Annotated in this window: 80 protein-coding genes, 1 tRNA gene and 2 pseudogenes; 37 read left to right on the top strand and 46 right to left on the bottom strand. The window is 38.3% G+C overall.

From position 1 onward, the window contains the following. Positions 1-219: 219 nt before the first annotated feature. Positions 220-292, bottom strand: a tRNA-Met gene (locus HMPREF9144_RS11630). 326 nt (positions 293-618) lie between these two features. Here HMPREF9144_RS11630 and HMPREF9144_RS11625 point away from each other — a divergent pair. Then, a complete protein-coding gene (locus HMPREF9144_RS11625; protein WP_006046296.1) occupies positions 619-1,377 on the top strand; it encodes an SDR family NAD(P)-dependent oxidoreductase in 759 nt (252 codons plus the stop codon). A 96-nt stretch (positions 1,378-1,473) separates the two neighbouring features. On the opposite strand, the gene HMPREF9144_RS11620 is transcribed toward HMPREF9144_RS11625, so the two are convergent. The 7 genes from HMPREF9144_RS11620 to HMPREF9144_RS11590 form a co-directional block, all read right to left on the bottom strand. Beyond that, the gene (locus HMPREF9144_RS11620; protein ID WP_006046295.1) at positions 1,474-1,734 is read right to left on the bottom strand and encodes a hypothetical protein; all 261 of its coding nucleotides are present in this window, start codon (positions 1,732-1,734) and stop codon (positions 1,474-1,476) included. An 11-nt stretch (positions 1,735-1,745) separates the two neighbouring features. Further along, positions 1,746-2,411 carry an RluA family pseudouridine synthase gene (locus HMPREF9144_RS11615; RefSeq protein WP_006046294.1) on the bottom strand — a complete coding sequence of 222 codons (666 nt, stop codon included), beginning with the start codon at positions 2,409-2,411 and terminating at the stop codon, positions 1,746-1,748. Positions 2,412-2,477: 66 nt separating this feature from the next. Beyond that, on the bottom strand, positions 2,478-3,224 hold the full coding sequence (gene fabG, locus HMPREF9144_RS11610; RefSeq protein ID WP_006046293.1) for a 3-oxoacyl-[acyl-carrier-protein] reductase: 747 nt from the start codon (positions 3,222-3,224) through the stop codon (positions 2,478-2,480). Between the two features lie 125 nt (positions 3,225-3,349). Further along, entirely contained in the window at positions 3,350-3,967 is a 618-nt protein-coding gene (locus HMPREF9144_RS11605) for a TetR/AcrR family transcriptional regulator (RefSeq protein ID WP_006046292.1), read from the bottom strand. A gap of 272 nt (positions 3,968-4,239) precedes the next feature. Beyond that, positions 4,240-5,001 carry an MBL fold metallo-hydrolase gene (locus tag HMPREF9144_RS11600; protein WP_006046291.1) on the bottom strand — a complete coding sequence of 254 codons (762 nt, stop codon included), beginning with the start codon at positions 4,999-5,001 and terminating at the stop codon, positions 4,240-4,242. Between the two features lie 9 nt (positions 5,002-5,010). Further along, the gene (gene murB / locus HMPREF9144_RS11595; protein WP_006046290.1) at positions 5,011-6,015 is read right to left on the bottom strand and encodes a UDP-N-acetylmuramate dehydrogenase; all 1,005 of its coding nucleotides are present in this window, start codon (positions 6,013-6,015) and stop codon (positions 5,011-5,013) included. Positions 6,016-6,068: 53 nt separating this feature from the next. Then, entirely contained in the window at positions 6,069-6,923 is an 855-nt protein-coding gene (locus HMPREF9144_RS11590) for a DUF4348 domain-containing protein (RefSeq protein ID WP_006046289.1), read from the bottom strand. 248 nt (positions 6,924-7,171) lie between these two features. Here HMPREF9144_RS11590 and pheS point away from each other — a divergent pair, with 248 nt between their 5' ends. Beyond that, positions 7,172-8,212: a phenylalanine--tRNA ligase subunit alpha gene (gene pheS, locus HMPREF9144_RS11585; protein WP_006046288.1), complete on the top strand. Its 1,041-nt coding sequence runs from the start codon at positions 7,172-7,174 to the stop codon at positions 8,210-8,212. 217 nt (positions 8,213-8,429) lie between these two features. Here pheS and HMPREF9144_RS13895 read toward each other — a convergent pair whose 3' ends face one another. Next, on the bottom strand, positions 8,430-8,558 hold the full coding sequence (locus HMPREF9144_RS13895; RefSeq protein ID WP_006046286.1) for a hypothetical protein: 129 nt from the start codon (positions 8,556-8,558) through the stop codon (positions 8,430-8,432). A 591-nt stretch (positions 8,559-9,149) separates the two neighbouring features. Between HMPREF9144_RS13895 and HMPREF9144_RS11580 the strand changes: the two genes are divergently transcribed. Together HMPREF9144_RS11580 and HMPREF9144_RS11575 are read left to right on the top strand one after the other, a co-directional pair. Further along, positions 9,150-9,314 (top strand): hypothetical protein, encoded by a 165-nt coding sequence (locus tag HMPREF9144_RS11580; RefSeq protein WP_006046285.1) that lies wholly within the window; start codon positions 9,150-9,152, stop codon positions 9,312-9,314. Positions 9,315-9,379: 65 nt separating this feature from the next. Continuing rightward, a complete protein-coding gene (locus HMPREF9144_RS11575) occupies positions 9,380-11,455 on the top strand; it encodes a leucine-rich repeat domain-containing protein (RefSeq protein ID WP_006046284.1) in 2,076 nt (691 codons plus the stop codon). A gap of 720 nt (positions 11,456-12,175) precedes the next feature. Here the strand turns inward: HMPREF9144_RS11575 and HMPREF9144_RS11570 are convergent. Both HMPREF9144_RS11570 and tamL read right to left on the bottom strand, forming a co-directional pair. Continuing rightward, positions 12,176-12,979 carry an MBL fold metallo-hydrolase gene (locus HMPREF9144_RS11570; protein ID WP_006046282.1) on the bottom strand — a complete coding sequence of 268 codons (804 nt, stop codon included), beginning with the start codon at positions 12,977-12,979 and terminating at the stop codon, positions 12,176-12,178. Between the two features lie 211 nt (positions 12,980-13,190). Continuing rightward, positions 13,191-15,464, bottom strand: coding sequence for a translocation and assembly module lipoprotein TamL (gene tamL, locus HMPREF9144_RS11565; RefSeq protein ID WP_006046281.1), 2,274 nt, complete (start codon positions 15,462-15,464; stop codon positions 13,191-13,193). Positions 15,465-15,549: 85 nt separating this feature from the next. Between tamL and HMPREF9144_RS11560 the strand changes: the two genes are divergently transcribed. Further along, positions 15,550-16,302, top strand: a complete 753-nt coding sequence (locus HMPREF9144_RS11560; protein ID WP_006046280.1) for an RNA methyltransferase — start codon at positions 15,550-15,552, stop codon at positions 16,300-16,302. An 803-nt stretch (positions 16,303-17,105) separates the two neighbouring features. On the opposite strand, the gene HMPREF9144_RS11555 is transcribed toward HMPREF9144_RS11560, so the two are convergent. Both HMPREF9144_RS11555 and HMPREF9144_RS11550 read right to left on the bottom strand, forming a co-directional pair. Then, on the bottom strand, positions 17,106-18,041 hold the full coding sequence (locus tag HMPREF9144_RS11555) for a hypothetical protein (RefSeq protein WP_006046278.1): 936 nt from the start codon (positions 18,039-18,041) through the stop codon (positions 17,106-17,108). Positions 18,042-18,093: 52 nt separating this feature from the next. Continuing rightward, positions 18,094-20,397, bottom strand: a complete 2,304-nt coding sequence (locus HMPREF9144_RS11550) for a transglycosylase domain-containing protein (protein ID WP_006046277.1) — start codon at positions 20,395-20,397, stop codon at positions 18,094-18,096. A gap of 176 nt (positions 20,398-20,573) precedes the next feature. Between HMPREF9144_RS11550 and pyrB the strand changes: the two genes are divergently transcribed. The 12 genes from pyrB (at position 20,574) to HMPREF9144_RS11495 (ending at position 36,021) form a co-directional block, all read left to right on the top strand. After that, positions 20,574-21,521 (top strand): aspartate carbamoyltransferase, encoded by a 948-nt coding sequence (gene pyrB, locus HMPREF9144_RS11545; RefSeq protein ID WP_040595910.1) that lies wholly within the window; start codon positions 20,574-20,576, stop codon positions 21,519-21,521. 13 nt (positions 21,522-21,534) lie between these two features. Continuing rightward, positions 21,535-21,990 carry an aspartate carbamoyltransferase regulatory subunit gene (locus HMPREF9144_RS11540; protein WP_040595908.1) on the top strand — a complete coding sequence of 152 codons (456 nt, stop codon included), beginning with the start codon at positions 21,535-21,537 and terminating at the stop codon, positions 21,988-21,990. A 389-nt stretch (positions 21,991-22,379) separates the two neighbouring features. Then, a complete protein-coding gene (gene glyA, locus HMPREF9144_RS11535; protein ID WP_006046274.1) occupies positions 22,380-23,660 on the top strand; it encodes a serine hydroxymethyltransferase in 1,281 nt (426 codons plus the stop codon). A gap of 1,071 nt (positions 23,661-24,731) precedes the next feature. Beyond that, positions 24,732-25,526 (top strand): PoNe immunity protein domain-containing protein, encoded by a 795-nt coding sequence (locus HMPREF9144_RS11530; protein WP_006046273.1) that lies wholly within the window; start codon positions 24,732-24,734, stop codon positions 25,524-25,526. A 361-nt stretch (positions 25,527-25,887) separates the two neighbouring features. Continuing rightward, positions 25,888-26,037 (top strand): hypothetical protein, encoded by a 150-nt coding sequence (locus HMPREF9144_RS13430; RefSeq protein WP_006046271.1) that lies wholly within the window; start codon positions 25,888-25,890, stop codon positions 26,035-26,037. 394 nt (positions 26,038-26,431) lie between these two features. Further along, on the top strand, positions 26,432-26,917 hold the full coding sequence (locus HMPREF9144_RS12705) for a hypothetical protein (RefSeq protein ID WP_006046270.1): 486 nt from the start codon (positions 26,432-26,434) through the stop codon (positions 26,915-26,917). A gap of 472 nt (positions 26,918-27,389) precedes the next feature. Further along, positions 27,390-28,262, top strand: a complete 873-nt coding sequence (locus HMPREF9144_RS11520) for a sigma-70 family RNA polymerase sigma factor (protein ID WP_006046269.1) — start codon at positions 27,390-27,392, stop codon at positions 28,260-28,262. A 443-nt stretch (positions 28,263-28,705) separates the two neighbouring features. Continuing rightward, on the top strand, positions 28,706-30,199 hold the full coding sequence (locus tag HMPREF9144_RS11515; protein WP_006046267.1) for a THUMP domain-containing class I SAM-dependent RNA methyltransferase: 1,494 nt from the start codon (positions 28,706-28,708) through the stop codon (positions 30,197-30,199). Then, positions 30,189-32,393 carry a S9 family peptidase gene (locus HMPREF9144_RS11510; RefSeq protein ID WP_040595904.1) on the top strand — a complete coding sequence of 735 codons (2,205 nt, stop codon included), beginning with the start codon at positions 30,189-30,191 and terminating at the stop codon, positions 32,391-32,393. Before HMPREF9144_RS11515 ends, HMPREF9144_RS11510 begins: the two co-directional genes overlap by 11 nt. A gap of 68 nt (positions 32,394-32,461) precedes the next feature. Continuing rightward, a complete protein-coding gene (gene purD, locus HMPREF9144_RS11505) occupies positions 32,462-33,730 on the top strand; it encodes a phosphoribosylamine--glycine ligase (RefSeq protein ID WP_006046265.1) in 1,269 nt (422 codons plus the stop codon). A 19-nt stretch (positions 33,731-33,749) separates the two neighbouring features. Continuing rightward, positions 33,750-34,691 (top strand): hypothetical protein, encoded by a 942-nt coding sequence (locus tag HMPREF9144_RS11500; protein WP_006046264.1) that lies wholly within the window; start codon positions 33,750-33,752, stop codon positions 34,689-34,691. Positions 34,692-35,580: 889 nt separating this feature from the next. After that, the gene (locus HMPREF9144_RS11495; protein WP_006046261.1) at positions 35,581-36,021 is read left to right on the top strand and encodes a WG repeat-containing protein; all 441 of its coding nucleotides are present in this window, start codon (positions 35,581-35,583) and stop codon (positions 36,019-36,021) included. Between the two features lie 304 nt (positions 36,022-36,325). Here the strand turns inward: HMPREF9144_RS11495 and HMPREF9144_RS14110 are convergent. Beyond that, positions 36,326-36,949, bottom strand: a pseudogene (locus tag HMPREF9144_RS14110) (Smr/MutS family protein); the annotation flags it as partial. Between the two features lie 84 nt (positions 36,950-37,033). Next, positions 37,034-38,959, bottom strand: a pseudogene (locus HMPREF9144_RS11485) (endonuclease MutS2); the annotation flags it as partial. Between the two features lie 138 nt (positions 38,960-39,097). Between HMPREF9144_RS11485 and crcB the strand changes: the two are divergent. Next, positions 39,098-39,472, top strand: a complete 375-nt coding sequence (gene crcB, locus HMPREF9144_RS11480) for a fluoride efflux transporter CrcB (protein WP_006046258.1) — start codon at positions 39,098-39,100, stop codon at positions 39,470-39,472. A 252-nt stretch (positions 39,473-39,724) separates the two neighbouring features. Further along, positions 39,725-40,105: a fluoride efflux transporter FluC gene (locus HMPREF9144_RS11475; RefSeq protein WP_006046256.1), complete on the top strand. Its 381-nt coding sequence runs from the start codon at positions 39,725-39,727 to the stop codon at positions 40,103-40,105. A gap of 341 nt (positions 40,106-40,446) precedes the next feature. On the opposite strand, the gene HMPREF9144_RS11470 is transcribed toward HMPREF9144_RS11475, so the two are convergent. From HMPREF9144_RS11470 to HMPREF9144_RS11430, 9 genes are all read right to left on the bottom strand, one after another. Further along, positions 40,447-40,854, bottom strand: a complete 408-nt coding sequence (locus tag HMPREF9144_RS11470) for a MoaF-related domain-containing protein (RefSeq protein ID WP_006046254.1) — start codon at positions 40,852-40,854, stop codon at positions 40,447-40,449. A gap of 84 nt (positions 40,855-40,938) precedes the next feature. Further along, complete coding sequence (locus HMPREF9144_RS11465) at positions 40,939-41,778, bottom strand: aldo/keto reductase (RefSeq protein ID WP_040595799.1); 840 nt, start codon at positions 41,776-41,778, stop codon at positions 40,939-40,941. Between the two features lie 122 nt (positions 41,779-41,900). Then, on the bottom strand, positions 41,901-44,456 hold the full coding sequence (locus tag HMPREF9144_RS11460; RefSeq protein ID WP_006046251.1) for a peptidase associated/transthyretin-like domain-containing protein: 2,556 nt from the start codon (positions 44,454-44,456) through the stop codon (positions 41,901-41,903). A 59-nt stretch (positions 44,457-44,515) separates the two neighbouring features. Beyond that, on the bottom strand, positions 44,516-45,364 hold the full coding sequence (locus HMPREF9144_RS11455) for a GLPGLI family protein (protein WP_006046250.1): 849 nt from the start codon (positions 45,362-45,364) through the stop codon (positions 44,516-44,518). Beyond that, positions 45,361-46,233: a GLPGLI family protein gene (locus tag HMPREF9144_RS11450; RefSeq protein WP_006046249.1), complete on the bottom strand. Its 873-nt coding sequence runs from the start codon at positions 46,231-46,233 to the stop codon at positions 45,361-45,363. The genes HMPREF9144_RS11455 and HMPREF9144_RS11450 overlap by 4 nt, the downstream gene beginning before the upstream one ends. 33 nt (positions 46,234-46,266) lie before the next feature. Further along, complete coding sequence (locus HMPREF9144_RS11445; RefSeq protein WP_006046248.1) at positions 46,267-46,971, bottom strand: ABC transporter ATP-binding protein; 705 nt, start codon at positions 46,969-46,971, stop codon at positions 46,267-46,269. A 58-nt stretch (positions 46,972-47,029) separates the two neighbouring features. Next, positions 47,030-48,406 (bottom strand): DUF5687 family protein, encoded by a 1,377-nt coding sequence (locus HMPREF9144_RS11440; RefSeq protein WP_006046247.1) that lies wholly within the window; start codon positions 48,404-48,406, stop codon positions 47,030-47,032. A gap of 494 nt (positions 48,407-48,900) precedes the next feature. Continuing rightward, positions 48,901-51,063, bottom strand: coding sequence for a tetratricopeptide repeat protein (locus tag HMPREF9144_RS11435; RefSeq protein ID WP_040595797.1), 2,163 nt, complete (start codon positions 51,061-51,063; stop codon positions 48,901-48,903). Between the two features lie 229 nt (positions 51,064-51,292). Further along, on the bottom strand, positions 51,293-52,192 hold the full coding sequence (locus HMPREF9144_RS11430) for an ABC transporter substrate-binding protein (protein WP_006046244.1): 900 nt from the start codon (positions 52,190-52,192) through the stop codon (positions 51,293-51,295). Between the two features lie 71 nt (positions 52,193-52,263). Here HMPREF9144_RS11430 and radA point away from each other — a divergent pair, with 71 nt between their 5' ends. Next, positions 52,264-53,643, top strand: coding sequence for a DNA repair protein RadA (gene radA, locus HMPREF9144_RS11425; RefSeq protein WP_006046243.1), 1,380 nt, complete (start codon positions 52,264-52,266; stop codon positions 53,641-53,643). A 791-nt stretch (positions 53,644-54,434) separates the two neighbouring features. On the opposite strand, the gene HMPREF9144_RS13120 is transcribed toward radA, so the two are convergent. The 4 genes from HMPREF9144_RS13120 to ispE all read right to left on the bottom strand — a co-directional run bounded on the left by HMPREF9144_RS13120 (position 54,435) and on the right by ispE (position 56,635). Continuing rightward, positions 54,435-54,593, bottom strand: a complete 159-nt coding sequence (locus HMPREF9144_RS13120) for a DUF4295 domain-containing protein (RefSeq protein ID WP_006046242.1) — start codon at positions 54,591-54,593, stop codon at positions 54,435-54,437. A 35-nt stretch (positions 54,594-54,628) separates the two neighbouring features. Continuing rightward, positions 54,629-54,817 (bottom strand): 50S ribosomal protein L33, encoded by a 189-nt coding sequence (gene rpmG / locus HMPREF9144_RS11420; protein ID WP_006046241.1) that lies wholly within the window; start codon positions 54,815-54,817, stop codon positions 54,629-54,631. A gap of 4 nt (positions 54,818-54,821) precedes the next feature. Further along, positions 54,822-55,085 carry a 50S ribosomal protein L28 gene (gene rpmB / locus HMPREF9144_RS11415; protein ID WP_006046240.1) on the bottom strand — a complete coding sequence of 88 codons (264 nt, stop codon included), beginning with the start codon at positions 55,083-55,085 and terminating at the stop codon, positions 54,822-54,824. 704 nt (positions 55,086-55,789) lie between these two features. Continuing rightward, complete coding sequence (ispE, locus tag HMPREF9144_RS11410; protein WP_006046239.1) at positions 55,790-56,635, bottom strand: 4-(cytidine 5'-diphospho)-2-C-methyl-D-erythritol kinase; 846 nt, start codon at positions 56,633-56,635, stop codon at positions 55,790-55,792. A 171-nt stretch (positions 56,636-56,806) separates the two neighbouring features. Here ispE and dnaB point away from each other — a divergent pair, with 171 nt between their 5' ends. Beyond that, complete coding sequence (dnaB, locus tag HMPREF9144_RS11405) at positions 56,807-58,327, top strand: replicative DNA helicase (RefSeq protein ID WP_040595902.1); 1,521 nt, start codon at positions 56,807-56,809, stop codon at positions 58,325-58,327. 79 nt (positions 58,328-58,406) lie between these two features. Here dnaB and HMPREF9144_RS13425 read toward each other — a convergent pair whose 3' ends face one another. After that, positions 58,407-58,550 carry a hypothetical protein gene (locus HMPREF9144_RS13425; RefSeq protein WP_156792538.1) on the bottom strand — a complete coding sequence of 48 codons (144 nt, stop codon included), beginning with the start codon at positions 58,548-58,550 and terminating at the stop codon, positions 58,407-58,409. 844 nt (positions 58,551-59,394) lie between these two features. Here HMPREF9144_RS13425 and HMPREF9144_RS13420 point away from each other — a divergent pair. After that, positions 59,395-59,547, top strand: coding sequence for a hypothetical protein (locus HMPREF9144_RS13420; RefSeq protein WP_006046235.1), 153 nt, complete (start codon positions 59,395-59,397; stop codon positions 59,545-59,547). A 75-nt stretch (positions 59,548-59,622) separates the two neighbouring features. Beyond that, positions 59,623-62,202 carry a fimbrillin family protein gene (locus HMPREF9144_RS11395; RefSeq protein ID WP_006046234.1) on the top strand — a complete coding sequence of 860 codons (2,580 nt, stop codon included), beginning with the start codon at positions 59,623-59,625 and terminating at the stop codon, positions 62,200-62,202. Between the two features lie 312 nt (positions 62,203-62,514). Here HMPREF9144_RS11395 and HMPREF9144_RS11390 read toward each other — a convergent pair whose 3' ends face one another. The 10 genes from HMPREF9144_RS11390 to HMPREF9144_RS11345 form a co-directional block, all read right to left on the bottom strand. Beyond that, positions 62,515-64,638 carry a S46 family peptidase gene (locus HMPREF9144_RS11390; RefSeq protein WP_006046233.1) on the bottom strand — a complete coding sequence of 708 codons (2,124 nt, stop codon included), beginning with the start codon at positions 64,636-64,638 and terminating at the stop codon, positions 62,515-62,517. Positions 64,639-64,676: 38 nt separating this feature from the next. Continuing rightward, positions 64,677-66,170 (bottom strand): oligosaccharide flippase family protein, encoded by a 1,494-nt coding sequence (locus tag HMPREF9144_RS11385; RefSeq protein WP_006046232.1) that lies wholly within the window; start codon positions 66,168-66,170, stop codon positions 64,677-64,679. 16 nt (positions 66,171-66,186) lie between these two features. Next, positions 66,187-67,413, bottom strand: a complete 1,227-nt coding sequence (locus tag HMPREF9144_RS11380) for a spore maturation protein (protein WP_006046231.1) — start codon at positions 67,411-67,413, stop codon at positions 66,187-66,189. Between the two features lie 454 nt (positions 67,414-67,867). Continuing rightward, complete coding sequence (locus HMPREF9144_RS11375) at positions 67,868-68,125, bottom strand: hypothetical protein (protein ID WP_006046230.1); 258 nt, start codon at positions 68,123-68,125, stop codon at positions 67,868-67,870. A 742-nt stretch (positions 68,126-68,867) separates the two neighbouring features. Continuing rightward, positions 68,868-70,910, bottom strand: a complete 2,043-nt coding sequence (rho, locus tag HMPREF9144_RS11370; RefSeq protein WP_006046228.1) for a transcription termination factor Rho — start codon at positions 70,908-70,910, stop codon at positions 68,868-68,870. A 157-nt stretch (positions 70,911-71,067) separates the two neighbouring features. Then, entirely contained in the window at positions 71,068-72,111 is a 1,044-nt protein-coding gene (locus HMPREF9144_RS11365; protein WP_006046227.1) for a DHH family phosphoesterase, read from the bottom strand. A 76-nt stretch (positions 72,112-72,187) separates the two neighbouring features. Then, on the bottom strand, positions 72,188-73,099 hold the full coding sequence (locus tag HMPREF9144_RS11360) for a glycosyltransferase family protein (protein WP_006046226.1): 912 nt from the start codon (positions 73,097-73,099) through the stop codon (positions 72,188-72,190). Positions 73,100-73,801: 702 nt separating this feature from the next. Continuing rightward, complete coding sequence (gene tilS, locus HMPREF9144_RS11355; protein WP_006046224.1) at positions 73,802-75,208, bottom strand: tRNA lysidine(34) synthetase TilS; 1,407 nt, start codon at positions 75,206-75,208, stop codon at positions 73,802-73,804. Beyond that, on the bottom strand, positions 75,198-76,409 hold the full coding sequence (locus HMPREF9144_RS11350; protein ID WP_006046223.1) for a class I SAM-dependent rRNA methyltransferase: 1,212 nt from the start codon (positions 76,407-76,409) through the stop codon (positions 75,198-75,200). Before HMPREF9144_RS11350 ends, tilS begins: the two co-directional genes overlap by 11 nt. A gap of 2 nt (positions 76,410-76,411) precedes the next feature. After that, entirely contained in the window at positions 76,412-77,095 is a 684-nt protein-coding gene (locus HMPREF9144_RS11345) for a 3'-5' exonuclease (RefSeq protein ID WP_006046221.1), read from the bottom strand. A 102-nt stretch (positions 77,096-77,197) separates the two neighbouring features. Here HMPREF9144_RS11345 and HMPREF9144_RS11340 point away from each other — a divergent pair, with 102 nt between their 5' ends. Then, positions 77,198-79,645, top strand: a complete 2,448-nt coding sequence (locus HMPREF9144_RS11340) for an FtsK/SpoIIIE family DNA translocase (protein WP_006046219.1) — start codon at positions 77,198-77,200, stop codon at positions 79,643-79,645. Between the two features lie 24 nt (positions 79,646-79,669). Then, positions 79,670-80,281 carry an outer membrane lipoprotein periplasmic chaperone LolA1 gene (gene lolA1 / locus HMPREF9144_RS11335; RefSeq protein ID WP_006046218.1) on the top strand — a complete coding sequence of 204 codons (612 nt, stop codon included), beginning with the start codon at positions 79,670-79,672 and terminating at the stop codon, positions 80,279-80,281. Positions 80,282-81,247: 966 nt separating this feature from the next. On the opposite strand, the gene feoB is transcribed toward lolA1, so the two are convergent. Beyond that, positions 81,248-83,764 (bottom strand): ferrous iron transport protein B, encoded by a 2,517-nt coding sequence (feoB, locus tag HMPREF9144_RS11330; protein WP_006046216.1) that lies wholly within the window; start codon positions 83,762-83,764, stop codon positions 81,248-81,250. A gap of 432 nt (positions 83,765-84,196) precedes the next feature. Between feoB and HMPREF9144_RS11325 the strand changes: the two genes are divergently transcribed. The 8 genes from HMPREF9144_RS11325 to HMPREF9144_RS11290 all read left to right on the top strand — a co-directional run bounded on the left by HMPREF9144_RS11325 (position 84,197) and on the right by HMPREF9144_RS11290 (position 93,544). Further along, positions 84,197-85,234 carry a YeiH family protein gene (locus HMPREF9144_RS11325; RefSeq protein WP_040595900.1) on the top strand — a complete coding sequence of 346 codons (1,038 nt, stop codon included), beginning with the start codon at positions 84,197-84,199 and terminating at the stop codon, positions 85,232-85,234. A gap of 114 nt (positions 85,235-85,348) precedes the next feature. Then, on the top strand, positions 85,349-86,356 hold the full coding sequence (locus HMPREF9144_RS11320) for a glycosyl transferase family 90 (RefSeq protein ID WP_006046213.1): 1,008 nt from the start codon (positions 85,349-85,351) through the stop codon (positions 86,354-86,356). A gap of 686 nt (positions 86,357-87,042) precedes the next feature. Further along, on the top strand, positions 87,043-89,280 hold the full coding sequence (locus HMPREF9144_RS11315) for a hypothetical protein (protein ID WP_006046211.1): 2,238 nt from the start codon (positions 87,043-87,045) through the stop codon (positions 89,278-89,280). Positions 89,281-89,305: 25 nt separating this feature from the next. Next, positions 89,306-90,397: a hypothetical protein gene (locus tag HMPREF9144_RS11310; protein WP_006046209.1), complete on the top strand. Its 1,092-nt coding sequence runs from the start codon at positions 89,306-89,308 to the stop codon at positions 90,395-90,397. A 272-nt stretch (positions 90,398-90,669) separates the two neighbouring features. Beyond that, positions 90,670-91,080, top strand: a complete 411-nt coding sequence (locus HMPREF9144_RS11305) for a hypothetical protein (protein WP_006046208.1) — start codon at positions 90,670-90,672, stop codon at positions 91,078-91,080. A 130-nt stretch (positions 91,081-91,210) separates the two neighbouring features. Beyond that, entirely contained in the window at positions 91,211-92,002 is a 792-nt protein-coding gene (trmB, locus tag HMPREF9144_RS11300) for a tRNA (guanosine(46)-N7)-methyltransferase TrmB (protein WP_006046207.1), read from the top strand. 182 nt (positions 92,003-92,184) lie between these two features. Further along, the gene (locus HMPREF9144_RS11295; protein WP_006046206.1) at positions 92,185-92,775 is read left to right on the top strand and encodes a hypothetical protein; all 591 of its coding nucleotides are present in this window, start codon (positions 92,185-92,187) and stop codon (positions 92,773-92,775) included. Between the two features lie 274 nt (positions 92,776-93,049). Beyond that, a complete protein-coding gene (locus tag HMPREF9144_RS11290; RefSeq protein WP_006046205.1) occupies positions 93,050-93,544 on the top strand; it encodes an Imm26 family immunity protein in 495 nt (164 codons plus the stop codon). Between the two features lie 78 nt (positions 93,545-93,622). Here the strand turns inward: HMPREF9144_RS11290 and HMPREF9144_RS11285 are convergent, their stop codons facing one another. Next, positions 93,623-94,177: a hypothetical protein gene (locus tag HMPREF9144_RS11285; protein WP_249031139.1), complete on the bottom strand. Its 555-nt coding sequence runs from the start codon at positions 94,175-94,177 to the stop codon at positions 93,623-93,625. 457 nt (positions 94,178-94,634) lie between these two features. On the opposite strand from HMPREF9144_RS11285, the gene HMPREF9144_RS11280 reads away from it, so the two are divergent. Next, positions 94,635-95,066, top strand: coding sequence for a hypothetical protein (locus tag HMPREF9144_RS11280; protein WP_006046201.1), 432 nt, complete (start codon positions 94,635-94,637; stop codon positions 95,064-95,066). Positions 95,067-95,360: 294 nt separating this feature from the next. Here HMPREF9144_RS11280 and HMPREF9144_RS11275 read toward each other — a convergent pair whose 3' ends face one another. After that, positions 95,361-96,098, bottom strand: a complete 738-nt coding sequence (locus HMPREF9144_RS11275; protein ID WP_006046200.1) for an NERD domain-containing protein — start codon at positions 96,096-96,098, stop codon at positions 95,361-95,363. Positions 96,099-96,165: 67 nt separating this feature from the next. Continuing rightward, positions 96,166-96,615, bottom strand: coding sequence for a hypothetical protein (locus HMPREF9144_RS11270; protein ID WP_006046199.1), 450 nt, complete (start codon positions 96,613-96,615; stop codon positions 96,166-96,168). Between the two features lie 391 nt (positions 96,616-97,006). Between HMPREF9144_RS11270 and HMPREF9144_RS11265 the strand changes: the two genes are divergently transcribed. From HMPREF9144_RS11265 to HMPREF9144_RS11255, 3 genes are all read left to right on the top strand, one after another. Continuing rightward, the gene (locus HMPREF9144_RS11265) at positions 97,007-97,480 is read left to right on the top strand and encodes an SMI1/KNR4 family protein (protein WP_006046198.1); all 474 of its coding nucleotides are present in this window, start codon (positions 97,007-97,009) and stop codon (positions 97,478-97,480) included. Positions 97,481-97,574: 94 nt separating this feature from the next. Beyond that, positions 97,575-98,030 (top strand): SMI1/KNR4 family protein, encoded by a 456-nt coding sequence (locus tag HMPREF9144_RS11260; protein ID WP_006046197.1) that lies wholly within the window; start codon positions 97,575-97,577, stop codon positions 98,028-98,030. Positions 98,031-98,126: 96 nt separating this feature from the next. Beyond that, the gene (locus HMPREF9144_RS11255; RefSeq protein WP_006046196.1) at positions 98,127-98,612 is read left to right on the top strand and encodes an Imm26 family immunity protein; all 486 of its coding nucleotides are present in this window, start codon (positions 98,127-98,129) and stop codon (positions 98,610-98,612) included. A gap of 232 nt (positions 98,613-98,844) precedes the next feature. Here the strand turns inward: HMPREF9144_RS11255 and HMPREF9144_RS11250 are convergent, their stop codons facing one another. The 3 genes from HMPREF9144_RS11250 to HMPREF9144_RS11240 form a co-directional block, all read right to left on the bottom strand. Beyond that, positions 98,845-99,444, bottom strand: coding sequence for a DUF8184 family protein (locus HMPREF9144_RS11250; RefSeq protein WP_006046194.1), 600 nt, complete (start codon positions 99,442-99,444; stop codon positions 98,845-98,847). A 134-nt stretch (positions 99,445-99,578) separates the two neighbouring features. After that, the gene (locus tag HMPREF9144_RS11245) at positions 99,579-99,890 is read right to left on the bottom strand and encodes a hypothetical protein (protein ID WP_006046193.1); all 312 of its coding nucleotides are present in this window, start codon (positions 99,888-99,890) and stop codon (positions 99,579-99,581) included. 40 nt (positions 99,891-99,930) lie between these two features. Beyond that, positions 99,931-100,492 (bottom strand): hypothetical protein (locus tag HMPREF9144_RS11240; RefSeq protein WP_006046192.1); only part of this gene is annotated, 562 nt, incomplete at its 5' end.

Raw genomic sequence — 100,492 nt, 5'->3', positions numbered from 1 at the left:
GTTTCCATTTGGGTATTATAATGAATGGCTAACCACCAATATATAGTTTTGTGTTTTGTGGTATAAGCGCGGAGACTATTACAATAGTTTTCTTTTCTGCTGAAACTTCTTTGTTTAGCTAAACAATGTGCTGCTGTTAGTGTAAGAGTGTAGCCGAGTGAGGGTAGTGCTAAAAACAAAAGAAGTCGCCTTTAGTAAGACGACTTCTCTTTTCTGTTGTTGCGGGTGCAGGACTCGAACATGCGACCTCCAGGTTATGAGCCTGGCGAGCTACCAACTGCTCCAACCCGCGATATTACCATTTGCAATTTTAAAAATAAGCTCTAATTACTTGTTCCTGAATTGCGAGTGCAAAGGTAGGTATTTATTTTTATATATGCAAGACGTACAGACGATATTGCTGATAAATCGGTATATTTTAACATAAGTAAACATTATAGTTACTAAAAAACTTGAGAAGAGAGTAGGAATTAATTTTGCAGACTAAATAAAATCTATTACCTTTGTCGTCTATTCTGGTTGCTTGCCTTGAGCATGGCGCAGAAGCAAAACAAAACAACGATATATATATAATAAGGTGTAGTGGAAGCACTATGCTCAGCTTAAACAATATAATACATGGAAAAGAAAATAGTAATGGTTACGGGTGCAACAAGTGGCATTGGCGAAGCTTGTGCACGCAAGTTTGCACGTGGTGGATATAATGTTATAATTACCGGACGCCGCAAAGAGAAGCTCGACACACTGCGCCGTGAGCTTGAAAATATGGGAGCAGAAGTGTTGGCAATGGAGTTTGACGTGCGCGAACGTGCATCAGCACGCAAGGCAGTAGACTTTTTAAAAGGTAAATGGGCAAATATAAATGTGCTGATAAACAATGCAGGGTTGGCATTAGGATTAGACAAAGAGTACGAAGGCAGCTTTGAAGATTGGGACACAATGATAGATACCAACATAAAAGGTTTGCTGAATATGACCCGTTTTGTTGTTCCCGGAATGGTGGAACGCAACGAAGGACACATTATAAATATAGGCTCGGTGGCAGGCGATGCTGCTTATGCAAACGGAAATGTGTATTGTGCAACAAAAGCAGCAGTTAAAGCATTGTCGGACGGACTGCGTATAGATGTGGCAGAAAGTAATGTGCGTGTAACCAACTTGAAACCAGGATTGGTTCAAACCAACTTCTCTAATGTGCGTTTCCATGGCGACGATGCTCGTGCAGAAAGTGTTTATAAAGGTGTGAAACCACTTACAGGCGACGATATTGCCGATGTAGCATTCTATGCGGCAAGTGCTCCTGCCCATGTACAGATAGCCGAAGTGCTAATTTTGGCTACACATCAGGCAAATGGGTCGGTGATTGTGAGAAAGTAAGGCAGATATTGCACTACAAACAAGAAGAAACAAAAAGGCGAAGCATTGTAGAGAGGTAGTTGTCCTCTTGCAGTGCTTCGCCCTTTATGTTTTAATTTACACTTTTCTAAATTTTGCTTTCAATCGTTTGTAGCCATCAACACCCAATATAGCGAGTCCACAATATTGGAAAGCCTTTGCTAATCCGAAGAAAATAACCCACAAGACACCTTTCATCTCCATAGATATGGGGAAAACAGCTTGAGCGAACGATGCAATATAGCACGGTATGCACATAGCCAAAATAACAACGCCAGTGCGGAACGACAATTTTTGAAGCCATGCAACAAAACGTTTCAATAGGGTAGGAGTAGTCATTTATGTGGGTGTTATCTAAAATTGTCCCATACCTTTTCTGTTGGTAAAGGCGAAACAACAACAATTTTTTGTTTGCTTACGGGGTGTATAAATTCAACCTTATGACTTAGTAGCGATATGCTACCATCTGGATTAGAACGGCGCGCGCCATATTTTAAGTCTCCCTTAATAGGGCAACCCATCGCAGCGAGTTGGCACCGTATTTGGTGGTGGCGCCCAGTAAGCAAGTTTACTTCGAGTAAGGTGTAATGTTCGGTCTGTCCAATGGTCTTATATTTCAGTATGGCTTGCTTAGCGTTTGGCATTTCGTTATTATACACATAACTTTTGTTTTGCTTTTCGTTTCGCACCAGCCAATTAGTTAGTGTAGCTTCTGGCATATTAGGTGCCGTTTGCACCATAGCCCAATATGTTTTTCTGACTTCGCCATTTCTAAACATATTGTTAAGTCGGGATAGAGCTTTTGATGTTTTGGCAAAGACAACTATACCAGACACAGGACGATCTAAACGGTGCACAACGCCCAAGAATACATTGCCAGGCTTTGCGTATTTCTCTTTAATCCATTCCTTAATAGTTTCAGAGAGCGGTTTGTCGCCTGTCTTGTCGCCTTGTACTATTTCTCCGCTTTGCTTATATACAATAATAATATGGTTGTCTTCGTAAAGAACTTGCATAGTTTTAAAAGAATCTATCGCCCTTTCCCTATGCGAGTAAGGACGATAGAAAAATAGAAAGGAATATTACATATTCATACCACCATCAACCTGAATGACCTGTCCAGAAACATAGCTTGATAGGTCTGATGCTAGATAGAGAGCAGTGTTAGCGATATCTTCGGTGGTACCCCCACGGCGCAATGGAATCTTAGATGCCCATTCCTTGCGTATTTCTTCTGACAGCTGTTGTGTCATAGCAGTGTCAATAAAGCCTGGCGCAATAGCATTTGCACGCACGCCCTTTGGTCCCATTTCTTGCGCTACACTCTTTGCTAGAGCAATCATACCCGCTTTAGAGGCTGCGTAGTTAGCCTGACCTGCGTTTCCGTGTACTCCCACCACACTTGCCATATTGATTATACTACCATTGCGTTGGCGCATCATAACTGGCACGCAAGCATGTATAAAGTTGAATGCACTCTTTAGATTAACACCAATAACAGCGTCCCATTGTGCTTCAGACATTCGGAGCATTAAACCATCTTTGGTTATACCAGCATTGTTCACCAATATATCGACACTTCCAAACTCCTCTTTCACTTGTTTTACTACTTCTTCAGACTGAGCGAAATCGGCTGCATTGCTTGCGTAGCCTTTACATTTAACTCCGAGAGCCGAAATTTCAGCCTCAGTAGCCTTTCCGTTTTCATCGATAACGAGGTCGGTGAAGGCAATGTTAGCACCTTCGCTTGCAAATTTTATAGCAATTGCTTTACCTATTCCACGTGCAGCGCCTGTAATGAGGGCTGTTTTACCTGTTAATAATCCCATAATCTGTTTTTATTTATGTTTTTAATATCTATGTTTTTGGTAGGTTTAGTATCTCAATAATGTATGTTTTGGAAATCTAAACAATACAAGTTACACCTATTATTATATAGGTATTGATACGCATTTTAATAGGTGTTGTTGTCTGTTTTGCCTTTTCCTAACTTATTTCCGAGTGCTCCGTACACCACTTTTGCCACGAGCGGCCGACTACTTGCTTCGGTTAATCCGTGTCCGAGTCTGCCATATATAAATGGAACTTCCAATCCTTTAATACAGTAGTGTGTTATATCGGCAACTAAGTCTACGTTGTCTATATCGAAATCGCCATCGTTTTTAGCTTCCGTGTAAACCTTTCTGAAGAGTTCTATTTCGTCTTCATCAAAGTTTTTGCGTACTTTCTCTACCATCCATATATTGCGAAAGAACTCTGCTCTGAGGTTTCCATTCCTCATAACAGTTTCTTTAATCATACTAAGATGGGTGTAAATGAGTTCTATAATCTTATCGTGAGGTGGTATTCGTTTCGATGCCACTTCGTCTAACTTGTCTGATAAGCGTTCCAATTCGCCTTCAATGACGGCATAATACACATCGTCTTTACTTTTAAAATACGTGTATAGTGTGCGGCGCCCTTTTCCCGACGCTTCTGCAATGTCGTTCATTGTTGTGTTTGCAATACCTTTCTTAGCAAAGATTTGCCTTGCTACGTCTACAAACATTTGTCTTGTCTTTGAAATAGACATCTCTTTCTCTCCTTAAACTCCTCTGGTTTATTATGCCGAAATGGTAGCTGTTTATACCATTGCACAATGTTTTTATTGTGTGCAAAAGTAGAGAAAAAAAACTAAATCTACAAGGAATTGCGTAAAAATACATATTTTTTAGTATTTTGTGCACTTTCTGCTACATTATAATATTGAGGTAAATGAAGTGTAGCGAACGGTTTTCTGATATCTTAGAATGCTATGGAACAAGTGCCATTGCATGCTTATGGTTTAGTAATGTATATGCTTCTCTATACTTCTATCTCCAATCCATCGTACGCAAAATAGAAGTTTTTAGGTAAGCGTTGCTGAGCTTCTTCGTGTAAACCTATCTCGTGTGTTAGGTGTGTTAGGTAGGTTTGTTTAGCCTTAATGGTGCGACTAAATGCAATGGCGTCGTCTATTAATTGGTGCGAGTGGTGTTCTTTTTCCCATCGCAAGGCATTTACTACAAGTGTATCTACACCTTTGAGATATGATAGCTCTGTGTTGTTTATGGTTTTCATATCGGTGATATATGCAAAGTTGCCTATGCGGTAACCCATAATAGGCATTTTTCCATGCATTACCTCGATGGGTGTAACGGTGCAATCGCCTATTGAGAATGCTTTGTGCGGAACAATAGTGTGCAGATTGAGCTTCGGAACACCCGGGTAAAGATGCTCTTTGAAGCAATAAGGAAAGTTGTGGCGTAGACCTTGACAGGTGTCTTTGTTAGCATAAATTTCCAAATCAGATAACCAACTGAACGGCCGCAAATCGTCTATTCCACCCACATGGTCGTAATGGATATGTGTTATTAATATACCATCAATCTTTTTGTAAGGCACAGGCAATATTTGCTGACGAAAGTCGGGACCGCAATCTATAAGAATGCGAGTAGTTTCGGTTTCGAGTAATGCCGATGTACGTAGTCGTTTATCCTTAGCATTGTTGCTTTTGCACACTTTGCATGTACACCCAATGACGGGCACACCATTAGAAGTACCAGTACCTAAGAAGCGTAATTTCATTGTTTTTGTTTAGCAAATGTTCACCTCTGGTTTAATTTCGATGTCGAATTTCTGCTTAACATCGTGCTGAATAGTTTTATAAAGTTGCACTACTTCGCTACCAGTTGCGCCTCCGCAGTTCACCAATACCAGTGCCTGTTTATTGTGTACGGCGGCTTTTCCTAATGCTTTACCTTTCCAACCACATTGTTCTATGAGCCAACCTGCTGGTATCTTTTCGTACTCGCTATCAATAGTGTAGTGGGGCATACCAACATATTGCTGTGCCAACTGGTTATATTTATGTGTTGGTACCACTGGATTCATAAAGAAACTACCAGCATTTCCTAGTACTTTTGGATCAGGTAGTTTGGCGTTTCTTATGTCAATAATGGTTTCGCGAAGTTGCATTGCTGTTGGATTGTCTATACCCTTTGCAGCCAATGCTACACGAATGTTGCCATAGTCTAACTTCGGATTGTATGTTTTAGAAAGTTTGTAAGTAACAGCAGTGATAAGAAAGCGATTTTTCCATGCGTGTTTAAATTTGCTTTGCCGATAACTATATGCGCATTCTGTGTTTGTGAAACGGCAAATTTTTCCTGTTTCTATCTCTACTGCTTCTACGCATTCTATTAAGTCTTTGGCTTCTGCGCCGTATGCGCCAATGTTTTGTACGGCACTGGCACCCACTTCTCCTGGAATGATAGATAAGTTCTCAGCTCCGTACAAGTTATTTGCCACGCAATAGTCTACAACGTCGTCCCAAATAAAACCAGAACCACAGCGAACGTGGCATTCGTCGGTTTGTTCAAGGAAGCGAATGCCTGAGTGCAACACCGTTCCATTGTAGTCGCCAGTAAGCAATAGATTACTTCCTCCACCTAAAATAAGTAGTGGTCGGTCGGCATCAGTAATCATTCTCGCTACTTGCTGTGCTTCTTCCACCGAACTGTACTCTATAAATCGTTTGCATTTAGCGTCTATTCCAAACGTGTTGTGCCTAAGTAGGCTGTAGTTTTTCTGGTCTATCATACGTTGTCTCTAATTTGTTTCTGTTTTTATTGTTGAGCGTTTGCCATATCCTTTTAGTAAGCAATAATTCTCTCTAAACGCCAGCTCTTTCCTCTATTTTTAAACTCTAATTGGGTTTCAATACCATTAGAAAGTCCTCTAAATACAAGAATTTTCTTTTTACTCTCTCCGTACTTTTGTCCATACAGAATGTTATAGATATTGTTCTTTGGCACTTCTGGCAGATACGTGCTCCACTCCGATGCAGGAATAGTAGTGTTTACCTTGTTTGTGGTTTCTCCACTTGGGTCTATTCCCACGTATGGCAGAGGATCTTTTATGTTTCCTCGTCCGTTGTTTGCAAGGAACTTGCTAAGAAACTCAAGAAACGATGCGTTATATTTCTGTGCAAATCCAATGTTGTTTATCTTGTTCATCTTCCATTTACCGTCCTGATGGTCGAAACAATATTGTTCTACCTTTTTCTGAGTCAGGTTTATTTTCTCCACAATCACAGTGTCGAGCTTGGTAGACTTAGCATATTCTGCCTGACCTTCGTTATCGAAAATCAGTGTATAATAGCCTTTTGGACGGAAGAAATAATCCATTTTCCATTGGTTGCGAGCTATTTGTTTCGTTACTTTCCCATTGTTTTCAACGGGCAGTGGAAACACAATGCGTTTGCGCTGTAGTTTTTTGTTAGCGATAAAGTTGAAAAAGAAGTCGTCGAATAGTTGGTCGGCGGCTTTTGGCATTGGTGTTTCTGCAATAATTTTTGTAGCCGAATCTACATTGTTTGTAGTATCTGTGGTGTCGGCAACAACAGTTTTGGTAGAGTCAGCTGGCTCCACTTTCTTTTTGTTACAACTTGTTGTGAGGCTTATCATAGCTACACACACAAGTACAACGAGTAAAATTGCTTTTCTCATATTCTCTATTTATATTTCTCAAATTATCTTCTTTGCTCCTAAAACTGTTGCAAATGTACTACATTTATTTTATATTAAAGTAGGTATTTATAATTAAATATGTTGAGAAAGCAAAATGAAAACACTCTGTAAACCCACACACGTTTTGTTTTCAGTAGCTACTAAAGTCTGTAATAAGCAATATTTTTCTATTGCAGTGCTTATATTTTAGATTATATATTGTACCTTTGCCGAAAATTTTAAGCGTTATGATTCTCGAAAAGATAGAAGAACTATTAAAAGAAGTGAGCAACGTATCGGCAAAGAATGCTGAAGAAGTTGAGCTGCTTCGATTAAAATATCTTAGCAAGAAAGGCGAAATAAATGCCTTAATGAGCGAATTTCGCAATGTAGCTGCCGACCAGAAGAAGACGGTGGGTATGAAAATAAACGAGCTAAAGCAGCTTGCACAAGCTAAAATAAACGACTTACGCGAACAGTTGGAAACGAACGAGGCGCAAGGTAACGATATTGACCTTACCCGAACTGCATACCCTGTTGGTTTAGGCTCTCGACACCCGCTTACGTTAGTAAAGAAAGAAATTATAGATATATTTGCACGAATGGGGTTTACCCTTTATCAGGGTCCAGAAATTGACGACGATGAGCATGTGTTTACTATGCTGAATTTTGCTGCCGACCACCCTGCGCGCGATATGCAAGACACTTTTTTTATTGAACATTCGCACTCTTTAGACGTTACAAAGAATGTTCTGCTACGAAGCCATACCTCTAACGACGAGGCTCACTATATGTCCACACACCAGCCGCCTATACGTGTGCTTTGCCCAGGACGTGTATATAGAAACGAAGCCATTAGCGCACGTGCCCATTGTTTCTTTCATCAGGTGGAGGGACTGTATGTAGACAAGAATGTTAGCTTTACCGACCTAAAGCAGGTTCTACTTACTTTTGCTCGCGAAATGTTTGGTGCAGATACCAAAATACGCCTTCGTCCAAGCTATTTCCCATTTACCGAACCCAGTGCCGAAATGGATATAAGTTGCAATATATGCGGTGGCGAAGGCTGCGGATTTTGTAAACACACGGGTTGGGTAGAGATTTTAGGTTGCGGCATGGTAGACCCTCACGACCTTGAGGCTTGTGGTATCGACTCGAATGTGTACACCGGATATGCTTTTGGTATGGGTGTAGAACGCATTACCAATCTTAAATATAGGGTGAGCGACCTTCGTATGTTCTCCGAAAACGATGTTCGATTCTTAAAAGAGTTTGAGAGTGCATTGTAAGCACGTGGCATTTGCTATGGTTGTTTGTTGCACTTGTTCTGTAAAATATCGTGCTATATATTAATAAGGTGTAAATAATATACAATGAAGCAGGAAGTGAATTTAAAAAATTTGCTTCCTGCTTTGTTTTTATTGGCTTTTTCTCGCTCCAACAATTTTGTTATGGCATAAACCATTCTATGTTGTTTATGCTCTTGCGTTCTGTTCTTTCTTGTTTTTATGTTGGCATATTGGTTTCTTTTATACCTGGTATGAAACTATTCTTCGCACGCCTTTTTTCAGAAACCAATGGCTTATTCCACTGCTTATCAAGTTTTTTAGGTAGTTTCCATCGCTTTCTATCCATATTCTAACAACCTATTTTGATTAAAAGAAAATGGGTTAGTTTTCAGACGCTCTCAAAATAGATATCTAAAACTATCACGACAGATATCTGAGACGATTGCGACAGATATCTAAAACGATTGTGACAGATATCTGAAACTTCGTGCTCATTTTAGTATAACAAAAAAGTTTGTTTGCTCTGTGCTTCGCATCTTGTTTCTTTAACAAAAAAAGTGTTCTGCTATTCGCATACGTTGTTAATTAATGTTGTATATAATTTGTTTTTTCACCTAAAGTTGTTTTAAATACCAAAAGACTATGTAACTTTGCACTGAAAAAATTACATATTAAGAAACTTAACTATATACGTTTGCTAAAAGTAAACTTGTTTTTAGGATAAATAATAGTAGTAGTAGCACTCTTAAAAGAGCTTGCTTAGCACGCTGATGAACTCAAAATAACAGTAATCGAAGTTCCGAAAGTCTGTTCACTGAAACTATCTTTACACCGCTTGTGGATTGTTCCGCAATACGTGTGAGGCAGTTTGTTGGCAACTAACTTGCTTATTTTGCAGATAAAAGTGCTTTTACTATGAATAACAAAGGAATGAAAAATGAAAAAGAGGTATGATTCTCCCATAACAGAGGTAGTAATAATGGATGTTACGCAAAACTTTTTAGTGGATTCTGCACATAGCACTCAACACGAAGGATTTACTGGAGGAACTGATCTTTCTTCCCAAGTTGTAGATGGAACCGACGACGATTCGCCTTTCTAAACGCTGTAAAACAAATGGCGAAAGAATAGTAAGCATACAGGATAACAACATTAAACAACTCTGAAATGAACAAAATAGTAACACAATTCTTGCTTTGTGCAACAGTGGTTGCTGCCGTTTCGTGCAACAACGATACAGATATTGTCTGCGAAAATAGCAACGAACATTTAACACAAATGTCGTTTCGTACAGTGGGTGTCCCCAATTACAATAATGAGATAACCGACACTCTAAAGAATGCACCTACTCGGACATCTTTGGAAGCCGACCAAACACAAGTAACATGGAATGCTAACGACGTAATAGCTATCGGCTATAAAGGTTCTACAGCTGGCGCTGTACAACCATTTACAACACCTACCACAGCCAGCGATGTAAGGTTTTGGGGACAAGCGCCCAACAATAAGGCACCTTATTTTATGATGTATCCATACCAAAATGGACAGAAAATAGAAGTATTGGCAAACAAAAAGGCTAAATATACTTACTCCATACCTAAAACACAAACCGCTATTGCTGGTACGTTCGACCCAAAAGTTAATTTTGCGGTGGGAATTATTCCACAAGAATATAAGCCATTTGTTGCCTACAACCTTTGTGGCTTATTGCAGTTCAGCTTTCATGGTGTAAGTAATGTGGCACAAATAAAGCTTATTTCTCGCGGATTAGAAGCATTGGCAGGCGATGTGAGTACAGAGGTTGAGTTTAAAGATAATGGAACAATTGGCACCGTAAACTCTACTTTTGTTGCAAATACACAAATAGGCATAGTAAACTATGTGCCTGCTTCGGGCACAATGGCAGAAAATACCAACTATTTTGTTGTGCTTCCAACAGGGAAACTTGCTTCTGGGCTAACACTTGTATTTATATTAACCGATGGTAAAAGTCTACAAGTTAAGCTGAACGATGCTGTAAATATAGAACGTGCAAAACGCTATGATTTGGGAAACATTGCGCTCAATGCATCGAAAGCGAAGGTAGAAATACTATCGAATAAAGGGTTAATAGAGTCGGTAAAACTACAAATCAGAGACTTGGAGCTTAATCCTGATGGAACTTTAGATATCTATAAGGGCAATAACTTAGAGAAAATACTATCGCTTAAAGGTAATCTAAACATTGCCTATAACGATAATATTACATCGTTAGATGGACTGCAATACTTCCGTAATGTAACCGATTTGAACATTTATGGTAACAAAAACTTAGCAGGCAATATAGATTTGTCTAAATATAAGCAGCTAACAGGTTCGGTAGAAATACAGCGCTGTCCTGCCGTTACAAAGGTAGATGTTACGGGCTTAGATATAAACACGCTAAAAGTGCACGATATGGACGGTGTGAAAGAGGTAGTAACACGTGGAAACAAAAAACTTGAAGCACTTGATTTGTACAGTAACAAGGTATTAGAAGGCGTAGATGTTAGCAATTTGCCTGTACTAAAAGAAGTAAGATTCTATTCTAGTCCGCGCGTTAAAACCGTCAATACATCGAATACGCCTGAACTAAGAAGCATAAATGCTGCATCGGTTAACGGTTTAGAAAGTATGACTGGTCTGGACGATAATGTATTGCTTCAGGATTTCGTAGCGTCTTATACAAAACTTAAAAAGCTGGATTTCTCTAAACAAACTAAGTTGCGGACAGTAAATATATCGTATTCAGATGTTACAGAAATTAAGGGATTGGCTTCTGCTGGTGAAAACTTACTTAGCTTGGAATTGGCACTAAGCCATGTTGGAGCTTTAGATGTGTCGCACAATCCTAACCTACAGATGATAGATGTATATGCTGTTAAAGAGATAACAACATTAGATGTACGAAACAACTTAAAACTTACCAAGCTGCGTACATCGTTTGCTTCTAATCTTAGTGAACTGAAATTAGGAAACAACGTAGCGTTAAAAGAGTTGAGAGTGTCTCATTGCAAGTTTACTACACTTGACATTCGCAAGTTTACAAGGCTAACAACGTTCTATGCTGGTAGTCAATCGCCCAACGGTTTTCTTGCCAATATTGTTGTTACGATGACAGCACAACAGAAAGCAAAGTTTGGTGATATATTTAGAGAAAGCGCTTTCGACGGAAACGCGAATTATGAAAATACCAACAGTTATGTGAAAGTGGTTGTGCAATAGCATAAAAACAAGCAAACATAAAGTCCCATACAACAGCAGGTTGAGTGGGACTTTTTGTTTTTATGTGGTTATAATAAACCATTGAATGCTAATAATACTGTAAATTTAGGGTTAAGCAAAAGCAACAGCACAGCCTTCTTGCAATAAAGGTTTGGTAGGAAATGGGTGGCGGGGGTGTAAACAGCTTCTGTGGTTTGTTTATAAATCAAATAAAACGCCTCTAATGTTTATAAAAGTCAGCTAAATATAGTTCGTTTTTTCTCAGATATCTGTCACGTTCGTTTCAGATATCTGTCACATTCGTTTTAGATATCTGTCGTGTTCGTTTTAGATATCTGTCACGTTCGTTTTAGATATCACATAAAGTTGCAACAGTTATGGTTCTATGTTGTAACAGCAGAAAGAAACTTATTTGGCTGAGAAATATAAAATTATTTATGCTACAATGTTTTTGTTCTATTATTGCTATAAGTAGCTTAACAGCAATATGTTGTTACGTGTTTTGTTGTATGAATTTGAAAGCCATTACAATAGTCTACTATTCCAGAATATAGCCACATTTTTTTTGCAGAATTGCTATAAACGTTTAGTTTTTGCTGTTGCGATGCAGGGCAGAAACCAATGGTTGTGCGTTATATTAGCACTATATTTGTTTTAAATAATTTGAGAGCGCAGAACAAGACAACAATCTCCGTAGCAGAGTTCTAAAGTATCTTTGGGTTACTTTAAATCGTATATTTCGCTTGGAATTTTCCGTCGCAACACCTCTACAATAAAGTCTACTCCAGCTCGTAGTCCATAGCTTTCCATTAAACTTGTAACCGCTATTCGTGCCAGTTCAGGGTGATTGTTCTCATCGCTTAAGTGGCAGAGCCAAACATGTTTTAAGCTTTCGGTGGCGTTTTCTACAATGGTTCGCGCACATTCAGCATTGCTTAAATGTCCTATTTGGCTTGTAATGCGTTCCTTCAGATATAGCGGGTACGGTCCAGCCATAAGTTTCTCCACTTCGTGATTAGCTTCAATCACTAAGTAGTTTGCTTTTGCAACAAACGCACATATCTCTTCTGTTACGTGTCCGCAATCGGTTACGAGCGTAAAAGTAATACCTTCGCATTGCACACAATATCCAACACAGTCGGAGCTATCGTGTGGCACTGCAAAAGGAGTAACAGTGAAATCGCCAATTTGTTGTGTTTTTCCTTTTTCAACATACCTCACTTGGTTGGGTGAAACTTTCTTCTTTACACACCAGTTTTTAGCAATACCCTCGTGAACAGCCTGTGTAGAGTATACAGGTATATTGAAGCTATCGCTTATACTTCCCACCGACTTAATGTGATCGGCGTGATCGTGCGTAATAAGAATATGGTGAATCATTGATAAGTTTAGTCCGTAGCTATGCATATACTTCTTCATGGAGCGTATACCTACGCCACAATCTATAATAATACTATCGTTCTCTGTATATAAGAGGTATGCGTTGCCACTGCTTCCGCTACCAAATGATATAAATTTTAGCATTGCTTTTTAATTTGTTGCAAAAGTAATAAATAAATTTTACACAACAATGCGTATAGGCATCGACTTGTCTTTGTACTGTTGTTTTTCACTTTCGTTAAGGTCTGTGGGTATATGGGGTATTATGTGTTATTATTAAACATTATAAGCGTTCAATGTGTTGTGTGGTGGTTATAAACCACTGTTTTTTAGGGCATATAGTTCTATGTTTTTATTAGAACGGCAGTCCCACAGCAAAATGGAAAGTGAAGTCGCGGCTAAACTTAGGATTAACAATAGGGTAGTGTCGTCTTCCAGAAGAATAGGCAGGGTCTATAGCTTTCATACCAGCATCGAAACGGAGAATGAAATAATCGAAGTTGAGGCGCAATCCTAAGCCGTATGACACAGCCATTTGCTTTAAAAACTTACTGAAAGTAAACTGTCCGCCTGTTTGGTCGGCATATTTTCTGAGCGTCCATATATTACCCGCATCAACGAAAGCTGCACCATCGAACTTCCAGAATAGATGTGTTCTGTATTCGGAGCTAAGATTAAGTTTTAAATCGCCCGTTTGGTTAATAAAGTCTATACGTCCATCGGTGCCACGAAAGCTACCCGGTCCGAGTTCTCTAACACTCCAACCGCGCACCGAGTTAGGTCCTCCAGCAATGTAACGCTTTTCAAACGGCAACACTTTACTATTGCCATAGGGGTAAGCAATGCCGAAATCGGTGTGCAAGGCAAGCGAGTTGCGTGGGTCGAACCGTAGAATGCGAGTAAAAGAGAAGTCGAATTTAAGGTATTGCGCATAAGCTATATTGAATATTTTAGCTTGTCCTTGTTCGTTTTTCTTAAACTTCGCAATGCTGTTAGTCATTGATAGCAAGTTGCCAGCTGACTCTATTTTTGCTTTAATGGCTATATTGTCGTTACGATTATAAGCAACACTGAATCCGGAACGCATAATGAACAAGTCTTCGTAGTTATAACGTAGTATGGCATTTCGGTTAGAAACGTTGTCCAGATAGTCTGCCTTAAAACGTTCGCTTATCCATGGCATATACACATAGCTAAGGTCTGGCACTTCGAGTTCGTAGTTCAGATGTCGCCGAATGTTACTCCAGTTGTATTTCCAAGCTGCTGAAAAAACTCTACGGTGAAACTCTGGTCGGTCCTGAAAGTCCCAACCAACCGACAGTTCGGACACGGCATTGCTGCGACGGCGAAACTCTCGTGTAGAGAAAGGTGAAAGGAAACGTGGGAACTGTAGTTTAGCCTGTATGCCATATTCCTCGTAATTGTGGTTAGAATATCCTTCCAAACCTTTTATTGCCTCGAAAGCGGCACGCAATTCAATGCTAAACAATTCGCTACTATGAAATAGGTTTCGGTTTTGATAGGTAAGAACGGCAGCCGCACCAAGGTCGCCTGCTGTGTTAGTGCCTTCTGGCTGAAACGCAATTGTGTTAGGTTTGGTGTGCGAAAGTTTTATGTTAGCTTCTAAGAAACGAAACGAAGGTGATGTGTAGTCGAATATTCTGTTAATGGCAACAGAGTCGAATTGCGGCATCTCTTTAAACTCTATATCCGTATAGCGTATAGCTCCCAATCTTGCAAAGTTGTTGTAAGTAGTTTGAAGGTCGGTTGCCGAAAAGTATTTGCCTGGCTCTATTAGCGTGTTATCGGCAATAATGCTTCGGCGAAGGTGCAGTCCAGTAGAGTCGCTGGGTATAATGTTCACCTTTCCAATCATATAACGAGGGTGTAAGGTTGGCTTTGCAGTGTCGGTAGTCCTATATTTAGTAAGATGGAGAGTTACATTTACGCCACGCGACCCCCGAATAGAATCGGCAGTATAGTAAATATAGTCTTTATTGAAACGATAATACCCCTGATCGTTCAGAATTTTTGTAATGCGTTTTCGTTCGTTGTCGAGTGCTGCCACGGTGAATTGGTGTGGACGAGCCGTGTTAATGCCTTGCGAAAGTGTGGGTTTAAGAATATTGGCGATGGTTGAGTCTTGTATATCGTAAGTGAAATTGTCTATCATAAACGGTTCGCCGGGCATTAAAGTGTATATTGCTTTGAGTTTCTTTCCTCTTACTTTGGTGCTAAAGTCCACACGCGCATTCATATAGCCCATGTTATTCATAGCCAAACGGAGGTCTTCGCACGATAGGCGTGCTTGCAAAGTGTCGTAATAAACAGGTTTTTCGCCTATGCGTTGCAATGTTCTGTTAATCCATTTTGTGGTGTCTTTGCCAGCTAAAGAGTAAGTTCCAAGCGGTATTTTGAAGAAGGAAAACCACCGCGAGTTCTCTTTCTGACGTACGTATTGTGCCAATTGCGAAGCATTGAAGTCGGCTGCATCGGAACGTAGTTCCACTTTGTCTAGCAAGTAGCTACCATCTGGTACGAACTTATCGGTGGAACACGATGCTAAAAACATCGTTTCAAAGGTAAAAAACAATAGAATATATATATAGAAGAGTTTTATTCGAAACATCAATATAGCCGATTTTTTGCGCAAAGATACTAAAAAGTTAGCAGTAAGAGAATGCAAATAGATGGTTTTTTTGTAATTTTGTGGGGTGATATCGAAGAATAAAATAAAGCTCGTTAGAGCACTTGAGACGAAAAAGGGGCGTGCAAAACATGGCTTGTTTGTAGCTGAAGGACCAAAGGTGGTGGCAGATTTGCTGGCTGCAGGTTTCCATTTAGTAGAACTGTTTGATGCTGAAGACGATATAAAAAAGGTGTCGTTCTTACAGCATCCGCAAGGAAAAGTAGGCATATTTAGATTGCCCGAACAAGCAAAAGAGCCTTTTTTAACGAACGAAACACAAGAGAACACAGACCACAACGAGGCTTTTTGTGTATCGGAACTGTCGCTTGCATTAGACGGAGTGCAAGACCCTGGTAATCTGGGTACAATTATTCGCATAGCCGATTGGTTTGGAATAAAGCATATATTCTGTTCGATGGATACAGCCGATTGTTGGAATCCAAAGGTGGTGCAAGCCACTATGGGGAGTATAGCGCGTGTAACAATGCATTATTTAGATTTAGGGAGATTAATAGATTTGTTGCCGAAGAGTTATCCCATATATGGAACACTGTTAGATGGTAATGATATTTATGCCGAAAAGCTATCTGCTGCGGGATTAATAGTGATGGGGAACGAAGGTAATGGAATTTCTGCTGCCATTAGAGAACGTATAAACCGTAGGCTGTTAATACCTAATTTCTCTACAGAGGCTACGCACGCTGAGTCGTTGAACGTTGCAATTGCAACTGCTATAGTGTGTTCTGAATTTAGACGTCGAGGTACAGTTGAGCCGTAAAATATGTTTTTTTATTAGGCGTAAAACAACAAACAATGGTGTGTTGCTAAATGCTTAACCATTAGAAAACATAATTATAGTAGCTTGTAATAGGGTAGAGCAATTGCAATATTCTATAGAAAACAGACAGCGTAACGCTTGACAATAGGAATAATAATAGGAATTTTAAGATGCTACGGAAGATGCTGTATGAATGTAGTGTAGCATAAAGAAGATATACCATACAGCAATTTTTCTGCAAAGAGTTTAAGCGTTAGGTAGAGAATAGATAGGATAACTATAGGCAGCATTCACAGTCTATTTTATAACCAAACAAGCCACCGTTAGTGTTTATAAAAATTTACCATATATAGTTAGCTTTGTTTTAGATATCTGTCGCGTTCGTTTCAGATATCTGTCACACTCGTTTCAGATATCTGTCGTGTTCGTTTCAGATATCTGTCAGTTGCAAATTAGATATCACACAAAATAACCATCTATATAATTGTGGATTGCAGCACCTAAAAGATATCTATTTTGCTGACGAATTATGCATTACATTGTTTGTACTATTTTAATGTGAATGCTATTAAAGGCATCTGAACATTAATGTGTTATGTTTTCTTGATAGTATTTTTGTTTGCTATTAAAATCTAAATGTTTAAGTTTGCAATTCATATTGTAAACTTAGATATTTGGGCGTAATGGGTAATGATGTAATATAACATAAAGTGGGCACACTATACAGCATACCCACCCTGAGAAATAAAAGTTTTAGACAGATCTAAACAAATAGTTTAGTATAAGATGTGGTATAAACCCACTTATTTCCAGTTTTTATATAGAATGTCGCTTTGTGTATTGAACTTCATTTCCATACCCATTAATTTGGTTGATGCCTTTCCTGTTTGTGTTTGCAACCAACCATTGGGTAGGAATGTGCTGATATCGGTGCCGTTAGCACTGATATTGGTCATACCCATTGCTTTCATCTGATCCCAGCCTACTTCAATTTGCGAGGTAACTTCGTCTCCCATACCCATTTTTTTCATCTGGTCTATTATCATTTTCTTAACGTCGCTTTCGGTCATATTGTCCTTCAGGTTCGTTGTTATTACAGTGTTTCCTCCATTGTTAGCCACTGTGTATGTAGAAGTAAGCTTCATGCCTTGCTTTATTATATCTTCCTTACTGTTTTTCTTCAGGTCTTTGCCATAATAGAAAAGGAAGCTTGTTTCGTTTAGATTATCAATGAGAGCCTTTTCTTCGAATTGTTCGCTGATAGCCGTAAGAACCTTAGCTTTTGGCAGAATTTGTTCCATTTCAGGAGCTTTCTTATAATCCTCTTCAATATCTGCAATAGCATTTTTGCTTCCTGCTGCAGCCACTTCAGCCAAATTCAATATTTTCTCTACCTTTCCATCGGTGTTTGTTTGCAGTATCATTTTTACCCCTTTCAGGTATTGATTGCCTGCAACCTGCGCTTGTTCAACAACATCTTTGTCGCCATCAAACTGCGTATCCACCACGTTATATTCTATTTTGTATCCTTGTGGCGTTTTATCGAGCACCACATATCGTGTATTTTTTGTAACTGTTACGCTCTTGCTACCCTGTCCCATAGGCAAATCAATAGCCACCTTAAATACATCTTTGTATATAGTGGTGTCGTTTTTGTTAAAGTTTACCTTTACAGTAGCTTGTGCGTCTGCTGTGAGGGCTGCGCCCATCATAACGATCGATAATAAGATAGTTTTCATATACGTATATTTGATTTGTTATTATTTTTGTTTAAAAGTGAGTTTCTGAATGTTAGAAGTAAACCTCTTGTATACCATTCACCGAGATAGAATCTGTAGAATGACACGGGTCGAAATGGGCTGGAATATCGAATTTAGCATTTGGTGAATAGTGTAACGACTTGTCGGCATATACCATTTGCATAAAGTAAGCCCATATAGGTAAAGCCATTGTAGCACCTTGTCCCATTGCCGTATTATCGAAGTGAATATCGCGGTCTTCTCCGCCCACCCAACAGCCGTTTACAAGCTGTGGTGTGAAGCCCATAAACCACCCATCGGAGTTGTTGTTTGTGGTACCCGTTTTACCACCAATTTCGCCAGTAAGATGGTAGTTGTAGCGTAAACGTCCACCAGTTCCCCCTTGAATAACAGCTTGCAGCATATCGAGCATTTTGAAAGAACTCTCTTCTGAGATTACTTCGTTCATTAATGGTTGGAACTTAGCCACTATATTTCCATGACTATCTTCTATTCTGGTAACAAAGAGAGGTGCACACCGCACACCATGATTAACGAAGGTAGTGTATGCACTACACATTTCGCCAATCGACAGCTCTGACGGTCCGAGACATAAAACAGGCGTTGCATTCTTGTCGATATCTGGATTGTTTAACCCAAAATCGTGCAGAATGTTCACAAATTGCGATGGTCCGAGTAGACTAATGAGGTATGCTGATATCCAGTTGTTAGACTGTTGTAAGCCCCATCGCAACGGAACTTGTTGACCGTAGCGTGCTCTTGAGCCATTGCGCGGAGTCCAATTGCCGTACGAACGTTGTATGTTAGGCGCAGTGGTGCATGGCGTCATACCGTTCTGCATAGCCAAAGCGTAGAGGAAAGGTTTAATGGTAGACCCCACTTGTCGGCGTCCCCCCATTACCATATCGTATTTAAAGTGGTCGTAATCGATACCACCAACGTAAGCTTTTACTGCTCCCGTGTGTGGCTCCATACTTATAAAGGCAGCTCGCAAGAACGATTTGTAGTAGCGTATAGAGTCGATTGGTGTCATCAACGTGTCTATATTGCCGTGATAAGTGAAGAGAGTCATTTCGTGTTTTGTTCGGAAACTACGACGTATTTCATCGGGAGTTGCACCTTGTTCCTTTAGTCTGAGGTATCTTAAACTCTGGCGACAAGAGCGATTGAGAATGGCTTTTATAGTGCTTAATGAGATGTTTGACGAGAACGGAGCATTCTTTTTGTATCGGTTTGCAATATTAAATTCCTTCTGCAAATACCCTCCAACATGTTTGCGTACAGCCTGTTCGGCATAATGTTGCATACGAGTATCTATGGTGGTGAATATACGTAGACCATCAGTATTCACGTCGTAGTGTTCACCATTTCGCTTTGTATTCTTGTTACACCAGCCAAAAAGAGGGTCCTTTTCCCACGCAATAGAGTCGAGAACGAAGTCGCGCATACGCCATTCTTGATAGTTTTTGCGTTCTGGTTTCTTCTCCATCATATACTGACGTAGAAATGCTTGAAAGTAATCGCCCGAACCTTCTATGCTTTTTTCTTTCGAATACTTAATACCAAGTGGACGTTCTATAAGCTCGTTATATTCTTCGCGCGTAATATAACCAGACTTACACATCTGCCCTAACACAACGTTTCGGCGTGTCCGACAGCGTTCTTGGTGTCGCAAAGGATTATATAATGATGGGTTTTGGCACAATCCAACAAGGGTAGCAGCTTCGGTAACAGAGAGTTGTCGTGGCTCTTTACTAAAATAAATGTTAGCAGCTCGTTTAATACCAACGGCATTATGGAGGAAATCGAAGTAGTTTAGATACATCGCAATAATCTCTTCTTTTGTGAAGTGGCGCTCCAGTTTCACAGCAATAATCCATTCAATAGGCTTTTGTAACAGTCGTTCGAATGTACTATGTGCTTTTTCCGAGAATACTTGCTTTGCCAATTGCTGCGTAATAGTAGAACCACCACCAGCATTGTCGTGTCCTAATATACCACGTTTAAGTATGGCACGGCCAAGTGCAATAAAGTCTATACCAGAGTGTTCGTAAAATCTTTCATCTTCGGTAGCCACCAAAGCGTGCACCAAATGGGGTGAAAGACTATTATAATCTACCGCTATACGATTAGCATTATCCTGATTCCATGTACCAATAAGTTTACCATTGGCAGAATAAACCTGTGAAGCAAACTTATCTACAGGGTTCGATAGTTCTTCCATGTCGGGCATATAACCAACCCAACCGTTCCAAACCGACACAAAAAAGACTGTGGTAGAACTAATGAGAAGTATCAAGATTAGCCACAGAGTATGTACAAAATGTCTTCGCATTCCTTGTTTATTGTGTTTAGATTGCAAAGGTAAAGTAAATAGATGAAAAGGCAAAATAAAACTGACGTGTTTTTTGTAGAATGCAATTAATCTATATTTTCTTTTATAAAACTTCTTTGGTGGCAAATAATATACGTACCTTTACACACGAAAACGACCAATTCAACACAATACAAATGGTGAAACAAAACTTTGTGAACATTCAGGATTTGAATAAGGAAGAACTACTATACCTTATTCAGATGGCTCAGGAATTTGAGAAATATCCCAACCGCGAGCTATTAAAAGGTCGCATTATTGCGACTCTGTTTTACGAGCCTTCCACTCGTACACGTCTTAGTTTCGAAACAGCAGCCAATCGCTTGGGTGCTAAAGTTATTGGTTTTACCGATGCAAAGGCATCGAGTGTGAGCAAAGGCGAAACGTTGAAAGATACAATTCTTATGGTTTCGAACTATGCAGACACCATAGTTATGCGCCATTACATTGAAGGTGCTGCACAATATGCATCGGAAGTATCGCCTGTTCCTATAGTTAATGCTGGCGATGGTGCTCATCAACACCCATCACAGTGCTTGCTCGATCTTTACACAATCAACCAAACACAAGGTACTTTAGAGAATTTGGACATATATCTTGTAGGCGACCTTAAGTACGGACGCACCGTTCACTCGCTACTAATGGCAATGCGACACTTTAATCCTACGTTCCACTTTATTGCACCTGCCGAACTTGCGATGCCTGAGGAATACAAATTGTTCTGTAAACAGCATGGCATTCGTTACACAGAACAGGAAGATTTTACACCTGAAGCCATTGCTGGAGCTGATATATTATATATGACACGTGTGCAGAAAGAGCGCTTCTCTGACCTTATGGAATACGAACGAGTGAAGAATGTCTACATTCTGCGTAACGATATGTTGCATCTTGCTAAACCTAATATGCGAATATTGCACCCATTACCTCGTGTAAACGAAATAGCATACGACGTGGATACTAATCCACATGCTTACTATATACAGCAAGCTAAAAATGGTCTTTTTGCTCGTGAAGCAATTTTTGCATACTGTCTTGGAATTGGAATAGACGACGTGAAAAACGATACAACTATTATAAAATAAGGAGATGATGGAAATGAACAAGAAAGAACGCTTGGTAGCAGCCATAGAGAATGGAACCGTAATAGACCATATACCTGCTGAAAAAACCTTTCAAGTGGTGAACTTATTGGAGCTTCAGAAGTTATCAACTCCTGTTACCATTGGCTATAACTTCACATCTTCTAAGGTGGGTTGTAAGGGAATTATTAAAGTAAGCGATAAGTTCTTTACCGATAACGAAATATCGCGCCTCTCTGTAGTGGCTCCAAACATTATATTGAATATTATTCGCGACTATGAAGTGGTAGAGAAAAAGCAAGTGATAACGCCCGATGAATTGTGCGGAATAGTGAAATGTAACAATCCAAAATGTGTAACCAACAACGAGCCAATGGCTACAATATTTAACGTTGTAGATAAAGCTGCGGGTATATTGAAATGCCATTATTGCGATAAAGAACAACAAATAGATAATGTGGAACTGTGTTAGGAGTGTATAAAGGGTGAACAAATATATTTAACTTAAATTGCTCATTATGCTATTATGTCGTTTTCGTTCTAAAGTTAATTCAAACAGCTTAACAATAGAACGAAGCCTGGCAAAATTGCTAATGACCGCATTGAGTTAAGCAAAACATAAAAGTGGTATTCTTAGTGTGTAGAAAGCTAAGTTTACCACTTTTATTATGAGTGTACCCTACCAGAAAAATTATACTAAAATGAAGTTTCAGCGTGTCTATGCAAATATTTATACGAAATATTTGCCGTGTTATTAGATTTTTCCTATATTTGCAGCTAATTATAACAACCTTGCTTTTGACGGCATCTTACTAAAAACCGTGGATAGTCGAAGGAGGCATCTTTTAATACTTAAACAACATGAGAAAAGATCTTGAGATTTTTGATCTCATCGAGCAAGAGCACCAACGCCAATTAAAAGGCATGGAGCTGATTGCTTCGGAAAACTTCGTCAGCGACGAAGTAATGCAGGCAATGGGGTCTTACCTAACCAACAAGTACGCTGAGGGATATCCTGGAAAGCGTTATTACGGTGGTTGTCAGGTAGTAGACGTAGTAGAGAACCTCTGCATCGAGCGTGTTAAGAAGATATTCGGCGCATGCTGGGCTAACGTGCAACCACACTCTGGGGCACAGGCTAACCAAGCCGTTCTTGCTGCTGTTCTCCAACCGGGCGACACTTTTATGGGACTCGACCTGAACCATGGCGGCCATCTTTCGCATGGTAGCCCAGTGAATAACTCTGGTATTCTCTACTACCCAATTGGGTACCAACTCGATAAAGAGACGGGACGTGTAGACTACGACCACATGGAAAAACTAGCACGCGAGCACAAGCCAAAGCTCATCATTGCAGGTGCGTCTGCCTATAGCCGTGAATGGGACTATGCACGTTTCCGCAAGGTAGCTGACGAAATTGGTGCTATCTTTATGGTAGACATGGCTCACCCTGCAGGATTAATTGCTGCGGGACTGCTTGAAAATCCAGTTAAGTATGCTCACATCGTAACAACCACTACACACAAAACACTGCGTGGTCCGCGTGGAGGTGTTATTATGATGGGAGAAGACTTTGACAATCCATGGGGAAAGAAAACTCCAAAGGGTGTGGTAAAGAAGATGTCGCAACTTCTCGACTCTGCTGTGTTCCCAGGAAACCAAGGTGGTCCGTTAGAGCACGTTATTGCTGCTAAAGCTGTTGCATTTGGCGAAATTCTACTTCCAAGCTGGAAAGAATATGCAACACAGGTGAAGAAAAACGCTGCTGTGCTTGCCGACGAACTTGTGAAGCGTGGATATGGCATCGTTTCTGGTGGTACAGATAACCACTCTATGTTGCTAGACTTACGCACTAAATTCCCTGAACTAACTGGTAAGGTTGCAGAGAATGCTCTTGTTGCTGCTGATATCACAGTGAATAAGAATATGGTACCGTTCGATACCCGTTCTGCATTCCAAACCTCTGGTATACGCCTTGGTACAGCTGCTATGACTACTCGTGGAGCAAAAGAAGACCTAATGGTGCTTGTTGCAGAACTTATAGACAAGGTTCTTTCTGCACCAGAAGACGAAAAGGTCATTGCAGATGTTCGCAAGAAGGTAAATGAAACAATGAAAGAATATCCATTGTTCGCTTACTAACCAAAAACAACAAAAAACATTTCTCATAGCTTAAAAGGCTCCCTCAATGGTCTCTCCATAGAGGGAGTTCTTTCGTTTTATAGCACCATAACGCTTAAAATGGCTTATGTTTATAGGTGTTATAACTTCTTTAAAACCACATATTTATATTCTCGATGATGGTTTTATGCTTCTTGCCCTTCTTTGCTACGAATATGTATAATAACAATAGAGAGGTTTTATAAATTTAACTCCAAATGGATAATTAAACCACAATATGTATAGTTTTTATCACGATGTATTGTTTGCTAACATATTTTATTTTCTTATCAGCATCTTATCTGTCTTTTTAATTTGACATAGCTCGCTACGTCTGCTTTGCAACGATAGCCAATTTGCTCGCTAATAAAGCAAAATATGTTTATGCTATAACAACCTATTAGGGTTAAATAGACTATTAAGGTTTTGCTATATTTTGTGTTATTATTGAACAGACGCTTTAACTTTATAATAAAAATGTAGCAAACAACGGCAAGTTGTAACGTAAAACAATACACCAGCAAAGAACCAGAAAAACACAGAACGCAATGCCATCAACAATATATTAAATCCACCGAATTATACACTCCAATATCTGCGGAACAAATGTGGCGAAACGGAGGTGCACATAGAGGGCATTCGTTTCAGATATCTGTGAGTATCGTCTCAGATATCTGTGAGTATCGTTTCAGATATCTGTGAATATCGTTTTAGATATCTGTTTTTCACCACTTAGATATTATGGAAAAACTCTGCTTTTATAGTTTCTTACCAACCCGGTAGTAATGCAATTAATTCTGTTAATGCACTTTTTTTAATCTTTCTTTCGTTTTTTGTCTACAAAAATTTGCTATTCTTCTAATATTTTATAACTTTGCAATATATTACAAACACCAGAACAACCCAATAACTATATAAGACTTCTCATCTAAATGGTTGCGATGCGCAACTTTGTAGCATAACAATGTCTACATTTACAACGAAATATGTATAATCATAAAATCGTAAGGTGATTCATTCACTGGAGAAAGGTTAGTTAATTGATAATAACTTATGAAGATATTAAACTTCCTCTTTAGCCGTTCAAAGCAGGAGCAAGATAAACCTATTAGAGACAAATTGAAGACCAGAAAGGATTTTGAGAGAGTTCTGGCAGAAGATTTGGATATAATGGAAACAACTAAAGCGAGAATAGATACAGCAAAAAATATAAATTTGTATATGTATCGTTCTCTTAGCTATAGTTATATCTTAATACTTCAATCTAAGTATTCTGTTGATGCCAAAATAGACGAACTGCGCGATATTTATATAAAATCTATGTATTATTTCTTGCAGGCGTTTAATAAAAGAAATCCAATTTATGCAGATATACTGAATTATGTTTCGTTGGGTGTACTATTAAATATTCCCGATAATAACTTCAGGCAACTGATAGACTATGTAAAACAAATGGATAAGCAGGCAAAACCATCTGGCTGGACACCAGACTTGTTGCTCTGGTTTATGCTGAACTCTAGAATGAAAGAGCAAGAGAAGCTGAAATATGCAGAGACACTTGCTTATCCCCGATTGTATAACGGACTGTATAAGGTGATACAGGCACCAAATGCAGCCGCTGCCAAAGATGCCCTTAACAAGTATCTTGATAGGTGGTATAATCTAAATAGCGATGCACCTTGGTATAACAGCCATCTGAAAGATAACTGTTATCGAGGCTATTGGGCGTGGGAGGTTGCAGCCGTTGCTAAGATAATGCACATAGACGATTCAGACTTAAAGAACAATCAGTATTATCCTTATGATATGGTGCATTGGGCAGACAATGAAACTAATGCAAAAGAGTAACCTGCGGAACAAACGGTAGCTAAACCGTTTTAACCCCAAATGGGTACTTAGACACAATATGCATAATTCTTATTGCTATGGAATTGTTTGCTAACATCTTTTATTTTCTTATTGGCATCTTGCCAGTAGTTGTAACTTTACGTAGCCCGTTACGCCTGTGTTGCAACGACAGACAGATGCTCGATAATAAACCGAAATATGTTTATGCCCTAACTATCGATTTTGGTTAAACCACATAGCTTATAGCATTACCTGTGTTTCTTCTTTTCGCAAAAAGTAAAAAACAGCAGTGCATCATCTCACATTATAGACGTAATAAAAACATAAATCAAAGAGAATAACATTAACTTAACATTAAACAATGAATATTGCCGCTCCATCTAAAGACCAAGGGGCTTCTATCAGACCTGTATATGTAGGAGCAGACGATAATGATGAAACGCAACCAGTAGACGCATCAAAGTTTGAATTGTTCCACAACATTATTACTCCAAATGCAAGGCTCTATTAAGCCTTAATAAAGAAACAACAAACTACGACTTTAATTTGCAGAGAGATATGTTTACAGCAATACTTCTCTGCATTGCTTATGCTTTGTTCTTCCATTATCTTTTTGCAGTGGTGTAATCCACTGCAAACATATAGTTTGAAAAGTAATGCTGAGGACTTAGTTATAACCCTATATATATAATAAGGTGTAATATCATTATATTCTATCATAGTTCTAATGCCTGAATTAGACTAAAGTTACTGTTAAGAAACAATAAAGAAACCACGCATAACTTGTAAAGTCAATAAGTTTTAAGTATATTTGCAACAACATAAAATTGGATTAGGGAAACTAAAATAACGACTTAACACCAGTTTTTGGATAACAATTTTGTTTAATTTATAAGACGAAAGAAATGGAGATACGTAAAATTGCCTTATCGCTCATAGCAGCAATGGCACTTGGTACAACAGCAGTACAAGCTCAGTGTACAAACAATTGCAAGAAGAACACTACCACAAAGGTTAAAAATGGTACTACAGTAAATCGTTTTGAGAAAGACTTAAAGTGCGATGAAGCAAAAGTAAAAACAGCTGCTCACAAGGCTGGTTGTGCATTTAAATGCGATGCTAAAAAGGTTGGAGCTGCTGTAAAACGCGACGAAGCAAAAGTAAAAACAGCTGCTCACAAGGCAGGTTGTGCATTCAAACGCGATGCAAAGAAAGTTGGAGCTGCTGTGAAACGCGACGAAGTGAAAGTAAAAACAGCTGCTCACAAGGCAGGTTGTGCATTTAAACGCGATGCAAAGAAAGTTGGAGCTGCTGTGAAACGCGACGAAGTGAAAGTAGGAAAGGCAGTAAAAAAGACCTATACTAAAGCAAAGAACGCTTTAAAGAAGTAGAAATAAACATTAACAGCGATATTTACAAAGCCGAGTCGGCACACAAAATAAAATAAGCTGTCAAGAAGGCAGAATAGAAAGAACTAAGAAACTAAGTAGCCAATGCAAACCGCATAGAAAGCAGACAAGGATTCTATAGAATATAAAGAGTGTGCGTATCGACTTTCGTCGCATAAGAAAGTATTGCCCCAGAAAGAAAGCTATATATAGCCATATTTTGGGGCATTTGCTTTGAAGCGTTGAAACATAACAAAACAACTAACCAAAATACCACTGACACAGTATGACTTTTGGCATACAGTTTGCAACGAATACCGTGTAACGAACAAAAAGGAGGATATGAGATGTTAATAAAGTATATTTTATGAGTTAATGTTTTGTTATTCAATAAATGTTTAGTAACTTTGCACAATATTCCGTCTATCCAGACGGAGCATAACACCATATTTAATATTTAGGTATATTTTATCTAATGCGACAACTTAAGATATCAAAAAGTATTACCAATCGTTCCAGTGAGGCACTAGACAAGTACTTAGTGGAGATTGGACGTGAACCAATGATTACCGTTGATGAAGAAATTGAGCTTGCTCAGGAAATTCATAAAGGCGGCAGAAAAGGCGAACGCGCAAAAGAGAAACTTATAAAAGCGAACCTACGCTTTGTGGTTTCTGTTGCCAAACAATACCAACACCAAGGACTTTCGCTTACCGACCTAATAGACGAAGGTAACATTGGACTTGTGAAGGCAGCTGAAAAGTTTGACGAAACACGTGGATTTAAGTTTATCTCGTATGCAGTTTGGTGGATTAGACAAAGCATACTGCAAGCCATTGCAGAGCAAAGTCGCATAGTGCGTCTGCCTTTAAATCAGGTGGGAGCAATTTCAAAGATAAACCAAGTAACCAACGAGTTCATTCAAAAGCACAATCGTCGTCCTTCTATCCACGAGTTAGCCGAACTAACAGGCATTGATGAGGCACGTATTCACCAAAGTCAGAATGCCGACAACCATCACATGAGTATAGATGCGCCATTTAGCGATGACGACGATAACTCTATGAGCGATATGTTGGCATCGGGAGAAGACTCTCGAACAGACCGTGGTGTAGACTTCGAATCAATGTCGGACGATCTTAAATCGGTGTTACAGAACACACTGAAAGAGCGTGAACGCAAAATAGTGATAGAATGTTTCGGTATAGGCTGTCAGGAAAAGGGCTTAGAAGAAATAGGCACCGAAATGCAACTTACACGCGAGCGTGTGCGCCAAATACGCGAAAAGGCGATAGAAAAAATACGCTTAAGTGGTAACGCACGTGTGTTAATGAAGTATCTTGGCTAATGTAATAAAAGTGTAAAGCAGGTATGCAGGCACACAACAACGTTTCTCTGCAAATGTTGTTACATATATAATAAGGTGTAAGAATTGTATACATTGCGAGTAAAAGAAAGATGCTCGCAACGTAAAATGAGAACCAATATATTTAGATAATAGCACATATCACCCCATTGTCAATAAGATAATGGGGATATTTGTTTAGAAAAAGTCTGTTATTACCACTATATTTTTCTCTACTCGCTTGTTTTTTCGTTGAAAATCATTATCTTTGCAAAGTCGTTACAACCTTTCTGCCACTATAAAATAGCAGGGACAGCAATATAATGACAGTAAGAATATTTTGAAAAAGCAAAAATAATAATATCATAAACAAGAAATAACATCTTGTCTGCCAATCCACAATCAGTAGGTAAAGCAGGCAAATATAAGTTTTAACAAACAAATTAATGGAAGAATTTGAACTCATTGCCAAGACCTTTATGGGGTTAGAAGAGGTCTTGGCGCAGGAGCTCACCCAGCTGGGAGCTAACAACGTACAGATAGGACGGCGTATGGTATCGTTCACCGGAAACAAAGAAACAATGTATCGCGCCAACTTCCAGCTGCATACAGCCATAAGAGTGCTAAAACCTATAGCACATTTTAAGGCTAAGAGTGCCGATGATATGTACGATGAAGTTAAGAAAATAGACTGGAGTAAGTACATCTTAAAAGGCAAAACATTCTCAGTAGACTCAGTAGTCTACTCTGAAGAGTTCAAAAACTCAAGGTTTGTAACCTATAAAGTGAAAGACGCCATTGTCGATCAGTTCCGTGAAAATACAGGCATCAGACCAAATATATCGGTGAGCAATCCAGATATTCGACTGAATATCCATATTGCTGAAGACAAAGCAACACTGTCGTTAGATTCTAGTGGAGAGTCTTTGCATCGCCGAGGATATCGTCAAGAAAGCGTAGAAGCTCCATTAAACGAAGTGCTTGCAGCTGGTATGATATTGATGACAGGCTGGAAAGGAGAAACAGACTTCATTGACCCTATGTGCGGTTCGGGTACTCTGCCTATCGAAGCAGCTCTCATTGCACGTAATATCTCGCCAGGCGTATTCCGCAAAGAGTTCGCTTTTGAAAAGTGGCCAGACTTCGATCAGGAACTTTTCGATATGATATACAATGACGATTCACAAGAACGCGAGTTCGAGCATCATATTTATGGCTACGATGTAGACATGAAAGCAGTGAACACTGCAAAGATAAACGTAGCTGCAGCAGGCTTCTCTAAGGATATAACAATAGAGAACAAAGACTTTAAAAACTTTACTCAGCCAGCTCAGAAGAGTATTATTGTGATGAATCCTCCATACGGAGAACGCATCTCTACACCTAATCTGTTAGGTACATACAAAATGATAGGTGAACGCTTAAAGCACCAATTCATAGGTAACGAGGCTTGGATTCTATCGTATCGGGAAGAATGCTTTCGTGAAATAGGACTGAAGCCAAGTATTAAAATACCAGTGTACAACGGCTCGTTAGAATGCGAATTTCGACGCTATCAAATGTTCGATGGTAAATTAGACAACTTCCGTGCAGAAGGTGGCATTGTGAAAACAGAGGACGAAAAGCGCGAAATGGCACAAAAGCATCGCTTTAAAAAGAATCGTGAATTTAAGAAAAGACTTGATGAAACCGAAGAGAACGAAGAAGGAGATATACGCTCTTTCACGTTCCATAGCTTTGAACACAACATATCTATAGGTGGAAAGAAAAGCGAAAACGGTAGACGAGGCGGACGTAAGAACTTCCGAAAAGATGACCACTTCGATGATGAAAGAGGAGCATTTCAAGGAAAAAAGAAGTTCGATGGTAAGCGATTCGATAAAGGAAACAAAGGAAATAAGTTTCGTAAAAAAGATAAATATAATACAAATGAAGACTAAGAACCTAATAGTAACTACAGGATTAGCAATAGCAACCCTATGTTTAGCATTGCCTAACAACGCTATGGCACAGAAAACATTTACACTCGAAGACCTTAATTTCGGTGGCAAGAACTTTCAGAACCTACGGGCAGAAAACCGTTATACCACGTGGTGGGGCGACCAGGTAGTGCATTTAGAAAACAATAAATGCTCCATCGTAAACCCAAACACACTGAAAGAAACAACATTATTCACGCTTGATGACATTAATGCTATACTTTCAAAAGACAATAGCGACAGAACTGTGCGTTCGTTGTTCCATGTTTCTTTTCCATCTGCCAATCAACCATTGGTGCAGATACCCACCAGAAAAGAACTTCTAACAATAAATTTTAAAACTAAAAAGATAGAAAGCTCAACCGAAACTGTTGCTGACGCTCAAGCACAAGCTTATAATAAAGAGTCGAGAGCAATAGCTTACGTGCAGAACAACCAACTATTTGTTACAGATAATACTGGAAAAACAACACAACTCACTAACGATGGTTCACGCAATATAGTGTATGGCGAAGCTGTACACCGCAACGAATTTGGCATTAAAGGCGGTTTGTTCTGGAGTCCAACAGGTAATCGTCTTGCATTCTACCGTATGGACCAAAGTATGGTAACCGATTATCCACTTGTTCATATACCAGAGGTAGATTGGAAGCCAGCAAAAGGCGAATCACGTATAGCAACACCAGAACCCACAAAATATCCTATGGCGGGAGAAAAGATTCACAATGTAACCGTAGGCGTATACGATATAAATACCAAGAAAACAATTTACCTTGATGCTGGCGACCCGACCGACCGTTATTTCACTAACATTCAGTGGAGTCCAGACAGCAAAATCATTTATATGTTCGAACTAAATCGCGATCAGAACGATTGTCGTTTGGTGTCATACAATGCAGAGACTGGCAAGAGAATTGCCGAATTGTATCGTGAGACCGATGCTAAATACGTTGAACCAACTCATCCTATCCTCTTTTTGCCATGGAATGCCAATCAGTTTATTATGCTTTCGCAAAAAGATGGTTACAATCATATCTACTTATTCAATAAAGATGGTAAGCAAATAAAGCAGATCACAAAAGGTAACTGGGTAGTTATGGATGTGTTAGGCTTTAATAGCAAGGCAAAATCTATTGTCTATGTGTCTAACGAATGTAGTCCAATACAACGCAATACATGGTCTGTGAATGTTGAAAATGGCATCCGTACCTTGTTAGATAATGGTCGTGGCTACCACAATGCAACACTTAGCGATGGTGGAAAATACCTTGTAGACAACTACACTGAACCTACTGTACCACGAAAGATTGATATTACTACCATAGGAACACACCCCACAATTAAGAATTGGCTTACTGCGAAAGACCCATGGAGTGGCTTTAACTTGCCAGAGTATAGTTCTGGTTCGTTGAAAGCCGATGATGGCACTACCGATTTGTATTGGCGAATGGTAAAACCCATTGGATTCGACCCATCAAAAAAATACCCAACCGTGATATATGTATATGGTGGACCACACGCCCACAACGTTGATGCAAGCTGGCATTACGGCTCTCGCTCGTGGGAAACCTATATGGCACAGAAAGGATATTTGCTATTCATTATAGACAATCGTGGTAGCGAAAATCGTGGAAAAGCATTCGAACAAGCCACTTTCCGTCAGCTCGGACAGGTTGAGATGCGCGACCAGATGCAGGGAGTGAAGTATCTGAAGACATTACCATTTGTTGATGCCGACCGAATAGGTGTGCATGGCTGGTCGTTTGGTGGTTTCATGACAATTTCGCTTATCACAAACTATCCTGAAACCTTCAAAGTGGGTGTTGCCGGTGGTCCTGTTATCGATTGGAAGTGGTACGAAGCTATGTACGGAGAACGCTATATGGACACACCGCAAACAAATCCAGAAGGCTATGCAAAGACTTCACTTTTGACGAAAGCTAAGGATTTGAAGGGAAAACTACAGATAATAACAGGCTTAAACGACCCTGTAGTGTTGCCGCAACACTGCCTTACTTTCATTAAGGCATGCATAGCTGCAGGAACACAGCCCGATTTCTTTGTGTATCCTGGTGAACCTCACAATATGAGAGGACACCAAAGTGTGCATTTACACGAGAGAATTACACAATATTTCGAAGACTATCTGAAGTAAAAAACATTAGACAAACAAACACTAAACATAAAAAAATAAAACTCTAACGTAAAGGAGTAAAGGCGCTTATGAAGATATTATTGTTAGGTAGTGGCGGCCGTGAGCACGCCTTGGCATGGAAGATAGCACAGAGCAAGAAGTGTGAAAAGCTATTCATTGCGCCAGGAAATGCAGGCACAAAAGCTTGTGGCGAAAATGTTGCAATAGGTGTAAACGAGTTTGAGAAACTTAAAGCATTTGCAGCAGATAATGCTATAGATATGGTTGTTGTAGGTCCTGAAGACCCATTAGTTGGTGGAATATACGACGATTTTAAACAAGACGAACGCACAAAGCATATACCAGTTATCGGTCCATCTAAGTCTGGTGCGGTACTCGAAGGTAGTAAAGACTTTGCCAAAGGCTTTATGCAACGCCATTCAATACCAACAGCAGCCTATGCCACCTTCGATAGCACCACGTTAGAAGAGGGATTAAAGTTTCTTGAGACATTAAAACCACCTTATGTGCTAAAGGCTGATGGCTTAGCAGCAGGAAAAGGAGTGTTGATTGTGTCTGATTTAAACGAGGCAAAGCACGAGTTAAAGCAGATGCTTGGTGGAATGTTTGGCAATGCGTCAGGAAAAGTTGTCATCGAAGAATATTTGTCGGGTATAGAGTGTTCTGTTTTTATACTCACCGATGGCACTAACTATCAGATACTTCCAGAGGCAAAAGACTATAAAAGAATTGGCGAGGGCGACACCGGACTTAATACTGGCGGTATGGGAAGCGTTTCGCCTGTGCCTTTTGCTACCCACGAATGGATGCAAAAAGTGGAACATCGCATTATAAAACCAACAGTGAATGGGTTGAAACAGGAAGGTATAAACTATAAAGGTTTTATTTTCTTTGGTCTTATTAATGTAGATGGCGACCCAATGGTGATAGAATATAACTGTAGAATGGGCGATCCTGAAACAGAAAGTGTTATGTTGCGTTTAAAAACAGATATTGTAGACCTGTTCGAAGGGGTGGCAAATGGTACATTAGACCGTTGTAAGATAGAAACCGACACCCGTTCTGTGGTTTGTATTATGTTGGTAAGTGGTGGATATCCAGGAGCTTATACAAAGGGATACCCCATTAGCAACTACGATTGTTCAGAGAATACGGTGCTCTTCCATAGTGGAACAACTATCAAAGATGGGCAACTTGTAACCAATGGTGGGCGTGTTTTGGCAGTTTCGTCGTATGGCCCAACTAAAGACGAAGCTTTGTTTAAGAGTTTCACTGAAGCTGAAAAGATAGAATTTACAGGCAAATACTTCCGTAAAGATATTGGTAGCGACTTATAAGTACACTATTTAGTAAGGAATGAATATAAGGCGCAAACTACTACAAAACAGAATTTCAGAGAGCAGATGGGCACCAGCAGTAATGTCCTTCTTCTCTATTTCTGTATGGACAATGGTTTGTATCAACGATACATTTGCCATTGTTCCATTGCTTTGTATGCTTTTTTCAACCTTTCTAATGATGGAGCTCAACAACACAAATGCGCTCATACGTATTTTCAGTCGTATGGTGTCGTGTTGTTATATGGCGCTCACTACTATGGCAACTTTCCAGTTTGTATCCATCAGAGCTGCCAGTGTAGCACTTTGTATAGTAGGTTCTTACATTTGTTTGTTTCGTTGCTATCAAGACAAGTATTCGCAAGGCTGGGTATTCTACGGTTTTCTTTGTCTTGGTCTTAGCAGTATAGTGTGGGTGCAGACACTCTATTATGTCCCAATTATATGGATACTAATGCGTACACGTCTTCAGGCAACAAGTGTTCGCAACTATATTTCGTCTATATTTGGTCTTCTTTTACCAAATATTGTTGCACTTAGTGTTGTGCTTTATCAAAGCGAATGGCAAGTGGTGGTGCGCCATTTTGGTGAGCTTCTAACCTTTGGTAGTTTTGCAAACTATTGGTTGCTTTCTATAAATCAGATTCTTACAGGTGTGTGGATAATGCTTTGTGCTATTATTGGAACCGTTCACTATTTGCGTAAAAGGCGTTCCGATAGTATACGTACGCGTATGCTTTACAGCTTTTTTGTTCAAATAAACATACTTTCCATATTGTTTTTATGCCTGCAACCGCAACATTTCGATGCTATTCTTGGTATCATTATCGCATCAACCTCACCACTTATTGCTCATTTCTTTGCATTAACTAATACCAAATTCACCAATTTTACTTTCAAATTCCTTACGCTTGCAACCCTTGCAATAACGGTTTTCAATTTTCTCTCTTATCTGCGTTAAGTCTAATTTGGTACTATTACATTGGTGCTATCTCGTTTTATGTCAAATATAACAAGTAGCTATTTTATAGAACAAAATATGTTTAGCTCTAACGACTTATTTGAGTTTAACGAATCCCACTAATTCGTCTTTTATACGCTAAACCAACAATTAGCACTTTGCCAGATTTCCGTTTTATTGTTGAGCAGACTAATTTATTTTATAACGAAAATATAGCGAGCAGTGGCACGTTTGAGAAACAGGCACGACAGCAAACAATAAAGCAAACGAAAGCAGAATGTAGCACTATTATATGGGAAAGAGATATTACACCCTAATAGTCTATTTTAGATTACTGTTTTTCCAATCTTATAGCCCTAAAAAACTTATACAATGGTTTTAATTTTCATCACTTCTAAGTATTTAACAGTCAGTTGTATATCAGCTACCATCGTTTCAGATATCTGTCGTGTTTGTTTTAGATATCTGTCGTGTTCGTTTTAGATATCTGTCGTGTTTGTTTCAGATATCTGTAAGTTGGCAGTTATATATCCTTATAAATATTTGCATTCTCAATGTTGCAACTTTGTAGTTGTTCAACGCTTTACAATTGGCTTTATAAAATTTATTCGTATATTTTTGGCGAATAAACTTTAATAGCTATCTTTGTGTGGCAATAGAATACTTGTGCTTTTCTCTTATGGCACCATGTATGTGAAAACAATTTGCACAAAGCGAGTCTATATACCCATTTATCGAATCGACAACGAAAGATATTTCAGTGAATTAAACTACAAATATGGAACAAAAGCATATTAAAACTAATATTCTGAGCAAATATTTCGCTCTTAGCCTAATTTCTATAGCACTATTTTTCACAAATTGTGCCCACACAGATAGCAGACTTTTCGTGGCAGAGAAGAATAATTTGTATGGTTACGTAAATGCGAAAGGCGATACCGTTGTTGCCTGCAAATATTTGTGTAGCTATACAGATACAATAGTTAGGATAGGTTTTGTGGGCGATAATAGTGGAAAAATAAGGTGTATTGATAATAAAGGCAATATGCTTTTCTATGTGTTCAATTTCGATAACGGACCTGATTACCCCAGCGAAGGCTATTTTAGAATTATAGATAGTAACGAGCTTTTTGGCTTTGCTAACACGCGAGGCAACGTTGTTATAAAGCCTCAATATAAGTTTGCAAACCCCTTTAAAGATGGAAAGGCAAAAGTAACCAACACCGGACAGAAGATTACAGCCGACACTATAAGCGAAAGTCATTGGTATTGGGCATCTAACAATTGGTTTTTTATCTCACACAAAGGTAAGAAATTACTATCTAAGTAGCACTATTTCATGTGCACTGAAACCAAAATAGTTTATTAGCGTATTGCCAAATTCTGTTATTGTATAGTGCTGATATATTAACTTTGCAATGCAGGTGTAGCGGGCTACGTAAAGTTGCAACAACAGACGAGATGCCGATAAGAAAATAAAAAATGTAGGAAACAATACCATATTGATAATACCTATATATATTGCAGTATAATAGCCCGATTTGAGTTTAATGGCAAAGCTGTGTAAAACAATAAATGCCCGATGAAATGGGCATTTTCTGTATGTTTCGTATCCTTTCGAATGCCACGAAAGCCTATAAATCTACCACAGTTATACCAGCTCCGCCAAACTGTACATGCTCGTCGCGAACACCCTTTACATTTGGAATGGTGTTTAAAAACTGTCTTATCATAGTGCGCAGAATGCCATTACCCTTACCATGAAGTATGCGCACTTGGCTTACGCCAACAAGTATGGCGTCGTCTATAAAGTGCTGAACCTGATTCAGAGCTTCGTCGGCACGCATACCTCGCACATCTATTTCTTGTTTAAATTGGTTACGATGCTCGTCTATGGTTTCACGGGTTTGTCGGCTATAGTTGTATGCTGCAAACTGTTTTTGGTTTTCTTTCAGCGTGTCGTCGTCTACAAGTTCCAGTCGTGCAATAGCCATTTTGGTGCGCATATCACCAAATATCACTACAGCCTGCTTATTATCAATCAGTTCAACCTTGCCAATAGACGTTAATCCTTTTATGCGTACAGTGTCGTTTACACCTATTGGTCGGTTTATATTTCTTTTCTCTGTGGCAGCCTTCAAACTTTCTGCCGCATTTTGCTTGCGTTCTTCTTTCTTTTGCAAGTGTCGTTCGTGTCGTTCTTTTCTATTTTTTATCTTTTCTATGCGTGCTTGCAATTCCTCGTCGGTCATTAATCCCCCCTCGCGCATAGTTTGTTTGTTGTTTAATTTTTGTGTTTTCGCTTTGTTTTTTGTGTTTAAATATGTTGTAGCGTCATCAAGCATAGCTTGCTTATACATAGCAAGTTCTTGCCTAATGCGTTTTGTAGCTTCCTTTTCGGCTTGCTGTTGTCTAATTTCTCTAATAGTGTTTTCTATTCGTTTATTGCCTTCCTTAATAATTTCTTCAGCTTCCGCCTTCGCTTTTTTAATAATTTCCTTCCGGCTTTGTCGCAATTCCTCTATTTCTTTTTCGTATTTGGCTATGGTGCGTTCCAACTCTTTTTCGTGGCTATGCACAGTTTGTCGCTTTGTTTCCCAGTAACGTTTGTCTCTAACAATATCCTGTAAATACTTGTCGCTCTGTATGTAGTCGGAACCAACAATGGCAGAAGCGTCGTTAATAACCTCTTCAGGAATACCCGTTTTGCGAGCAATCTCTATGGCAAACGAGCTACCGGGTCTGCCAATAGCCAGCTGGAAGAGCGGTCGCATTTCGTGTCTGTCGTATAGCATCGCACCATTTACAACACCTTTGTGGTCTTCTGCAAAGTGTTTAAGGTTCTGATAGTGCGTAGTTATTACCGCCCATGCTTGTTTTTTCCAAAATTGTTTCAGCACCGCTTCAGCAATAGCCCCTCCAATTTGTGGTTCTGTTCCTGTTCCAAACTCGTCTATCAGAATAAGCGTATGGCTATCTGCTTGTTTCATCATCGTCTTCATATTCATTAAGTGCGATGAATATGTACTCAAATCGTTTTCTATGCTCTGTTCATCTCCAATGTCTATCATTAAGTTTTGAAATGTTCCTGCAGTAGAACGCTCACTTACCGGAATAGAAATACCACACTGAAGCATATATTGAAGTAGTCCAACCGTTTTCAAACATACCGACTTACCTCCTGCGTTAGGTCCTGAAATAATAAGCAGATGCTTATCGATGGTGAGCTGAATGTCGAGTGGAATAACCACATCAGGTTTATCGTTATTGATTGTTGAATGTTGTTTCTTTGCCAGAGCAAGCTGCAACAGTGGGTGAATGGCACGAATAAAGTCGATATGAGGTTCAGATTTCACTTCAGGTTCAATTGCCTTCAGCATACGTGCCAGTTCGGCTTTTGCTCTAATAAAGTCTATAAGAGCAAGAAAATGATACGAGTCGAGTATTTCGTGCACATACGGACGCACTTGTTTAGCAAACTCTCTAAGAATGCGTATAATCTCCTTACGTTCCTCGTTTTCCAGTTCGCGCACCTTGTTGTTGGCTTCCACCACTTCGGTAGGTTCTATAAAAACAGTTTTTCCCGTTGCACTCTCATCGTGAACAATGCCAGATATTTTGCGTTTCATACCTGGTGCAACCGGAATAACCAAACGTCCATCGCGCATGGTTGGCGTTACATCTCGTTCTACCACACCTTCGTTTTGTGCCGAATGCAATATACTGTTAAGCGTGCGCGATATGCTACTTTCTACACGTGCCAGTTCTCTACGGATTTGAAGTAAGTCTGACGATGCCGAATCGCGCATTTTGCCGAATTTATCGATAATTTGACTAATGCGTTGCACCAAAATAGGAAATGTTGCGACCCCATCGGAAAGCGCATAGAGAGCAGGATAAGTGTGCTGTATTTCGCCATTGGGCAACTCTTCTCCCACACTTAAAAATTTCACCACAGCAATAATAGTTTCCAAAGACCGCTTTAAATCAAATAGTTCGTCCTCTTCCATATATGTGCCTTCGAGACGAATGCGCGCTACACTTGCCCGAACGTCAAACACATTGTCTAGTGGAAATGGCTCTAAACCTTCTTGTATGTTGCGAAATTCTCTCACTTCGGTCAGCCAGCGGTTAATTTGTAGTGTGTCTATAGAAAATTCCATACTGTCCACCTGTTCGCGTCCAAGCGTGGAAAGACAACGCTCGTGTAATAGCGAACGAATATCGTTGAAACCTATTTTCTGTTCAAAATTGTTGGGATATATCATCTTTGCTTGTAAAATAGTCGTTAAAGTGCACCTTTTGTTGGTGTATTTTGAGAAGCAAAGTTACTATATTTCTTTTTAAAAACATAGCTACGTTTCTTTATTTATTGTAGTTTTTGTATCTTTGCAGTCAAAAAGCAAATGTTTAAACATATTGTTTTAGTGGGTTTAGGGAGTGCTATGGGTGGCATTGTTCGCTATCTTGTATCTCGTTTGTGGGCATCTTCAATGCTTTCTGCCTATCCATTTAGCACCTTTACAGTTAATGTTTTAGGGTGCTTTCTAATAGGACTTGTTTCGGCATTGCCCTCTAACAGTTGGCTTACGCCTGGAACACGTCTACTGCTTACAACTGGTTTTTGTGGCGGATTTACCACATTCTCTACTTTTATGAACGAGAATGCTAACTTTTTAGATACAGGAATGTCTGCCACTGCCGTTATTTACACACTTTGCAGCCTTGTTTTTGGTTTCCTTGCCTTGCTACTTGGACAACAAGTGGCACGCATTTTTTAGTGGTATAGCCCACACTGTTTAGCAAAATAAAGTAGAAAGAAGTGTTTTTAATGCTTTATATTGTTTATTGATATACGGTTTTGCATAGTTGCAGCATACTAAAAGTGCTGATGAAATGGGAGAAAATACACCCATAGTTGCCATTTTTGCGAGGTATAACAGCCACATATTGCGAGTGAATACAGAAGTAGAATACTATATGCTTGTTGGTTCTTTGTTATTTTTGTATCTTTGTGGACAAAAATAGTAAAAATGGTAAATATAATTCTACTAATCTTTGGTGGTGCTTTTGGAGCATTTATGAATACCTTTGTAATGCAAATGGTTTATAACATAGTAGCTCAGCCAAGTCCGCGCACAGTGCTTCTTGTAAATGTTGTAAGTTGTTTTACTATAGGTTTTGCATCAATCTTTCATTATAGTCAGTCGCTTCATTTCAATACGCGTTTAATGCTTGTATTGGGGTTGTGTGGCGGTTTCGTAGTTTGTTCTGCTTTTACACGTGGGAACTCTACGTTGTTGAAAAGTGGACTGTCTGCTACAACGCTCTTATATTTTTCTGCGACCATTGTTTTAGGCATCGTTGCCGTGCTTGTTGGTCAGCTATTAGCCAGCATCTGCAACAAGTTTTAAACCCAAATCTGTTATTAGACCACAATATGTATAGTTCTTATTGCTGTGGCATTGTTTCCTAACATCTTTTATTTTCTTATCGTCATCTTGCCTGTCTTTGCAACTTGACGTAGCCCGCTACGCCTGCGTTGCAACGCCATACAATCTGCAAATACATCTTCTTGTACCGTTTGTATTGCCGAAATAGTAACAAACAACTGTAAGATATAAAACAAACAGAACCTTATCTGAGCAAAACAGACATCAATACCTATAAGCTATAAAAACAAATAGCCTCCTGCCACTATTGTGTGGGGTAGGAGGCTATGTTGTGTATGGGGGCTTGTTCTAAAAGCTATGGCTTATTTGTCTAATTCGAATTTCCCTTCAATCATCTGACCAACTCGGTTGCCTAAAATGTCTGCCGAAGTATAGAACTCAATAAAAGTTTTCTTATTCAAGTCTACCACCTGACTAGATGTAACACCATAGTCTCCTATCCAGCTAATAAAGATTTTCCCATTACCTATCTTTCTCATCTTCATTGCTTTAGTTTGTTCGTCAATGCTGTCGTTTTCGTCAATAGATTTCCAATAAATAGTGCTATCGTTTACATACTTCACATTGGCTACCATGCCTGGATAGGTTAGGGTAGCTTTCTTTCCTGTTAGCGATATATCTTCGCTGTTGTTGCTGTTTAGGTTGCAATTGCAATTGTAAGCCAATAAAACAAAGGCTATGGCAACACATACTGAAACTAATGTCTTCATTCTTATTTCTTTCGGTTCTATTTTCTTTTATAGCAATGCAACAGCCATCACCCTTTTGTTTGTGTTGATGGCTGTTACTATTATTTAAAACTCTATAAGACGCTTAATGTATGTTGGGTCGGTATAATTTCTGAAACCAGTGTCCGATTGATTCATTGTTTCTATCTGCGCCATATCGTCATTGGTTAGCGAAAAGTCGAAAACATCGAAGTTTTGTTTCATACGTTCTATATGGCTACTCTTTGGTATGGCAACAATGCCACGCTGAATTAGCCAACGGAGAGCCACTTGTACTGCCGATTTGCCATATTTCTGTCCAATGTTTGTAAGCAGTTCGCTCTTCACAATACCATCGGCACCTTGTCCGCCCAGTGGACCCCATGCCATTGTTTTTGTTCCTGTTTCTGCTAAAAAAGGCTGAATGTCCTTTTGTTGTGCCAACGTGTTGCATTGCAATTGGTTTACCATTGGTTTTGTGTCGGCAAAGTGAGAGAAGTCGAAGAAACGTCCAGCCTGAAAGTTAGATACGCCAATGGCACGTGTTTTACCATCTTTATATGCTTTTTCCATCGCACGCCACGTTCCAAACACATCACCGTAAGGTTGGTGAATAAGCAACAAATCTACATAGTCGGTTTGCAGTTTGCGTAAACTTTCGTTTATGCTTTCTGCTGCTCGTTCCTCCCCCGAATTGGTAATCCATATCTTAGTAACAATAAACAGTTCGTTGCGTGCAATGCCACTCTTGCGCCATGCGCTACCCACACCCTCTTCGTTGCCATATACTTGTGCAGTATCTATCAGTCTGTAGCCCACAGAAAGCGCATCGCTTACACACCGTTCGCACTCGTCTGCCGGTACTCTAAACACGCCATATCCTAATAATGGCATATCTACACCGTTTGTTAATTTAGTATATTCCATAACTTTTCTCTTTATGTTTTGCCACAAAGATACAGAGTTTTTATGAAATTTGCCAAATATATTCAGCAATTTATTTGTTTATTCTTATGTACAGATCCGAAGCGGTATATGTGTCTAAGTAGCTATAGTCTAAACTCGAACGTAAGAATCAGTTCGCGCGGACGCAGTTCGTAGCTGTTTGTAAAAATGCCCACACCACTGTATGATGTTTCTATGTAGTTGCGTTTGTTAAACAAGTTGGCAAGTGTAGCAAGCACAAGAAACTTCTTCTGTCGCCAAGTTACTTTTGCATCGGCAATAAATGTGTTGAGTGTTGCGCCCTCCAACTGGTTATGATAGTAGATGCCAGACAGCGAAAGGTCTACCTTTTGAATAGTGGAGGTAAGCGTCAGGCTCTGTTTCCAATTGAAACGTGATGAGATAGATGCATTGTTGAATGTTGATTTGCTGAGAGCGAAGTCGCCATTATAGGTTACAAATGCCCATGAAGGCGAATAAGTGAGCGTTGGCGAAAATGTTAAGGAACGATATTGATAGCGCAAGATGTTGCCTGCTGTGTACTGTTCGCCATTGCTATAAGTTGCTGATATGCTACACGATGTTTTGAAATGCTGTTTGTAAAATCCTTTTGATAACCAGCAACGTCCTGTTAAGTTAGTGCTTTTCGTGTTGTGTTGTATATATGTCATAAGGTAGTTACCATTCTGAATTTGCATATCTACTACAGAATTGCTCCACGTGCGGTTAGCATTTAGCGAGAAATTAGAGAAGAATTCTTTTACGACACGTTTATAACTGTGATTCAGATTGAAGTTTAGCGATTGGGTACGAGGCATAAACGTGGGCGATGTCTGCCATGTGCGATAGTTGATTCGGTAGCTATCAAGTGCAAAATCAGACAGTCCGCGAATAGATTGTGCGTAATAAAACAATGCGTTTGTTTCTGTACGGCTACTCTTATTATAGTTTGCATATATCGAGGGAGACATCTGAAAGTACCATTTGCGTTGTTGTGTAAGATACTCTAAGTCTAACTTTTGTCGCACTGTTGCACGCCATTTTCCCTTTTCGTAGTTAAGCGAAGGCGACGAATGAAATGCTATCTGTGTGTGTCCGTTGTGTACATTCAGGTGTTGTAAGTCTATAGAAAAGTTATAGTTTTGTGTAAAACCATTTTTTGAAGTGCGCCAACTCACCTCGTTGTTGTTATGCCAAAGGTTTGAATTAATTTTCTCTTGGTCTGCATTGATATATAAATCGTTACGCGAGTAGTGATAATCTACAATAGATTGTAGCGAAAGTGTGCCATGCTCGTTGTTCTGCGAAGAGGTAATATAACCTTTCACGTTTACTTTTGGTGTGCGTACTCGTTGCGAAATATTGTTGTGCCCTGTGCTTTCGAGTTTCGATAAGGCATCGTCTTGTTCTGCATTCACACTAAAGCGTATCGACCCATAACGCTTTTCGGTGTTTATCTTTTTGTCTATACTGAAATTAAAAATATCTTCTTTCAGCATCATTTGCTGCTTTTCGGTAGTAGTTGTAGGTATTTCGGCAAAGTAATAGGTTGAGCTATTGCTTGTGTTTTGGCGAAGAACGTTACGATAATAGTCGGCTGTTATGCGTAGTTCTTTGTCGTTTTTAGTTTTTGTTAGGCGGTTTATGCTATAACTCTGCGATGTATTGAAACGTAAGCGTTCGGCTTCTATTGGTGCTCTGAGTGTAGGAACACTGTACCACGATGAGAGCGAAACTGGTTGTGGAGCCATAAAATCGTAGACGAATGTAATGCCCGACTGAGCCACATCTCTGCCCCGACGGTCGTAAATGGCATCGTACATAATCTGCTTACGCTTACCAATTTGCAATATGTTAGCCGAACCTGCAATATGTGTGGGCTTACCCACTGATATATAAGGTCGCAATGTTACTGAAAGCCGATCGCGAGCTTCGTCTTTTAGTGTTACATTCATTGCTACATTGTCGCTGAACACCTTGTTACGCAAAGCCTTAATGGGTTGGTCGTGTTCTATAACTTCTGCTTTCTTCACGTCCTTTGCTTTTATATTTTCGGTTAGCTTGTTATACTTTCCATCGCTAAGGTCGAGTCCTTCCACTGTAAAACGGCTGATATCTTTGCCGTTTACGCTTATCTTACCACTGTTGTCTACGTTTACGCCCGGAAGTTTTGCTAACACATCTTTCAGCGAATTGTCTCTTTCGGAAGTGAAGCGCGTAAGATCGAACGTAATAGTGTCTTTGACACCTGTAATTGGTCCTGCTTTCACTGTAACCTCTTGCATTTCAAAAATCTGCTGTACCATTTCTATCCGATTGTTTGTTGGGGTAGAAATGGCTATGCGTTTCTTTTTATATTCTAATGCTGTGGCTTGCAGTTGTAGGTCTTTCAAATTGGATATGCTGTGCGATAGGCTGAACTCACCTTTATCGTTGGAACGGCAGAATGTAACCACCTTACCGTCTTTCAGCAACATAATGTTGGCTTTTGCTATGGGCTTCTGCGATAAGGAGTCTATCACGATGCCTGAAATATGGTTTTGCGCCGATGCAACGAGTGTGAAAAGAATACACAATGAGAGTGCAAATGCTTTTTTCCAATACTTATTTAGCGAGTGAGGAAAAGCATTTTTAGCATTTATGGTTAATGCAATTTGCATAGCAATAGTATTTTAGGTGGTTTATTAAATGAAGGCGTTATGCTTGTACGCATTATTTGTTATAGCTCAAGTGGATTGCTGGGCTGCGGTTTTGCCAATGCCTTCATCATCTCAGCCTTCATTTCTTCAGGCACTTCTATTTTTATTCCCTGCGTTGCCAGTATATCTTCGGGTACAGCCTTGCGCTGATAGTCTACAAATTCTTTCATTGTTGAGGCAGCATACTTATCAAAATCGGAACTGTAAGTAATGTTTTCGCCTTCTTTTGCTTGCTTCATACCCACACAATTGAAAATGTATTGTTGCTTAGCATCGTAGGCACGAAGTATCAATCCGGGCAATCCGCACAGCTTCCAAGGTCCGTTGTCCAATGGAATATCGGTTGTGAACCAAGCTGTCCACGTACGTCCTTTGAACGAACAGCGTGCCATCTGACAATGATAGTCAAGTATTTGCTTTGTGCTATCTGCTATAATGTCCCATTGGGGTTGCTCTAAAGGCTCCACAATGCGAAATTCTTCGCTTAGCACATTATCAATATAGGTAGATTTTCCTACAGGATAATTACGATAAAACTCCATTGTAAGGTTGCCCCGTGCTGTGTTTGAAGTTGGTATTAGCATATTGTTTCCATCTATCGACTTGCGCAAATTCTCCATATAAGTATGGTGGGTAACACTGTAAAAGTAGCTTACCTTATCGCCAATCAGCAGCTGCATATCGTCGTTTTCATAGTTATAACGACCTGCAGAGTCGAGTTTCGTGGTGTCGCGTACACTCTTTGTCTGATAGGTAATGGTGTACTTGAGCTTGTCGATAACTTTGTTTTCGTCCTTTTTGTTAGGTTTTGCACTTACGGTAAGCACTGCAAGGGCGAGTGCTACCGATGTTAAAATAATACGTTTCATAATCTTTCTATTGGGTTTTGTGGTTGTCTTTTCTGCATTTGCTTGCGCATCGCCTCTTGCTGTGCTTCGGTTAGCTTGCCATTAACACTGCCGCTTACCACGCGGAATGTTACACCTTTGCCACTTCTATTCATAATATCCATAGGCGTGGTGTTGGCTTTCAGCTGCTGCAAGTTGCGCATAGAGGTTTCCTCGTAGCTGTTAAAGCGGTCATCGAACACTATGTTGCGTGTGCCGTCGGTTTGCTTTAAGCCTACGCAATCGAAGATATAGTGGCGGGAATTGTCGTATGCACGGAGCACAAGTCCTGGTAATCCGTCTAATTTCCACGGTCCGTTGTCGATGGGAATATCGGCTGTGAACCACGCGAACCATTGTCTGCCTTTGTAATTGCAGCGTGCCATCTGGCAGTTGTAGTCGAGAATGCGGGCTGTACTGTCGGGTATCAGCTCCCATTGGGGCTGCTCAATGGGTTCTACAACACGAAATCCATCACGGAAAACATTGTCTATGTAAGTTGTTTTGCCTGTTGGAAAGTTCTTGAATAGCTTCCAAGAGATGCTTCCACCTCGCATATTAGGCACTGAAAAGTTGCCTTTGTTCATCATTTCGATGCGTTGTTGTTCGTAGAGAGCATTGGAATAGCTATAAAAGAAGCTCACTTGTTCGCCCACATCGAGTCGCATATCCTCCTCGTTGTAGATGAAATTGCCGAGCGAATCGACCTTTGTGGTGTCGATGATACTCTTCGTACGGTAGGTAATTTCGTACCTTACCTTGTCTATCTTCTCCTTATCCGTTGGCTTTGCACAGGCAAAAAGCGTAGCAGAAAGACAGGCGAAAGTAGTAAAAAATAGTCTTAGTTTCATCTTTTTTATTGTATTATGTTCCTGCCGTTGCGCCTACATTTCCTCAAAATAGTTTTGCAATTCTTTAGCAGCAGCTTCGTTAGTGTTAATTAAATCTTTTAATATAATACCCTTTTCCATAAGTATTATGCGACTGCAAATTTCTGAAACGAAGTTCAGATTGTGGCTCGAAATCAGCACGGTAGTACCGTGTTGTTGGTTCACCTCGTGAATAATGCGTGCTATGTTTATTTGCGATGATGGGTCGAGATAGTTGAAAGGTTCGTCGAGAATAAGTATTTCGGGGTTTACTATCATCGCTCCGATAATTCCTATTTTTTGTTTGTTACCTTCAGAGAAATTGCGAATAAGCTTTCCTGTGCCCATAATTTCATCGCGCATTAGCGATTCGAAGCCTTGCAAACGTTCTGCGAGAGTTGCGCTATCAATGTCGTAAGCACTTGCAACAAAATTGAAGAACTCTTCTGGCGTATAATAATCGATGAGAAAACTTTTATCTACGAACGACCCTGTATATTTTTTCCACTCGAAACACTCGTTTACCGCCCTACCATTAGATAGCACTTGCCCCTCGTTGGCACGAATAAGGTCGAGCATGAGACGCATCAGCGTGGTTTTTCCTGCACCATTGTTGCCCACCAGTCCTACAAGTTCGCCTTTGTGTAGTGTTAGTTCGGGTATGTCTATCACGGTGTTCTGTCCGTAAATTTTCTTTAATTTTTCTATCTTTATTTCCATATTCGGCTATTGTTATCGTATATTTTTTGTCTTTTTAATTAAGTATGTTGTTTAACGTCTACTTGTTTCTGTAACGTTCAAAGTGTCGGTATCGGTTTCTTTGGTATCGGTTTGCTATCCAATTAATAGCGTGCTTGTGTGCCACCAAACCTATAATGCCAATGCCACCGAGCACAAAGCCTAAAATGTTTAGTGGAACAAACATTGTTAATACCATAGGTCCCAGCATAACAGTGAAAGCTATTGCAAAGCTTGCAGGACTGAAATCGGTGCCTTGTGTATTCATAAAACCCGATGCAAAAATATCTATTGCTTTGGTTCGGAAGCAGTAAGTAAGTATTATTAGATTGGCAAAACCAACCGAAAATAGCAAGCAACCGAGCAGTAAGAATATACTGGTGTTGTAGAGAAAATAGGTGGGCAACAGCAACACAAAACCTACGAGCGAGAGCGGTATAGCTGTGTAGTATTTGCGGAACAACAGCTGAGCTATGTTTATAGGTCGTGTCCAAAGCCCATCGAAATAGTTTCCTTCTAGTGCAAACGTAAGTTGGAGAGCCATAATAGGTAATGCCATTATTGCCATTGGTAGCATTATGTTGGTGCTTTCTGCATCAGGCGCATCGCTCCCCATTGAAGCATACCAAAAGGCTTGTGCTATGAGTATAATGGGAAGTATGAAAACCAGTCGGAGGCGTTTACCTCTAACAAAGGGTCGCATTTCTATGAAGAAAGCCGAACTGTGCGATTTTTTCACGTTTTCTGTTTTCTTTCTGCGCTCATCGTAGCTATTTAGGCATTGCAGATAGTAAATTCCAGTTGCTATGCCTAATATAATAAGACTGAAAAGCAACGATATGTGTATGCCCCACGACATACCAAAGAGGTTTAGCCCATGTACAAATGTTAGCGACCACCACATAAGCCAGCCCACTATGGTTGCCCATTTCCATTCCCAGCCTTGTGAGGTGCGAAGGGCTACGACGGCTAAACTGTTGGTGTAAGACACGGAGAGCAACAGCACTGCTGACGCAAACGCTGTTCCGAAAGGCATTAGAAAGAAGCAACCAATGCCTAAAGGTAGTGCCCATGCCAATGTCCAGAAGTTAAACAGATTGGTTATGCTTATAAAATATATCCACGTTTGTTTGCTAATAGGGCGCGACTTTATGTATGCGTCCATAATGGCAGAGTCTGTTTTAAATAGTAATTTGGAAAGCACATCGGGCAAAATAATCATTGTAGCTACTGTGGGGATAATGCGTTCCCATTTAAATTGTAAGAGCGTTTTTAGCATATCTCCGCCCATCTCTGCAAACGAAGAGACTATGAGTATAGCTATGAGCACGTAAAAATAGGCACCAAGAAAAAGATTTTTCCATTTAAAGTTGCGCCGTTTCTTTACTATTTGTAGCTGTATAAGTTGTTTCAACATGTATCCGTTGTCGAGTTTATTGTTATTTCCTAATTTTTTATGGAGTGTGCTCGTTTGCCACTCTGCTTATTCAATTGAATATGCTGCTATTTATTTAGTATTTAGAGAATACTCAATTAAATAGGCTACAAAGATAAGTATAAAAGAGCGTATGACAAAATTTTTACGTTTTATTATGTAAATTAGAACGCAAATGTTGTAGAAATTCATATTTTAAAGGGCAAAGTTGTGCGACTGTTGGTTTTTATACAGCTATAAAACCAATCTACCTGATAACTCTAATGGTTGAATGGGATAAAATAGAATAAAAAAAATTAGATATCTGAAACGAACATCTCAGATATCTAAGACAATCGTTTCAGATATCTAAGACGAATGTTTCAGACGTCTAAACTTTAGCCTACTTGTGTAGGTGCATTTTTCGCCCTATATATAATAAGGTGTAATGTATATGCAAAGGGTAAACGGAGTTGATGCTTTTTGTTTGGCAAAACCTATCTGTTGATGGCGCTTAACATAAGTGCTCGGTCTACCTCTGTAATGCCATTGGGTTTGAAAACGTAGCTGTCGTTTTCAAATTCGTGTTCCAAATTGGCACCCGGGTGATTGATTAACCATTCTGTGAAACTATTCTTAGCTTCGGTTGGGTTACCACTTATCCAATATGCGTACGCCATATTGAGCGCATCGTCGGGCTGTTTGTCGGTGTTTATTAGTTCGTTGTAGATGTTTAATGCCTTTTCGGCATTGCCATCGCAAATGAGAACCCACGCTAAAAGACGTTTTACTTGGTTGTCGTCTTCGTTTTTCAAACTAAGTTCGTATGCCTTGTTCACCGCTGTTTTGGTATCGCCATTGGCAGCTAAACATAGACATTGGTTGATGGCGTATGCCTTAACGTTGGGTTCCAGTTCGCACAACTTGTTGTAGCAAATAATGGCGATGCCATAACCTTTACGGCGTAAAACAACAGCACCAACAGTTCGGAGTATCAAAACATTGTCTGGCTCTAAGCCAACAGCTACAGCAAAGTGTTCTAATGCTTCGCCCTCGTTTCCCATTCTAATGGCTTCTATGCCTCTAAACATACGGTACATTGCCGAATTGTTTTGATAGGTTTCGGTAAGTTTCTCTATATCAGCCTCTCGTTTATGCTTGTACAGGAACATTGCCAGCGATTCTTTAGCATCAATATAGAAGTCTTTTATAAACAAATCGTGCAACATAAAGAAGGCTTTGTAATCGCCATCGGCTTTAAACGGGTTGGGAATGTCTTTATTGAAAGCCATTTTTACTTCGAAAAAGCGATACAAATCTTGTATGTACATACGACAGATGAAAGCCGGCGAGTGGTCTATTGGTTCCATATTAGGCAATCCGATGCCTTCGCCAGACTTAATGAGTTCTAATATGTTGGGTGGTAGCTGGTTCACAATTTGTGCAATGGTGAGAGCAAGCGAATACTTGTCGGACTCGCAGAATGGGTCTTGTCCAGCCAATCGGTCGAGTAGCGACCCATCGCCAAGCTTCTGTGCTACCTCCTCCAGTCCTGGGTGATGTGCACTGAAAGGCATAAACCAATTGGCAATATGGTCGAAGAATGGGAAGCGTTTCATTTTGCTGAATCCTCCGAAATAAATGTCGGACCCTTGTTTCTGCATATTCATCATCTTCTGAATGCTCTCTTCCATCTTCTCCATTTTCTCTTCGTCGGCATCGGGGTGCAGAATGTTTTCTAACGAGCTGTTCTCTTTTTCGCTTATGCCAAATCTATCGAAATGTAAATCGGAGTTTCTAACAATGTTCGGCATAATGTCTCGTTGTATTCTGTCGTTGTCTCGCTCTGCATCCATACAGTTAAACATCTGCTTTTGCAAGTTTAATAGTTCGTGCTTAGCGTCGTTTGTTGTTATGAAACTGTTGATGAGGGCAGCCTGTTCTTTTCTGAAGAGATTGTTGTTGGTTAGCGATAGCACACAACCAACTAAGGCACGCTGTTGCACCTTTATATCAGATGCCTGTCGATATACATCTACAAGTGTTTTGAGTTTCTTTATATCGTAGATTGACATTGCTGAAAGGGTGATGGCACTGACAATGAGCATCTGGTCTGCTGCATCGATGGTGGGCGATGTGAGAAGACCAATGTAGAACGTTGCATCGCTATCTAACCACTGACTTGATGTGAGGAGTGCGCAGAAAAGACGTTCTACGAAGGTTTGATGACGTTTATATAGTTCTGCTTCTTTAGAAATGCGTTCGTTTTCGGGTGTTAGAGAGAGCATGGCAACATCGGTTACAAAGCCCTCTAAGGCAGACCGCACAAGGTTATGACTAAGATTGAAGTGAGCAGATGTATGAAAGGCATCTATAAAAGTGGGATTATTTTTGCACTTCCAGCTTAGTAGTAAGTTTGCAGCCACTCTGTATAAACGTTCTATAAGCGATGCATAGAGTTTTTCTCGGGCGGGGTCTTTAAATCCGCGCAACATATACTCGCACATTAAATTGTAGTCGCTTACAATAGCCATATATTCGTTGTATTCCGCCACCGATGGTTTACCATTATATATGGGCTGTAATGCTTTAATGGCTTTGTCTAATTGCTGAGTGCTTAGCAGTTCTAAAGCACTGTTTATGTTTGTCTCTGTGTTCAATATACTATATTCTTTATGTTGCAATATAATATGTATTTATATTGCACTGCTTGTTGTTTCTCTTTTTAAAACTCTTCTTCTTAGGTTTGCTATTCAGTCTTTATTCTAAATTTGTAATGACATATCTCCGCTGAACCTTCCTGTACACCCATTTTGCTGTATCATAACAGATGGCGCTATATTAGAGCTTAGCAGTAGAAATATCAGAGGCACCACATACTCAGCCAACTTACATTATTGCATTTTGTGCCTTTATGATATCTCTTTGGCGTGGTGGTGTAACCCGTTTATAAACCATATTAGGCAAGGCAGAGATAACCTTATTGTCTACTCGCATATATTTTTTTATCAATGGTGCGAAGTATTGTATGGGGTGCTTATTTATCATATCTACAGCTTTGTTATATGCGTCTTCAAAGGCTTGCCGTTTCTCCACTTTTGGTGCATTAACAAAAACAATAGCACCAGGAGTGAAGTCTTGTTTTGTAGAATTATATATTTCTTTGTTACCTAATATTTTAGCCTGTGTGGTTTGTGGCTCACTAGTCCAAACTGCATCTAGCTGCTTGTTGCGTAACATCTGCATTCTAATAAAGATATCGTTTATTTGTGAGCCGTAGGTTCTATTCTTAATGGAATGGCTACTGATAACTTGAATTGTGAGATATTGTGTAACCGAGTTGAAAGCCAGTCCTATAACCTTATCGCCTAAGTCTTCAACCTGTTTAATGCCTGAGGCAGGTGTTGCCATAAGTTGCCATGTTGCATTTGTTTCTGTCATATAATCGAGCACGGCACTTTTCTCTTCTTTCAAATATTCGGCTTGTACCAAATCGGTAACAGCGGCTTGTACTCTGCCATTTATCATCGCAGTATCGCAGTCTCGTTGAGAAGTATATTCTTTTAGTCGAATATCTATGTCGTCTGGATTATAAAGTGCACTGTCTTTGAGCAAAAATATGGGCAAACAGTCCATAGTTGGCATAACTCCGACCTTAAATGCTCGTTGGTATGCCACCTCTTCTACTTTGTTCTTGCGCTTCTCTATAAGCGAGTCGTCTTGTTCCGAAACCTGACAGCCCATTATTATAAAGGCTGTGAGAAGCAGTAAATACTTTATTCTACACATAATCTTAATGTTGCAAAAGTAATGAATAATTTTGTAATAACGAAAGAAAATACTACTTTTGTGCTATAATTATGGTAAAAGACAGAATAGCATACGTCTGCGATAACTGTGGACAAGAGAGCGCGAAGTGGATAGGCAAATGTCCTAATTGTGGAGAATGGAACACATTTAAGCAAATTAGAATAGCTCCAGATTTGGGTGTTAGTAGTGCTAAAGCATTTGTTTCTAACACGTTTGGTGTGGCAAAACAAAATGTGCCACAACCGCTTAGAGATGTTTCCTCGACAGACGAGATTCGTATTGATATGAAGGACAACGAGCTGAATCGTGTGCTTGGTGGTGGACTTGTTGTGGGAAGTATGGTGTTGATAGGTGGTGAGCCAGGAATAGGGAAGAGTACTTTAACACTTCAGACACTATTATCTACCGACCGCAGGGTGCTCTATGTAAGTGGAGAGGAGAGTCCACAACAAATTAAGATGCGAGCTTTGCGTATTTCAGAGACTATTCCCAATAACATAGTTATCTTATCAGAGACATCTATCGAAAAGATATTTAACAGCATAAAAGATGTTAAGCCCGAACTTTTGGTGATAGATTCTATACAGACAGTGGCTACTGAAACAGTGGCAAGTAGTGCTGGTAGTATTTCACAGATACGAGAGAGTGCAGCTGCTTTGTTACAATTAGCAAAATCGAGCAATATTCCTGTTATTCTTATCGGACATATCAACAAGGAAGGTTCTATTGCAGGACCGAAGGTGTTGGAGCATATTGTAGACACTGTGTTGCAGTTTGAGGGAGACCAGCACTATATGTATCGTATCTTGCGCAGTATAAAAAACCGTTTTGGCTCTACTTCTGAATTAGGAATATATGAGATGCGCCAAAATGGATTGCGACCAGTTAATAATCCTTCCGAATTGTTGCTTACCGATACTCCCGGCGACTTGTCGGGTGTTGCCATATCAAGTGCAATCGAAGGTGTGCGCCCGTTTCTGGTAGAAACACAAGCACTTGTTTCGTCGGCAGCTTATGGAACCCCACAGCGTTCGGCTACTGGGTTCGATCAGCGTCGGTTGAATATGCTACTTGCTGTACTTGAAAAGCGTGTTGGATTTAAACTAATGCAAAAAGATGTGTTTCTGAATATAGCAGGCGGTTTGCGTATAACGGATATGGCTATGGATTTAAGCGTTATAGCTGCAGTATTATCATCGAACGTCGATACTCCTATTGAAAGTGGTTGGTGTATGGCGGGCGAGGTTGGATTGAGTGGCGAGGTTCGTCCAGTTAGTCGTATAGAACAACGCATAGCCGAAGCAGAAAAATTAGGCTTTAGTAATATTATTGTTCCAAAGAATAATGCACAAGCATTGAAAGGTCGTTTTAAAATTGCAATACACCCTGTAGCCAAAGTAGAAGAAGCCTTGCGTTTGTTGTTTGGATAAAAGTTTTGTGATTTTTAAGAATGTAACGAATGTTGTGAAAAATATATGCGTTTAGCATTTGTACGTGTTTACTGTTATTAGAAACTTTATGCCAATTTAGTAGAAACGAGTAGGGGAGATATTGAGAAAGATGGTGATAGTAATAGCTCTCACCCATATACATAAAAGTTAGGAACAACTTATTGTTGTTTAGGTATTTATACGAATATATTTCTCGAAACATTACCAATAAAGAACGTCATAATTCTTTAGCTAAAGAAATAGCTTTTAGGCATTATAATACAAACTCATAACGGTTGTGCTTTATTATGGTATCTAATTTAGAAATAATAGATATCTAAAACGAAGCTGATAGATATCTGAAAAGAGCACGATAGATATCTAAAACGGAACTGATAGATATCTGAAACGGAACTGATAGATATCTGAAACGAAGCTGATAGATATCTAAAACGGAACTGATAGATATCTGAAACGAAGCTGATAGATATCTGAAAAGAGCACGATAGATATCTAAAACGAATACGGCGAATATCTAAAACACAACTGCCCTATATATGAAGCAAGAGAAACTGATATTTGTTATGACTTTTATAAATATCAGAACCATTCTGTTTTAAGTGTCTGTATTAGAAGGCACTGTTTATAATTTCGCCATTTGTTTTCTGTTGAACCTATAATTGTTAATGGTTGTTTGTGTTTTGTTTAATAAAACTATTTAGTTATTTGCAAAAGAAAAGGGGGAGACGGTACACATACCATCTCCCCCTACCATATCTATCTTATAAGAATTAATTCTTAAAGAATTCCTTAACGTCCTCGTTAGGTACCATCTTCTCATCGAAAATATAAGCACCTGTTTTAGGACTCTTTACCATCTTAATAACTTTTGAATATGCGCGACCATCCGTTGAACCTTCGTGGAGGGTAGCGACCGCTTTCTTTGCCATAGTCTAATATATCTAACTATTTATAATTTACGTGCTTACTTAATCTCCTTGTGAAGAGTCATCTTCTTTAGAATCGGATTATACTTCATCAGTTCCAAACGGTCTGCTGTATTCTTACGATTCTTTGTTGTTATATAGCGACTTGTACCTGGCAGACCGCTACTCTTCATTTCAGTGCATTCTAATATGACCTGAACTCTATTACCTTTAGCTTTCTTTGCCATGATATTAGTCTCCTATAACTTTAATATCCTTCCAGTTTACATAACCTTTGGATACGGCTTGCTTCAACGCACGGTCTAAGCCTAATTTATTAATTGTACGAAGACCAGCTGCACTAATCTTCAACGATATCCAGCAGTCCTCTTCTACATAAAAGAACTTCTTTCTAAAGAGGTTTACATCAAAACTACGCTTTGTGCGATGCTTTGAGTGAGACACATTACAACCTATCTGTGCCTTCTTACCTGTGATTTGACAAATCTTAGACATTTCTATCTGTAGTTTTGTAATTCGTTAATTGATACCTATTCCAAACAGTGTGCAAAGTTATGAAAATTTTAGAAACTGACAAAGAAAATGCTGACATATTCTTGCGAATTAAGTTTTTTTTCGAGTTTTGTATCTTCCTATTGCCTCTATTGTTGTCTTATTGATAGATACGAATGTTATGTTCGAGTGTACTATGTGTATTATATAAATGTGCTATTTATAATGAATAGGCGATATTTTATATTGTGTCACATTGTAACTTTTTAATTGCACTCTTATATAACTTGCCACCACGACTGTTATATATTAAACTGGTACGACACAAAAAAAGCACGACCAACGTCGTGCTTAGTCTTTTAAACTTAAAACTTAAAATGTTCTTTGAGCTTTAAATAATGATTAACATCTCACGGTGTTCAATCAATACTGATACTCAAAATTTGAAATCCTGCTTAACAAATCTTTTACCTAAATTACTCCTATTGAGCCTAAATACCTAACTTTTTACTTAAACAACTAATCTTATAACCTAAACAATCTATTGAAGTATTATCTCTTGTATTTATTATCTGATGCAAAGGTAGATAATGTTTAGAGTAGTTCCAAATATAATCTAATATATTTTAGTGTATAATGCAATTAAATGATGTACATCAAGTGTTCGTAAGTATTTATGCACTAATTATTTGTATAAGCAGAAGCTTTTACAATTGGCAGAGGTAAGTGAACATTCCGTTAAAGTGGTTTGCCGTTAGTGTGGGTGGTGTGTTAAAGATGCCAAAGAATGCACTTCCGCTACCCGACATTTGTGCATAGAGTGCTCCCATATTGTAGAGTTGTTCTTTTATGGTATGCATTTCTGGGTGTAGTTTAAATGCCGACACTTCAAAGTTGTTTGTAAGATGGTTGCGCCACTCGCTATTTACAGGTTGTGCAACTATGTCTTTACACTTTATTAATGTTGGCTGAGGTTTTACGAATGCAAAGGCTTGTGCGGTAGATATGGCTACTGTGGGTTTCACAATTAACAAATACATGCCATGCAGATGTGCACATTCGGCATTCATTGGCTCTAATATATCGCCTATTCCTGTTGCAAATGCTGGTGTAGCTGTAACAAAGAAGGCACAGTCGGCACCTAACCGAACGGCATATTGGTGCAATGTGGCTGAATTGAGATTCAACTGGCACAATTTGTTTAGCAAGCGCAGTGTGTAGGTTGCATCAGACGAACCTCCGCCCAGTCCTGCTTGCGATGGAATGTGTTTCTCTAAATTAAAATTAATATGTGGTAATATGTGGTCGGCAGACAACATTCTATATGCCTTTACAATTAGATTGTCGGACAGTTCTCCTTCTATCTTATTGCCACTTATTGCGAGCGAACACGTACCTTCTGCACCTTCGCCCACCACTGCTTCTAATTTATCGCACAGAGGCACAGGATAGAACACGGTTTCAAGGTCGTGATATCCATCAGAGCGTTTGCGCACAACGTTCAAACCAAGGTTTATCTTACAATTCGGATATACTATTAATTTTTCTTCCATCTATATTTCTTTTCTAAAAACAAGCCATTACACCTATTTATATATATAGCAATTGGCTTTTTGGGGATACAGCCCATAAGCTCTACCTGCTGTAATCTTTTGCAAAGATAAAAAATGATTATGATAAAAGTTACGATGGTTTGCAAATTTTTCACTACTTTTGTGGCTGTTATGCCAGAAAAGAAAACTAATAGTGCAAAAGGCACTCGAAAACGTGCTGTAGCACCTATCGACACATCGTTTGGGCACTTACAGCCGCAAGCCTTAGATATAGAGAGGGTTGTGCTGGGAGCACTAATGATAGACAGCGATGCCTTCACAGTGGTATCGGAGTTGATTCGTCCTGAAACTTTTTACGACCCACGTCATCAAAAAATATATGGTGCTATACAGTCGTTGAATTTACACGAAAAGCCCGTAGACATTATGACGGTGGCGGAAGAGCTGAAACGCAGCGGCGAATTAGAAGAAGTGGGAGGACCTGCCTATATAGTAGAGTTAAGTTCGCACGTGGCATCGTCGGCACACATAGAATATCATGGACGAATATTAGCACAAAAATTTCTTGCCCGACAACTTATACAGTTTGCCTCTATGATAGAAACATCGGCTTTCGATGAAACTGTTGATGTAGACGAACTTATGCAAAAGGCAGAAGGCAGTTTGTTTGAACTCTCGCAAAAGAATATGGCGCAAGAGTACACACAGATAGACCCCATTGTAAAGCAAGCACACGAACTACTGCTCAAAGCGGCTAACAATCAGGAAAGTGGCGGACTAACGGGTATTTCTACTGGTTTTACGCAGTTAGACAAGATAACTGCTGGCTGGCAACCGTCAGACCTTGTTATTATTGCTGGACGACCTGCCATGGGAAAAACATCGTTTGCTTTAAGTTTAGCAAAGAATATTGCTATAGACAATCGTGTGCCAGTGGCTTTCTTCTCGCTCGAAATGAACAACGTACAGTTGGTTAATCGCCTATTGTCTAACGTCTGTTCCATATCGGGTAGCAAAATTCTAAGTGGACAGCTGGACCCCTCCGACTGGGAACGCTTTGATAACAATTTGAGAAAAATGGACGGTGCGCCTATCTATGTAGACGATACACCCGGACTATCGGTTTTCGAACTCCGTACCAAAGCACGTAGATTGGTGCGCGAACATGGAATAAAAGTGCTGATGGTAGACTATCTGCAGCTGATGAATGCTAACGGAATGCGCTTCAATAGTAGGCAAGAAGAGGTTTCTACCATAAGCCGATCACTAAAAGGACTGGCTAAAGAACTGAATATTCCTGTGTTGGCTCTCTCGCAGCTGAACCGTACGGTGGAACAGCGTGATGGCATTGAAGGAAAACGACCACAACTAAGCGACTTGCGCGAATCGGGTGCTATTGAGCAAGATGCCGACTTGGTGCTCTTTGTGCATAGACCAGAATACTACCGAATATTTCAAGACGAAAAAGGAAACGACTTACACGGGAAGGCGCAGATTATTATTGCGAAACACCGTAAGGGTGCTACCGACGATGTTTTGCTCTCGTTTCGTGGCGAATTTACACGTTTCGCCAATCCTGACGATAACGATATGTTGCCTCCGATGATGCCTAACGATCTTGGCGGAGAAATTATAGACAGCAGAATGAACGATGACCCACTGCCACCGCCTGGTAGCAACGACGCTTTCTAAGCAAGGTGTAACAACAAAATGTTGATTGTATTGCAACGAACTATACCCCCAATGCTCTTCCAGTTAGTATATCATGTTTTTAGTTTTTTTCATAAATGTGAAGACATTGGGGAACTTTTTTGCCTTTCAAAGGACCAGTGCCAAAAGCTAATGCCACTGCAACACCACCATTTTTATATTCGTAAACATTACTTCCTCTAATCTTGCGTTTTCTTATCGGCATCTTGTATGTCTTTATAGCCTGACGTAGCCCGCTACGCCTGCATTGCAACAACATACAATCTGCACAATAATAAAACAAAATATGTTTATGCTCTAACAACTCAGTTGAGTTTTAAACAAAAAAAGCGTTAGTTTGCAAAGCCATTCAAAACAGATATCTAAAACGTGAATGACAGATATCTGAAACGCACACGACAGATATCTGAAACGATCGTGATAGATATCTAAAACAATCGTGATAGATATCTAAAACTTTTTGCACATATTTAAAGCTATGTCGCAACACACCATACACAGCAAAAACAATGTGCCTTTGGCAAAGAAAATTGCTCTACATAGCGTTTAGTATCCAACAATTCAGCTTCCAACTCTAATACTGTAATCGCATAACAATTTGTTTATATCGCTGCTTTCTGCAATCTCATGTTTTCTTGTCAGTAGTTTTAATATATTTTATAACTTACCATAAACCTTTTTTATAATGTTGCCATATCCACCATAATGTATAAACAAAAAACGTATAAGCACATTCCACACCCTTTGCCCATACTTGTATATGCTATGGTTAGCAGCATTCTGTTAATAATTCAGAATATGAATATATATTCATTTAAAAATAGAACGTGCATTTTTGTTTTTTAATTATAAAAAAACTCCTAACTTTGCAACCGAATTGAAACTGTAGATAAAAGTATTTTTTTAGTAGCTCACTTAAAATTACTATATGTATATTAAAAGTACCAGCAGAATAGAGAGAGACTTCTGGTATATAGCTCACTTAATTTAAGCAGAATATATTATTATTTATAATTATTAAAAGAATGTAAAAAGAATTGTTTTAGCGTATGGAAAAGAGCAAGTATGACACACCACGTGTTAAGATTTATGAGATGGAAGAAAATGTAAATATTTTAGCTAACACAGCTACTACTCCAGGATTTGGTCCTACCGTTACTCCCTTTACACCTGGTGATGAAGAGGAGTTAGATGGGGAATAAAGAATAGTTTTATCTGACGATAATATTAGGAGGTATATATTAGTTTTATAATCACATTCAATGTAATTAAGAAATATGAAAGTAAACAATCTAAAAGTTTCTGTTATGGTTGGTTTCGTTGGCTTAACATCGTTTTTGGTAACATCTTGTACCGATGATGATACGCCCAATACACCAAGTGCAACCACAGATGGTATTAGCTTTAGTGTGAACGATGTACAAGCGGTTAAAAACGAACCATCGTTACAAATGACGAAGGCACCACAAGTATACGAAACACAAACAACACCACTTTTGGGCAGAGATGCCGAAGGGTTGCAACTTGTAGAAACAACAGTGGAGGGAGTGAACCCTATATACTATCCGGCAGAATCGCGCGGAACAATAACAACGAAAGACAACTTTGCTACCATAAATAAACCCTTCACTATATTTGCATGTAAAAACGGCAGCACTACAGCCAACTATCTTTACGGGCAAGAAGTGAATGCAGATGGCACAATGAAAAACGCTGTGAAATGGCGTAAAAGCGAAGCCGCAGGGTTAAAATTCTATGCAGTGCACCCAGCACCAACAGTAAGCAACATTACAACCACATCGGGACAAAACCCTATTATAAAGTTTAGCCCAGATGCCGATGCAAAGAAACAAACCGACCTGCTTGTGGCTGCAACAGATAACTATAACTACGACGACTATGTGAATACGAAAATACCAATTACTTTCAATCACGCAACAACAGCCATCTTTTTTAAAGTGGGCAACGACTTGTCGTATAACAGAAAGGTAACAAAAATAGAAATACTAAACGTTATTGGCGAAGGAACATACGACATTGCACAAAAAAAGTGGACACTGGGAACAACCAAAAAGAGCTATGCCTTGACATTGGCACAACCATTCTCAACAGCAGTTCAGCCAGGTGCAACAATGAACGGAGGCGATGGTATCTTCTTTATGATTCCACAAACCTTGCCAACCGATGCACAAGTAAAAATATCTTTTGAGAGTGGCGACCCCGTTATTGCTAAAATTGGCGGTAAAGACAAAAATGGACACGACAAAGTATGGGCTGAAGGAACTACAAAAACTTATACCATATCAAACAGTAAGGCTGTAGACGATAGAGAGTATATATTTACTGTTACACCAAATGCAATTAATAAAGAATATAACGAAACAGATGTTCCTTTCACCGTACAGAGTTATAGACACTTGAAAGAAGCCCCCACTTCTCGTGATAAAGGAGTGGCATGGACGATAAAGAAATATGAATATAGCGAAGACGGTTCTCATTGGACAGAAGGTAGACCATCGATGGTTGCTTCTATTAACGACCACGGAGAAGGTGGCACGTCAGGACAAGCTTGTAACCTTACCCTAACAAACGAATATAAAGATTATAAAGCATTAAGAGAAGCAGAACTTAAGGCAGCACAAGAAGTAACAACAAGAAAAGACCTCTCTATAGATGCTAATGGAATTAAGAACACAGCCAACTGCTATATAGTTTCTGCAGGTGGTAAATATAAATTCCCATTGGTTTATGGTAATGCTATAAAGAATGGTGCAACAAATAACGATGCTTTTAAACCAAATGTAGTAAATAGCAATGCTATTAAGTGTTTTGTTGGTGGAGCAGGTGATATTACTAAACCCGAAATAGAAAATGCAGAAAATGCAGAATTGTTGTGGTGTAGTGAACCAAATCTTGTAACTGTTGAGGGTATAAGTGGTGGCTTTGTAGAATTTAGTGTTGATAAAACTAAGATGAAAGAGGCAAGTGCCGTTATTACAGTTAAAACAGGTGTTAGTGCAGGAGAAACAGTTTTGTGGAGTTGGCATATATGGATTACATCAAAAGACGTAGCCAATACAAGCTCTGGCTATTTTATGCTTGAACCATTAGGCTTTCGCCATACAATATGGGGTGGTACAACGTATCAAACAGACCGTAAAGTAAGAATAACATTTGAACAAGCTGTGAGCGGTAAAACTGCACAAATCACAATTACACAGAAGCCAAAAGAACTAGAAAATGTAGGTGTATCAATGTTCTACCAACAAGGGCGTAAAGACCCATTGTGGTGGCAATCACCATTTAGATGTCAAACGCCTGGTAATGATAAAGGTTTCACATTGCGACAAGCCTCTATGTTTCCAGAGCGAATGGCTGCCGCTCGCAATATAAGTAATCATTCTTCTAGTAAAGGTAATTGGGATTGGACATTTGACGCAGGTAAAGATAATACCTTCTTTAATTTGTGGGATGCAAAGAATACAACAGGCTATGGGTATAATGGTACATTTATTAAGACTGTTTACGACCCAAGTCCTGCTGGTTTCCATGTTCCCCGTGCAAGCGACTTCTCAAAAATAACAGATGGTAACAATGGTAAACCGGCTACAGTTACAAAGATAGGATATCTCGCTCCAGATTACTGGTCTAATGGTATTGTACAGTATAATCGCGGTTATTTCTGGTCTACAGAAAAGAGAGTAGGGGATATTGGTTCTAAATATGGTTATTATGGTGTTCATGCTTTATCTAGACGTCCAGAAACAAATTTCTTTGGAGTAAAGGATACAGGAGCATCAGATACATTTATATCTAACTGCTCGTATGGTTTTAGTGTTATTTCCGTAAAGGAATAACTATTATATATTAGCAAGAGCCATATTGCTATATGTATAAGATGTATGTGTGTGTACATATAGGGTATGGTTCTTGTTTTAACCATAGCACTAAGTATTTGTGTTTTTCTATTTTATAATATGTAAGAATGCTTAATATAAGGTGGACAACAAAAAGAAGAGTGTGCTATTTAAAACAAAACCCCAAAAGTTATTTCGTATAACTCTTGGGGTTTAATGTTACATTGATATTATATTTTGGTCTGATGACCAATTTGGTTTTAATATATTTATTTCTAAATATGCAATGTCTTTATGTTGTATTAGTTTTGTTTATTTAGCATTTATCTCCTTAATTAAACGGTCGGCGTGTCCCCATTTATCCATCATGAAGAGTACAAAGCGAATGTCTACACCAATACAACGAGCCAATTCACGATCGAAGTTAATACCAGAGCTTAGACTATCCCAATTTCCATCGAAAGCAAGACCAATAAGTTCGCCTTTGCCGTTAAACATTGGTGAACCAGAGTTACCACCTGTAATATCGTTATTAGTGAGGAAACAGAGTTGCAATTGTCCAGAAGTCTTGTCAGCGTATGGTCCGTAATCGTTAGACGAGAGTAGCTTCATCATAATAGGTTCAGCCTTATAGTCAGCCACTTTATTTGCTTGTTTGAATTTCTCTACAATGCTTTCGGCTGTTGTATAGTAGCCACTGTTGAAACCACCAATCTTATATCCACCTACCTGACCATAGCTAAGACGCATTGTGAAATTGGCATCGCTATAATGTGGGAGGTCCATTTCCATTTGTAGTTTCGCCTCGGTGAGTTTCTTCTCTTGTGCTTTTATTTCTCCACGCAACTGTAGTGCTTTGGTTTGAACGGCTTTATAAACATTCACCAGTTCTTCTCCTACTACTACACCAGGGTCTTTCAAGAACTTCTTACGGTCGTTAGGATAAAACTTCTCACCATTTTTCAGCAGTTTACTGTTTTTGTAAAGCCAGTCGGTATATTTGTAGAAATTACCTCCAAACTTCTTTGCTACAGTTTGAAAGAATGCAGGGTGATATTCAGCAGGCACCACTTTCGCATAGTTCTCTAACATTGCAGCAGTTAGTTCCTTATCTAATGCGTAGTTCCACTTGTCGCTATTGTCGGCAAACTCTACGTATTGAGCCTTTGGATTATTTGCAGAACCTTTTAAAGGCATATTTGTTCCAACATTTGTAGCGCGTGTAAAGAACTCTGTTGTACGGTTGAATGCTTCTGACCAATAGCTTATAACCTTAATAAGCGGACGGTTCTGTGCATATAGTTGCTCTAGTTTATTGAAGTCAACATCTATTGAAGCATCTTTCTTTGGCTGTGTTGCCAACCAATTTCTAATTTTTCCTTCGTATTCAGCTTTTTGTCGGATAAGTCCAATAGAATCTATACACTTATTCATACCCATAGAGTTCTTCCAATAGTTAGCAGAACCTGCATATTTTGACTCATACTGAATGCGCACTTTTTGGTCGGCATCCATATACTTCTTCATAATAGCCAGTTTTATATCTCTGCTCTCTACGCGTGCCGTATTCTCTATGTCGCGGCGTTGCTGAATGCCGTACGATGAGAGATAACGGTTGGTTGTGCCTGGATAGCCAATAGTCATAGCGAAGTCTTTATCCTTATAGCCTTGCATACTTACGGGTGCGAAGTGTTCTGGGTGATATGGCACATTATCTTTAGAGTAGGGTGCAGGTCCGTTAGTCTTAGGGTCGGCATATATTCTGAATACTGAGAAGTCGCAAGTCTGACGTGGCCACATCCAGTTATCAGTGTCTCCACCAAATTTACCCATACTCTTTGGTACGGTAAATACAAGGCGAACATCGGTAAAGTCTTGATATGTGGTAGCATAATATTTATTTCCCTCGTAGAATGGTGCTACCTCTATGTGTAAAGTCTTATCTATTTTTTTGATAGAATCGTTTAAAACGTTCTCCACAGAGTCTATTATTTCTCCTTGTTGTTTTAACGATTTGTTTACAATTAGTGGAGCAATGCGACTAGTGATGTCGTCTTGGGCACGCATAAACGATACGAAAGTATCTTTGTTAGGTAGCTCTTCGGCAAAACTTTTGGCATAAAAACCATCGCGCATATAGTCGTGCTCTACAGTAGAGTGAGCATTGATGGCACCAAAACCGCAGTGATGGTTTGTGAAAACTAACCCATCTGGCGATACTACTACACCTGAACAGAAGCCAGAGAAGTTTACTACATAGTTGCTTATAGCGTTTGGACTGTTGTAAAGTCTATCGCATGGCAACGAGAAACCATAGTCTACCATCTGCGTATAAACGGCTTCGGGTAGATTGAAAAGCGTCCACATACCTTCATCTGCCTTAGAAGCAGTGCTCATTGCAAGCATACTGGCAAGGACTAGAGTTGATTTTTTCATAATTTATTAATAATATGGTAAATATGTTTTGGTTATTCTTACTTTCTAAACCGTTTTCCTATAATGGGGAGTTTGCTTAATGGAAAGTCGCGTTTTACTATGATGCCCACAAAAACCAGTATTAAAGCTGTGTTTACAACCAGTGCAAGCAACGATGGTATATATTTGTTAGAGGCTGTAATGGCTGCAAACAAAGCCAATGCCACCACTACATAGAATAGAATTTCTTTTAATGGATAAGCTATAGGATAATATTTCTGTCCGAAATAGTAGCTTATTATCATACTTACGGCATACGAGACAAATCCTGCCCATGCGCAAGCCCAATAGCTAAAACTTGGTATTAGCAGAATGTTCATTGCAATAAGCACTACTGCACCTACACCAGAGAAATAGGCTCCCCATATTGTTCGGTCGGTAAGTTTATACCAGAAACTTAGGTTAAAGAAGATGCCAAACATTATTTCGGCTGCCATTACAATTGGAACAATCTCTAATCCGTCCCAATAGCTGCGTCCCACTACATGGCGAAGCACGTCCATATATCCCATTACGGTGAGAAATGCTAACAAGGTGAATATGACATAAAATTTCATAGCCTTAGCGTAGGTGTCTTTATTGTCTCTGTCCTTCGACTTTCCAAACACAAATGGTTCGTAAGCGTAGCGAAAGGCTTGCGTAATCATCACCATTATCATTGCTATTTTTATGCATGCACCATATATGCCGAGCTGTGTTCGTGCCTCTTCGGCTGTTCCATTGTAAACGTATGGAAATATTATTTGCGATGCGCATTGGTTTAATTGTCCTGCCAAACCCATTATTAGCAGTGGAAAAGTGTAGCTAAGCATACGTTTACATGTGCTTTTATCGAAGCTGTAGCGTATGCCATAGAGTTCTTTCCAAAGCAAAAGCAAGGTAATGATGGTACAAATAAGGTTGATATAGAACACCCACACCACATCGAGTGTAAAGTGTGCATCGTATATGCCAAACAAATTAAGTTTCAAACCTGGTAATATAATAAGGTATAGCAAGTTTAAAACAATGTTTAAAGAGATGTTTAAGATTTTTAGTACGGCAAATTTTATAGGTCTGTGTTTACACCGTAAATAGGCAAAGGGTATGGCGGCAAATGCGTCGATGGCTACCGTCATATACATTATGGTTATGTATTCTGGGTGGTCGGCATAGCCTAAGAAATTTGCTATGGGCTGATTAAAGAGCAGAATTATTGCCATAAATATCACCGATGTTGTGCCAACCATTTTTAAGGTAGTGGCATACACCTTGTTTGGGTCTTCTCCTTCTTTGCTCATAAAGCGGAAGAAGGTAGTTTCCATACCGTATGTAAGCAGTACAATTAGTAGTGCTACATAAGCATACACATTGGTTATAATGCCGTATTGTCCACCTGCTGCATTAAATTTGGTGGTTTGTATGGGTACTAACAAATAGTTTACAAAGCGAGCAGCTATGCTACTAAGACCGTAAATAGCTGTATCTTTTGCTAATGATTTTAAATTTGCCATTTTGTTTTGTGTTCGTTTAGAAGAAAATGTAGCATATTCCTATTGCGGCAAGCACACCAGCGAGGTCTGCCAGTAGTCCGCAAGCCACTGCATGGCGTGTGTATCGTACACCAATGCTGCCAAAATAGACAGCCAATATATAGAATGTGGTATCTGTGGACCCTTGAAATATGCAGCTTAGCCTGCCTACGAATGAATCGGCGCCGTAGTGGTGCATGGTCTCCAGCATAAGTCCACGTGCACCGCTTCCCGACAGTGGTTTCATCATAGCGGTTGGCAGCGCGTCTACAAAAGTGGTGTCTATGTTGAATTGTTGCAGCGTCCATCTTATGCCATCTACACAAATGTCCATTGCGCCCGATGCTCTAAACACGCCAACAGCCACAAGTATTGCTACCAAATAGGGTATAATGCGTACAGCTGTGGCGAAACCTTCTTTTGCACCTTCTATAAAAGCATCGTAAACATTTATTTTTTTAAATAGTCCGGCACCAATAAAGCTGACTATTATGGACATTAGAATTAGATTAGAAACTACCGATGTAACAGTATTCATAGTGTTTTGGGGCATCTGCATAAGTCCCCATATAATGAAACCCACTGTTCCGAGTAGTCCGAAAATGGTGATAAACAACACTGGTTGAAAGATATTTATGCGTTGCCAGAGCGATGTTATTATAATTCCAACAAGTGTTGCTATGGTTGTTGCAAGCAAGATGGGTACAAAAACATCGGTGGGTTGGACGGCTTTGCAAGCACTTCGTACCGCCAGAATGCTGGTTGGAATAATGGTAAGCCCGCTTGTGTTCAGCACTAAAAACATTATCATGGGGTTGGTAGCCGTGTCTTTCTTTGTGTTTAGCTCTTGCATCTGTGCCATTGCCTTTAGTCCTGTGGGTGTAGCGGCATTGTCTAATCCCAACATATTAGATGCAATGTTCATAAAGATAGACCCCATAACAGGGTGATTCTTAGGAATATCGGGAAAGAGTTTGGTGAAAACCGGACTTAACATACGTGCCAACATATTCACCATACCAGCCTTCTCGCCGATTTTCATAATGCCAAGCCATAACGAGAGAACTCCTGTTAGCCCAAGTGATACTTGGAAAGCTGTCTTAGCTGAGTCGGAAGTAGCATCTACCATTTTCTGAAATAGTGTAGTATCGCCCATTATTAAGCCCACTATTCCAAAAGCAAAAGCTATAAGGAAAAATGCTATCCAAATATAATTTAATACCATACGTTTGTTGTCTGCACCGAGTTGATATTTGAAATACAAAAGTACGATAATTTACCGACACTTGCAAAATAAGTGATTAATTATGCTCTTGTTTTGCTAAAATTTGTGTTTTATGTAGTGTATAACCTTATTATATGCCTATGGTAGATGTGTGTGTTCAGTAAAAAGGCGATGGCTATATTGTAAGCTGTGCTTACTGTTTATGGTTCAATAGAATAGAGCTTCTAAAATGTATAAGAAAGTTTGCAGAATATAGTTGCCTTTGTTTTAGATATCTGTCGCTTTCGTTTTAGATATCTGTCGTGTTCGTTTTAGACGTCTGTGAGTTTCGTTTTAGACGTCTGTAATATTCGTTTCAGATATCATAGCAAATAAACGCTCATATAGTGCTATATTATAACACTTAAGATGTGTTTATTCAACTGAATATTTATATATTTCATTGTTATTTATGTTATTTAGATAGTGCATCAATCTCTTTTTCTATGGTGTGTAAATCGGTAACAATGGGGTCTGCATAATCGCTCGTAATATCTAAATAGGCTCTGGTTATTCCATAGATAGACTTTAGAGTTTTATTTTGATTATTATCTAACAACAGTTCTCTTGTTCTTTTCAATCTGGAAATAATCAAGCTTAATTTAGGCTCGCCCGATAGCCTATTCTCTAAAATAGCTATTACTTTATTTAATTTATCGGTTAAACTTTTCATTATGTTGCACATTTCTCTATGTGGTTCATCTCCACTTTTATAATATACTGTTGCAAAGATACGGATTATTAATGGGTTAGAAATATGTAATGCCTATTTAATTTTGCATAATAACAGTGTTATGGTTCTACATTTTAGTCTAAAAAGAAAGCCTCACCTGCTTCAAACAGCAAATGGGGCTCCACTCTAAAACAATAAAAATGTTTAGCCATAACAATTAACGTTCAAATACCTTGCAATGAATAAGCATATAGACAGCGAATGTGTTATTTGCTTATGTCTTCAAAGCTTTTGGCATTTAGAACTATCAATTTGTACTATCACTACTAATACTATTATGTGGCAAAGTTATCGCATTTTGCCGATAAAAATAGTAGCAATATTGCATAAGAATAGTTTTTCGGTTGTCAAACGTTTGCGCAGTAGGCTTGCTTAAACTCAAATTTGTCGGTAGAACCTAAACATATTGTGTTTTATTATTGAGTGGATTTTCTGCCTTTGCAATGCAGACACAGCAGGTTACGTCGATTAACAAAGGCAGAGGAGATATCAATAAGGAAATAAAAGATGTTAGGAAACAATGCATAATGGTACGAACTATAAATAATGAGACTAACGACTGATTCGGGTTAAACATTCTTCTATGTTGCAAGAAGAATATTATAGCACAGAAAGGATATGAAAAAAGCCACACCTTCACAGGTATGGCCTTTTCAGAAGTATTTATAAATGATTGATAGGTTTATCCATTCATTGATAAGAGGAACTCATTGTTGTCATGGGTTCGTAACATTCTATCGTGAATAGAGTTCATAGCCTCTATTGGATTCATATCTGCAATGTACTTACGGAGAATCCACATACGATCGATAGTAGTTTTATCCTGTAGCAAGTCGTCGCGACGAGTGCTCGAAGCAACCAGATTGACAGATGGGAAGATACGTTTGTTGCTGAGTGAACGGTCGAGTTGCAACTCCATATTACCAGTTCCTTTAAACTCTTCGAATATCACCTCATCCATCTTAGAACCTGTATCAATAAGTGCCGTTGCTATAATTGTGAGCGAACCGCCACCTTCTATATTGCGCGCTGCACCAAAAAAGCGTTTTGGTTTTTGTAGTGCGTTGGCATCAACACCACCTGTTAGTACCTTTCCAGAAGCAGGGGCTACTGTGTTATATGCTCGCGCAAGACGTGTAATAGAGTCAAGAAATATAACAACATCGTGGCCGCATTCCACCATTCGTTTTGCCTTCTCAAGCACAATTCCTGCAATTTTCACGTGGCGCTCTGCTGGCTCATCGAAGGTAGAAGCTATTACCTCTGCATTAACAGTGCGTGCCATATCGGTAACCTCTTCTGGGCGTTCGTCTATAAGTAGCATCATCAGATAGGCTTCTGGGTGATTTGCCGCTATAGCATTAGCAATATCTTTCATTAAGATAGTTTTACCCGTTTTTGGTTGTGCCACTATTAGCGCACGTTGTCCCTTACCAATAGGCGAGAAGAGGTCTACCACACGTGTAGAAAGATTTGTTGTGCGTGGGTCGCCACACAGTGTAAACTTCTCGTCAGGGAACAATGGTGTTAGATGTTCGAACGATACGCGATCTCTAACTTCCGATGGTGCACGACCATTTATCATATCTATAGATGTAAGAGGGAAATATTTCTCTCCTTCATGTGGTGGTCTAACGTGGCATTCCACTACATCGCTTGTCTTTAAACCATTTTGCTTAATTTGGTTTGCAGGCACATATACATCGTCAGGCGACGATAGGTAGTTATAGTCGCTAGATCTTAAGAAGCCATAACCATCGGGCATAACTTCTAATACGCCGTTAGCTTTAATTATATTGTTAAAGTCATAAGCGGGAGCATTGTCTTGGCGTGTTGCCGATTCGTTGTAATATGATGCTTGGTTGTTATCAGTAGGTATTGTTGGACGGTCGAACATATCGTACGATGGTACCATACCCTGGTCTTCAACCGGAATATCTACCACTGTAATAAAGTCTGTTCCATCTCCGGGGTCGCCTTCCCATACACCGTCTCGTCCCATATTTTCAGTATCTTCCATCTGCTCGTTGTGTGCATTTACCTTTGCTTGGAGCTGTTCGAGAAGATTCTCTGTAGTTTCGCTTTCGTTTGTTTCTCCGTTTTGCGATACGAATTCAGCTTCAGGAATCACCACATCATCTGTATTGTTAGCGGGAGTTTCTGTTTCAACAACCTCTTCTGTTGGCTTTGTTGTTGTTTCTGCTGCTGTTGTTTCAACAGGTGTTTCTGTAGAAGTTTCTGTTACAGTTTTGTTAGTTTCCTCTGCAGCACTTTCCTCTTTTACGCTACTCTTCGGAGTTTCTTCAACAGTAGTCTTTGCAGTTGTTGGTGTATCTTCTTTCTTCTTTCGTCCACGCTTTTTTGGAGCTTCTACCGGTTTCTTAATTTCTGCTTCTTGCTTTTCACTAGTTTGTGTGTCTGGTAAATCTTTAAACAAACCGGGTAATGTGTTGTTCTGCACTTTGTTTTTTTGTAGGTCGAAGTTTTCTCCTTCTTTTCCATGAACGGTATAAACCTTGTCGGAATCCTTCTTTGTTATCCTCGTACGCTTACGCTTTGTTGTTCCCATAGGGTGTGATATGCCGGCGTTTACTGCCTGCCTATCTAATATGGCATAGATGATAGCCTCTTTGTCGTCAGACTTTTTATAGTCCACCTCAAGGTCTTTGGCAATATTCTCCAATTCGGGAATATCCTTTTCTAAAAGTTCTTCTTTACTAAACATAAAGTATTTATGTATGGGTTATATCGAAATTTTGATATTGTGGAGATAAAGGTTTCAGAAGCGAAACCTTATGTTTTCAAATCGTCTGCAAAGGTAAGAGATTTATCTGGATATAACAAATGATTGACTATTTTTTTTGTATTGTATTTTAATTCTTTTATTTTCGTTTTAGTTCGTCTTGGAATGCGAGCAATGCTTTTAGCACTATTTGTTCGGCTTCAGCTATTGAGCAATAGAGTTTTCCGCCAGAAGCATCAGCGTGTCCGCCTCCGTTAAAGAACTGAACCGCCATTGGCTGACAGTGGAAACCGTTGCTTGAGCGTAGGCTAACCAATACGAGATTGTGGCGTTCGGTGTCTTCGCGTAGCGATATGCTTAGTTTCAGTCCTTTTATTTGTAGTGGTGAATTTACAACGCCTTCTAAATCGCCTTTTATAAAGTGGAAACGGTGCATATCTTCTTTTGTTACTATGAAATAAGATGCGTGCAATTCGTTTACCACCTTCATTTTATTGGCTATGATGTGTGCTCTAAAGCGTAGTGCATTAACCGAATAGTTATGAAAAACTCGGTTATATATGTTATCTTTATCAATGCCTTTCGATAGTAATTGTCCTATTACGAAGTATATTTCTGGACGTGTAGAGTTGTAGGTAAAGCCTCCTGTATCGGTCATCATACCACAATAAATGCACTGTGCACAGTCTTTTGTCATATCGTTGTATCCTCCCAGCTGGCTAATGATGTAGAATATCATTTCGCTTGTGCTAGACATGTTGGGTTGCGATATGGTTATAGCATTGTCTGTTTGTGGTTCTAAGTGATGATCAATGAGTATTCGCTTTGCTTTGCAGCCTTCGAGAGTGCTTCTCATTGCCTCTACACGTGCATATTGGTTAAAGTCTAAGCAACAAACAAGGTCGGCTCTATTGAATGTTTCTTGCACTTTTTCGGGGTTCTTGTCGTATCGTAGTACAGTGTTTGCTTCTGGCAACCATTGTAAGAAGTCGGGATATGCATCTGGCATACACACTGTTACATCTGTCTTTCCTATTTGATTAAGATACGATTTCCACGCTAATGAAGACCCTAAGGCATCTCCATCGGGCGATTTATGTGCACAAATAACGATGTGTTCGGCTTCGATTATAAGTTGTTGCAACTGTTTAGCTTCTGCATTGTCTAATAAATTAATATTCATCTGCCTTTATTTTCTTCTCATGTGTATGCTATTTCGATACTTGGGAGTATCGAAATAGCTTAAAGTAGCTTTGTGTTTAGAATAGCTTTTTGGGGTAGATACCTTCGTCTACTAGTTTTTTTATCCGTGCCACAACACCGTCTCTGTCTGCTGGATAGGTTACACCGAACCATGTGCTTGTGGTATCAAGCACGTCTACTGTGGCTGTTCCATCGTTAATAAGTTTGTTTACCATTATTGGAATGTAGTATTCAGACTTCTTATTTTCTATGTTCTTTGGGTTAGAAAGAAACTCTTTGAAATAGCTTTCGCTGTATTCGAAGTAGTCTGGCGTAAATCCCCACACGTTCATAGAGGTGGGTGTATTGTCTGGAACTGTGGTCCAACTACCATCTTCGTCCATATATTGCACTTTACCATCGCGACGTTCTATTTTTGTTCTTTCTACAACGGTGGTTAGGTGTCCCTGTTCGTTGGTGCTGCATAAGCCTCGCGACACTGTTCCATTTTCGCTAAGGGTGTTTCCAACACGAAATCCTACCATTGCATACTTGTTTTTTGAGCCTTCAGGAAGGTTAGCAAGAAACTTCCCAATCACCATAAATGCATCACGATTGTAGAAATCGTCGCAATTAATAACGCAGAAAGGTTCATGCACAACGGGTTTTGCCATAAGTACAGCGTGGTTGGTTCCCCATGGTTTTTCTCTTCCTTCGGGCACCGTAAAGCCTTCGGGCAGTGCATCAATGCTTTGGAATACGAGTTCTGCAGGTATATGCCCTTCGTATTTAGATAGCACTTTTTCACGGAATTGTGCTTCGAAATCCTTACGAATGATAAAAACGATTTTCCCAAAACCGGCTTTTATCGCATCGTATATAGAGTAATCCATGATGGTTTCGCCGTTTGGTCCTAATCCGTCTAGCTGCTTTAAGCCACCATAGCGGCTACCCATACCAGCTGCAAGAAGTAATAATGTTGGTTTCATTTCCTTTATGTGTTAATGATTTTCTACTCTGAAAATAATTTTATTAATATTGCAAAGGTACAAAAAAGTTTGGAAACTAATATATAATAAGGTGTAGAATATAAAATATTGTGGTTTACTGGAAGATTAAAAAGTAAGAATGTATGGTGCAGAAGGTGGTAGGGGGCTGTAGAGTATGTGGTTGTGTTTGGTAGAAAATGGGTAGGCAATTTATAAACTGTGTCTACTGACTACTTTGCAATATAATAAACTGTGTATTGTTATAGGAGAAATCTGTTAGATGTTTGTTGTGCTTGTTTTAGTCGTCTGTAACGTTCGTTTCAGATATCTGTCGTGTTCGTTTCAGATATCTGTCAGTATTGTTTTAGATATCTGTCAGAAATACCACCTTTATATGCCTATATTATTATACGTAAAAGATGCTGGTTCAACTAAATATTGAAGATGTTTGAATACTATTATATCAATGTGTTGGTTTAAGCGTTTTGTATATCTATTTGGATAGCAATATATTGCTTATAATCTGGTGTTATGGGTGTGGGGGTTGTTATATTCAGTTTTTCTTTCAAAGTGTTTTCGGCTATTTTCTGCTGTTCGCTTTTAGGCTCCAATTAGTTATGAGCTTGTTATTGAGGAATGTTGTCTGCGAAATATATTTCCAATGTTCTTGCTAATATATGGTTAATAGTTGCATTGTTATTACTACTTATTTGCTTCTTCTGCAGATATAAAACGAATGTGCAATGCTGTGGTTGTAGACTTGCTTATGCGGTATATATCGCTGGAACGACGTCCAACCACCCATATAATTTCTCCGTTTCCATCGACTAAAACAAGTTGTTGGCGTTTACTAATGGTGTCTATTTTAAGGTTGGTTAGATAGTCGCTAACGAGTTTAGTCCCCCTCATTCCAAAAGGGTGAAAGCGGTCTGCCACCTTAATACGACGCAGAGTGAGCGGAAAATGCACAGCGGCTTTGTCTACAACAATGTGGTTTGAATCTGTTGGAATAGCGAAATTGCTATCTACAATAGCTTCTTTTACTTCTATTTTATATTGCTCCGAGTAGACATATCTTCCCGTTTCGGGTATTCGTAATGTTTTTGGAACAGTTGTTTCGTGTCGCGATAAAAGCATCGTTTTTCTATCGAACAAAATGGTGTAACTATCTGCAATATATTCTTTTCCACTATTAGACGATAGCGAAGAAGCAATATTCTTTATCTGCAATGAAGTAAATCCGTAGGGAGTGAGTAAGAAAAACAAGAAATATTCGGGCGAAACATATTTTTGTAGTGCAGCTATGTTTATGCTAAGGTTGGGTAGTGTTTGTTCTGATGTGCCTTTCTGTAGCTGTGCAAACAACGTTTCGATATCTGTGTTTGTGGTGGAAACAATGTGTGGAAAAGCACTTCTTATAGAGTCATTAATAATTCTGTTTGCTTCGGTAAGGTGTTCCGACATTTTTGTTACGGCGTTATCGAACGATGGGTTAATCTCTTTCAGTTTTGGAATAACCTCTAATCGAAGCTTATTTCGTTTTACATCGGCAATAAGGTTAGTGCTGTCGGTAACAAAAGTCTGTTTTTTCGTGCTTAAATAATCTTCTATTTCTGCTTTAGAGCAACAGAGTAACGGTCTTATAATGTAGCCGTTAATGGGTTGAATACCCATCAACCCACGTAAGCCCGTACCTCTAACAAGATTTAATAAGACGGTTTCAACCGAGTCGTCGCAGTGGTGAGCAATGCAAACAGCATCGGCACTAATGTCGTGTCTCAGAGCTTCGAAATAGTTATAACGCAACGTGCGCGCTGCCATTTCTATGCTTACTTTATGTAATTTGGCATATTCTGCTGTATAAAAGTGTATTAGGTGCAGTTCTATATCGTTCTCTTTACATAGTTTTATGCAGAAGTCTTCGTCTCGTTGGCTCTCTTCTCCGCGCAAGTGGAAATTGCAATGCGCCGCTTCAACGTGAAAGCCTAATTCCTTTAAAATCAGTAACAGCGCTACACTGTCAGCCCCTCCAGACAGTCCAACTATATACCGACCATTTAAACGTAGTAGCTTGTGGGTGTTGATATATGTTTTTACCTTATTCAACATAGAGCACTAATCCCTTTAGATATTCTCCTTCGAGGTGATATATATTTATGGGGTGGTCGGCAGGCTGGTGTATTTGGTGCAATATTCTAACCTTTCTACCAGCTTGAGCAGCAGCAGTAAACACAGCCTGACGAAAGTTTTCCTTTGTTACAACCTGTGAGCAGCTGAATGTAAACAATATTCCACCCTTCTTAATACGTTCAAAACCCTTTACATTTAGGCGTGTATATCCACGCAATCCGTTCTTTAAGGCACTTCTATGTTTGGCGAAAGCAGGTGGATCGAGCACTATAAGGTCGTATTTTCCATCGTTATTGTCCAGATATTTAAAAGCATCTTCGCAGAACGCTTGATGTCTGTTATCGTTTGGAAAGTTCAACGCAATATTTTTATTGGTGAGTTCTATCGCCTTTGCCGAACTGTCTACAGAGTGTACCACCTTTGCACCTCCTCGCATAGCATATACAGAGAAACCTCCTGTATAGCAAAACATGTTCAGCACTGTGCGTCCTTTGGCATAGTGTTCTAATAAGCTACGGTTTTCGCGTTGGTCTATAAAGAAGCCCGTTTTTTGCCCTTTCAGCCAGTCTATATGAAATTTAAGTCCGTTTTCAACGGCTATATCGTTGTCGGTATTGCCGTAAATAAAGCCATTTTCTTGTCCTAATTCAGCCTTAAAGGGTAGGGTGGTTTCGCTTTTATAGTATATACTGTCAATTTTATCCCCCATAATGTTGCGCAATGCATCAGCAATTTCGTAGCGACTGACGTGCATTCCCACCGAGTGAGCCTGCATAACACACGTTGTTCCATATACATCAACAATCAATCCGGGGAGATTGTCGCCCTCTCCGTGTACTAAGCGATAAGTTGTATTTACAGTATTATGTTTATCGGTATCCACTTTTTCGGCAGGTCTAATAACGTCGATGGCTTCTCTAACTTCCATTGCCGCCTTTAAACGAGCTTGCCAAAAGTTGGCATTAATAGGCACATCGTGAAACGAGAGAATACGAACGCTGATAGAACCTATTTGAAAATGGCCCACTCCCATAAACTCTCCATCGTGCGTGTAAACTCTTACCAGTTCGCCTTCTTCTAATGGTTCGTCTGTTTTAAGTATGGCACCAGAGAATACCCATGGGTGCTGGCGTTGCAAACTCTCTTCTTTTCCTTTCTTTAAAACTATCTTCTTATACATCGCTACATATTTTTTTGTGTGTCATTAGTGCCACTTTCATCGATGTTTTTAGTAGTTTCAGGTTCATCTGTTGGCACTATTACGGTTTCGTAATTGTGTGTTTTATGAAGTTCTTCTAATCGTTCGTAAAGTTGAATGCACGTCCACGCATCTGTGGCAGCATATATTTTTTGCTGCTCTGTTAGTATGGGAGCCTCCCAATTGGATAATTGTTGTCGTTTGGTAATGCGTTCATGGAAAAGGTTTGCATATAATTTCTGTAAGCTAAGGTCTTCTATTCCAAATTCGCTTACAATGTTCTGCAAGTCAATAAAACGTCCAATCTTAAATTCGGCACGCTGATGTAGCATACTAAAATCGTCGTGTAAAGAGAGTCCTACTTTAAGAACAGTAGTATCTTCAAGCAGTCTAACTATACACGCAGGCATACCTATTAAGTTTAAACGAAATAAAAAACACACGTCTTTAGTGCTAACCTGTAAGAGTGCAACCTTATGATGTTGCCCTTTTTTAAATACTGGACGTGTTTCAGAATCGATACCAAGAATATCGGCAGATAGTAGAAAATCGACAGCCTTATTAGCCTCCGTCTCAGTAATCACTACTATTATTTTGCCTGGAAATGTTACCCTGGGCAGGTCAGAGATATTCTTCTTATCGAACTTATTATATAATTTAGTAACCATAATGTACTGTTTCGTTTTGCAAATTTAGCAAAATCTTCTGAAAAGATATCCGATTATATCGCTTTTTTTTAGTACTTTTGCATTTGATTTAAACATTCAGTAATGGCTAAAAAGAAAAAGGAGAAGACTCCAAAGACATTTAGTGAGGCTATTGGCGCACATTATATTATAAACGATAAGACAGGATTTGTATTGGGGATTGTTTTACTTTGTCTTGCCTTATACGTATTAGTGGCTTTCATAAGTTATTTTTCTACTGGCGAAGCTGACCAAAGTTTAGTTACTGCATTACGGCCAGGCGAGATAGAGAATTCAACGAAAGTGTTTCAAAATAGTTGTGGATCTGTGGGGGCACTGCTCTCTTACTTCCTTATAGCACGCTGTTTTGGAATTCCTGCTTTCATTATTCCGCTTTATATTATACTTTGTGGCGTGAGAATGATAAAGGCTTACGAGAAGATAAACTTATGGAAGTGGTTCTTTGGAATGGCGTTGATAATGGTTTGGAGTTCTATTACTTTCGCAAAATTCCTTACTCCGTTAATGGGCGACAATATATTTAACCCTGGTGGAGACCACGGTGCTTTCGTTGTAGAATATGTTGAAAACATCATAGGCTCGCCTGGATTGATAGCTATACTTGCCATTACAATGATTGCTTTCCTTACTTATCTTACTTCAGAGACTATCACTGTGATTAAGAAGTTGCTAAATCCAGTGGGATATTTACGCGATAAGGTGAAGTTTACTATCGTCCAACATAACATTGAGAAAGATAAAATTGGCGAAAGCACTCAAGAAATGGAAACTGCGGCAGTAGAGAAACTGCAAAATATAGAAGCTCAAACGGTGGAGTTTCTCGACGATGATGTGCCAAATGTTGTTATAAAACCAAACGCTAAAGATAAGAAAAACACAAAAGAAGATGATTCTAAACCTACTGACAACAGTGAAATAGGAATAGAAGTTGATATACCTGAAGCGGTAGAAAAAGCACAAGGTAAAGTTGTTGCTGGTGCAACAGACCTTACTTCGCCTATTAATCCGCACGAACCTTTCATTAACTGGAAGTACCCAACCCTTAATTTGCTTAAACAATACGACTCTGATAACAACGTAAACTTTGTTGATAAAGAGGAGTTGGAAGCGAATAAAAATCGCATTATAAAAGTCCTCAACGACTTCGGTGTGCAAATTCGTAGCATTCGCGCTACGGTGGGACCCACTATTACGCTATACGAAATAACACCTGCACAGGGTGTACGCATTTCGAAGATAAAGAATTTGGAAGACGACATTGCACTAAGCTTAGCTGCAATTGGTATTCGTATTATAGCGCCAATGCCTGGTAAAGGCACAATAGGTATTGAGGTGCCAAATGCAAAGCCTTCTATTGTGTCGATGTTTTCTATTTTAAATTCGAGAAAGTTCCAAGAAAGCACAATGGAACTGCCTATTGCGTTAGGTAAGACCATTACTAACGATGTATATATGGTGGATTTAGCAAAAATTCCACACTTGCTTGTGGCTGGTGCAACCGGACAAGGTAAGTCGGTAGGACTTAACGCTATTATAACGTCGTTACTATATAAAAAGCACCCGAACGACCTTAAAATAGTGCTGGTAGACCCTAAGAAAGTTGAATTTAGCATATATGCGCCAATTGCTAAGCCATTTATGGCGGCAGTAGAAGAGAACGAAGATGAACCTATAATTACTGATGTGCAAAAGGTGGTAAAGACGTTGAAAGGTCTTTGTGTACTTATGGACAATCGCTACGATATGTTGAAAGCTGCCGGAGCACGTAATATAAAGGAATATAATAGCAAATTCTTGAATCATCAGCTTAATCCTGAAGAGGGACACGAGTTTATGCCATACATTGTTGTTATTATTGACGAGTTCGGCGACCTTATTCTTACAGCAGGAAAAGAGATTGAGATGCCTATTACACGTATTGCTCAGCTTGCGCGTGCTGTTGGTATTCACATGATTATAGCTACACAACGACCTACCACTTCTATTATTACTGGTAATATTAAAGCCAACTTCCCTGGCAGAATAGCTTTCCGTGTGGGTGCTATGATGGATTCGCGTATCATTTTAGACCGTCCTGGTGCGCAACAGCTTGTGGGACGAGGCGATATGCTCTATCTTAATGGTGGAGAACCAACGCGTGTGCAATGTGCTTTTGTTGATACGCCAGAAGTAGAAGATATATCCAAATTCATAGCTACACAGCCGGGACCTGTTGAACCATTGCTTATTCCTGAGCCTGTAGCAGAAGACGGAGGTATTGCCGGAGGTAGTCTTGATGAAAACTTAGACCCGCTGTTTGAAGATGCGGCGCGGACGATAGTGTTAAATCAACAAGGTTCTACCAGTATGATACAGAGACGTTTCTCTATTGGATATAACCGAGCAGGAAGACTAATGGACCAGATGGAGAAGGCTGGCATTGTGGGAGCAGCACAAGGTTCTAAGCCTCGTGAAGTACTAATAGGCGACGAAATGAGTCTTGAATCGTTGCTCGCAACATTGCATAAGTAAAACGAAAAAGGAGTTATAAAAACGATGAAGATACAACGTAACATTTTATTTGCTTTGACATTTCTATTGTGTGTCAATGCTTTTTCGCAGAGTTCTGCAGATGCAAAGAAAGTTTTAGACAAAACTGCAAAGGTTGTAGGACAACGTGGCGGAGCTGCTGCCAACTTCTCGATTACGGGAGGAGATATGGGCAGAACATCGGGTAGTATTGTAATAAAGGGCAATAAGTTTAAAGCTGTTACACCCGAAACTACCATTTGGTTCGATGGTAAAACGCAGTGGGCATATATGAAAAGCACCAACGAGGTGAATGTTTCTACTCCAAACGAGGCGAAACGCCTTTCTATGAACCCATACGCTTTTATTACTATGTATAAGAATGGCTATCACATTTCTATGAAAACAACTGCTGCAACATACGTTGTGCATTTGCAAGCCATTCACCCTGCACGTAGTATGCAAGAGTTTTATGTTACCATTTCTAAAACTTTTTACCCACAACAAATAAGAATGTTGCAAGGAAAAAAGTGGGTAACTATTAATATTAGTAATTTTAGAACTGCCTCACAGCCTAATTCTTATTTCCAGTTTAAGCACGCTGATGCGCCTTCTGCCGAAATTATCGACTTGCGATAGGGCTGCAACTGCTATCTGTTTGCGAATTTCAATAAACTTATATAACCGTATATATAGGTAATAAGACCCCAAAGCTCTAATAGGAATTTCTATCGTAACACTATCATTTCTATATTCATAGATAATGTTTATTGTTGTTATGTATTCCTATTTTGGAGTGTTTGGTTTATTCTATTGCTAACACCAAATTAATTGTTTTTGGCGAGGTGGTGAATGCGATGAATTAGACGCTACGCTTTGCGAAGTGCGTTTGTATATATTCTGCACACGCTGAATTGTATTCATTACCGAACAATCTGCTATGCGTAGCAAACCACTTCATTTAGCCCTCACTGGCATAAACCAACAAAATATTGTTTTTATTAATCTAAATTGGTTGTAAAGGCATAATACCATTATACATTATTAATAATATCATTCCCCGCCATCTTTCGTAATCTTACCAGTAGTTTTAATAGGCTTTATGGTTTTACTCGAATCTCTAAGTTTGTAATTCATATTGCAAACTTAGAGATTTGAGTTTAATAGTCATCTTTATTTTATTCTGAAAACAACGCATCAGTTTTATAACGAAAATGTGTTTGCTTATAGGTACATTTAAAACAGACATCTAAAACCCGCACGACAGATATCTGAAACGAACACGACAGACGTCTAAAACGAACGTTATAGATATCTAAAGTTTTGCGTTCGCATTTAGAAGTGTTTTGCAACACATTATATGTAACGAGAAATATGTATTGTTGGAAAAGAAAGTTGGTTTATAAATGCTTGGCGTTGATACAATTAATTCCAATAGATAGTTATACCGTACCATCGGCGAATATTGTTTGTGCTGTTCTCTTTCTGATATTAAGAACTATATGTTTGCTGTAAAACAAAAGTACTTAGAAACCCTAAAGCGTATAGAGTTTCTAAGCACCTTACAACTTTTGTGGCATTTATGCCATTTGCTTCTCTAAAGTGTTATAAGAAAAAGCTACCTATTTGGAAAACAATAGCACTCACTATCCATGCCAACACCGTAGTGTATACGGCAGCAAATATGCCCCATTTCCAACTACCAGTTTCGCCTTTAATAGCTGCAATGGTGGCTACACATGGAAAGTAGAGCAGAACGAAGAGCAAGAAACAAAAGGCAGTTAGCTGCGCCAATGGTTCGGCTTGCGTGTAGCTAATGTGGTGTTGTTCAGCAACATCGGCTGTCATTTGGTGGCGTAATGCTTCGTATTTATGGCTATCGTTGTTATATTCATTATCGTTGCCGAACGAATCGTTGTTTGTATAGAGCACACCCATTGTAGATGCAACAATTTCTTTTGCACCAACTCCAGCCAACAGTCCCACGTCTAATCGCCAATTGAAACCCATTGGACGGAACACAGGTTCAATAGCCTTACCAACTTGTCCCATATAACTCTGTTCTTGTCGGGCTTGCTTGTCAATATTAGGATTGTCTGGCACAGGAAAATAGCTCAACGCCCACACTATGATGGAGGCAACAAGAATTATTCCACCCATTTTTTTAAGATATTGTCGTCCCTTTTCCCACGTATGTCGTCCAATAGCCTTCCATGTAGGAAATCTGTATGGCGGAAGTTCCATAACAAACGGAGTATCTTCGCCCTTCACAAGCGTTTTGGAAAACAGTCGAGCCAGTAGCACCGCCATTGCTATACCTATTATATATAGTAGCAACATAACGCTTGAGCGATATTGAGCAGCAAAGAACGACCCCGTCATCATTATATAGATAGGAAGTCGAGCCGAGCAGCTCATCATAGGAAGTACCAGCATTGTAACCAAACGGCTACGTTTACTCTCTATAGTTCGGGTAGCCATTACAGCGGGAACGTTGCAACCGAAGCCCATTATAAGCGGTATGAACGACTTGCCGTGTAGCCCCATTTTGTGCATAAGGCGGTCCATAATGAATGCAGCCCGTGCCATATAGCCACAGTCTTCCATATATGATATAAAGAAATAGAGTATAAGAATTTGCGGAAGAAACACAATAACGGCACCTACACCTGCAATAGCACCATCTACAAGCATTGCTTTTACAGGACCATCGGGCAAATTGTTGTTTAGCATGTCCGAAATCCATGCCACCCCAGCATCAATCCAATCCATTGGATACTGTCCAATAGTGAATGTTGCTGTGAACATAACAAATAGAATAAGGAAGAAAAGCGGAAAGCCAAGATACCTATTGGTAAGAATTTTGTCTATGGTACGTGTTGTTGCGTATGCGTCTTTACCATTGCCAGTGGTGTAGTTGGTTTCTTGCAAAGCCCCGTATATAAATCCATACTTTGCGTCCATAATAGCCGTTTCGCTGTCTTCGCCAGTCTCTTCCTTCACACGCTGAGCAGTTTCGTCTCTGTGTTTCATTATTTCTGTGGCATCTGGAAAAGCAGAAACTATCTGTTCAGCCTCCTTATCGTTCTCAAGCAGTTTTATAGCAAGGTAGCGTGTAGAGTATTTTTGTGCTATATCATATTCTTGTTTCAAATGGTTTTGAATTTCAACAATACCATTTTCTATTTCATGTCCGTGATTTATGTGAATGTGCCTATATAGTGGGCCATTGCTCTTTTGTCCTTCGTAGTTTTGTATTACGGTTCGGAATAATTCCTCAACGCCTCTTCCCGATTTAAACACTGTGGGCACCATAGGGACTCCGAGTAGCGTTCCAAGCTTTATATAGTCTATGTGGTCTCCACGGTTTTCTACCTCGTCGTACATATTTAGTGCACAAACCATAGGCACATTCATATCTATTAGTTGTGTGGTTAGATAGAGATTGCGCTCCAAGTTCGATGCATCTATAACATTAATAACAATGTCTGGTGTCTTCTCTACAATTTGTTTACGTACGTAAAGTTCTTCCGGACTGTAAGCCGACAAGCTGTAAGTGCCGGGTAAGTCTACTAATTCAAAATGGTAACCCAGTATATCGGTATATCCGTACTTAGCATCAACAGTAACACCCGAGTAGTTTCCTACACGTTCGTGTGCTCCCGATGCGAAGTTAAAGAGCGATGTTTTACCACAATTAGGGTTTCCCACCAATGCTACGTTTATGGTATGTAGCTGTTGGTGCACCTTTCTTTCGGCTTCGTTAGCGGGCGAAGATAGTGCACAAACATCGTCTTCTTCTGCCTCTATTGGCGGATTATATGTAGAGTGTGGAATATTTGGTGTAGAACTTTCGGTGTTTTGGTTTGTGTTTTTTGTGTTTGTTTGTTGGTTGTCTGGTGTTGGCACCACTTCAATAAGTTCGGCTTCGTTGCGTCGCAAGCTCACTTCGTAGCCCATAATGCGATATTTCACAGGGTCGTGTAGTGGCGCATTTAGTAGCACTTCAACTGTTTTGCCACTAATAAAGCCCATTTCTATGATGCGTTTTCTAAAACCCCCATGCCCTAAAACCTTTATAATTGTACCAGTCTGACCAGTCTTAAGTTCTGATAACTTCATAATCTTATTCTTTTGTTTGACAGTAATTCCTTAAATATAAAGAGTATAATGCTCATAGTTTCCATAAATTTATTGATGTCTCGAAGTATTCTAAATCATTTAGAAATACAAGAAGACTTTGGAACACTTTATGCCTTACATATTTCTTTACGTATGCCAATTATTCATTACAAAAGTACAAATAAATCGTTGGAGGCTATGTAACGTATAACTAAAACTTTGCTAAAATACCTAATAATGGGGATATACACAACACAAGTTCGTAGCTATTCACGTGTATTATATATCTATCTCTCTGAAATTATTATGATTATGTACAACCAAATAAGTGTTTTTTTATGTACCTTTGCACACCGAATAAGCAAACAACAACGCTTTGCCAACCTATACAGAGATGGGCAGTGCGCAATAAACAAAGATATAACAACCTGTATGAAACTTACAAATCAACGTAGAAATATGCTCCATGGTGTACTACTCATGGCGCTTTTTGCGTGCGCAGCCTTCTATTTAGGCGACACAAATGTGGCAAAAACACTATCGTTTTCGCCTATGATAATTGGTATTATTCTGGGTATGCTCTATGCAAACAGCTTGCGTAGCGACTTGCCAGAGACGTGGACACCAGGCATTGTGTTCTGTTCTAAACGCATATTGCGCTTCGGAATTATTCTATATGGGTTTAAACTAACCTTTCAAGACGTTACCAGTGTTGGGCTTCCAGCCATTATTATCGATGCTATAGTGGTAACAGTAACCATACTGTTGGGCTTGTTTGTGGGACGATTGCTAAAAATGGATCGCAGTATAGCCCTGCTAACAGCTTGCGGAAGTGCCATTTGTGGAGCAGCAGCAGTTATGGGTGTAGACGGTGCAATACGTCCTAAACCATATAAAACAGCCGTTGCTGTGGCAACAGTGGTTATATTTGGAACGCTCTCAATGTTTCTTTATCCAGTTCTGTACCGCTCTGGTGTGTTCGATTTGCCTGCACAACAAATGGGTATTTACGCCGGTTCTACCATTCACGAAGTAGCCCATGTGGTGGGAGCTGGCAATGCAATGGGAGCCGCAATTAGCGATAATGCAATCATAGTGAAGATGATTCGTGTAATGATGTTGGTGCCAGTGCTTATTGTTATTGCCTTTTTTGCAGCCCGAAACGCAGCCAATGGCGAACACATTGAGGGCGAAAAAAAGAAAATACAAGTGCCTTGGTTCGCTATAATGTTCTTATTGGTTATCTGTTTCAACAGTTTCAACCTGCTACCTGCATCAGTAGTGAAAGCTATTGTTACCTTAGATACCTTCCTTTTAACTATGGCTATGACTGCATTAGGAGCTGAAACAAGTATAGATAAGTTTAAAAAGGCAGGCTTCAAACCCTTTTTGCTGGCAGCCATAATATATTGTTGGCTCATTGGCGGTGGCTATTGCTTAGCGCGTTTTGTGGTTCCACTACTAATGTAAAAGTGGAAAGACACAATAGCTCTGAGATGTTATCAACCACGTAAAGCCTCCTATTGGTAATAGAAAAATTATATATATTCCTCTCTCAAAGAAATATCTTTATACAGTAAAGCAATGAATATTACTTTCTGCAGACGACTCTACTACACGTTAAACAGTGGGAAAAATTCTAAACTAAAATACTACATTACGTCTTATCTTTGGGTGCTTACACCACATTGGTTGCTCTCGTTGCTGCGCAAATTGCTGCTTGCTAACGTGCAACAACGTAGCGATTGGAACGAAATTAAGGCACGTGTAGACTACTATAACAGGCTTTGCTCGTCTAAAATAAACCATTCTGTTTTCCAACAAAAAGCCATTAGTCTTGCCCAACAGCAAAAAACAAGTCAATCGGTCTACTATTTAGATTCTTTTCGCTACGCAAAGTCGTTCCCATTAAACAATAAATGGTGTCTTTATCCAGGCGATGTAACCACCGTTCCCAGCGTTCCTTCCATCGTAAAAAGTAGACCGATTGCAGGCGATAATGCCAATTCGGTGTTGCTAAAGCTCGACCGCGTACGCCATTTTCTCTTTGTAAACGACCGTATAAGCTATGCCGACAAACTAAACAAAGTGGTGTTTCGTGGTTTAATAGGTCAGTTCGATAGCCACAACTTAAAGCAAAATCGCTACGATTTTGTACAGAAGTTCTTTGGTAATCCTCTCTTTAATATTGGTGTTATCGATAAGAATATTCCACAATGGCACACCACTAAAATGACTATAAACGAGCATTTAGCCTATAAATTCATAATGGCATTAGAAGGAAACGATGTTGCTAGCAATTTAAAATGGATAATGTCGTCGAACTCAATCGCTGTAATGCCTCGTCCAAAGTACGAAACTTGGTTTATGGAAGGAACTCTGATACCCGACTATCATTACATTGAAGTAGCACCAGACTACTCCGATTTGGAAGCTAAAATAGACTATTATATACAGCACCCACACGAAGCCGAAGCTATAATAGCGCACGCTCACGCCCATGTAGCCCGCTTTCGCAATGCTCGTCGCGAATATATAGTGTCTCAACTGGTGCTCTCTAAATATTTTGAAACAACTGAAGTGAAGAACTAGAGTGGGAGAGATGAGAACTGAAAATCATTTTCACCTTATTATATATATACCCCACAGTATAGTAGTTGTAGCATTGTAGAGTTGCATTTGTTGTGTAATGGCTATATATGCGCCATATAATTGCAATTTGCCAATAGCTTTAGAGATGCAAATAATTGCGTTCGCACATCATACATATCTGCAATAGATAAAAAAGAGATGTTGGTTCCATAAATTGTATTTCTACACTTAACATAGCAAGCGTTACGCATTTGTTTATTGATAGTTACGTGTTCGTTTTTCAAAAGATACCTTTTTATTTAACAAGAAACTATCTTTTATGCGATAAAACTCTATCTTTTGTTTATACACTCTTTGCTATCGTGTTTTCTAATGTGGCATATCTAATATTCTTTTCCAATAGTGCGGTATACCTATCTTATACTATTGTAAGAACACAATAAACAGATTTAGAAGATAAATATCCTAAAAACAATAATCCACGCTATGCACTTTAGAAAAACAAAGTATAAATGTTGCTAAATTAAAATATTATCATTATTTTTGCAAAACAGAGCTTTTAACCAGCTGTAAGCTAAACACAACACAACAAACACTACGACACAAACTAGCCACCGTCTGTAAAAGGCAACAGAACACATAGCTTTTCTGAGCATATATCTTTTTATTTTTAACGCAATATACTTATGAAGAAGAACTACATTTACTGGGTGCTTGCACTCATTTTTATCTGTATTCCAGAACTGAAAGTTCGAGCTGATCGTTATAAAGAACAGCCCAAAGAAGAATGGAACTATAATTTTGAAACAGCAAAAGCCGATAATCTTGGCGACAGACCAAACCATTACGACCTTAAACTGAATGGGTTGGCGTGGTCGATGTATGCTGTTAGATGTTCTGGAGGACCAAACGATTTTGCCAATGGTAAGTATTCGGCACGTATTTACGGTAGTAAAATGTCGATGAAAGAGATGCCTTATATGACAATGACTGATGATCAAGAACATGGAATAGGTAGCGTAGAATTCAATTATAGAGCATACGGCGAACATACAACATCGCAAGTAACTTGGTGTGTGCAACTTTCAGAAGATAAAGGTGCTCATTGGGAAACTATTGGTCGTCCATTTACTCCCACAGAAAAGGTGCAACACTTTCGTGCTGAGGCTAATTCAGACGTAGGACGCATACGCATTGTGCGTGCCGATTATGCAGTTTTCGATTGTAAAACAGCCAAAAGTTTCGATGCAGCCTTTAATTTGGACGATCTAAAGATGACTTATTACAATTCAGAAGCACCACAACGACCTTCTATAGCTGTTGAGAATACGCTTTTAGAATTTGGAGACGTGAACAAGAACGATGCGAAAACACAGAGAGTAAATATTGTTTATTCAGGTTTAACAACCAATGTTGCGCTATCGGTGGTGGGCAACTATGCTTCAGCTTTTAGTCTTTCAACTCACCAAATAGTAATTTCGGAAGATGGTGGTAAAGCTAATTTTGATGTAACCTACATTCCACAAACGTTAGGAGAACATCAAGCAGTGTTGAAAATACAATCGGGCGATATTGAAACAGAAGTGTATCTTACAGGAAAAGGTGTACGCAAACAAGGCGAATTTACTTATAGCGGAGGCGAAGGCACGAAAGATAATCCTTATTTAATAAGTACAGCAAGCGACATAGAAGACCTTTCGTTTGCTGTAGATACAGAAACCGACTATGCTGGTAAGTACTTTAAACTTACAACCGACATAGATATGACAGGCATAAACAATATGAAACCCATTGGAAACAACTTTGGAACAGAGGGAACAAAGCTGAAAGCCTTTAGCGGAACATTCGATGGTAATAAGCATAAAATAAGTAATTTAAATATGATATACAAAGGAAAAAACAACATTGGTGTGGCTCTCTTTGGTATATTGAAGGACGCTAAGGTTATGAATCTTACGCTAACAAATGCTCATTTCGAGGCAGATGCTATCGTTGCAAGTATAGCTTCGGTATTGGTAGGTTCGGTATTGCAGAACTGTCATACGGGCGAGAACGTAACGGTAAAAGCTCGTTTGAAACCGTATGCAGGGGGAATTGCTACTTCAACTTTTCTTTCTCCATCGTTTATATCCAACTGTACATCGAGAACAAAGGTAGAAGCGGCTGATATGGCTGTAGGTGGTATATTGGGAATGAGCAGCATTCAAGGCACAAGTATAAAAAATTGCATTAACTATGGTAACATAAATACAAATAGTAATGTAGCTGGTGGCATTGTGGGATACGTAGAAACAGGAAGTTTAAGCATTTCCGACTGTCTGAATGCTGGCGATATTAATGCAGAAAACATAGCAGGTGGCTTGTTTGGAACTGGTTTGCAAGGTTCTAATATAACCATAAACAATTCGTATAATATAGGTAGAGTAGGGATAATTGAGCCAAATGGTGCTGCCGATCCTATATTTCCAATTGCTGCTATGGCAGATGGTGTTATAGTAGATGTGGGAAATTGTTATTATGACAATGCTCTCTATCGTGGAAATTCTTATGGAATTGCTTATCCAAAAGATGATATGCGTTCGCAAGAATTTACTGATAGGCTGAATGCAGACCGTGCTGTGTGCATTTGGAAACGTTTGGTTGGTATAAACAACGAATTACCTGTACCTTGTGGAGAAGGCGAAGTTATAACCCATATAACACAAACTGTAGATTTAGTAAAACCTTTATTACATGTGGTAGACGGACGTATTGTTGCTCCAAACAACTTTCGTATAAAAACAATACACAATATGGCTGGTTATAACTATAATACTTCTGACCAATTGCCAACAGGTGTTTATATTGTTACACTATTGTCTAACAAATCAATAAAACCTATAATACAAAAAGTAAGGGTAGTGAACAACTTTAAAAATAACTAATAATCAACTAAATAGAATATAATATATGAAGCGTTTAAATAGAACATACCATATTTTTATAGCTGTTTTAATGCTATTTACAATAAGTTCTTTTACAATAGTTGCAGCCGAAAACGAACACGGAACTCTTGTTGCTAACCATCTGAAAATACCAATATATCGCACCTATCGTATGTATGTAAAGGCATACAATAAGGCAACACAAGCGTATATAGCTAAAGGCGAACGCATAGTTTTGCGCTATACATCAGCCAACGAAGCTGTTATAGAAGCCAAAGGAAACGCATTTAAGTCGGTGGGAAACGGAAAAACAGAAGTAACATTACGTATATCGGGAGCTTATCCAGGTACATTAGATGCTTTCGACCCAAACAATGTGTTAGACGAAATGAAATTTACAGTAGAAGTAAACGACCAAGTTGATATGGTTTTTCCACAGTTTTCTATTTCTTGGGGCGAAGATAAGGCAACAGTTTTGGATAGATTCTTGAAGAATAATGCATATATAAATTATACAAATAGCTATTGGGCGATGAATCCAAAGATTAGTGCCGATAATCGTAAAGGATTAGAAATTCTTTCTACAAACAATGCTGAGTTTCCTCTTATTATGCTCGATTTTACATCAAACGATACCGAACTGTGTGCTCTTTACTTGCTTTCTGCATCTTGGGAACGTGTAACTACACCACAAATAAGCGAAGTTTACAAACTATTAATAGCAAATGGATTCCTTGATAGAGGAACAAATACCGATACACACTGTTGGCAAATGTATAATCCAACATCTAAAACTCTTGCTACTTGTGGACTTATGATTGTGCAAGGCTGTGGATATTGCTATGTAAGTCTTTCGTATTTGGCAGACGATCCTAATCCAACTGCAATAAAAAACACGCTACTTGAACAACCAAAAATAAGTTGGAATTTTGCAAATGGTGTGCTAAATATACAGGCAGAACAATATGTTGGCGAGCTACTTTCCATCTATTCTATATCTGGAAAGTGCCTACAAAAAACAACAATACAGCCTGGTAACAATATAATTTCCTCCTTAACACATCAACCTTTCTTTATTCGTGTAGGCAATAATGCTGCTATTAAAGTGTTGCCTTAACCATTTTGGCATTGTGTGTATGGTAAAAAATAGTTTCAACCATTCTGTGGCAATATAGTTTTTTGGGTTCGTATATACAATGAATTGACTTTTGTAATGCTAATATAAGTTAGAAATAATGAGTTAAACACATTAGAAAAGCCAATTCGTTGTTCTTAATTTCTACGATAAGATACATTGAACTTAGAATTAAGTGCAGAAACATAATAAAAATAGCGAATGTTGCGTTGTATACAATGAATCTAACAATTACGAAATAGAGAAATAGTGGTATGATAAACAGCCATAATGCAATATTTAGCGTGTATATTCCGCTGCTTATGACGGTGATTTTAAGTGGTATGACTTATTTCCATTGGCAGTATAAACTAAAGTATTTATACTTGTCGGGCATATTCTTTTTATTGGTATATGCCATTCTTTCTATGATACTACTTAGTTATACAGTAGACGAAAAGCCATTTTCTGCAACAGTAAACAATCTATCGCCTATGCAATTTCCCGTTAGTATTCTTAGTATTACACTATTTTTTGTATCAGTTGGATTCTTTGTTGCACAAGAAAACAGCTTCAGTTTATTTTTAAAAATAGTTTCGAGCATTGGCATATTGCTTTTTATGCTGTTTGGTTTCTATTCGTTTTTCTTTATTATGGCTGGTCTTGCATCGCTAAAAAGTGGATAAGCATTTGTTTGTCTTACCTTTATAATGGTGCAAAATATGGTTTGTGCAAACAATAAAAGTAAGATATATTTCTACAAAACTATGTAAAACGGTCTTTTTATAAACGTTTTTCTGTAACTTTGCAGCTATTATGAGTAAAGGAAAGTTACAGAAATTTGCAGAGTTAGAAACGTTTAAGAATGTCTTTCAATATCCACATGGTGTTATAAGCGAAATACCATTCGAAATGAAAGGACATTGGAACGAACAGTATTTTCATAATAACAACCCAATAATTTTAGAGTTAGGTTGTGGAAAAGGAGAATATACTGTGGGCTTGGCGCGACTTTATCCGAATATAAATTTTATAGGAGTAGACATAAAAGGTGCACGAATTTATACAGGAGCAAAGCAAGCGTTGGAAGAAAATTTGCCTAATGTAGCCTTCTTACGAACAGGAATAGAGATTATAGATCGTTTCTTTGGTGCTGAAGAAGTAAAAGAAATATGGCTAACTTTCTCTGATCCACAGATGAAAAATGCACGAAAACGCCTATCGTCTACTTATTTTTTGAAACGCTATCGTAACTTTTTGGAAAACGAAGGAGTAGTGCATCTTAAAACCGACTCTAACTTTCTTTTTACTTATACCACTTATGTTGTTGAAAAAAACAATTTGCCTTTGCTTTTTCGTACCGAAGATTTGTATGGTAATGAAACAAATGGTGCACAAGCGGACGATATTGATGGAGAAACAAAAGAAATACTTGGAATACACACTTATTACGAAAATCAATGGATAGAACGTGGACTAAACATTAAGTATATGAAGTTTAAATTGCCACATAAAGGTGCTCTTGTTGAACCAGAAATAGAAATAGAACTTGATGACTACCGTTCGTTTAAACGCACAAAAAGAAGCGAAAAAGAAACAGCACGATAGTATTCGGTTGCAATAAATGGTGTAATATAACGGAAATAAATAGTTTTTAATTTCACTGTTACGCAGTTTTGTCCTTTTATAGAACCATAATTTAATATGCTTGTTTCCACAGTTTTCATTATGAGGCTTAGTAGAAAGAGTGAAAAATGCTTTGAAAAAGAAGGTAATAGCAAAAGAAAGCCATGCAAATAGATAGATTCAAATATTTCACTTTTACATATCTCGATACATCTTTAGAGCAAATAAAGAAGTATATTCTGGAAAAGTGGGGAAGTGATGATAAGTACAGAATAATAGATTCTCCATTTCAGTTTAATCTCTACCACTTATGTCCACCTACAGGCGGTGCACATTTTCAAAAGCTGTATTTTTTTACCCCAAAGTTGTGTAAAAACAAATGTATAATGTTCTCAAACTATTCTGATGGTTTAGGTACGTTGATTCATGTACTTACAAACGACTTAAAATTAAAAGCATATAGTTTTAGAATAAGCGCAAACAATATTCCCGACGCATTAAATGAATTTAGCTGTATAAAAAATGGAAAAAGGTTGCGAACTGTTTATGCGATGAAAGATCCTAAATGGAAATTTTATTGCGAAGGAGAAATACAACCTTTTGAGGTAAAAGAGTTTTATGAAAGAAAAATAATAAAACAACGATTAAATAAAGAAATTCTTATTTCCTATTGTGTTAAATTAGGAATTGACATACGTGAAGACTCTTTTTGGAAAAGCCAACAATCTTTATTCGTAGAACGAATTTCGTGGTAGCAATTTTATAATCCGCAGAAAGGGTTTAACCATCATACATTCTTTAAATACAGCCATTTTATTATTGTTCCTACATAGTCTACTTTACGCTTTTACAGCCGTAATAATGTTCCAACTAAATTGTAATTATAAAACAAAAATTTATAATTATAATTTTTCTATTTTATAATTATATTTCTCCCATTTTTTATTATATTTGCACTGGTGATAAACAGCACCTTTTGCAAATGTATTTATTTGCAGAACAAAGCGAAACAATAAAGAAATTATCAGCTTGGAGAAAAAAGGAAAAAATAAATATGGCAATGTTTACGAGATAAAGTTGCCTAACGGAAAATATACTTATATTTGTTGGATAAAACAATTCAGCTTTGGAGTATTTAATTACCATTCAGAAAAACCAGTAGACAACTTAGATAGTCTTTTATCTGTTGGTTTTAAAATATACATATCGGGCAAAGAAACCGCAATTAGAAAAAAAATATGGCAGCTAATTGGGCATATCGATTTGGAAAAAGAAAATATAGAATTTCCCGATTTGGCAATATTTATGTCAAATGACAAAGAACATTTTATAGAGCAATCGAGAATAATGAGAAATGGAAATTCTTATTATGCTCCCACAGATTACTATATTAGTCTTTTAAAAAAAGGATATATTGCAGGATTCTTTGATAAACCAAATATTTTTGAATTATGGCTAACAAAGAATTTAGATAATTATCCTGCCAATGAAGAAATTTTTCCTTTACCAGAAAAATATAGTTAGAAAAAAATACTCGCCATTTTTCCCTATTACTGCGAAACTATAATAGGGAGAAATGGCAGTTTTTGCTTTAATCCTAACTTATTCTCTGTTGTATATATTCTCACGCGAAGTTATTTCTCCAGTTTCTGCATCTATAACAATATATTCTTCACCAAAAATAGTTTTACGATGTATAAACCATTTGGCATTTTGGTTATTACGAGACACAAAGTTAATGTGGAAAGGACCATCAGAAACACTTGTTTGTTGTCCTTTTCCTGTTGTTAAATCTATCCAACCTTCTTTTTCTAACCAAAGAAGCAACTCTTTAGGTTTTATTTTTAAGTTTTCAAATTTCTGGTCTTCGTCTTTTTCTTTTATCAGTTTACCCTTTTTATCGTACTCACGCCAAATACCAATTTTTATATTTGAGCAATAAAACCAATCGCCTTCGGTGTCTAAAAAGCCATTTTTATAATACATTTTGGCATTTTTTTTAAAGGTTAATGGCTTTATCGTAACAATCCAATTAACGTCTTTTTCAAAACTAACACAAACAATAGTTCCATCTTCCTCTGTATATTCTTTATAACTTGTATTCGGAGAAAGTTTACTTTTATAATATTTGTAATTAAACTTCTCTGGTTTTTTCATATTGTTTAAATTTTGTGCAGTACACGGAAATATGAATGTTATAATTAAAAAAAGAATAATGTATCTTTTCATCTTATTTGTTAAATTTAAACGGCTATAAAATATGTTTTCTTTTAATAATCTATCGCAACAAAGATAGGAATTGTTTTGCAGAAAATGGAAAAAATTACTATTTTTGTGCTCGCTTAACAAACATTATGCGTATGAACATTAAACGCAATTCTATGATTTTGCCTCGCTTATATTAGTTTTACTAACTGTAGGTTGTAACGATAGTAAGGTCATTACACCCGAAGTTTACAGTTTTGCAGAGGTTTATAAATAGTTAGCAATGAATAGCGAAATGAAAACAATTTTGATGTTGATGAAATAGAGCGTTGAAACAAACGATAATGCAGTTTGCTTAAACTAAAAATAGAACGGAAAATAGAAAATAAACTTATATAAAACCATATTTATGTTGTCGGAGAAAGTAAAAAACTACTTGATAGAAAACGGAATGTACGATGATACGGAAGACGAAACCTATAAAAAAGTAATGTCAGACTTAGGGATTAACCTTGAAACTCCCTTTGCTCAGTTTAATCTTTATACAAATCAAACAACATTTTCTGGCAATCGTGCAGAGTTATATAACGTTTGTTGGTTTGCAATAAACTCAATTTATTACGAACAAATGGAGAGTATGAGGTCTGTTTTCAACTTGCCAGAAGAGTATATTCCACTCGATAGTTTTGAAGGAGAGGGTGGATTTTTCTATAATAGGCGCACAGGCGAAGTATTAGAACTTACACTTGGAAAGGTTTACAACGACTTTCAGCAGGGAAAATTAAAGCCACAATGGTCCAATTTCAACACTTTTCTTGAATGGTTTTTCGACCTATCATAACTTTTTGTGAAAGAAATGTGTGGAAAATAGTTACTTTTGCTTTCAACTAACCAAGGAAGCAATTTTCAGAATGTTTGGAATGTCATAATCATTATTGTATTATACATCTCTTTTATACAACACATTTAACAGATAATACAAAATTTAAATACATTTAAATTCACTATCCGTAAACCTAACCTTGTTTTGTTTCTTAGAGTTTCTACTATATCTCTAAAATTGCTATTTTCCTAACGTTTAGTTTCTTAAATTCTAGCAATACAATTTAACTTCTGCATTATACATATACTCCATTTAATAATCCTTCACTATATAGTGGCAATGAGGATAGTTGTTACAACCCCAAAAATTCCTATATCTACCTTGACGAAGAACGAGTTTACCTCCACAACGTGGGCAAATACCATTGTTAATTATCGAGTTGTACTGACTAATCCTCTCTTTTACTTGGATTATATGTTCTTTTGCGGTATCACTTGTCTCAAAACTTGAATATGCCAACCTATTGATAGCCCATTTTAATTTGTCATCTGGTAATAAAACACTAATATGATATTTTATAGTGTCCAGTAATTCATTTTCATACACTACATTATGATTGGGATAGTCCCCTTTGATAGTTACATCGCCAATAAAGACGACTATTGGAATAAAATATTGGTAAGGAAAGCCTAATAGAGATTCTAAAGCTTTGACGTGTCCATAATTCTGAAACAAAGGATTGTAAAACTCATATTTATTACCATATATGTTTTTAGTCCAAAAACTTGCTCGTTCATCTCCATATATCCACCCTTTATATTGCTTAGTCTCAATAACAAAGATGCCATATGGCGAAAATACTACATGATCTATTTGGGTACTTTTCCCATTTTCTTCGATATATACATCATTAAAGATAGTATATTCATCAGGCAAAGAATTAAGAATAGTAGCAACACGTTTTTCACCATACCTCCCTTTTCTCTTATTCCGGCTAAAATGTATCAATAGAATTACTACGACTATTATTGCTAATATAGTAACCTCCATAACTCCTTACCTAATTTTACTAAATTGTTTTAAACTCTTACTAACGATTATCTATTACTATACGTTGTTAAACCTTAGAATCCAACTGAATTCCCATATCTTCCATACAATTCAGAAGAATGGTACTGATGTAATTTCCTTTATTCCTACTAATACAAGCAGTTGCAAAGGTCATTGGTGCTACAAATGTCTCACCTATATAAGTTTCATCAGTAAGAACAGGCATACTATAATATGCATTTTTCTTATTTTTTAAGTCAATAAACCATTTGCCGCCAATATGTTTTCGGAAAGTTTCTCCAATATAAATGGTTAGATAGTCTAACAATTCTTTTTTCGCTATTAAATCGTTATGATGTCTGAAATTAGAAAGAATCCATTTTTCTAAATCATCTAACGACTTAATACTATAATTGAGTGTCAGATTGTGTTCTTTTGCAAATTCGTCAGTAAAATATTCCATCTTATCAGAGATGAAGAATATCCATTCTTGAAAGTTCTCTTGTGTATATGCCATTTTTTATGTTGTTAAACTATAGTAAGTAGCTGCAAATATAGTTATTTTTATTTGAAGTTTTATATAGCCTAAGTGTAAATTATAATGTTGTTTGAAAAACATAATTATAAAACCATAAAAACATAATTATAAATTTTAAATTTGTAATTATATTTTTGAAAGAATTTAATTATCTTTTTTATTATCATAAAATATGTTTCTTGTTTAGCTTTTATTTCTTTATGCTTTATGCATAACTACTTAAAAGATAGATAAATCGGCAACGTGCAATATAAAACTGATTTTATAAAAATAAGATGATGATTTTTCAGCCAAACTAACTATATTTGCAGTTGTAAACTTTGGTTTTACCTTGCATAAGCAAGGTGTATATAAATAATAAAAATAAGAAATGAATCTATTTACAGATAGTAAGTTAGTGTATGAAGGTAGAAAATCTCTACTTTCAGAGTCGGAAATAAGGCAGTTATTGGAGATTACTGGTGATAAAATAAATAGCTTTATTCAATTTTGTCAAACTTACGATGGTGTCTTTTTTCCAAAGCAAGCTATGATGTTTAGACACTTATTTTATTCTGTTGAAAAAGCTGATTGGGATAAAATAGAAATAGGTTTCTTTTTAAAAATCGAAGATATAATTACTAATAGAAAGCTTCTATTGGAAGAAGATAAGGAGTTAGAATGTTTTATAAAAACTCATATTCCTTTTGCTGATGATGGCTGCGGTAATGATGTTTGGATAGAAATTTCAACAGGAATAATTAAGGCTTTTTACCATGAATATTCCATTGAAGAAGGACTAATAGAGATTGCTCCTAATTTTAATGATTTTTGTTCTTCGTTAGAGAATTGGACGCTTAAATAAATTTTACTATTTAATGAAATAAAACGCTATTTACATTTGCAAATAACAACTACTTTTTTGAGGGGCATTTTTACACGTCATTGATAAAATATTTATGGACTATATAACAAAATTAAAACAAAACGAAGAATTTGAATATTGGTTAGGGGCTGATAACGAACAAATTCTTAATGTTGAAAACGAACTAAATATTAAACTTCCCAAGCAATACAAAATGTTTTTATCTCAATGTGGAATGTGCAATTTTGGAGATGTAAATATATTGGGTATAGCAAAAGATGAAAATAGTGTTATTTATTCGGTTGTGGAAGTTACGAAGCAAATGAGAAATGAACTAAATCTTTCAAACAATTTTATTGTACTTAATTACGAAGTGGGCGAATATCTTACTTTATACAAGGTTTCTGAAAAAGAAGAATTAGACGATAGCACTATTTATGGGGTAAATGTTGCATATAATGATACAGAAAAAATGATTCTTGGAAAACCAGAAAAGCTTTTTTCGTCGTTCGAAGATTATTTTGAAGACTTTATCGAATTAGGTTCTTAAAAATAAGTAGTTCTAATCAAGGCAGTTTTTTCCTACTATCTTTATTGATAATAATAGAAACGGAAAATGGCACAAACGAAAAATAATAAATAGGTTATGGGTAAAAATAAATATGGCAATGTATATGAAATAGCATTATCCAATGGAAAATATGTTTATGTATGCTGGATAGAACAATTTAGTTTTGGAATATTCGATTATATTGCTGAAAAGCCTGTTACAGATATAAATGATTTGTTATGTGTTGGATTTAAAACATATAAAGCGTGTAAAGAAACCGCCGTTAGAAAAAAGATATGGAAATTGATAGGATATATTGATTTAGAAAAAGAGAATATCAGTTTTCCCGATTTGGCTGTATTTCTATCCTATAATAAAGAACTTTTTATAAAACAGTCGCAAACAATGCGACATGGCAACTTAATAAAAATACCAACCAACGAATATTTAGCCCTATTAAAGAAAGGATATATTTATGGTTTCTTCGACAACTATCAGACTTTTGAATTATGGCTATCTGGCAATATAGAAAACTATCCCGAAAATGAAAAAATATTTCCTTTACCAGAAAAATATAGTTGAGACGAATATGCTGAAAATAGTGCGTAATTCTACTTTTATATCGCCTTATAATAGTGTTAAAACCGAACGAAAGACAATTTATTGTTGCTTTTCATCTTCCTATTAAGAAGGCAAAATTCAGTATATCACGCACAAAATACACCCATATAAAGCCATATAAACAGGCGTAAATATCACAATTTTGTAGCAAATAGAGTTCTGCTTTCTATGGTAATTCTCTTTTAACGAAACATTATTTTGGCAACTCTATTAGTTTAAAAGCACTGTGTAAAAACGATAAAACATTGTTGTTTACATCTAATTTATAATTAAAGCTATTACTTTCTGTGTCTATTTTGATACAATCGTCGCATAATGATATTTCTCTTATAACTTCTTTTATAAACTGTGGTTTGTTTTTTACAACAAAGTATTGTACCTCTTCGTTAAATATCCTTATGGAATCAATAACGTTATAATTTTTCACCTTACTTATATAAAGATGTTCAAACTTGTTGCCAGTAAAAAATAAGTCTATTTTATCAAGGTCGTTATTACTTTTAATATTTTTCCATTTATCCATTACAACTTTAAACCCCAACATATTAATATGGAAATATGTATTTATGGTAGCTGGAACAGATTTATCGCCGATACTACATATCAAATGTTTTTTATTGGTATCTAAATTAACAAAATCAACAGTTGCAAGTTCAGATTCACCATTTGGATTTAAGTCTACCTTAAATTCATCATTATTTCTTTTTATAAATTTTAAACCAGATGAAATTATAAGTTCCTCAATATTCGGATTATAATAAAATAGAAAATCTTTTGCTTCAATTTGTTTCATAATCTATTTGCAGCATCTTTTTTAACTTCCCACGAAAAAGTAGTATTATGTAACCCCATCATTTCTAAGTGTAATTGTACAAAGCTACCGAATATATTTTTTCTAAAAAATAACAGCTTGGGAATAATGTAAAACTACTTTTCTAACATTAATAGCAATTCCTCTTTTGAACTATTATAAGGTGGTTTCCATACTTTTTCTTCTTGTTCTATTATTTCATCATATTCCTCGTTTGATAATTGTTTTTCCATTGCAATCTGAAGAATATATCTTATATGTGCTAATTGGTCTAGAGTTTTATTCTCTCTAAAACCCAATAACAGTGCTAAAGCTGTCTCTTCTTTACCATAGAAACCAGATCCAATTTTATCTATATAGCCTATTGTTGTATTAAGAGTGGACAATATCTCTTTATATTCTTGTTTGTTTAATACTAAGTTACTCATTTGCTTATAATGTTTTACAATACTTTGTTGTTTCTAAAATTTAATTCAACGTTGTTATATTAAAGTTGTATTGTTCGTCTTCACGCGGATCGTTATAACTTGTAAACTCATCAGTATGTTCAAAGTTAAAACCATAACCATAAATGGTGCTATTGTCGGGCATTATTCTTTTTTTATAACCAGATATAGCCACACGATATTTGCCTTTTTCGAGTTTTATTCTGAATCCTTTATATAATGTTTCACCATCTAAAGTCTGATAAGATAAACTTTCTAATGTTGGATTCTTAAACTGGCTTATTTTAAAATTTGCTAAACTCCCTAAAGAACCAATCCAAATGTTATTATCTTCAACATTTAGGTTAAAAGCATCATAGGTAAAAACTTTATTCCAATGGTCTTTTATAAATTCATCACTACCTATCAGAATTTCATAATCTATTGAATTGATGGGCACAATAGGAATCCATACCCCTTTTTTTAATGATTCTATATATAATTCAGAATTATCCTGAAAGACTTTCAAGATATTTTTGCTCTTTATTTGTTTACTTGTAAGAAACCTCTTTAAAGTTTCTATACAAACAACATAAATACCATAA

The organism is Prevotella pallens ATCC 700821 (assembly GCF_000220255.1).
GTDB lineage: Bacteria > Bacteroidota > Bacteroidia > Bacteroidales > Bacteroidaceae > Prevotella > Prevotella pallens.
The sequence above is the reverse complement of the archived record's forward strand: the minus strand, read 5'-3'. Positions and strand labels throughout refer to the sequence as shown.

Coding starts and splice junctions, on each gene's coding strand:
- HMPREF9144_RS11625 (WP_006046296.1), top strand. CDS start 619: ATGGAAAAGAAAATAGTAATGGTTACGGGTGCAACAAGTGGCATTGGC.
- HMPREF9144_RS11620 (WP_006046295.1), bottom strand. CDS start 1,734: ATGACTACTCCTACCCTATTGAAACGTTTTGTTGCATGGCTTCAAAAA.
- HMPREF9144_RS11615 (WP_006046294.1), bottom strand. CDS start 2,411: ATGCAAGTTCTTTACGAAGACAACCATATTATTATTGTATATAAGCAA.
- fabG (WP_006046293.1), bottom strand. CDS start 3,224: ATGGGATTATTAACAGGTAAAACAGCCCTCATTACAGGCGCTGCACGT.
- HMPREF9144_RS11605 (WP_006046292.1), bottom strand. CDS start 3,967: ATGTCTATTTCAAAGACAAGACAAATGTTTGTAGACGTAGCAAGGCAA.
- HMPREF9144_RS11600 (WP_006046291.1), bottom strand. CDS start 5,001: ATGAAATTACGCTTCTTAGGTACTGGTACTTCTAATGGTGTGCCCGTC.
- murB (WP_006046290.1), bottom strand. CDS start 6,015: ATGATAGACCAGAAAAACTACAGCCTACTTAGGCACAACACGTTTGGA.
- HMPREF9144_RS11590 (WP_006046289.1), bottom strand. CDS start 6,923: ATGAGAAAAGCAATTTTACTCGTTGTACTTGTGTGTGTAGCTATGATA.
- pheS (WP_006046288.1), top strand. CDS start 7,172: ATGATTCTCGAAAAGATAGAAGAACTATTAAAAGAAGTGAGCAACGTA.
- HMPREF9144_RS13895 (WP_006046286.1), bottom strand. CDS start 8,558: ATGGATAGAAAGCGATGGAAACTACCTAAAAAACTTGATAAGCAGTGG.
- HMPREF9144_RS11580 (WP_006046285.1), top strand. CDS start 9,150: ATGAAAAAGAGGTATGATTCTCCCATAACAGAGGTAGTAATAATGGAT.
- HMPREF9144_RS11575 (WP_006046284.1), top strand. CDS start 9,380: ATGAACAAAATAGTAACACAATTCTTGCTTTGTGCAACAGTGGTTGCT.
- HMPREF9144_RS11570 (WP_006046282.1), bottom strand. CDS start 12,979: ATGCTAAAATTTATATCATTTGGTAGCGGAAGCAGTGGCAACGCATAC.
- tamL (WP_006046281.1), bottom strand. CDS start 15,464: ATGTTTCGAATAAAACTCTTCTATATATATATTCTATTGTTTTTTACC.
- HMPREF9144_RS11555 (WP_006046278.1), bottom strand. CDS start 18,041: ATGAAAACTATCTTATTATCGATCGTTATGATGGGCGCAGCCCTCACA.
- HMPREF9144_RS11550 (WP_006046277.1), bottom strand. CDS start 20,397: ATGCGAAGACATTTTGTACATACTCTGTGGCTAATCTTGATACTTCTC.
- pyrB (WP_040595910.1), top strand. CDS start 20,574: ATGGTGAAACAAAACTTTGTGAACATTCAGGATTTGAATAAGGAAGAA.
- HMPREF9144_RS11540 (WP_040595908.1), top strand. CDS start 21,535: ATGAACAAGAAAGAACGCTTGGTAGCAGCCATAGAGAATGGAACCGTA.
- glyA (WP_006046274.1), top strand. CDS start 22,380: ATGAGAAAAGATCTTGAGATTTTTGATCTCATCGAGCAAGAGCACCAA.
- HMPREF9144_RS11530 (WP_006046273.1), top strand. CDS start 24,732: ATGAAGATATTAAACTTCCTCTTTAGCCGTTCAAAGCAGGAGCAAGAT.
- HMPREF9144_RS13430 (WP_006046271.1), top strand. CDS start 25,888: ATGAATATTGCCGCTCCATCTAAAGACCAAGGGGCTTCTATCAGACCT.
- HMPREF9144_RS12705 (WP_006046270.1), top strand. CDS start 26,432: ATGGAGATACGTAAAATTGCCTTATCGCTCATAGCAGCAATGGCACTT.
- HMPREF9144_RS11520 (WP_006046269.1), top strand. CDS start 27,390: ATGCGACAACTTAAGATATCAAAAAGTATTACCAATCGTTCCAGTGAG.
- HMPREF9144_RS11515 (WP_006046267.1), top strand. CDS start 28,706: ATGGAAGAATTTGAACTCATTGCCAAGACCTTTATGGGGTTAGAAGAG.
- HMPREF9144_RS11510 (WP_040595904.1), top strand. CDS start 30,189: ATGAAGACTAAGAACCTAATAGTAACTACAGGATTAGCAATAGCAACC.
- purD (WP_006046265.1), top strand. CDS start 32,462: ATGAAGATATTATTGTTAGGTAGTGGCGGCCGTGAGCACGCCTTGGCA.
- HMPREF9144_RS11500 (WP_006046264.1), top strand. CDS start 33,750: ATGAATATAAGGCGCAAACTACTACAAAACAGAATTTCAGAGAGCAGA.
- crcB (WP_006046258.1), top strand. CDS start 39,098: ATGTTTAAACATATTGTTTTAGTGGGTTTAGGGAGTGCTATGGGTGGC.
- HMPREF9144_RS11475 (WP_006046256.1), top strand. CDS start 39,725: ATGGTAAATATAATTCTACTAATCTTTGGTGGTGCTTTTGGAGCATTT.
- HMPREF9144_RS11470 (WP_006046254.1), bottom strand. CDS start 40,854: ATGAAGACATTAGTTTCAGTATGTGTTGCCATAGCCTTTGTTTTATTG.
- HMPREF9144_RS11465 (WP_040595799.1), bottom strand. CDS start 41,778: ATGGAATATACTAAATTAACAAACGGTGTAGATATGCCATTATTAGGA.
- HMPREF9144_RS11460 (WP_006046251.1), bottom strand. CDS start 44,456: ATGCAAATTGCATTAACCATAAATGCTAAAAATGCTTTTCCTCACTCG.
- HMPREF9144_RS11455 (WP_006046250.1), bottom strand. CDS start 45,364: ATGAAACGTATTATTTTAACATCGGTAGCACTCGCCCTTGCAGTGCTT.
- HMPREF9144_RS11450 (WP_006046249.1), bottom strand. CDS start 46,233: ATGAAACTAAGACTATTTTTTACTACTTTCGCCTGTCTTTCTGCTACG.
- HMPREF9144_RS11445 (WP_006046248.1), bottom strand. CDS start 46,971: ATGGAAATAAAGATAGAAAAATTAAAGAAAATTTACGGACAGAACACC.
- HMPREF9144_RS11440 (WP_006046247.1), bottom strand. CDS start 48,406: ATGTTGAAACAACTTATACAGCTACAAATAGTAAAGAAACGGCGCAAC.
- HMPREF9144_RS11430 (WP_006046244.1), bottom strand. CDS start 52,192: ATGTGTAGAATAAAGTATTTACTGCTTCTCACAGCCTTTATAATAATG.
- radA (WP_006046243.1), top strand. CDS start 52,264: ATGGTAAAAGACAGAATAGCATACGTCTGCGATAACTGTGGACAAGAG.
- HMPREF9144_RS13120 (WP_006046242.1), bottom strand. CDS start 54,593: ATGGCAAAGAAAGCGGTCGCTACCCTCCACGAAGGTTCAACGGATGGT.
- rpmG (WP_006046241.1), bottom strand. CDS start 54,817: ATGGCAAAGAAAGCTAAAGGTAATAGAGTTCAGGTCATATTAGAATGC.
- rpmB (WP_006046240.1), bottom strand. CDS start 55,085: ATGTCTAAGATTTGTCAAATCACAGGTAAGAAGGCACAGATAGGTTGT.
- ispE (WP_006046239.1), bottom strand. CDS start 56,635: ATGGAAGAAAAATTAATAGTATATCCGAATTGTAAGATAAACCTTGGT.
- dnaB (WP_040595902.1), top strand. CDS start 56,807: ATGCCAGAAAAGAAAACTAATAGTGCAAAAGGCACTCGAAAACGTGCT.
- HMPREF9144_RS13425 (WP_156792538.1), bottom strand. CDS start 58,550: ATGCCGATAAGAAAACGCAAGATTAGAGGAAGTAATGTTTACGAATAT.
- HMPREF9144_RS13420 (WP_006046235.1), top strand. CDS start 59,395: ATGGAAAAGAGCAAGTATGACACACCACGTGTTAAGATTTATGAGATG.
- HMPREF9144_RS11395 (WP_006046234.1), top strand. CDS start 59,623: ATGAAAGTAAACAATCTAAAAGTTTCTGTTATGGTTGGTTTCGTTGGC.
- HMPREF9144_RS11390 (WP_006046233.1), bottom strand. CDS start 64,638: ATGAAAAAATCAACTCTAGTCCTTGCCAGTATGCTTGCAATGAGCACT.
- HMPREF9144_RS11385 (WP_006046232.1), bottom strand. CDS start 66,170: ATGGCAAATTTAAAATCATTAGCAAAAGATACAGCTATTTACGGTCTT.
- HMPREF9144_RS11380 (WP_006046231.1), bottom strand. CDS start 67,413: ATGGTATTAAATTATATTTGGATAGCATTTTTCCTTATAGCTTTTGCT.
- HMPREF9144_RS11375 (WP_006046230.1), bottom strand. CDS start 68,125: ATGAAAAGTTTAACCGATAAATTAAATAAAGTAATAGCTATTTTAGAG.
- rho (WP_006046228.1), bottom strand. CDS start 70,910: ATGTTTAGTAAAGAAGAACTTTTAGAAAAGGATATTCCCGAATTGGAG.
- HMPREF9144_RS11365 (WP_006046227.1), bottom strand. CDS start 72,111: ATGAATATTAATTTATTAGACAATGCAGAAGCTAAACAGTTGCAACAA.
- HMPREF9144_RS11360 (WP_006046226.1), bottom strand. CDS start 73,099: ATGAAACCAACATTATTACTTCTTGCAGCTGGTATGGGTAGCCGCTAT.
- tilS (WP_006046224.1), bottom strand. CDS start 75,208: ATGTTGAATAAGGTAAAAACATATATCAACACCCACAAGCTACTACGT.
- HMPREF9144_RS11350 (WP_006046223.1), bottom strand. CDS start 76,409: ATGTATAAGAAGATAGTTTTAAAGAAAGGAAAAGAAGAGAGTTTGCAA.
- HMPREF9144_RS11345 (WP_006046221.1), bottom strand. CDS start 77,095: ATGGTTACTAAATTATATAATAAGTTCGATAAGAAGAATATCTCTGAC.
- HMPREF9144_RS11340 (WP_006046219.1), top strand. CDS start 77,198: ATGGCTAAAAAGAAAAAGGAGAAGACTCCAAAGACATTTAGTGAGGCT.
- lolA1 (WP_006046218.1), top strand. CDS start 79,670: ATGAAGATACAACGTAACATTTTATTTGCTTTGACATTTCTATTGTGT.
- feoB (WP_006046216.1), bottom strand. CDS start 83,764: ATGAAGTTATCAGAACTTAAGACTGGTCAGACTGGTACAATTATAAAG.
- HMPREF9144_RS11325 (WP_040595900.1), top strand. CDS start 84,197: ATGAAACTTACAAATCAACGTAGAAATATGCTCCATGGTGTACTACTC.
- HMPREF9144_RS11320 (WP_006046213.1), top strand. CDS start 85,349: ATGAATATTACTTTCTGCAGACGACTCTACTACACGTTAAACAGTGGG.
- HMPREF9144_RS11315 (WP_006046211.1), top strand. CDS start 87,043: ATGAAGAAGAACTACATTTACTGGGTGCTTGCACTCATTTTTATCTGT.
- HMPREF9144_RS11310 (WP_006046209.1), top strand. CDS start 89,306: ATGAAGCGTTTAAATAGAACATACCATATTTTTATAGCTGTTTTAATG.
- HMPREF9144_RS11305 (WP_006046208.1), top strand. CDS start 90,670: ATGATAAACAGCCATAATGCAATATTTAGCGTGTATATTCCGCTGCTT.
- trmB (WP_006046207.1), top strand. CDS start 91,211: ATGAGTAAAGGAAAGTTACAGAAATTTGCAGAGTTAGAAACGTTTAAG.
- HMPREF9144_RS11295 (WP_006046206.1), top strand. CDS start 92,185: ATGCAAATAGATAGATTCAAATATTTCACTTTTACATATCTCGATACA.
- HMPREF9144_RS11285 (WP_249031139.1), bottom strand. CDS start 94,177: ATGAAAAAACCAGAGAAGTTTAATTACAAATATTATAAAAGTAAACTT.
- HMPREF9144_RS11280 (WP_006046201.1), top strand. CDS start 94,635: ATGTTGTCGGAGAAAGTAAAAAACTACTTGATAGAAAACGGAATGTAC.
- HMPREF9144_RS11275 (WP_006046200.1), bottom strand. CDS start 96,098: ATGGAGGTTACTATATTAGCAATAATAGTCGTAGTAATTCTATTGATA.
- HMPREF9144_RS11270 (WP_006046199.1), bottom strand. CDS start 96,615: ATGGCATATACACAAGAGAACTTTCAAGAATGGATATTCTTCATCTCT.
- HMPREF9144_RS11265 (WP_006046198.1), top strand. CDS start 97,007: ATGAATCTATTTACAGATAGTAAGTTAGTGTATGAAGGTAGAAAATCT.
- HMPREF9144_RS11260 (WP_006046197.1), top strand. CDS start 97,575: ATGGACTATATAACAAAATTAAAACAAAACGAAGAATTTGAATATTGG.
- HMPREF9144_RS11255 (WP_006046196.1), top strand. CDS start 98,127: ATGGGTAAAAATAAATATGGCAATGTATATGAAATAGCATTATCCAAT.
- HMPREF9144_RS11250 (WP_006046194.1), bottom strand. CDS start 99,444: ATGAAACAAATTGAAGCAAAAGATTTTCTATTTTATTATAATCCGAAT.
- HMPREF9144_RS11245 (WP_006046193.1), bottom strand. CDS start 99,890: ATGAGTAACTTAGTATTAAACAAACAAGAATATAAAGAGATATTGTCC.